The sequence below is a fragment of the Mycolicibacterium iranicum genome (genome assembly GCF_002101705.1).
Lineage (GTDB): Bacteria > Actinomycetota > Actinomycetes > Mycobacteriales > Mycobacteriaceae > Mycobacterium > Mycobacterium iranicum.
On the sequence record NZ_LQPC01000027.1, the window covers coordinates 113,385 to 228,727 of the forward strand.

At 66.7% G+C, this 115,343-nt stretch carries 96 protein-coding genes and 2 tRNA genes (2 of these 98 cut by a window edge); 30 read left to right on the top strand and 68 right to left on the bottom strand.

The annotated features are described in order from the left end of the window. Positions 1-1,162 carry the 3' portion of an alkaline phosphatase D family protein gene (locus tag AWC12_RS10010; protein ID WP_024445329.1) on the top strand. The gene continues 452 nt to the left of window position 1, outside the view, so 1,162 of the gene's 1,614 nt are visible here — the last part of the coding sequence; its start codon lies beyond the left edge, outside the window; it ends in the stop codon at positions 1,160-1,162. Here the strand turns inward: AWC12_RS10010 and AWC12_RS10015 are convergent. Further along, on the bottom strand, positions 1,159-2,607 hold the full coding sequence (locus tag AWC12_RS10015; protein WP_085174018.1) for a peptide MFS transporter: 1,449 nt from the start codon (positions 2,605-2,607) through the stop codon (positions 1,159-1,161). The two genes, AWC12_RS10010 and AWC12_RS10015, sit on opposite strands and share 4 nt — an antisense overlap. Before the next feature lie 53 nt (positions 2,608-2,660). Here AWC12_RS10015 and AWC12_RS10020 point away from each other — a divergent pair, with 53 nt between their 5' ends. Beyond that, the gene (locus AWC12_RS10020; protein ID WP_024445327.1) at positions 2,661-3,152 is read left to right on the top strand and encodes a DUF427 domain-containing protein; all 492 of its coding nucleotides are present in this window, start codon (positions 2,661-2,663) and stop codon (positions 3,150-3,152) included. Between the two features lie 2 nt (positions 3,153-3,154). Here AWC12_RS10020 and AWC12_RS10025 read toward each other — a convergent pair whose 3' ends face one another. Further along, positions 3,155-4,102, bottom strand: coding sequence for a mechanosensitive ion channel family protein (locus AWC12_RS10025; RefSeq protein WP_024445326.1), 948 nt, complete (start codon positions 4,100-4,102; stop codon positions 3,155-3,157). A gap of 77 nt (positions 4,103-4,179) precedes the next feature. On the opposite strand from AWC12_RS10025, the gene AWC12_RS10030 reads away from it, so the two are divergent. Further along, positions 4,180-4,887, top strand: a complete 708-nt coding sequence (locus AWC12_RS10030; protein WP_085174020.1) for an Ntn hydrolase family protein — start codon at positions 4,180-4,182, stop codon at positions 4,885-4,887. Here the strand turns inward: AWC12_RS10030 and AWC12_RS10035 are convergent. Both AWC12_RS10035 and AWC12_RS10040 read right to left on the bottom strand, forming a co-directional pair. Next, positions 4,884-5,849, bottom strand: coding sequence for a tripartite tricarboxylate transporter substrate binding protein (locus AWC12_RS10035; protein WP_234813933.1), 966 nt, complete (start codon positions 5,847-5,849; stop codon positions 4,884-4,886). The genes AWC12_RS10030 and AWC12_RS10035 overlap by 4 nt on opposite strands. Positions 5,850-5,916: 67 nt before the next feature. Beyond that, positions 5,917-7,287: a PP2C family protein-serine/threonine phosphatase gene (locus AWC12_RS10040; protein ID WP_234813934.1), complete on the bottom strand. Its 1,371-nt coding sequence runs from the start codon at positions 7,285-7,287 to the stop codon at positions 5,917-5,919. A gap of 337 nt (positions 7,288-7,624) precedes the next feature. Here AWC12_RS10040 and AWC12_RS10045 point away from each other — a divergent pair, with 337 nt between their 5' ends. Together AWC12_RS10045 and AWC12_RS10050 are read left to right on the top strand one after the other, a co-directional pair. Next, positions 7,625-8,467: an SDR family oxidoreductase gene (locus AWC12_RS10045; protein WP_412098574.1), complete on the top strand. Its 843-nt coding sequence runs from the start codon at positions 7,625-7,627 to the stop codon at positions 8,465-8,467. Then, positions 8,454-9,347: a DMT family transporter gene (locus AWC12_RS10050; RefSeq protein WP_085174024.1), complete on the top strand. Its 894-nt coding sequence runs from the start codon at positions 8,454-8,456 to the stop codon at positions 9,345-9,347. Before AWC12_RS10045 ends, AWC12_RS10050 begins: the two co-directional genes overlap by 14 nt. Positions 9,348-9,399: 52 nt before the next feature. Here AWC12_RS10050 and AWC12_RS10055 read toward each other — a convergent pair whose 3' ends face one another. Both AWC12_RS10055 and AWC12_RS10060 read right to left on the bottom strand, forming a co-directional pair. After that, complete coding sequence (locus AWC12_RS10055; protein ID WP_110808605.1) at positions 9,400-10,053, bottom strand: DsbA family protein; 654 nt, start codon at positions 10,051-10,053, stop codon at positions 9,400-9,402. A 117-nt stretch (positions 10,054-10,170) separates the two neighbouring features. After that, the gene (locus AWC12_RS10060; protein ID WP_085174029.1) at positions 10,171-10,512 is read right to left on the bottom strand and encodes a DUF3703 domain-containing protein; all 342 of its coding nucleotides are present in this window, start codon (positions 10,510-10,512) and stop codon (positions 10,171-10,173) included. Positions 10,513-10,760: 248 nt separating this feature from the next. Between AWC12_RS10060 and AWC12_RS10065 the strand changes: the two genes are divergently transcribed. Beyond that, on the top strand, positions 10,761-11,186 hold the full coding sequence (locus AWC12_RS10065; RefSeq protein WP_024445319.1) for a PPOX class F420-dependent oxidoreductase: 426 nt from the start codon (positions 10,761-10,763) through the stop codon (positions 11,184-11,186). A gap of 93 nt (positions 11,187-11,279) precedes the next feature. Here the strand turns inward: AWC12_RS10065 and AWC12_RS10070 are convergent. The 6 genes from AWC12_RS10070 to AWC12_RS10095 all read right to left on the bottom strand — a co-directional run bounded on the left by AWC12_RS10070 (position 11,280) and on the right by AWC12_RS10095 (position 18,033). Further along, a tRNA-Ile gene (locus tag AWC12_RS10070) sits at positions 11,280-11,353 on the bottom strand. Between the two features lie 38 nt (positions 11,354-11,391). Beyond that, on the bottom strand, positions 11,392-12,231 hold the full coding sequence (locus tag AWC12_RS10075; protein WP_085174031.1) for a carboxymuconolactone decarboxylase family protein: 840 nt from the start codon (positions 12,229-12,231) through the stop codon (positions 11,392-11,394). Between the two features lie 7 nt (positions 12,232-12,238). Next, a complete protein-coding gene (locus AWC12_RS10080; protein WP_085174033.1) occupies positions 12,239-13,612 on the bottom strand; it encodes a metallopeptidase TldD-related protein in 1,374 nt (457 codons plus the stop codon). Further along, complete coding sequence (locus AWC12_RS10085; protein ID WP_085174035.1) at positions 13,609-15,123, bottom strand: TldD/PmbA family protein; 1,515 nt, start codon at positions 15,121-15,123, stop codon at positions 13,609-13,611. Before AWC12_RS10085 ends, AWC12_RS10080 begins: the two co-directional genes overlap by 4 nt. Positions 15,124-15,139: 16 nt before the next feature. Then, entirely contained in the window at positions 15,140-15,988 is an 849-nt protein-coding gene (locus tag AWC12_RS10090; protein WP_024445315.1) for a CbiQ family ECF transporter T component, read from the bottom strand. Further along, positions 15,985-18,033 carry an ABC transporter ATP-binding protein gene (locus AWC12_RS10095; protein ID WP_024445314.1) on the bottom strand — a complete coding sequence of 683 codons (2,049 nt, stop codon included), beginning with the start codon at positions 18,031-18,033 and terminating at the stop codon, positions 15,985-15,987. Before AWC12_RS10095 ends, AWC12_RS10090 begins: the two co-directional genes overlap by 4 nt. Before the next feature lie 114 nt (positions 18,034-18,147). Between AWC12_RS10095 and AWC12_RS10100 the strand changes: the two genes are divergently transcribed. Both AWC12_RS10100 and AWC12_RS10105 read left to right on the top strand, forming a co-directional pair. After that, the gene (locus AWC12_RS10100; protein ID WP_024445313.1) at positions 18,148-18,588 is read left to right on the top strand and encodes a MarR family winged helix-turn-helix transcriptional regulator; all 441 of its coding nucleotides are present in this window, start codon (positions 18,148-18,150) and stop codon (positions 18,586-18,588) included. A 105-nt stretch (positions 18,589-18,693) separates the two neighbouring features. Then, entirely contained in the window at positions 18,694-19,902 is a 1,209-nt protein-coding gene (locus AWC12_RS10105; RefSeq protein WP_024445312.1) for an MFS transporter, read from the top strand. Between the two features lie 63 nt (positions 19,903-19,965). Here the strand turns inward: AWC12_RS10105 and AWC12_RS10110 are convergent, their stop codons facing one another. Beyond that, a complete protein-coding gene (locus AWC12_RS10110) occupies positions 19,966-20,700 on the bottom strand; it encodes a VIT1/CCC1 transporter family protein (protein WP_024445311.1) in 735 nt (244 codons plus the stop codon). 102 nt (positions 20,701-20,802) lie between these two features. Between AWC12_RS10110 and AWC12_RS10115 the strand changes: the two genes are divergently transcribed. Beyond that, entirely contained in the window at positions 20,803-22,764 is a 1,962-nt protein-coding gene (locus AWC12_RS10115) for an acyl-CoA dehydrogenase family protein (RefSeq protein ID WP_085174037.1), read from the top strand. Positions 22,765-22,770: 6 nt separating this feature from the next. Here the strand turns inward: AWC12_RS10115 and AWC12_RS10120 are convergent, their stop codons facing one another. Continuing rightward, complete coding sequence (locus AWC12_RS10120) at positions 22,771-23,265, bottom strand: LppP/LprE family lipoprotein (protein WP_085174179.1); 495 nt, start codon at positions 23,263-23,265, stop codon at positions 22,771-22,773. Between the two features lie 116 nt (positions 23,266-23,381). Continuing rightward, positions 23,382-23,457: transfer RNA gene (locus AWC12_RS10125), tRNA-Asn, on the bottom strand. A 155-nt stretch (positions 23,458-23,612) separates the two neighbouring features. Here AWC12_RS10125 and AWC12_RS10130 point away from each other — a divergent pair. Further along, positions 23,613-23,864, top strand: coding sequence for a hypothetical protein (locus AWC12_RS10130; protein WP_024445308.1), 252 nt, complete (start codon positions 23,613-23,615; stop codon positions 23,862-23,864). Between the two features lies 1 nt (position 23,865). Here AWC12_RS10130 and AWC12_RS10135 read toward each other — a convergent pair whose 3' ends face one another. From AWC12_RS10135 to AWC12_RS10145, 3 genes are read right to left on the bottom strand one after another with little or no spacing between them, the layout of a single operon-like run. After that, on the bottom strand, positions 23,866-24,171 hold the full coding sequence (locus tag AWC12_RS10135) for a DUF7155 family protein (RefSeq protein ID WP_024445307.1): 306 nt from the start codon (positions 24,169-24,171) through the stop codon (positions 23,866-23,868). A 59-nt stretch (positions 24,172-24,230) separates the two neighbouring features. Further along, complete coding sequence (gene dnaG, locus AWC12_RS10140) at positions 24,231-26,183, bottom strand: DNA primase (RefSeq protein ID WP_024445306.1); 1,953 nt, start codon at positions 26,181-26,183, stop codon at positions 24,231-24,233. 31 nt (positions 26,184-26,214) lie between these two features. Then, positions 26,215-27,489, bottom strand: a complete 1,275-nt coding sequence (locus tag AWC12_RS10145) for a deoxyguanosinetriphosphate triphosphohydrolase (RefSeq protein ID WP_024445305.1) — start codon at positions 27,487-27,489, stop codon at positions 26,215-26,217. Between the two features lie 74 nt (positions 27,490-27,563). Between AWC12_RS10145 and AWC12_RS10150 the strand changes: the two genes are divergently transcribed. After that, a complete protein-coding gene (locus AWC12_RS10150) occupies positions 27,564-29,591 on the top strand; it encodes a TPM domain-containing protein (RefSeq protein ID WP_085174039.1) in 2,028 nt (675 codons plus the stop codon). Between the two features lie 160 nt (positions 29,592-29,751). On the opposite strand, the gene AWC12_RS10155 is transcribed toward AWC12_RS10150, so the two are convergent. Continuing rightward, positions 29,752-31,143 (bottom strand): glycine--tRNA ligase, encoded by a 1,392-nt coding sequence (locus AWC12_RS10155; RefSeq protein ID WP_024445303.1) that lies wholly within the window; start codon positions 31,141-31,143, stop codon positions 29,752-29,754. 86 nt (positions 31,144-31,229) lie between these two features. Here AWC12_RS10155 and AWC12_RS10160 point away from each other — a divergent pair, with 86 nt between their 5' ends. Continuing rightward, positions 31,230-31,589, top strand: coding sequence for an ArsR/SmtB family transcription factor (locus AWC12_RS10160; protein WP_024445302.1), 360 nt, complete (start codon positions 31,230-31,232; stop codon positions 31,587-31,589). After that, positions 31,589-31,993 (top strand): Fur family transcriptional regulator, encoded by a 405-nt coding sequence (locus tag AWC12_RS10165; protein WP_085174041.1) that lies wholly within the window; start codon positions 31,589-31,591, stop codon positions 31,991-31,993. The genes AWC12_RS10160 and AWC12_RS10165 overlap by 1 nt, the downstream gene beginning before the upstream one ends. Here the strand turns inward: AWC12_RS10165 and AWC12_RS10170 are convergent. Continuing rightward, positions 31,990-32,877 (bottom strand): universal stress protein, encoded by an 888-nt coding sequence (locus AWC12_RS10170; RefSeq protein WP_085174043.1) that lies wholly within the window; start codon positions 32,875-32,877, stop codon positions 31,990-31,992. The genes AWC12_RS10165 and AWC12_RS10170 overlap by 4 nt on opposite strands. Before the next feature lie 332 nt (positions 32,878-33,209). On the opposite strand from AWC12_RS10170, the gene AWC12_RS10175 reads away from it, so the two are divergent. The 3 genes from AWC12_RS10175 (at position 33,210) to AWC12_RS10185 (ending at position 35,819) form a co-directional block, all read left to right on the top strand. Then, entirely contained in the window at positions 33,210-33,479 is a 270-nt protein-coding gene (locus tag AWC12_RS10175; protein WP_024445299.1) for a metal-sensitive transcriptional regulator, read from the top strand. A 9-nt stretch (positions 33,480-33,488) separates the two neighbouring features. Continuing rightward, entirely contained in the window at positions 33,489-33,881 is a 393-nt protein-coding gene (locus tag AWC12_RS10180) for a DUF302 domain-containing protein (RefSeq protein WP_085174045.1), read from the top strand. Between the two features lie 288 nt (positions 33,882-34,169). After that, positions 34,170-35,819: a cation:proton antiporter gene (locus AWC12_RS10185; RefSeq protein WP_085174047.1), complete on the top strand. Its 1,650-nt coding sequence runs from the start codon at positions 34,170-34,172 to the stop codon at positions 35,817-35,819. Positions 35,820-35,827: 8 nt separating this feature from the next. Here the strand turns inward: AWC12_RS10185 and AWC12_RS31880 are convergent, their stop codons facing one another. The 7 genes from AWC12_RS31880 to recO all read right to left on the bottom strand — a co-directional run bounded on the left by AWC12_RS31880 (position 35,828) and on the right by recO (position 41,169). Next, positions 35,828-36,925 (bottom strand): hemolysin family protein, encoded by a 1,098-nt coding sequence (locus AWC12_RS31880; protein ID WP_272937882.1) that lies wholly within the window; start codon positions 36,923-36,925, stop codon positions 35,828-35,830. After that, a complete protein-coding gene (locus AWC12_RS31885; protein WP_272937883.1) occupies positions 36,867-37,088 on the bottom strand; it encodes a CNNM domain-containing protein in 222 nt (73 codons plus the stop codon). The genes AWC12_RS31880 and AWC12_RS31885 overlap by 59 nt, the downstream gene beginning before the upstream one ends. Positions 37,089-37,091: 3 nt before the next feature. Next, positions 37,092-38,528 carry a sensor histidine kinase gene (locus AWC12_RS10195; RefSeq protein ID WP_085174181.1) on the bottom strand — a complete coding sequence of 479 codons (1,437 nt, stop codon included), beginning with the start codon at positions 38,526-38,528 and terminating at the stop codon, positions 37,092-37,094. A 351-nt stretch (positions 38,529-38,879) separates the two neighbouring features. Then, the gene (locus AWC12_RS10200) at positions 38,880-39,071 is read right to left on the bottom strand and encodes a hypothetical protein (RefSeq protein ID WP_024445295.1); all 192 of its coding nucleotides are present in this window, start codon (positions 39,069-39,071) and stop codon (positions 38,880-38,882) included. A 10-nt stretch (positions 39,072-39,081) separates the two neighbouring features. After that, entirely contained in the window at positions 39,082-39,501 is a 420-nt protein-coding gene (locus AWC12_RS10205) for a hypothetical protein (protein WP_085174049.1), read from the bottom strand. A gap of 8 nt (positions 39,502-39,509) precedes the next feature. Further along, complete coding sequence (locus AWC12_RS10210) at positions 39,510-40,400, bottom strand: decaprenyl diphosphate synthase (protein WP_085174051.1); 891 nt, start codon at positions 40,398-40,400, stop codon at positions 39,510-39,512. Next, positions 40,339-41,169, bottom strand: coding sequence for a DNA repair protein RecO (gene recO, locus AWC12_RS10215; protein WP_085174053.1), 831 nt, complete (start codon positions 41,167-41,169; stop codon positions 40,339-40,341). The genes AWC12_RS10210 and recO overlap by 62 nt, the downstream gene beginning before the upstream one ends. A gap of 63 nt (positions 41,170-41,232) precedes the next feature. Between recO and AWC12_RS10220 the strand changes: the two genes are divergently transcribed. Further along, positions 41,233-42,774 (top strand): amidase, encoded by a 1,542-nt coding sequence (locus AWC12_RS10220; protein WP_085174055.1) that lies wholly within the window; start codon positions 41,233-41,235, stop codon positions 42,772-42,774. A 76-nt stretch (positions 42,775-42,850) separates the two neighbouring features. Beyond that, a complete protein-coding gene (locus tag AWC12_RS10225) occupies positions 42,851-43,270 on the top strand; it encodes a CAP domain-containing protein (protein ID WP_234813942.1) in 420 nt (139 codons plus the stop codon). Here the strand turns inward: AWC12_RS10225 and era are convergent, their stop codons facing one another. The 10 genes from era to hrcA form a co-directional block, all read right to left on the bottom strand. Continuing rightward, on the bottom strand, positions 43,271-44,179 hold the full coding sequence (gene era, locus AWC12_RS10230; protein WP_024445289.1) for a GTPase Era: 909 nt from the start codon (positions 44,177-44,179) through the stop codon (positions 43,271-43,273). It abuts the gene before it with no gap. Next, complete coding sequence (locus AWC12_RS10235) at positions 44,176-44,502, bottom strand: cytidine deaminase-like protein (protein ID WP_024445288.1); 327 nt, start codon at positions 44,500-44,502, stop codon at positions 44,176-44,178. The genes era and AWC12_RS10235 overlap by 4 nt, the downstream gene beginning before the upstream one ends. After that, on the bottom strand, positions 44,499-45,797 hold the full coding sequence (locus AWC12_RS10240) for a hemolysin family protein (RefSeq protein ID WP_085174058.1): 1,299 nt from the start codon (positions 45,795-45,797) through the stop codon (positions 44,499-44,501). The genes AWC12_RS10235 and AWC12_RS10240 overlap by 4 nt, the downstream gene beginning before the upstream one ends. Continuing rightward, positions 45,794-46,348 (bottom strand): rRNA maturation RNase YbeY, encoded by a 555-nt coding sequence (gene ybeY / locus AWC12_RS10245; RefSeq protein WP_024445286.1) that lies wholly within the window; start codon positions 46,346-46,348, stop codon positions 45,794-45,796. Before ybeY ends, AWC12_RS10240 begins: the two co-directional genes overlap by 4 nt. Positions 46,349-46,362: 14 nt before the next feature. After that, positions 46,363-47,406 (bottom strand): PhoH family protein, encoded by a 1,044-nt coding sequence (locus tag AWC12_RS10250; protein WP_024445285.1) that lies wholly within the window; start codon positions 47,404-47,406, stop codon positions 46,363-46,365. Between the two features lie 86 nt (positions 47,407-47,492). Beyond that, complete coding sequence (locus tag AWC12_RS10255; RefSeq protein ID WP_085174060.1) at positions 47,493-50,354, bottom strand: MMPL/RND family transporter; 2,862 nt, start codon at positions 50,352-50,354, stop codon at positions 47,493-47,495. Beyond that, complete coding sequence (locus AWC12_RS10260; protein ID WP_085174062.1) at positions 50,351-50,770, bottom strand: MmpS family transport accessory protein; 420 nt, start codon at positions 50,768-50,770, stop codon at positions 50,351-50,353. The genes AWC12_RS10255 and AWC12_RS10260 overlap by 4 nt, the downstream gene beginning before the upstream one ends. A gap of 149 nt (positions 50,771-50,919) precedes the next feature. Then, a complete protein-coding gene (locus AWC12_RS10265; protein WP_024445283.1) occupies positions 50,920-51,660 on the bottom strand; it encodes a 16S rRNA (uracil(1498)-N(3))-methyltransferase in 741 nt (246 codons plus the stop codon). Positions 51,661-51,683: 23 nt separating this feature from the next. Next, positions 51,684-52,832 carry a molecular chaperone DnaJ gene (gene dnaJ, locus AWC12_RS10270; RefSeq protein WP_024445282.1) on the bottom strand — a complete coding sequence of 383 codons (1,149 nt, stop codon included), beginning with the start codon at positions 52,830-52,832 and terminating at the stop codon, positions 51,684-51,686. Between the two features lie 51 nt (positions 52,833-52,883). Continuing rightward, positions 52,884-53,915, bottom strand: coding sequence for a heat-inducible transcriptional repressor HrcA (gene hrcA / locus AWC12_RS10275; RefSeq protein ID WP_024445281.1), 1,032 nt, complete (start codon positions 53,913-53,915; stop codon positions 52,884-52,886). 138 nt (positions 53,916-54,053) lie between these two features. Here hrcA and AWC12_RS10280 point away from each other — a divergent pair, with 138 nt between their 5' ends. Then, complete coding sequence (locus AWC12_RS10280; RefSeq protein ID WP_024445280.1) at positions 54,054-54,374, top strand: type II toxin-antitoxin system VapB family antitoxin; 321 nt, start codon at positions 54,054-54,056, stop codon at positions 54,372-54,374. A gap of 22 nt (positions 54,375-54,396) precedes the next feature. Here the strand turns inward: AWC12_RS10280 and AWC12_RS10285 are convergent, their stop codons facing one another. From AWC12_RS10285 to AWC12_RS10320, 8 genes are read right to left on the bottom strand one after another with little or no spacing between them, the layout of a single operon-like run. Next, complete coding sequence (locus AWC12_RS10285; RefSeq protein ID WP_024445279.1) at positions 54,397-54,606, bottom strand: MbtH family protein; 210 nt, start codon at positions 54,604-54,606, stop codon at positions 54,397-54,399. Next, on the bottom strand, positions 54,584-55,903 hold the full coding sequence (gene mbtG / locus AWC12_RS10290) for an NADPH-dependent L-lysine N(6)-monooxygenase MbtG (protein WP_085174064.1): 1,320 nt from the start codon (positions 55,901-55,903) through the stop codon (positions 54,584-54,586). Before mbtG ends, AWC12_RS10285 begins: the two co-directional genes overlap by 23 nt. Further along, positions 55,900-60,387, bottom strand: coding sequence for a non-ribosomal peptide synthetase (locus tag AWC12_RS10295; protein WP_085174065.1), 4,488 nt, complete (start codon positions 60,385-60,387; stop codon positions 55,900-55,902). Before AWC12_RS10295 ends, mbtG begins: the two co-directional genes overlap by 4 nt. Before the next feature lie 10 nt (positions 60,388-60,397). Further along, positions 60,398-65,512: a non-ribosomal peptide synthetase gene (locus tag AWC12_RS10300; RefSeq protein ID WP_085174067.1), complete on the bottom strand. Its 5,115-nt coding sequence runs from the start codon at positions 65,510-65,512 to the stop codon at positions 60,398-60,400. Next, the gene (gene mbtD / locus AWC12_RS10305) at positions 65,496-68,417 is read right to left on the bottom strand and encodes a mycobactin polyketide synthase MbtD (protein ID WP_085174069.1); all 2,922 of its coding nucleotides are present in this window, start codon (positions 68,415-68,417) and stop codon (positions 65,496-65,498) included. Before mbtD ends, AWC12_RS10300 begins: the two co-directional genes overlap by 17 nt. Next, on the bottom strand, positions 68,417-69,856 hold the full coding sequence (locus AWC12_RS10310) for a beta-ketoacyl [acyl carrier protein] synthase domain-containing protein (protein ID WP_085174071.1): 1,440 nt from the start codon (positions 69,854-69,856) through the stop codon (positions 68,417-68,419). Before AWC12_RS10310 ends, mbtD begins: the two co-directional genes overlap by 1 nt. Then, positions 69,853-70,596 (bottom strand): thioesterase II family protein, encoded by a 744-nt coding sequence (locus AWC12_RS10315; protein ID WP_085174073.1) that lies wholly within the window; start codon positions 70,594-70,596, stop codon positions 69,853-69,855. Before AWC12_RS10315 ends, AWC12_RS10310 begins: the two co-directional genes overlap by 4 nt. Further along, positions 70,593-74,060: a non-ribosomal peptide synthetase gene (locus AWC12_RS10320; RefSeq protein ID WP_085174075.1), complete on the bottom strand. Its 3,468-nt coding sequence runs from the start codon at positions 74,058-74,060 to the stop codon at positions 70,593-70,595. Before AWC12_RS10320 ends, AWC12_RS10315 begins: the two co-directional genes overlap by 4 nt. A 108-nt stretch (positions 74,061-74,168) precedes the next feature. On the opposite strand from AWC12_RS10320, the gene AWC12_RS10325 reads away from it, so the two are divergent. Then, positions 74,169-75,863, top strand: coding sequence for a (2,3-dihydroxybenzoyl)adenylate synthase (locus AWC12_RS10325; protein WP_085174077.1), 1,695 nt, complete (start codon positions 74,169-74,171; stop codon positions 75,861-75,863). A gap of 9 nt (positions 75,864-75,872) precedes the next feature. Here AWC12_RS10325 and AWC12_RS10330 read toward each other — a convergent pair whose 3' ends face one another. From AWC12_RS10330 to AWC12_RS10355, 6 genes are all read right to left on the bottom strand, one after another. Beyond that, positions 75,873-76,556, bottom strand: coding sequence for a C39 family peptidase (locus AWC12_RS10330; protein WP_024445270.1), 684 nt, complete (start codon positions 76,554-76,556; stop codon positions 75,873-75,875). A 104-nt stretch (positions 76,557-76,660) separates the two neighbouring features. After that, the gene (locus tag AWC12_RS10335) at positions 76,661-78,160 is read right to left on the bottom strand and encodes a serine/threonine-protein kinase (RefSeq protein ID WP_085174079.1); all 1,500 of its coding nucleotides are present in this window, start codon (positions 78,158-78,160) and stop codon (positions 76,661-76,663) included. A gap of 44 nt (positions 78,161-78,204) precedes the next feature. Continuing rightward, positions 78,205-79,347, bottom strand: coding sequence for a BTAD domain-containing putative transcriptional regulator (locus tag AWC12_RS10340; RefSeq protein WP_085174081.1), 1,143 nt, complete (start codon positions 79,345-79,347; stop codon positions 78,205-78,207). 97 nt (positions 79,348-79,444) lie between these two features. Then, entirely contained in the window at positions 79,445-80,956 is a 1,512-nt protein-coding gene (locus AWC12_RS31055) for a hypothetical protein (protein ID WP_085174083.1), read from the bottom strand. A gap of 123 nt (positions 80,957-81,079) precedes the next feature. Further along, positions 81,080-86,260: a type I polyketide synthase gene (locus tag AWC12_RS10350; RefSeq protein ID WP_207576408.1), complete on the bottom strand. Its 5,181-nt coding sequence runs from the start codon at positions 86,258-86,260 to the stop codon at positions 81,080-81,082. 129 nt (positions 86,261-86,389) lie between these two features. Further along, the gene (locus tag AWC12_RS10355) at positions 86,390-86,767 is read right to left on the bottom strand and encodes a nuclear transport factor 2 family protein (RefSeq protein ID WP_085174185.1); all 378 of its coding nucleotides are present in this window, start codon (positions 86,765-86,767) and stop codon (positions 86,390-86,392) included. Positions 86,768-86,815: 48 nt separating this feature from the next. On the opposite strand from AWC12_RS10355, the gene AWC12_RS10360 reads away from it, so the two are divergent. Beyond that, entirely contained in the window at positions 86,816-87,676 is an 861-nt protein-coding gene (locus AWC12_RS10360; RefSeq protein ID WP_024445265.1) for an LLM class F420-dependent oxidoreductase, read from the top strand. A gap of 3 nt (positions 87,677-87,679) precedes the next feature. On the opposite strand, the gene hemW is transcribed toward AWC12_RS10360, so the two are convergent. Further along, the gene (gene hemW / locus AWC12_RS10365) at positions 87,680-88,855 is read right to left on the bottom strand and encodes a radical SAM family heme chaperone HemW (protein ID WP_085174084.1); all 1,176 of its coding nucleotides are present in this window, start codon (positions 88,853-88,855) and stop codon (positions 87,680-87,682) included. A gap of 104 nt (positions 88,856-88,959) precedes the next feature. On the opposite strand from hemW, the gene AWC12_RS32025 reads away from it, so the two are divergent. From AWC12_RS32025 to AWC12_RS10380, 4 genes are all read left to right on the top strand, one after another. Beyond that, entirely contained in the window at positions 88,960-89,055 is a 96-nt protein-coding gene (locus tag AWC12_RS32025; RefSeq protein WP_420087698.1) for an Ms4527A family Cys-rich leader peptide, read from the top strand. A gap of 110 nt (positions 89,056-89,165) precedes the next feature. Continuing rightward, positions 89,166-90,839: a nitrite/sulfite reductase gene (locus AWC12_RS10370; protein ID WP_085174086.1), complete on the top strand. Its 1,674-nt coding sequence runs from the start codon at positions 89,166-89,168 to the stop codon at positions 90,837-90,839. A 4-nt stretch (positions 90,840-90,843) separates the two neighbouring features. After that, on the top strand, positions 90,844-91,554 hold the full coding sequence (locus tag AWC12_RS10375; RefSeq protein ID WP_085174088.1) for a phosphoadenylyl-sulfate reductase: 711 nt from the start codon (positions 90,844-90,846) through the stop codon (positions 91,552-91,554). Continuing rightward, the gene (locus tag AWC12_RS10380) at positions 91,551-92,255 is read left to right on the top strand and encodes a sirohydrochlorin chelatase (protein ID WP_085174187.1); all 705 of its coding nucleotides are present in this window, start codon (positions 91,551-91,553) and stop codon (positions 92,253-92,255) included. Before AWC12_RS10375 ends, AWC12_RS10380 begins: the two co-directional genes overlap by 4 nt. A 22-nt stretch (positions 92,256-92,277) precedes the next feature. On the opposite strand, the gene AWC12_RS10385 is transcribed toward AWC12_RS10380, so the two are convergent. The 12 genes from AWC12_RS10385 to eltD form a co-directional block, all read right to left on the bottom strand. Next, positions 92,278-93,048, bottom strand: a complete 771-nt coding sequence (locus AWC12_RS10385; protein ID WP_036464463.1) for a GolD/DthD family dehydrogenase — start codon at positions 93,046-93,048, stop codon at positions 92,278-92,280. Between the two features lie 8 nt (positions 93,049-93,056). Beyond that, the gene (locus AWC12_RS10390; protein ID WP_085174089.1) at positions 93,057-94,106 is read right to left on the bottom strand and encodes a substrate-binding domain-containing protein; all 1,050 of its coding nucleotides are present in this window, start codon (positions 94,104-94,106) and stop codon (positions 93,057-93,059) included. Positions 94,107-94,149: 43 nt separating this feature from the next. After that, positions 94,150-95,184 carry an ABC transporter permease gene (locus AWC12_RS10395; RefSeq protein WP_024445258.1) on the bottom strand — a complete coding sequence of 345 codons (1,035 nt, stop codon included), beginning with the start codon at positions 95,182-95,184 and terminating at the stop codon, positions 94,150-94,152. Further along, complete coding sequence (locus AWC12_RS10400; protein ID WP_085174091.1) at positions 95,181-96,734, bottom strand: sugar ABC transporter ATP-binding protein; 1,554 nt, start codon at positions 96,732-96,734, stop codon at positions 95,181-95,183. The genes AWC12_RS10395 and AWC12_RS10400 overlap by 4 nt, the downstream gene beginning before the upstream one ends. Then, on the bottom strand, positions 96,731-97,219 hold the full coding sequence (locus tag AWC12_RS10405; RefSeq protein WP_085174093.1) for a ribose-5-phosphate isomerase: 489 nt from the start codon (positions 97,217-97,219) through the stop codon (positions 96,731-96,733). Before AWC12_RS10405 ends, AWC12_RS10400 begins: the two co-directional genes overlap by 4 nt. Position 97,220: 1 nt before the next feature. After that, complete coding sequence (gene derK / locus AWC12_RS10410; RefSeq protein WP_085174094.1) at positions 97,221-98,966, bottom strand: D-erythrulose 4-kinase; 1,746 nt, start codon at positions 98,964-98,966, stop codon at positions 97,221-97,223. Beyond that, positions 98,963-100,105: an ABC transporter ATP-binding protein gene (locus AWC12_RS10415; protein WP_024445254.1), complete on the bottom strand. Its 1,143-nt coding sequence runs from the start codon at positions 100,103-100,105 to the stop codon at positions 98,963-98,965. The genes derK and AWC12_RS10415 overlap by 4 nt, the downstream gene beginning before the upstream one ends. Further along, the gene (locus AWC12_RS10420; RefSeq protein ID WP_085174096.1) at positions 100,102-101,226 is read right to left on the bottom strand and encodes an ABC transporter ATP-binding protein; all 1,125 of its coding nucleotides are present in this window, start codon (positions 101,224-101,226) and stop codon (positions 100,102-100,104) included. Before AWC12_RS10420 ends, AWC12_RS10415 begins: the two co-directional genes overlap by 4 nt. Next, on the bottom strand, positions 101,226-102,107 hold the full coding sequence (locus AWC12_RS10425; RefSeq protein ID WP_085174098.1) for a carbohydrate ABC transporter permease: 882 nt from the start codon (positions 102,105-102,107) through the stop codon (positions 101,226-101,228). The genes AWC12_RS10420 and AWC12_RS10425 overlap by 1 nt, the downstream gene beginning before the upstream one ends. 4 nt (positions 102,108-102,111) lie before the next feature. Further along, positions 102,112-103,068, bottom strand: a complete 957-nt coding sequence (locus AWC12_RS10430; RefSeq protein ID WP_024445251.1) for a carbohydrate ABC transporter permease — start codon at positions 103,066-103,068, stop codon at positions 102,112-102,114. Between the two features lie 14 nt (positions 103,069-103,082). Next, the gene (locus AWC12_RS10435) at positions 103,083-104,462 is read right to left on the bottom strand and encodes an extracellular solute-binding protein (protein WP_051226565.1); all 1,380 of its coding nucleotides are present in this window, start codon (positions 104,460-104,462) and stop codon (positions 103,083-103,085) included. Between the two features lie 64 nt (positions 104,463-104,526). Next, positions 104,527-105,615 carry an erythritol/L-threitol dehyrogenase gene (eltD, locus tag AWC12_RS10440; protein ID WP_085174189.1) on the bottom strand — a complete coding sequence of 363 codons (1,089 nt, stop codon included), beginning with the start codon at positions 105,613-105,615 and terminating at the stop codon, positions 104,527-104,529. Positions 105,616-105,775: 160 nt separating this feature from the next. Between eltD and AWC12_RS10445 the strand changes: the two genes are divergently transcribed. After that, entirely contained in the window at positions 105,776-106,807 is a 1,032-nt protein-coding gene (locus AWC12_RS10445; RefSeq protein WP_024445248.1) for a sugar-binding transcriptional regulator, read from the top strand. Positions 106,808-106,818: 11 nt separating this feature from the next. Further along, on the top strand, positions 106,819-107,610 hold the full coding sequence (locus tag AWC12_RS10450; RefSeq protein WP_085174099.1) for an SDR family NAD(P)-dependent oxidoreductase: 792 nt from the start codon (positions 106,819-106,821) through the stop codon (positions 107,608-107,610). 1 nt (position 107,611) lies between these two features. On the opposite strand, the gene AWC12_RS10455 is transcribed toward AWC12_RS10450, so the two are convergent. Beyond that, positions 107,612-109,093, bottom strand: a complete 1,482-nt coding sequence (locus AWC12_RS10455; RefSeq protein WP_024445246.1) for an FGGY-family carbohydrate kinase — start codon at positions 109,091-109,093, stop codon at positions 107,612-107,614. A gap of 88 nt (positions 109,094-109,181) precedes the next feature. Here AWC12_RS10455 and AWC12_RS10460 point away from each other — a divergent pair, with 88 nt between their 5' ends. The 3 genes from AWC12_RS10460 to AWC12_RS10470 all read left to right on the top strand — a co-directional run bounded on the left by AWC12_RS10460 (position 109,182) and on the right by AWC12_RS10470 (position 113,099). Continuing rightward, positions 109,182-110,648: an amidase gene (locus AWC12_RS10460; protein WP_024445245.1), complete on the top strand. Its 1,467-nt coding sequence runs from the start codon at positions 109,182-109,184 to the stop codon at positions 110,646-110,648. A 92-nt stretch (positions 110,649-110,740) separates the two neighbouring features. Continuing rightward, a complete protein-coding gene (locus AWC12_RS10465; RefSeq protein WP_085174101.1) occupies positions 110,741-112,108 on the top strand; it encodes a hemolysin family protein in 1,368 nt (455 codons plus the stop codon). Next, a complete protein-coding gene (locus tag AWC12_RS10470) occupies positions 112,101-113,099 on the top strand; it encodes a hemolysin family protein (RefSeq protein WP_024445243.1) in 999 nt (332 codons plus the stop codon). The genes AWC12_RS10465 and AWC12_RS10470 overlap by 8 nt, the downstream gene beginning before the upstream one ends. A 1-nt stretch (position 113,100) precedes the next feature. On the opposite strand, the gene AWC12_RS10475 is transcribed toward AWC12_RS10470, so the two are convergent. The 3 genes in view from AWC12_RS10475 to cysT are tightly spaced (at most 17 nt apart) and all read right to left on the bottom strand, a layout consistent with a single transcriptional unit that may run on beyond the window. Further along, complete coding sequence (locus AWC12_RS10475; RefSeq protein ID WP_024445242.1) at positions 113,101-114,126, bottom strand: sulfate/molybdate ABC transporter ATP-binding protein; 1,026 nt, start codon at positions 114,124-114,126, stop codon at positions 113,101-113,103. A gap of 17 nt (positions 114,127-114,143) precedes the next feature. Beyond that, complete coding sequence (cysW, locus tag AWC12_RS10480; protein ID WP_024445241.1) at positions 114,144-114,962, bottom strand: sulfate ABC transporter permease subunit CysW; 819 nt, start codon at positions 114,960-114,962, stop codon at positions 114,144-114,146. Beyond that, positions 114,959-115,343, bottom strand: partial view of a sulfate ABC transporter permease subunit CysT gene (gene cysT, locus AWC12_RS10485; protein WP_085174103.1) — the 3' portion only. 488 nt of this gene lie beyond the right edge of the window; the window shows 385 of its 873 coding nt (coding positions 489-873); its start codon lies beyond the right edge, outside the window — the gene reads right to left on this strand; it ends in the stop codon at positions 114,959-114,961. Before cysT ends, cysW begins: the two co-directional genes overlap by 4 nt.

Below are 115,343 nucleotides of genomic sequence, written 5' to 3' on the forward strand. Positions count from 1 at the left end.
ACTGACCCCCGACGCCCGTCGCCAACTGGCCGGCCGCCGAACCTCCAAGCGGCGACCGCCGGACGAAGTCGTCACCTACACCGAGTACGAGCGCCTCTATCGGCACACGTGGGGCGACCCCGAGATTCGGTGGATCCTCTCGACGTTGCCGACCGCGATGATCTTCGATGATCACGACATCCGCGACGACTGGAACACCTCCGCGCCGTGGCGGGCGGAAGTCAACCAGAAGCCGTGGTGGCGCGACCGAATCCATGCTGGGCTCGGGTCCTACTGGGTGTACCAGCATCTCGGCAACCTCAGTCCCGCCGAACTGGCTGCCGACGAGGACTACCAGAAGGTGATGGCCGCCGAGGGTGACTGCTGGCCCCTTCTGGTCGATCTGGCCGACCGCGCCGACTACGAGGTCGACGGCGACAAGGGTCTGCGGTTCAGCTTCCGGTGGGATCTGGGACGCAGCCGCCTCGTCATGGTGGATTCCCGCAATGCCCGGATCCTCGACAGCGGCGACCGGAAAATGCTCGGGGATCGAGAGTTTCGCTGGGTGGAAGAGCAGGTCGCCGACGACCTCGACTCGGTCGACCACCTGCTCATCGGATCGTCGCTGCCCTGGCTCCTTCCGCCCGCTCTCGGCGACCTGCAGATCATCAACGAGATCGCCGCAGACCGGCCCGGCCTGAGAGGAACGATCGCCGAGAAGATCCGGCAGGCAGCAGATCTGGAGCATTGGCCGGCATTCCTGCAGTCCTTCCTGCGCTTGAGCGGGATGATCGAAGCGGCGGCGCAGAGTTCACCGGCGACGATCTCGGTGCTCTCCGGCGACGTCCACCACAGCTACGCGGCACGCGCGCTGTTCCGAGAAACGGGTGAGACGACGGTGCACCAATTGGTGTGCTCCCCCGTCCACAACTATGTGCCCGCTCCCGTCAAACCGGCCTTCAAGTTCGCGTGGTCACCGCGGGTCGCGCGGCTGACCCGCCGCTGGGCCAAGCGCGCGGGTTCGCCCGACCTGCCGATGTCGTGGGCGAACCTCAGTGGACCTCAGTTCGGCAACACGATCGCCAGTTTGGAAGCGCATGGCCGCTCCGCCGAGGTGTTCTTCGAACAACCCGAGGACAACGGCGAACTGTCGACGGTGGCCCGGGTCAAGCTCACCGATTAGTGCACGCCCTCCATCTGGCGGCTGACCCACGGCGCGATAGCGAAGACAACCACGCCGACGGCGACGGCGACCGCACCGAGGATGCCGAAATAGGCTGCCTCACGGGAGGTGTCGTAGTAGCCCGCCAGGACACCGGACATCGACGTGCCGATACCGACGGAGAAGAAATACAGCGCCATCATCTGCGCGCGGAACGCCTCCGGCGCGAGTTTGGTGGTGATCGACAGCCCGATGGGCGACAACAGCAGTTCCGAGACGGCGAAGACGCCCAGAATAACCAGCACCGCCAGCGCGGGCACAGCGCTGACGCCGGCGAGCGGCACGAAGCACAGGAACGCCAGTCCCATACCGATGACACCGTAGGCGAACTTGCGCGGCGTGGTGGGCGCCCGGTTGCCCAGTCTCGTCCACAGGATCGCAAACAGCGGTGACAGCGCGATGATCCAGACGGGTTCGATCGAGCCGATCCAGTTCGACGGCGCGACCCACCCGAAGATCGACCAGTTCATCCGCTCGTCGGAGTACACCGCGAGCACGGTGAAGATCTGCTGGAACAGCGACCAGAACACGGCATTCGCGACAAACAGCGGAATGAATGCGCGGACCCGGACCCGTTCCGGCGCAGTGACTTTCGGACTTCTCAGGAACACCACAAAGTAGGCGATCGAGGCGACCACGATGACACCGGTCGTGACCTGGGACAGATTGGCCAGGGTGACCAGTTTGAACGCGATCGCCGCACCGATGACCACCAGCACCGCTACGAACACCCCGACGGTCTTACCGACAGCATTGCGCGGCAACGGGTTCGGCACGACCCGCCCGTGCTCTCCGAGGTTGCGCCGGAAGAAGATGTACTGCGCCAAACCCAGCGCCATGCCGATCGCGGCCGCGCCGAAGCCGTAGTGGAACCCCAGATTCGTCTGCAGCAGACCGGTGACCAACGGGCCGATGAACGCACCGAGGTTGATTCCGAGATAGAACAGGGTGAAGCCGCCGTCGGCGCGCACATCACCCTTTTCGTAGAGCGTTCCGAGTAGCGAGGAGGCGTTGGCCTTCAACGCTCCCGATCCAAGCGCTACGAACAGCAGTCCGACGCCGACGCCGACGAGGCCCGGGATGACGGCAAGGGCGATGTGGCCGATCATCACGACGACACCGCCGTAGAACACCGTGCGCTCCATGCCGAGAAGGCGGTCGGCGATCCAGCCGCCGAGGACCGTCGACAGATAGACCAGGCCGCCGTAGGCGCCGACGATGCCCGTGGCGGTGGGCTGCGGTAGCCCGAGCCCTCCGTCGGTGGCGGAGTAATAGAGGTAGTAACCCAGGATGGTCAGCATCCCGTAGAAGGAGAATCGTTCCCAGAGTTCGACGCCGAACAGATTGGTCAGCCCGATCGGGTGACCGAACAACGTGCGCGATGGGGTGTGCTCACGAGTCGTCATAGGGTCAGCCTGCACCGTTCCCACCCTTCACAGCGAGTTCCTAGACTCGGGTCATGCCCGTTCCCGATAAGCCACGCCCAGGTCAAGAGTCGGTGTGGGACTACCCGCGTCCGCCTCGGTTGGAACCCTTCGCCGGCTCGATCACCGTAGAACTCGGGGGCCAGACCGTGGCGGCGACGGACACCGCGTGGCGTGTTCTCGAAACCAGCCACCCGCCGACCTACTACCTTCCACCAGGGTGTTTCGTCGAAGGATCGCTTCGGCCCACCGCGGGGTCGTCCTGGTGCGAGTGGAAAGGTCAGGCCAGTTACTTCGACCTGGTGACTCCCGCTGCCGTCGCCCGCCGGGCGGCGTGGACGTACCCCGCACCATCGCCGGCATTCGTCGAGCTCACGGGAGCGGTTGCGGTGATGGCGAGCTTGGTCGACCGATGCACCGTCAACGGCGAAGAGGTGGTGCCTCAGCCGGGCGGGTTCTACGGCGGCTGGATCACCAGCTGGATAGCCGGCCCCTTCAAAGGTGGGCCCGGTTCCGCAGGCTGGTAGGCCTATTCGCCGACCGCCTGCGGACGCCCGTTCGGGTACGGCAGGTCGACGCCATGCTCGTCGTAGGCGCGCAGAATTGCTCGCCGCAGCCGGCGCTGCACTGCCCACTGCGCGTTCGGGCGGACCTTGACCGTCATCCGGAGTTTGATCAGGTCCGGGGAGAACTCCTGCACTCCGAGCATCTGCGGTTCGCCGATGACTTTGCCCGACAGGGTTTCGTCTGCGACCGCCGCTGCGGCCGCGTCGATCGCGACCTGCTCGGCGCGCTCCACGTCGGCGGTCAGCGCGACCGGGACCTCGATGCGCGCGACGGCGTACTCCTGGCTCATGTTGCCCACCCGGGCGATCTCGCCGTTGCGGACGTACCAGAGCGTGCCGTCGATGTCGCGGACAGTGGTGATCCGCAGCCCGACACTCTCGACCTCGCCCACGGCATCACCCAGGTCGACGGTGTCGCCGACGCCGTACTGGTCCTCCAGGAGCATGAAGACTCCGGTAACGAAATCGCGGACGAGGTTCTGTGCGCCGAAGCCGATCGCCAGTCCGACCACGCCCGCCGACGCGATGAACGGGGCGATGTTCACTCCGAGCACGTTCAGCACGGCCAGCACCACCCAGATCAGCAGCACGATCGACACCGTCGACTTCAGCACCGAGCCGATGGTCTGAGCTCGCTGCTGGCGACGCGCGATCACCTGATCGCTGGTCGACGAGGACGGAACACGGTCACGTAGACGGCGCACGATCGGCGGCGTCCTCGACGACCGACCCTCCTCGCCGACGCCGCGCTCCTTGCGGCTGCGGGCCATCGTGGTCCGGTCGATCATGCGGTGTGCGATGAAGCGAATGACGAGGGCTACGGCGATATAGGCGACGATCCTGATCGGGACCTCGATGAGCCAATGCCTGCTGGTGTCCGTCCATTCGAAAGCCAAGAGGGAGACATCCATGTGTTACCACCATACGGCGGCGGCATTGCGGCCTTGAGCGCCCCGGGGCCCGATCGGGGCCGTGGCACGATCGAGGGGTGACGGTCGTTCTTGCGCTGCGGTGCGCAAATGGAGTTGTGCTGGCGTCTGATTCGCAGATCACCGATCCCGGGCGCGGACTGACGTACCCGGCCCAGAAGTTGCACCCCCTGGGCAAGCACGCGGCGTGGGGAGGAAGCGGATCACGTGCCGTTCTCTATGACGTCGAGCAGGTGTTCAACGATGAAGCGGACGCGATCGTGGAGGCCAAGAACACCGGGCACGCGCTGCAGGCCCGCATTCTGCCGATCCTCAAGCATCACTACGACACCTTCATCGCCGACGTCCCGGGCCAGGAAACCGGGGGAACCCCGGCGACGTACGTACTGGCGGCGGGCTACGACGGCGATCGCCCGTTCATCATCGACGTGGACCCCAACGGGCTGATCGGCCACCACGAAGAGACGGGTTTTCAGGCCGTCGGCAGCGGGGCCGCGATGGCTCAGCAGGCCCATGCCCTGCTCGCCAGCTTCCGGATGTCGGAGCGTGACGTGGACTACGGCGTCGTCGCGGCACTGCGGGTCCTCGACGCGCTTGACGCGTCCTCACCCAGTGTCGGGGGCCCGATGGACATCTGCCGGATCACGCCGGAGGGCGCGCATCATCTGAGTGAGGAGGAGATCGCGGACGTTCGCCGACACGTGAGTCGATGGGTCGAGCTGGAACGCAACGCCCTTGATCAACTGTTCGCCGACGAGGGACGTTAGCTCGCCAGCGCAGCGTTGAGATCGGCCTGGGTCTCGGCGAGGAACGTCTGGAACTGGTCGCCGACCATGAACGTGGTGGTGAACTGGTTGCGCTCTGCGATCTGCTTCCACGTCGGCGTCTCGACCATCCTGCCGAGAGCTTCCTGCCAGTACTTCACGGCGAAATCCGGCATCTCCGGCGGGCCGTAGAGGCCGCGCCAATTCGACAGGGTGACGTCGAAACCCTGCTCCCGCGCAGTCGGCGCCTCGAGGCCGGGCAGGCGCTCCTCGGACAGCACGCCCAGAGGTTTGAGGGCACCCGAGGTCAGCGGGCCGATGACCTCGCTGACGCCGGCGATCGCGACGTCGATCTCGCCGACTGACAGCGCAGCGGCCTGTTCGGCTCCGCCTTCCAAGCTGACGTAGTTGATGCGTCCCGGGTCTCCCCCGGCTGCCGTCACCAGCAGATCGAACGGGGCCTGGTCGTCGGTCGCGGCGCCGACCGCGATGGCGGCGGGATCGTCGCGCACTACCGAGAGAAGATCGTTCAGGTTCTGATACGGCGCATCAGGTGCTGTGAGGACGATGTAGTACTCGGTCATCAGTCGCGCAATCATCGTGACGTCGCGGTACCCGTACTCGGAGATGCCGCGATACTCGTTCATCATCATCGACAGCGACGTCACCGACACCTGGTCATCACGGCCCTTGTACTCCTCGACCATCGTCGCGAGGAAGTCCGCGCCGATGTTTCCGGGCCGGTTCTCGACCGGGAGTGCCACCTCGACGATCTTCTCCTTCTCCAGCGCGTCGACCACGGCGCGGATGGTGATGTCGAAGCCGCTACCCGGGTTGGCGCCCGCGGTCATGGTGACCGGCCCGGAGGGATAGGCAGGCGCGGCCGGGCGCTGCTCGGATGTCTGGCATCCGGTCAGCAGTAGCGACGCAGCCAGCATGGCTCCGATCGCCGATGTGATCGTCAACGTGTGCTCCTCGGTCGTGTGATGCTCGACTAGAAGCAGTACACGGCAATCGCCGGTGGCGTCGCCGTTACGCGGGATTGTCTGCGGCAACTTCGAACGCCAGCACCGCAATGTCGTCGCGTTGATCCAGTTTGGGTGCCAGCGTGGCGATTTCGTGCATCAACGCGTTCAGGCCCGCCCCTGCGTGTTCCGAGACGAACGCGGACAGCGCCGATTCGTCGAACGAGGTGTCGCCGAGGCGTGCTTCGACCAGCCCGTCTGTGAAGAACAACAGGAACTGACCGGGACGCACCGTCACCGAGCACACGTCGAAGACGGCATCGGGCAGCGCTCCGACGAGCATGCCCTCACCGGGTCGGATGGACTGGACGTAGCTGCCGGCCGAGTCGGCGAGCAGGGCCGGCGGATGACCGCCGGTGGCGATGGTCACGGTGAATCCGTCACCATCTTCGGCGGGTTGCAGGGTTCCGAAGTGCACCGTGCAGAACCGTCGCGGCTCAACCTCGCGCAGCAGTACGGCGTTCAACTCGTACAGACCGGAGGTCGGATTGTCGTAGTGCAGGGCCGCCGACCGCAGCGTGTAGCGGATCAGCGAGGTCACCACCGCGGCATCGACGCCGTGGCCGAGCACGTCGCCGATGAAGAACGCCCACCGATTGCCGCCCAGGCTGAACAAGTCGTAGAAGTCGCCGCCGACCCGGCGCGATGAGATCGGACGAAAGTAGGCTGCCGCTGCAAGGCCTTCGATGCGGGGAAGGGACGGTGGGAGCAGGGTTCGCTGCAACGCGGTCGCGTATTCCTCGATCGAATCGCGGTCGCGTTCGGCGATTCCGCGATCCGTCCTGGCCTGATCACGCTGTCTGCGAGCCTCGTCCCGATCCCGCTCCGCAGCGCCCCTGCCTTCTTGGGCGCTGTCGCGGTCGCGTCGCGCGTCGTCTCGCGCCGTCTCTGCGTCGCCGCGTAATCGGCGTTCGAGGCTGACGGCATCCAGCGTCGACAGGCGCAGCTCCAGCTGTTCCATCACGATCGCGGCGAGGTCCTCGAGGATCATCAGGTGGCCGGCGGAGGCCTGCCGGGTCACAGTGTCCATCACCGCGACCGCGCCCAGTCGGTGTCCTTCGAAGGTGACGATCGGCGCGGCGGCGTAAAAGCGGATTCGGTGGTCCCGCACGAACTCGCTGTGCGCCGCGCTCGGGTCGCTGCGCGCATCGTCGATGACTTCGACGGCATTGCTCGACGTGGCCGACGCCAGCAGCGGGTCCCGGGGCAGAACCGCAGGCAGGTCCGCGCCGAAACCGTGGGTCCCGATCAGGGACACCTCGTCGCCGCCGACGATCGACACGAGTGCCATCGGTACGTTCAGGGAACGGGCCGCCAGCCCGGCGATGCGGCTCAGCACCGATCCCCGAGGTGTGTCGGCGATGCGGTAACGGTGCACCGCCTCAAGCCGCGCCTGCTCGGCGTCGGCGTAGTTGCGGCTTTCGGTGATCGCGCTGTCCTTGCTCAGTCCGTTTCGGGCGGAACGCTTCGGCCCGGGATTTTGTCAGCCTGACGGCGATCCGGCAACGCGCTGAGCGAACCTCGCTGATTACGCATTCCGAACATCATTGACGCACCCCCAGTACGTTTCAGTAAGTGGCGATTTCCCGTCCTTTGCACCACTGATCTCCCAGAATGGTCGATGGGCGGTCATCACACTCACACCGCGCAGAGGGGGCTCGGTGGGGACTGGAACGACGGCCGACCATGGACGGCGCAATGCCTCGGTCCAGCGCATCCGCAAGGCAATGCGCTTGACTGGGATGCGGCCGCTCCCCCGCCTCGCGCCACGCACACCAGTCGACCTGCGCGGCAAGCGAATTCTTTTGACGGGCGCATCCTCGGGGATCGGCGAAGCCGCCGCGGAGAAGCTGGCGAATCACGGGGCGACCGTCATCGTCGTGGCGCGCCGCGCACATCTGCTCGATGGCGTGGTCGCGCGGATCACTGCGCGAGGTGGCAGCGCGATCGCCGTGCCGACCAATCTGGCCGACCTCGATGCCGTCGATGAACTCGCGAGCACCGCGGGTCCGGTCGACATCTTGATCAACAATGCGGCCCGTTCGATCCGCAGGCCGCTGCTGGAGTCACTGGAGCGCTGGCACGACGTCGAACGCACCATCGCGCTGAATTACTACGCGCCTCTTCGGCTGATTCGCGGGCTTGCGCCGGGGATGGTCGAACGGGGCGGCGGGCACATCATCAACATCTCCAGTTGGCGGGTGATGCCGGAATCGTCGCCGCTTTTCGGCGTCTACAACGCGTCGAAGGCGGCGCTGAGCGCCGTGAGCCGGGTGATCGACAACGAGTTGGCCACCTCCGGTGTGACGTCGACGACCATCTACTACCCGTTGGTCGCCACGCCGATGATTGCGCCTACACGTGCCTACGACGGGTTGGCTGCGCTCAGCGCTGATGAAGCCGCCGAATGGATGGTCGTCGCCGCACGCACGCGTCCTGTCCGCATCGCGCCACGCAAGATGTTGCCGCTGCGGGCGCTCGACATCGTGTCTCCGAGGCTACTGAACGGAGTCATGAAGCGATCGACACCTCAACCGGGATCCCGTGACATCCGGTAAGGCATCGGGCTATCTGACCGAAAACCTCGGCCTGGGAGCGCTTCTCACCACCGCCGCGTTCTTCTGCGTCGCACTGGTTGGCACGCTGGCCAAAGTCTCCGGACAGTTCACCTCGACCGGCGTCCTCCTTCTGTTTCAGAACGCCATCTGCCTGGTGTTCCTGCTACCGGTGGCGGTCAAGGGCGGACGGCGCTCGCTTCGCACCGACAAGATTGGTTTGCACCTGTTGCGCGCGGGTTCCGGCACGGCGTGCTGGTATGCCCTGTTCTTCGCCATCGAGCGGATACCGCTGGCCAATGCGACCCTTCTGACTTACAGTGCGCCGCTGTGGATGCCGTTGATCGCATGGGCGGTCACGCGGCAACGGGTCGCTGCAGCCACCTGGATCGGAGCCGGCCTGGGCTTTGCCGGTGTGATGCTGGTGCTGCAACCGCAGGGACATGGCTTCAGCATCGGCGAACTTTCGGCCCTTGCAGGCGCGTTGACGTTGGCCGTCGCCATGATGACGGTGCGCTGGCTCGGCGCGACCGAGCCCGTGACCCGGATCCTCCTGTACTACTTCGGGCTCTCCACGCTGCTGTCGATCCCCATCGCCATCGCCGACTGGGCGCCGGTTCCGGCCTCTGCGTGGCCCTGGCTCATCGGACTTGGCTTTGCGCAGTTATTTTCGCAGATCCTCATCGCGGTGGCTTATCGCTATGCGTCTGCCGAGAAGCTCGGGCCGTTCATCTACACGGTCATCGTCTTCACCGCGGTCATCGACTGGATCGTGTGGGACCACGCACCCACGCTGAGCACCTATCTCGGAATGGTCCTGGTCATCGGCGGCGGCGTCATGGCGATGCGCGCGAGGGCACGGGTGCCTGCACAGCGCACCTAAGCCTGCAACGGAGAATCTGCGGGTGTGCAGGGCACAAGCGACGGGCCGGGCCCTACTCCGACAGGGCTCTGTCGATCGCGGCGCCGAGGTCCGAGTAGGCCCGGATGCTCAGCCGTTCGCCGTTGAGGAAGAAGTTGGGAGTGCCCTGCACGCCCAGCGCGGTGCCGTCTGCGACATCCTCCTGGATGCGCTCGAGCGTCGACGGCGAGTTGTACGCCGCCTGCCACGCAGCCATGTCGAGGCCGAGTTCTGTTGCAAAACTGCGAAATACATCGTCGGCAGGCACCTGCCGCTCGCCCCATTGGTCCTGTGTCTCGAACATCTTCTTGTACATCGGCTCGAACTGACCCTGTTGCGCTGCCGCCTCCACTGCGCGCGCTGCTCGCTCTCCGTTGAAGTGACCGGGCATCGGAAAGTAGCGGGCGACAAAGTTCACCTGGCGGCCGTACTGGGAACGCAACTGCTCCACAGCGGGAAACGCCGCTCGGCATCCTTCACATTCGAAATCGAGGAACTCGACGAAAGTCACGTCGCTGTCCGGCGCCGAGTTGAGGCGATGGCTGTTCTCGCGGACCACCTGCGGCCCGCCCTCGGATTGCGAGGTCGCCGCAGATTCTCCGTCTCTGGCCGAAACGTAAAGTCCAACGCCCATCACAGCGGTGATGACGATGAACGCTGTCAGCAGAATGCGCGTCATTGGGTTCACGAGCAATTCCTTTCGCTCCGAGCCGATTCGACTCGGGGAGCGATCTACGGTGCAACTACGTAGATAGTTCTACCATGGCCCCGGTGAAGCAACGGCATCCGGCGACTGTACTGACGGTCAATCAGAGAGCTCTGCCAACAGATCAGCCGGAATCGCCATGGGGTCCATCAAGCCGACCGCGGCTCGGCCGGTATTCCCCGGGGGATAACGCCCGGTGAGCGAACCAGGCGCCGCGACGATCACACGGAGGAGCTGACCGACCGCTTCGCGCCGATCACGCTGACGTGCCGCGAGATACAGCATCGAGGCGTGATTTCGCGTATGCAGCCACGGATAGGGCTGCGACACGATATGTGCACGCTCAAGGTGGAACCAGCGCTCCTCCGTCGAAGCTGCCGCTTTCGCCGCACCCATCTCTCGGTCGTACAGTTCACGATCGCGTGTCGAGGAACGAATCATCCGGCGAGCCGTCCTTTCACTTCGTCGAATCATGTTTCGGCGTAACGAGTCTCGGCGCAGAAGTCCGCACCTGTCAGCCCACCCCCAGCGGACGTGCCCGTAGGCCACCCGCATGAAAGCGGACGGCGCGACCTCGTCCGCCTGGTTCAAGGCACCCGTTCGATACGTGCCAGAATACATAGTTACATTCGCATAGGTCTATACATCGACGCGGGTGCATCGCGGCTTTCGCCAGTAAGGTCGAGGTTATGCAGGACGATGTGGCGGCGCTGGCGAAGGAACTCGGCGAGACTCCGTTCGTCTCGCTGGTGACCTACAAGCGAGACGGGACACCGGTCGGCGCGGCAATGTGGATCGCTTCCGACGGGGACGACCTCGTGGCGTGGACGCCGGCCGATGCGTGGAAGGTCAAGCGGGTGCGCCGGGACCCGCGCATTGTGGTGATCCGCTCCGGCCGCATGGGCAAGGTCGATCCGGTCGATCCGGAACTGTTGGGCACGGCCATCGTCGAGGATTCACCCACCGCGGTGGCGAAAGCCGAACAGCTCATTCGCCGCAAGTACGGCGCCCAGTTTCACATCATCACGACGATCGAGGCGATCCTCGCCAGGGGCCGCAAGCCCCGCGTGGCTCTCCGCATCACCCCGCAACAGGTGAACTCGAAGGCTGGGTAGCCCTGCGTGCCGCCGAGAGTGCGGTGAGGGCGCAATTTTCTGCGAAAACCCGCCCTGATCGCACTCTCGACGCCCAGGCGGGGTTGTCTGACGTGGGGCGGGCGGGGCTCGAACCCGCGACCAAGGGATTATGAGTCCCCGGCTCTAACCAACTGAGCTACCGCCCCGTGCGCAGAACGCGGCCATCATGGTCGCACATGCCCGGTCAGGCGAAGATGGTCTGCCCCTGCTCGTCGACCTCGTAGCGTTCCGTGCCCTCAGCCACCCGCGGCGCGTCGGCAGCCATCGACACCGCGATCTTGTTACAGGAATTCCGCATGACGTCCATCGTGATCTCGAACCTCTGCTTTTCCGAGAAGTGCTTGCGCATCCCGTCGGCGACGTCGGCGTCGATCCGCGACGGCGTCCACACCAGCGCGTCGACATAGCGCAGCGCCGCCTTGTGCGCCTCGGTCAGATCGGCAGCCGATTCAAAGTCGGCGATCTGCCGGTACATGTCCTCCGAGCCGCCCGCGTCGAGCGCATGCACTTCCCGCAGCGACTTGCACAGTCTGCAGTTGTGCGCCTCGGCGCCACGCAACCGCACCACCTCGGTCGTCACCGCATCCACGTCATGCAGGCGCGCCACCGCCGGCACGAACCCGCCCAGGAGCTTGCCTACCGGATCAGTCTCGCGGTCTATCTCGACATTGGCCGCGAACCCCGGCTTGCCGAGCCCGAGCGCCTCGCATCCTGCCCACACCCTCGGAACGAAGTCGGCGATGAAGACGGCCACGACAACCCGATAAGCGTTGTCACCGAACACTTCCACAAAACGCGCCCGCTGATTGTCCCCTATCCCCGTCACGTCGACCGCGAACTGCTCGGCGAAGGCCACCAGCACAGCGTCCTCGTCGGTGCGGTCTTGAGGCACGTCCGCGGGCGTTGGCAACGGCGGTAGCGACAGCGTCCGTCCGCACGTCAGCCGGAGCAACGTGTCGGCGCGCTCGTCCCCCGAGGACAGTGTGACCAGCCGCGACAGTCGTTGGGACAGCTCATCAGTCATCCCGCGATTATTGCGCCTGACTCACCGAAGACATATGGAAGTCCGGGATTCGCAGTGACGGCATCTTTGCGCGCGTCGCCCAGTCGCCCCACTCCCGGGGCAGCGTCACCTCGCTTACGCCGGCTTCACTCGCGCGCCGCAGCAGGTCCAGCGGGCTCTCATTGAACCGAAAGTTGTTCACCGCCGCGGTGACCTGACCGTCCTCGACCAGATAGACCCCGTCGCGCGTCAACCCCGTCAGCAGCAGCACCGACGGGTCGACCTCGCGGATGTACCACAGCGTGGACAGCAGCAGGCCTCGCTCGGTACTTGCGATCATCTCCTGCAGGCTGGCCGTGCCACCGGTCATCAAAAGGTTGTCCGCGCCGACCGCGACCGGTGCGCCGAATTCAGCGGCCGCCGCACGCGGATATGCCAGCGCATTGATGACGCCGTCACGGATCCAGTCGAGCCGCTCGATCGGCAAGCCGTTGTCGAAGACCGAGGACCGCTCCGATGAGCTCGTGGCCGTTACGAACGGTGTGCACTCCAAACCGGGCGCAGCGGGATCGGAGAAGAGCGTCAACGGCAGCGACGTCAGCTTCTCCCCCACCCGGGTGCCCCCGCCCGGCGCCGCCAGCGCGGTGCGGCCCTCCTGAGCGCCCCGCCCGCCCATCGTCCACGTCAGGTAGATCATCATGTCGGCGACGGTGGAGGGCGGCATGATCGTCTCGTACCGTCCGGCAGGCAGCTCGACGGTGCGGCCTGCCCAGGACAGCCGCGTGCCGAGCTCGTCGAGCATCGAATCCGTTGGTACGTCTACGAAGTCGGGCGTGCTCACGCCGACCCACGCGCTGGCGCCGTTGCGCTTGGCGTTGATCTCCACCGAGCCGTTCGGCTGAGTGAACCGGCGGCGTAAGCCCGACGAGGTCGCGACGAACGTCGTCTCGAGAATGTGCCGAGCGTATCCGAACAGCGTGTCGCCGCCGCGGAAACCACGGGTCAACGAGTTCGCAACCCCGCCGAACGCCTCGGCGCCGGTGCGCGGAATCGCGTCGTCCCAGTTCGGCGGCGCGTCACCACCCGGCAGCGCTGGAGCATTGTCGCGCGCCGGCGGCGCAGCAGCGGCGGCCTTCTGGGACGCCGCCACCAGATCGGTGATGACGGCCGGGTCGACAGCGCTGGAACGCACCGACCCGACATGGGCGTCATCGTTGCGCCGCACAATCGAGATGACAGTGGTGGTGCGGCTGGTGGATTCGCCGTTGGTGGTCATCGTGTTGTTGGCCCATCGCAGAGACGCGTCGACCCGGTCGGTCACCAGCACGATGGTCTCGTCGGCCCCGCCCAGCCGGTGCGCTTCGGCCAGCGCAACGTCGGTCACCAGTTGTGCGCCGATCATCGCCCGCCCTCTTCGCGTGTGTTCAGGACATTGATTCCGCGGAACAGCGCCGACGGGCAGCCGTGGCTGACCGCCGCGACCTGGCCGGGTTGCGCCTTACCGCAGTTGAATGCACCGCCGAGACGCCACGTGGATTGTCCTCCAACGGCTTCCAGCGCTGCCCAGAAATCAGTGGTCGTGGCCTGGTAGGCGACATCGCGGACCTGACCGTCGAGCTTGCCGTCTTTGATCCGGAAGAAGCGCTGCCCGGTGAACTGGAAGTTGTAGCGCTGCATGTCGATCGACCAGCTCTTGTCGCCGACGATGTAGAGACCGTCGGCCACCCGGCTGATCAGTTCGTCGGTGCTGATGTCGTCGGGGCCTGGTTGCAGGGAGACGTTGGCCATCCGCTGAATCGGTACATGGTGCGCCGAGTCGGCGTACGAACAGCCGTTGGATCGGCCGACACCAAGCCGCGGCGCGAAAACCCGGTCGAGCTGATAACCGACGAACAGCCCGTCGCGCACCAGATCCCAGCTCTGCGCCCGCACCCCTTCGTCGTCGAAGCCCACGGTGGCCAAACCGTGCGCGACGGTGCGGTCGGCCGTCACGTTCATCACCGGCGAGCCGTACTTCATTCGGCCCAGCTTTTCAGGCGTCGCGAACGACGTTCCCGCATAGGCGGCTTCGTAGCCGATAGCACGATCGTATTCCGTTGCGTGCCCGATCGACTCATGGATGGTCAGCCACAGGTTGGTGGGGTCGATGACCAGATCGGTGGGTCCGGCAACGACGCTGGGCGCCTTGGCTTTCTCGGCCAGCAACGACGGTAGTTCGGCGAGTTCACCCGCCCAGTCCCAGACTTCGTCGCCGACAACGGCTTCCCAGCCACGCCCGGTCGGGGGCGCCAGCGTGCTCATGGTGTCGAACGAGCCAGCGGCCGCGTCGACGGTGACAGCGTCCAGACGCGGAAGCACGCGCACCCGCTGCTGAGTGATCGACGAACCGAACGAATCTGCGTAGAACGTCTGCTCCTTGGCCGCGTGCAGCCATGCCGACACGTGGTCCACGCCATCGGAGGCGAGCAGCCTGCCCGAGTAGTCCTCCAGGACCGCGATCTTGTCTCCGGTGGCGATGGAGAACGGGTCGATCTGGTAGCTCGACACCCAGGTGACGTCGCGGTAGACGGGTTCGGGGGCGAGTTCGATGCGCTCGGCGTTGAGGGGGGCCAAGGTGGTCGCGACCCGTGCGGCACGCCGCGCGGTGTCGGCGGCCGCACCGGTGTCCAGCTCGGCATGGGAGGCGAAACCCCACGTGCCGTTGACGATCACCCGCACCGCCAGGCCGATCTCGTAGTCGGTGACCGCGGTTTCCAGCGCGCCGTCGCGCAACTGCACGGTCTCGGTGGTGATCGCATGGACGCGAAGGTCGGCGTAGCTTGCGCCCGCCTGCCGGGCCGCGGTCAGCGCTGCGTCGGCGAGCGCGTGACGCGGCAGCGCAAGGAAGTCCGCATCGATCGTTCGGGCTGTCACGCCTTCACAATGTAGATCAGCTTCGGATTCCGCTCGTCCCCAGGATCGTCAGCTCCAGCGCGAGCGCGATCCCGCACACGAGGGTGACGATCGCGAAGGCCACCCCGTCGCGGCGCTTCGGCCCCGACGGCACGGCCGAGATCTGACCCGCCCCGCCGCGGGCTGTGATCGCGTCCCCCATCTCATCGGCGCGGCGCAGCGCGACCGTGATCGCCGCCGACAGGAGGTCGATCAGATCGGAGGCGAGCCGCCGGCCACGCGCCCGCCGGTCACCGTCGACATCATGGGGCCGCAGTCTGCGCGCCGCATAGAGCGTGCTGAACTCGTCGATCAACATCGGAAACGCCCTGAGCGCCAACGCAAGTGTGACCGCCCAGTCGTCGACGGGGACACGCAGCGGCCGCAACGGCCGGCCCAGTTTGGCAACTGCGGGCGCGACTTCGGCGACGTTCGTGGTCCACGACACCATCGCGCCGAGCCCCAACAGCACGATCGACAACGCGGTGATTCGCAGGAAGTTGAGCAGTCCGCCGAGGCCGACGGTCACCGAACCCACGCCGAACTCGGGACTTCCGCCGGCGAACGTCGCAGTGACTGCGCCCAGCAGAAGCAGCCCCCAGAGCCATGCCGGGATCGTCGGCAGGACTCCGCGCGGGATGCGCGCGATCTTGGCGGCGACGACAACGAGCAGGGCCACGGCGCCGATGGGCACCCAACCCGGGTAGAAGGTCAGCAACACACCGATGCCGGCCACGATGAGCAGCTTGGAGCCCGCCCACAGTTCGTGGATCGCCGTGCGCCCCGGCACGGGCCGCAGCAGCACCACCTGTCGGCGGGGTTTGCGCTGTTTCGCCGCAGCGGTCATGCCATCCCTCCCGCCGCCGTGGGTGCCGTCGCGAGCACTCCGTTCTCCAGGTGCAGGATGCGCGGGCACAGATTCTCCAGCCCGGCGAAGTCGTGGGAGATGACGACGACGGTGAGCCGGGTCCGCCGTCGCAGGTCCTCCAGCAGACGCAACAGGCCGCGCTGTGACGCCGCGTCGAGCCCGGCCAGCGGCTCGTCGAGAATCAGCGCGCGGGGCGAGCGGGCGAGCAGGCCCGCCAGCACCACTCGTCTCATCTGCCCGCCACTGAGCTGATCGATCCGCCGCATGGCAAGCCCCGGATCGAGACCGACCGTACCGAGTGCCGCGATGACCCGGTCGCGGTCGCGCACCGAAAAGCCCGCCGCCGAGGCGATTTCGTGGGCGACGTGGCTACGCATCAGCTGCAGGCGCGCGGCCTGGAACGAGATGGCGACCGCACCGACCTGGTCGGACACCGGTTTCCCGTCCAGCAGACACGTTCCGGTGGTGGGCACGGTCAGCCCGGCCATGATCCATGCCAAGGTCGACTTGCCGGAACCGTTGAGCCCGTGAATCAAGACGCCGTCGCCCTCATGCACGGCGAAATCGACGCCGTCCAAAGCGGTTTTCGCCCACGGAGTCCCGCTGCCGTACTCGTGTCCGACACCGTTGACCTCCAGGATGGGCACCCCGCGCGGGGTGTCGGCCTGCGGTGTCGCCGCCGGCGCCTCCGCCGTCTGCACCATCTCGGTGTTGTCGGCGGCCGCGCCGTGGCCCGCCAGCGCCACGGTGCGGTCGGCCACGTCGGCCTCGTCGTTGTAGTGGGTGATGTGTACCAGTGCGGTGCGGTGGCGCTTGGTCAGGCCGGACAACACCGTCATCAACCCGTCGCGGCCGTCCTGGTCGACCATGCTGGTCACCTCGTCGGCGATCAGCAGCGAGGGCTCGCGGGCCAATGCCGCGGCCACGGCGAGGCGTTGCAGTTCGCCTCCGGACAGTCCACCGGTGTCCCGCTCCGCCAGCCCGTCGAGGCCGACCTCGGTGAGCAGTTGCTCGACGTCGGTGTCGGCACCCGGCGGCAGGCCCCACACGACGTCGTCGGCGACGCGGGTGCCGAGCACCTGGCTCTCGGGATGCTGCATCACCACTGCGGTGCCGCCGAGTTTGCCCAACCCGACGGCGCCGGGACGCTCGATCGTTCCTGCCGTCGGTTCACGGCCGGACAGCACCAACATCAGCGTCGTCTTGCCGGAGCCGTTGGCCCCGGTGACCGCGATGTGCTCACCCGGCCGCACTTCCATCGAAACCGGACCGAGCGCATCATGAACGGAAGTGGGGTAGCGGAAGCGGACGTCGGTCAGCGTGAGCGGAATCGGCGCGATGGCGCCGGTGTCGGAGGATGACTCCAGCTTGTGCACGTCCGGAACCCCGAGCAGACGCTTCATCACCCGCGACAGCGCCCACCAGCCGACGAGACTGACGAACGTGATGCTGAAGATTCCGGAGGCGAAGAAGACAAAGGGCCAGTAGTCGAGCGCGGTCGCGAAGTCCCTGGTGAGACGTTCAGCGAACGGTTCCAAGCCGGGGATCCGCTCGATGATGGCGGCCAGCCCGGTGATGTTGGCGGTCATCGATTCGAAGATGAGGTTGCGCAGGCGGCTCAGCACAGCGAGCGCGGCGACAATCGCCAGCCCGAACAGTGCACCTGCCACGAGAGCGCAGGCGAGGACTGTCGGCGTTCCGCGCCCCCGACGCTTGACGATGCCGGTCAGACCGCCGATGTAGGCGCAGTTGATTACGGTCATGAACCCGCCCATACCGGCGATGAGGAAGGCGACCAGACCACCCGCCACGGTCGCGGCGAGCAGGACCCGCAGCCGGTAGCGATAGGCCAGTAACCCCATCGGGACGGTTCCGAGCAGTGACAGACCGGCGGCGAACGGCACGACGACGGCGATGATGGCGATCGCCGCGCACAGGGCCGCCATCACGGCGGCCTGAGCGAGCTCCACCGGCTGAAGCGAACCCGTCCGTCGAGGTGCGCTCTCCGGGCCGGCCGCGGTCATTTCTCGATTCTGCCAGTCGTCTGGGAGCGGAACGTTTTCCCGGGTTGTGACCGGCGACACTCCGCGCACCGACGACATTTGAAAAACATAGTAAACCTATGTAACTATGGCCGAATGTCGTCGACTCTCGGATCAGACCTGCTCGCCGTGGTGGCTCGGATCAACCGGCTCGCCAATCAGCGGTTACGGATGCCCGTTCCGTTCGCGCAGGCACGCCTATTGTCCACGATCGAGGACAGAGGAGAAGCGCGAATCTCTGATCTGGCCGCGCTCGACCACTGCTCGCAGCCGACGATGACCACGCAGGTGCGGCGCCTCGAAGACGCCGGAATGGTGACTCGCGCAGCCGATCCCAACGACGCTCGCGCAGTCCTGATCCGGATCACGGCGGAGGGTGTCGCCGCGCTGCGCCAGGCGCGTGCCGACCGCGGCGCGGCGGTCGACCCCTATCTGGAGCAATTGTCCGACGCCGATCGCGAATGCCTGACTCAAGCGGTCGTCATCATGAAGCGCATCATCGAAGACGCCACCACCCCGAGCGTCACAAGTCGCTGACGTCCTGCGGACACCCGGGCGTCGACGCTATTCCGAGCTTCACCGTGGACATGTTCACGAACGGCTGATTTGAGCAGATCCATAGTGTTTCTATATAGTCCCCCTATGCTTCGTTCCCAACCCAAGGCCGTCTGGGCCGTCGCATTCGCTTCCGTCGTCGCGTTCATGGGCATCGGTCTGGTCGACCCGATATTGAAACCGATCGCCGACAACCTGAATGCATCGCCCTCGCAGGTGTCGCTGCTGTTCACCAGCTACATGGCCGTCATGGGTGTTGCGATGCTGGTCACCGGCGTCGTGGCCAGCCGCATAGGGCCGAAACGAACTCTGTTGCTGGGCCTGGTCATCATCATCGCCGGCGCCGGCCTCGCCGGGCTGAGCGACAGCGTGACCGGCATCGTCGGTTGGCGAGCCCTGTGGGGCCTGGGCAACGCACTGTTCATCGCCACCGCACTGGCGACCATCGTCAGCTCGGCCCGCGGGTCCGTCGCGCAGGCGATCATCCTCTACGAAGCGGCGCTCGGGCTCGGTATCGCCGTCGGCCCACTCGTCGGCGGGGTCCTCGGCTCCATCTCGTGGCGCGGACCGTTCTTCGGAGTCTCCGCGCTGATGGCGCTCGCTCTCGTCGTGACTGCCTTCCTGCTGCCCGCCACGCCCCGCGCCGAACGCGCCACCTCCCTAGCTGATCCGTTCCGCGCGCTGCGTCACCGCGGCCTGTTCGGCGTCGGCTTGACCGCGCTTCTCTACAACTTCGGCTTCTTTACGCTGCTGGCGTTCACGCCGTTCCCGCTCGACCTCGGCGCACACGAGATCGGCCTGATCTTCTTCGGATGGGGCCTCGCGCTGGCGTTCACGTCGGTGTTCGTCGCGCCGCGCCTGCAACACCGGTTCGGTACGGTGCCGACACTGGTCGTCAACCTGCTGCTGATGACCGCGACGTTGGTGACGATGGCGGTGTGGACCGACGAGAAGATCGTCCTTGCGACCTGTGTCGTGGTGGCCGGGCTGTGGATCGGCATCAACAACACACTGATCACCGAAACCGTGATGAAGGCCGCCCCGGTCGATCGCGGCGTCGCGTCAGCCGCCTACAGCTTCATGCGCTTCGGCGGCGCCGCTGTCGCGCCGTGGCTCGCCGGTGTGCTGGGCGAACAGGTCAGCGAGCACCTGCCGTTCTGGGTCGGTGCCGGCGCGGTGCTACTGGCGGCCGTGGTGCTGTTCTGCGTGCGCGGGCACCTCACCCAGGTCGACGCACCGGAATCCGAGATCGACGAGCTCAGCGACGAGGCCACTGCGGTCACCGTCGGGAGCTGACCGGGAGCGCGTCACGAATAACGCTGCTGCCCAAGAACTATCGACGGTCAAGGCCGTGCCGGGTCAGGTGACCGTCGCGCCGATGAGGTAACCGACCAGATACGTCGCACCGACAGCCGCCAGCCCGAGGACCAGCTGGCGAAGTGCGCCCAGCGTGATCGGCCGACGCGTGAACCTCGCCGCGGCGCCGCCGGCGAGCAGCAGGCCCACGCCGCCGCACGCCAGTCCGGCCCACAGCGACTCGAAGCCGAGCAGGTACGGGATCAGCGGGATGATGGCTCCCGTCGCGAACATCAGGAACGACGAGATCGCCGCCACCCACGGCGACGGCTTCTCTCGGGGATCCACCCCGAGCTCCTGAACGAGGTGGAAATTCATCGCTTTCGATTCATCGCGGTGAATCTCTTCGGTCGCCTTGGCTGCCGTCTGCGGTGTCATTCCCATCTCGGTCAGCATCACCGTCAGCTCAGCCTGCTCAGCCTCGGGATTTTTGCGGAACGCCCGCTTCTCGACCCTCACCTCGGATTCGATCTGCTCATTGGCCGTCCTCACCGAGGTGTACTCGCCCAACGCCATCGAGAACGCCCCGGCAAGCAACCCGGCGACCCCGCTCAGTACGACCGTGTGAGCGCTGGCCGACGCGGCGACACCCGCGATCAGAGCGGTGTTGCTCACCAGCCCGTCCATCGCACCGAAGGTGGCCGCCCGCAACCAACCCCCGCTGACGTCGGCGTGCTTGTGATCAGCGACGTGAGGCTTGCCGGTCGGCGAGCGGGGGCCCTCGGCTGACTGCGTCATGCGGTTGATTGAACACCCGCCGTTGACTGCCAGAGAACTGAGGATCGCCTAGGTTTGTGACATCACAGTTTGCGCGGCCTCATCTGGGGTTACCGTCGTGATATGACCACCACTGCGGAGCATCTGCGGAACACTCTCGACGGCCGATTCCGGGACGTGAAGAACAAGATGCGCCTAGAACTCAGCAGCGAGATCTTCCGACCGCACTACACCCCGAACACCGTCATCGCCCGCACGAAAGTCGCTGAGCAGATGAGGATCATGGCGTCGCGCGGCGCCGCCGAGGACGGCTTCAAGAAAGAGCACGGCGGCAACGGTGACGTCGGCGCCGCCGTCACGCAGATCGAGATGCTCGCGATGAGCGACCTGTCCCTGATGGTCAAGGCCGGCGTGCAGTGGGGCCTCTTCGGGGGTGCCGTCGAAAACCTCGGCACCGAGCGTCACCACGAGGCGTACGTCAAGAAGCTCATCGACCTCGACCTCCTCGGCTGCTTCGCGATGACGGAGACCGGCCACGGCAGCGACGTGCAGTCCCTGGAGACGACGGCCACATACGACCCCGCCACCCAAGAATTCGTCATCGACTCCCCCACCCGCGCGTCGCGCAAGGACTACATCGGTGGGGCCGCCCAAACCGCCCGCGTCGCAGCCGTTTTCGCACAGCTGATCACCCCGGACGGCACCAAGCACGGCGTGCACTGCTTCGTGGTGCCGATCCGCGACGACAAGGGTGAGGACCTGCCGGGGGTGACGACCTCGGACTGCCACTACAAGGGCGGACTGCCCGGCGTCGACAACGGCCGCATCCAGTTCGATCAGGTCCGGATCCCGCGAGAGAACCTGCTCAACAAGTACGCCGACGTGGCGGCCGACGGCACCTACAGCTCCCCGATCGAGAATCCGAACCGTCGCTTCTTCACGATGCTGGGCACCTTGATCCGCGGCCGCGTCACCGTCGGCGGCAGCGCCGGTGCCGCAGCCCGTGTGGCGCTCGACATCGCCACGCGATATGCGTTGGAGCGCAGGCAGTTCTCCGATCCCGACGGCGGCGAAGTGCTGCTGATGGACTATCTGGTGCACCAGCGCAGGCTTTTCCCGTTGATCGCCCGCTCGTACGCGCTGCAGTTCGCACAGAACGAACTGGTGGCCAAGTGCCACGAACTGCAGACCGCCGACGACCCGGACCCCGAAGAGCAACGCGAGCTGGAGTCCCGGGCAGCCGGCCTGAAGGCCGCCAACACCTGGCACGCCACCCGCGCCATCCAGGAAGCCCGCGAGGCCTGCGGCGGCGCAGGCTATCTGGCCGAGAACAGGCTGATCGCCCTCAAGGCCGACACCGACGTGTTCACCACCTTCGAAGGTGACAATCACGTGCTCTTCCAGCTGGTGGCCAAGGAACTGCTGACCGCCTACGCCGACGACATCAAGGGCATGAGCCCCGTCGAATGGGTGGGGTTCGCGGCCCGCTTCGCCGGTGAGCGGGTGATGAAACGCACTGCGGCACAGACGATCATGCAGACCATCCTGGACACCCGCGAGGACAACGAAGAAGAGGGCAGCCTCTTCAACCGTGGCACCCAGGTGAAGATGTTCGAAGACCGCGAAGAGTACATGCTCGCCTCGGTCGCGCGCCGGCTGCAGAGCAAGTCCAAGGAGATGAGCGCCTTCGAAGCGTTCAACTCGGTGCAGGACCATGTGCTCCACGTCGCGCAGGCCCACATCGACCGCATCATCCTGGAGGCGTTCGTCGCGGGCATCGCGTCCTGCGAGGACCGCACGGCCCGCGAGATCCTGGGCATGGTGTGCGATCTGTACGCGCTGTCGGTGATCGAGGAGGACAAGGCGTGGTTCGTCGAACACCGCTTCCTGTCCACCGAACGCGCCAAGGCAGTGACGCGCGGCATCAACGACCGCTGCCGGCGGTTGCGTCCCTACGCCGAGCTTCTCGTCGACGGCTTCGGCATCCCCGAGCAGCTGCGCTACGCCGAGATGCTGCACCCTGAGCACATTCCGGACGCCGACGAGCACACCCCGCAGAACGCGACCAGCGCGGGTGTCATCTGAACGACGTCAGGAGTTGGGAATCGGATCGAGGATCGTCAGCCTGCCGTCTTCGAGAGTGACCCGCGCGGTGCCGATGCCGGTCGGGCAGCAGGGTTCGTCATCCCCCTGGCTCCACTGATACTGCACGACGGCGTCGTGCTCGCCTTGCGCCGTCACCGTGATGTAGGGGCGCGGGTCCATTGTGGGTGAACCGACGGGCGCCCCGTCATCGAAGAACAGCACCTGCTGCAGGCTGTCGGGTTGGTCCCCCGAGGTGACCACCACCCATTGCAGACGGCAGTCGGCGGCGTGGCCCCGCGATACTTCGCGCCACGGCGCAGGCGGCAGCAGGGCGAACTCCGCCTCGACATCCTGCGCGGTCGGGCCGGGCCCGCAATCGGCCGCTGCCGCCGAGCTGGTGGGTGCCGGGGCCGGCGGACTCCAACCGCAACCGGCGACAGTCACCCCGAGGGTCAGCAAGACCGATGCCAGGTGCCGGATACGCAGCCGCGGAAATCGCATACCCATAAGAATAGGCAGGCTCGCAGCCGATGGTCCGGCTGCGGCAGTACGAAAGGCGTTGCGTCAAGCGATCTCCCGCGCAAGCGACGGCGAGAGTGCGATGCGGCGGTGTGAGGTGGCTCCCCCGGCTGGACTCGAACCAGCAACCCTTCGGTTAACAGCCGAATGCTCTGCCAATTGAGCTACAGGGGATTGCCCTCCCGCGGTCTGCGCCGCGGGCCAGAGAGCACTCTAGCCTACGTCGGCGCGCGCGTGCCAATGCGTCGCCGGGTGGGCGCCGCACCCCGGGCGTGAGGCAGGATGGACACCAACACGTCAACCACCAATGCAACCCCTGGAGGGCCCCTGTGATCGGGTATGTCGCCGCAGCGGCTGTCGGCTACGTGCTGGGAACGAAGGCCGGAAGGCGGCGTTTCGAGCAGATCTCGGGCACCTATCGTGCCGTCACCGGGAGCCCTGCCGCCAAGGCCGTCATCGAGGCGGGGCGACGCAAAATCGCTGAGCGGGTGTCCCCCGACCCGGCGATGGTGAAGCTGACACGCATCGACTCCGGCACCGAGGTTCTGGAGCCGGAGTCGATGGCGAAGAAAACGTTCTAGGTCAGTTGCCCCACTGGCCGATGCCGCGGTTGATCGTGGTGCCCGGCAGCAGCGGGGGTGTTTCGAAGTAGATGCCGCCCTCACCCAGGCCGACCTGGGGCGTGCCGATGGTGGCGCCGGTTCCGTTGGAGTAGGACAGGCAGTGGCCGTCAGCCTGGTTGCCGAACCACGCGAGGCATCGCGGCGCGGCGGTGTTCTCGGTGTCAGCCGTGGTCAGGGACGCGTAGAGCGGAAGAGCGACAGCGGCGGCCGCGATGGCCCCGGCGATCACCCGAGACTTGTTGGTCTGGATCTTGCCTACCAGCACGTAAAGCTCACCTTCTCCCCGACGGATGCAGCAGCATAACCATAACCCCCCTATCGGAATCACGCAGTGAGGTCGTTACCGCTGGCCTGCTCCAGCAAGCTGCGGCGGTAGGCCTCCATGGCCACCAGGTCGCCGAACAGCGCGTGGTATTCGTCCCCTTGCTCCACCGGAGACATGCGCTGCAGCTTCGACTTCACCTCGGCGATCTGGCGTCCGATCCACACTTCCTGCAGCCTGGCGATGACACCGCCGATGTAGCGCGGCAGCTGTTCGTCGTCGGCATTGATAGCCTCGACCCCCAGCTCGTTGACCAGGGTGGCGGTCTGCGGCGTCGAGGTCTGCTCACGCACCGCTTCGATCCATTCGGCCCCCGTCTTGCCCGATGACGTCCCGCCGGCGGCTTCGATCGCGGCCCGCACCGCTGTGTAAGCGGGGTGGGTGAAGCTCTCGGCGGCCAGCGAGTCGAAGACCGGTCCGGCCAGCGCCGGGAACTGCAGCGCCGACTTGAGCGCCTCGCGCTGGGGCCACAGGGTCGGATCCGCGGGGTCGGGACGGGCCACTACCTGCGCCGTTGCGGCCGCGCCGCGGGCTACAGGCTGCGCCGACTCGGTCGCTGCGGCGCGCCGCCGGCCCCGGTCCGGCATCCCGCGTTTGGTCGCCTCCTCACGAACCCTGGTCAGCACCTGGCTTTCGTCGCGCCAGCCCGTCCAGCCGGCGAGGCGGCGCGCATATTCGTCGCGCAGCGCGTAATCACGGATCCTGGCCACCAGCGGTACGCACTGGCGCAGCGCGTCGACCTGGGCTTGCGGTTCGTTGTCGAGGACGTCGCCGCTGGGGATCAGGCTGCGCACCGCGAACTCGAACATGGGGATGCGACGCGCGACCAGGTCGCGCAGCGCGCCGTCTCCCGACTTCAACCGCAGGTCACACGGATCCATCCCGTCGGCGGCGATGGCCACGAACGACTTCCCCGCCACCTGCTGGTCACCGTCGAAGGCCTTCAGCGCGGCCGCCTGGCCTGCGGCATCACCGTCGAACACGAAGATCAGTTCGCCGCGGTACCAGTTGTCGTCCATCATCAGTCGGCGCAGCAGCGCCAGGTGACTGTCACCGAAGGCGGTGCCGCAGGAGGCCACGGCGGTCGTCTCACCGGCCAGATGCATGGCCATCACATCGGTGTAGCCCTCGACGACGACGGCACGATGCGCCTTGGCGATGTCGCGTTTGGCCATGTCGAGGCCGAACAAGACGGAGGACTTCTTGTACAGCACCGTTTCCGGGGTGTTGACGTACTTGGCTTCCATCGGGTCGTCGTCGAAGATCCGGCGCGCTCCGAATCCGATGACCTCACCGCCGCTGGCACGGATCGGCCACAGCAGGCGGCGGTGGAAGCGATCCATCGGACCGCGACGCCCTTCCCTGGACAATCCCGCGGCCTCGAGTTCCTTGAACTCGAATCCCTTGCGCAGCAAGTGTTTTGTCAGGGTGTCCCATCCGGACGGGGCGAACCCGCAGCCGAACTTCGCGGCCGCGGCGGCATCGAAGTTGCGTTCTTGGAGGTACTGGCGCGCCGGTGCGGCCTCCTCGCTGCGCAGCGCTTCGGCATAGAACTCCTGCGCTGCGGCGTTGGCGGCGAGCAGCCTGCTGCGGCTTCCCCTGTCACGCTGGACGTTGGTGTTGGACGCCCCGGTGTAGGTGACGGTGTAGCCCACCCGATCGGCGAGCAGCTCGACAGCCTCGACGAAGCTGACGTGCTCGATCTTCTGCAGGAACGCATAGACGTCCCCACCTTCCCCGCAACCGAAGCAGTGGAAGTGGCCGTGATTGGGCCGGACGTGGAACGACGGCGACTTCTCGTCGTGGAAGGGGCACAGGCCCTTCAGGGAGTCCGCTCCCGCGCGCCGAAGCTGAACGTAGTCGCCGACGACGTCTTCGATGCTGACCCGTTCGCGGATGGCGGCGATGTCCCGGTCGGGGATTCTGCCCCGCCCTCGAGTCACTTCGGCCGCCACCCGGTCAGTCTAGAGGCCGCAACGGGTGTGGTTACGCGGGTTCCAGGCGCTCCAGCCGACCTTCGGTGAGCGATGCCACCTGGTCGATGACCACCCTGAGCCGCGCGGCGTCGTCGTCGGCCGCGTTGAACTCCGGGACGAACAACGGATCCAGCGTCGCGGGTGCGCCGGAGAGGATGAACTCTACGACCGCCTCCACCCGCTCGCGCTGCTGCGCCTGCAGATCGAGATGCTTCGGGTCGGACATGATGAACTGCAGCGCCAGGATCTTCAGCACCGCGACCTCGGCGCGCACCACGGTGGGCACTTCGAGGTTGGTTCGGTAACGGACCAACCGACCCGGACCCGTGACGTGGCGCGTCGCGGCGATCGCCGACGACGCGAACCGTCCGACCAGTTCGCTCGTCATCGTCTTGAGCGCCACCGACGCCGACAGCGTGCCGTCGTACTTGCCGACCGCAGCGACCGCCGGCAGCACCGAGAGCCTGTCGGCCGCCTCGACGAGGTCGGCCGCCGCCAACCCACCGCCCATGCCGTGCGACTGGCCGAGCCGCCCCAGCGCGCTGACGGCATCGTCGTCGGCGAGCACCCGCAGATCGATGCGCCCTGAGATGACGCCGTCCTCGACGTCGTGCACCGAGTAGGCGACGTCGTCGGCCCAATCCATGATCTGCGCTTCCAGGCACGATGTCCGGTCGGGCGCGTCGCCGCGCACCCAGGCCGCCGCCTCGGCGTCGTCGGCATAGAACCCGAACTTGCCGCCCTCGGATGGGCGGAACCACGGATATTTCGTGACCGCGTCCAGTGCCGCCCTGGTCAGATTGAGCCCGGCGCTCCGTTCATTGTGATGCTCGCGCACCAGGACTTTCGGCTCCAGCCGGGTGAGTATCCGGAAGTTCTGCGCGTTGCCCTCGAAACCACCGCACGCTTCCCCGAGCTGATTGAGCGCCCGCTCGCCGTTGTGCCCGTATGGCGGATGGCCGATGTCGTGCGCCAGGCCCGCCAGGTCGACCAGATCGGGATCCGCGCCCAGCCCGACCGCCATCCCACGGCCGATCTGGGCGACCTCGAGCGAGTGCGTCAGCCGGGTGCGGGGCGTCTCACTCTGCCGGGGGCCGACCACCTGCGTCTTGTCGGCGAGGCGCCGCAGCGCCGCGGAATGCAGCACACGCGCGCGATCCCGCGCGAAATCGGTGCGGTGTTCGGTACCTGTGCCCGGTAACGCGGCACCCTTCGGCAGCTCGACCACCAGGCGCTGACGGTCGAACTCGCTGTAGGGATCACGTTGCGTGAGATCAGTGGACACCGACGCACAGTCTGCCAGGGGCGATCACGCCGGTAATCGCAGCCGTGGGGGTGCGCCGCACTAGATTGGCGGACATGCGCGTCGCCCGCCTGCTCAGCATGCTGCTCGCCGTCGTGGTCGTCGGACTTCTGTGCGCGCCGGGAGCCTCGGCCGAGCCGCCGTTCCGCGTGCCCGACTACGTGACCGACCGGGCCGACGTGCTCTCGCCCGAGGGGCTCATCCAGGTCGAGGACGCGCTGACGCAGCTCTACGACGAGCAGCGTGTCCGGCTGTGGGTGGTCTACGTCGACTCCTTCGGCCAGAGCGCACCGGGCTGGGCGCGAACCACCATGCAGCTCAGCGACTTCGGTGACCGCGACGCCCTGTTGGCGATCGCGACGAGCGAACGGGCCTACGCGTTCCAGGTGCCTGCAGCGATCATGCCTCAGAGTGCGGCGCAGTCCCTGCAGACCAATGTCATCGAGCCGGCGCTACGTAGCGGCGATTTCGCGGGTGCGGCCGTCGCAGCCGCCGACGGGATCGACACCTCGGCGACGTCGGGGCCGTCGTCGGGCGGTGGGATGTCGTGGCTGACACTGCTCGTCATCTTTGCCCTGTTGGGCGCGGCAATGATCGTGCTGTGGTTGTGGTCGCGCCGGCGTCGACGCCGGTTGCGCGCAGCGCAGTTCGAGGCCGCGCGGCGCGTCGACCCTGCGGACCCGAACGCGCTGGCGTCCGTGCCGTTGGATGCGCTCGACGATCTGAGCAAGGCGATCGTCGTCGACGTGGACAACGCAGTGCGCACCAGCGAGGGTGAACTTGCTTTGGCCGTCGAGGAGTTCGGCGCCGACCGAACGGCGCCGTTCACCCGCGCGGTCGACAACGCTCGCACAGCGTTGGCGCAGGCGTTCAACGTGCGACAAATCCTGGATGACGCCGTACCGGAAACTGTGCAGCAACGTCGCGATCTGCTGACCCGGTCCATCGTGGCCGCCGCCCGCGCCGACGACGAATTGGAGGCCCAGGGCGAGGCGTTCGAGAAGCTTCGCGACCTCGTCATCAACGCGCCGACCCGGCTCGACGGCCTGACCCAGCAGATGGTCGATCTGACCGCGCGGCTCGGTCCGGCCGAACAGGCACTCGCCGCGCTGCACACCCAGTTCGATGCGGCCGCGCTGGCCTCGGTGGCCGACAATATCGCCACCGCCAAGGAGCGTCTGACGTTCGCTGACCAAACCATCAGCGCCGCAAGGGCTCTGGTGGCCCGCCCGGCGGGTCAGCAGATGGGTCTCGTCGACGCGGTCCGGGCCGCCGAGTCGTCGCTCGGACAGGCCAGGATGCTGCTCGATGCGATCGATTCGGTGGGCAGCGACATCAACCGGGCGGTGGCCTCGCTACCCGCGGCTATTGCCGACATCCAGAACGGTATCGCCGCTGCAACAACACAACTGCAGCAGGCGAACAGCGCACGCCGGGCAGAGCTCGAGGTGGCGCGCGACGCGGCGAGCAAGGCCGTCGCCGATGCGCAGCACTCAGGCAACTCGGATCCGCTCGGCGCCTTCACCCGGCTGACGAAGGCCGACGCAGACCTCGATCTACTGCTGGCTAGCGTCGCCGAAGAGCGCGCCGCGGTGGAGCGGATGAGCCGCGCCTACGACCAGGCGCTGATGACCGCGCAGTCGCGGGTGCGCGGTGTCTCGGATTTCATCGACACCCGCCGCGGCAGCATCGGACCCGAGGCGCGCACGCGGCTGGCCGAGGCGGTCCGGCAACTGCAGGCCGCCCAGGACAAGAAGGAGACCAACCTCAGCGAGGCCATCGCACACGCCAACGGCGCGTCAACCCTTGCCGCACAGGCACAATCGTTGGCCAACAACGACGTCAACGCCGCCCAGCAGCACTTCGGCGGATGGGGTGGCGGAGGCGGCACCTGGGGTGGCGGCGGTTCCGACATGGGAGCGGTGATCGGCGGCATCCTGATCGGCAACATCCTCGGCAGCGCGATGCGGGGCGGTTTCGGCGGCGGCTTCGGCGGCGGGCGCGGCCTGGGCCGGCCGTCGTCGTTCGGGGGCGCGTCGCGGTCGTCGGGCCGCAGCTACAGCGGAGGCGGCGGCCGCTTCTAGGGCGGCGGCGACTTGCCCACCTGCCCCGCGAGCGCGCGTGTCAGCCCGCCGACACACCGCTATCGGTGCGAATACTGGCACGGTCATCGGCAGCGAGCGCGCGCGAAAGCACGCCAAACACCGCGTGCCGCTGTGCAGACACGCGCGCTCGCGGTGCGGGTTAGCAGCCCTTGAGGCGGGTCGCCAGGTAGTTGCTCACCTCGGTGATGGCCACGCGCTCCTGCGTCATCGCGTCGCGCTCGCGGATCGTGACGGCGTGATCCTCCAGCGAGTCGAAGTCCAGCGTCACGCAGTACGGTGTGCCGATCTCGTCCTGGCGGCGGTAGCGGCGACCGATGGCACCGGCGTCGTCGAACTCGACGTTCCACGACGTGCGCAACTCGGCGGCAAGATCACGGGCCTTCGGCGACAGGTCGGCATGGCGCGACAGCGGTAGCACCGCAGCCTTGACGGGCGCCAGTCGTGGATCGAGCTTCAAGACGGTGCGCTTGTCGACGCCGCCTTTGGCGTTCGGTGCCTCATCCTCGTGATAGGCGTCGACCAGGAATGCCATCAGCGAGCGCGTCAGGCCGGCTGCCGGTTCGATGACATACGGCACGAACCGAGTGTCGTTGGCCTGATCGTAGAACGACAGATCGACACCGGAATGCTTTGCGTGCGTGGATAAGTCGAAGTCAGTGCGGTTGGCGATACCCTCCAGCTCACCCCACGGGTTGCCCGCGAAACCGAACTTGTACTCGATGTCGGTGGTACCCGCCGAGTAGTGCGACAGCTTTTCCAGCGGGTGCTCGTAGAGCCGCAGATTCTCCGGGTTGATGCCCAGATCGATGTACCACTGCAGCCGCGTGTCGATCCAGTACCGGTGCCACTCCGGCGCTGTCGACGGCTCGACGAAGAACTCCATCTCCATCTGTTCGAACTCGCGGGTGCGGAAGATGAAGTTGCCCGGGGTGATCTCGTTGCGGAAGCTCTTACCGATCTGGCCGATACCGAACGGCGGCTTCTTGCGCGCGGTCGTCACCACGTTGGCGAAGTTGACGAAGATGCCCTGCGCAGTCTCGGGTCGCAGGTAGTGCAGCCCCTCCTCGGTCTCGATCGGGCCGAGGTAGGTCTTGAGCATCATGTTGAAGTCGCGCGGTTCCGTCCACTGGCCTTTGGTCCCGCAGTCGGGGCACACGATGTCGTCCATCGGCACCGCGTCCGGGTCCTGGAGACCCTTCTTCTGCGCGTACGCCTCCTGCATGTGATCCTGCCGGTGGCGCTTGTGGCAGTTCAGGCATTCGACCAGCGGGTCGTTGAACACGTCGACATGGCCGGAGGCGACCCACACCTGACGCGGCAGGATGATCGCGCTGTCGAGGCCGACGACATCGTCGCGACCGGTGACCACCGACCGCCACCACTGCCTTTTGATGTTCTCTTTGAACTCAACGCCCAGTGGCCCGTAATCCCAGGCAGACTTGGTGCCGCCGTAGATCTCGCCGGACTGGAAGACGAGGCCACGGCGTTTCGCCAGGTTTGCAACGGTGTCGATGATCGATGACGGAGCCACGGGTTGACAGCGTAGCGAGGCCGGCAGTGCACCTCACGCGATATCCCCGATTGACATGCACGATTGCGCATGTATGGTGACATCTAATGAAAACCGTTTCCAGTATCACGGACGCGTCCGACGCCCACAACCACGGCGGCCCGGCAGCGACCGAGCTGCCGCCGCGCGCGGTTCTCGACACCGCGGGTGATCTGCTTCGGGCGCTCGCCGCGCCGGTGCGCATCGCCATCGTGTTGCAACTGCGCGAAGGAGCGCGCTGCGTCCACGAGCTGGTCGACATCCTGGACGTGCCGCAGCCCCTGGTCAGCCAGCATCTGCGCATCCTGAAGTCGGCCGGTGTCGTGGAAGGTTCACGATCAGGGCGAGAAGTGTTGTACCGCTTGGCCGATCATCACCTGACCGACATCGTGGTCGCGGCAGTGACCCATGCGGGCGAGGACGGCTGATGACGACCGAAGGCCGCGCGACGCGGCAGCGCGCCGCGATCCGCGCGCTACTGGACAAGACCAGCGACTTCCGTTCCGCCCAGGAGTTGCACGACGAATTACGCCAGCGCGGTGAGGGAGTCGGCCTGACCACGGTGTACCGCACCCTGCAGCAGATGGCGACGGCGGGCGTGCTGGACACGCTGCGCACCGACACCGGCGAATCCGTGTACCGGCGGTGCTCCGATGACCACCATCATCATCTCGTGTGCCGGATCTGCGGCTCGACCGTCGAGATCCAGGGAGACCATGTCGAGAACTGGGCGTCCGACGTCGCAAAGGCCCACGGCTACTCCGACATCCACCACACCATCGAGATATTCGGGGTCTGCCGCAACTGCGCCGTCGCGGCGTCAGGCAACTAGTCGCGCGGTCTGACCACCGTCACCGGTACGTCAACGGATTGGACGACTGCCGAACTGACCGATCCGAGCAACATCCCGGAGAAACCACCCCGGCCGTGACTGCCCACCACGACGAGTTGGGCGGTGCCGGAGCGATCGACGAGCTGGCGCGCCGGCTCGTCGAATTCCACGTGACGGCGCACCTTGACATCGGGGTATCGCTCCTGCCAGCCGGCCAGGCGCTCGGCGAGGATTTCCTCGGCCTCCTGCTTGCGGGTGCGCCACTCCTCGCCCTGCAGCGGCAGCCCACCCACGTCACTCCATGTGTGTAGCGCCACCAAGTCCACGCCGCGTCGCGAAGCCTCCTCAAAGGCCAGCGCTGTGGCCGCCTCCGAGACCGGCGAGCCGTCGACTCCCAGCAGGATCGGGGCACCGTCATCGGGCAGCTCCCCCATCCTGCTGCGCACAACGGTGACAGGGCAGCGCGCATGGTGGAGCAGACCGGAGCTGACCGACCCCAGCAGAAGCCGGCCCATGCTTCCCATCCCGCGGCTGCCCACAACCACCATGTGTGCATCCTTGGACGCGTCTACCAGTGCGGAGACCGCACTCGATCGCGCGATCTCGGTACGAATGTCAAGCGGTTGGCCGGGGCCCACGATCGCCAGAGCCGCTTTCCGGGCATACTTCAGCGCGTCTTCAGCGTTCTGCAGTTCGCCCTCGATCGCAACGTGGTCTGACGGCGCGAGGGGCCAGGTGACGATCGGCCGCCTGACCGCGTACATCAGGATGAGCGGCAGACCGTGCAGGTGCGCTTCCCGGGCGGCCCAGCGCACCGCCGCGCCGGACTCCTGGGAACCGTCCACCCCGACGACGACCCCGGAAGGCGACCCTGCTGTGGTCATTTCGAGAATCTCGCGGCGAGATAGGTACTCACGATCGCCATCATCGCGACGATTGCCGCAATGAGTACGGCAGCGGCCGGCCAGTCCATCGCGCACCTCCTTCGAAGAAGATCTTCAGGCTCGCCACGACACTATGGCGCTCGGCACGCGCACATAAGGGCCGTTGGTCCCGACCTCACCGTGTTGGCGACGACTGCCGGAATGATCGTGCGCGCTGCGGTGCTGCACTTTCTGTGCGTGCCCGATCCGACCAGGGCCCTTCCGGCGAGTCGTGGCAGTCGCATACCCCCACGGGTACTATGGTGCCCGTACCCGAGAGAGGAGACCCGGCCGTGGTCGGAGACGAAGATGCCATCGCAGCGGTGCTGAACCGGCTGCGTCGTGCGCAAGGCCAACTGGCGGGCGTCATCTCGATGATCGAGCAGGGCCGCGAATGCAAGGATGTGGTGACCCAGCTCGCCGCCGTATCACGCGCGCTCGACCGCGCCGGTTTCAAGATCGTGGCCACCGGCCTGCGGGAGTGCGTGACCGGAGATGCTTCGGGCAGCGACAAACCGATGACCGAAGCCGAACTGGAAAAGCTCTTCCTCGCTCTCGCTTAAGGAGGCGTCATGGGATTCGCGGTATCGACGACTCTGTGTACCTCGTTCGACGATGCCCTCGCACGTACCCGCGCAGCGCTTGCGGATCAGGGTTTCGGCGTCCTGACCGAGATCGACATGCAGGCAACGTTGAAAGCCAAACTGGGCGAGGATATGGAGCGCTATGTCATTCTCGGCGCCTGCAATCCCCCGCTCGCTCACCGCGCCGTGGACATCGACCGCCAGATCGGACTCCTGCTTCCGTGCAACGTAGTCGTGCGATCCGACCGCGACGACGCAGACACTGTCATCGTCGAAGCCATGGACCCGCAGGTCCTCGTTGACGTCACCGGTGACGCGCAGCTGCGCCCCGTCGCCGACGAGGTCGCTGCCAAGCTGCGGACTGCGCTGGAATCGCTGTAAGAGCCAAGACGGTGGCGCCGCTGGCTGCAGGTGTACGTCGGGGATCCTGCTGTCGCGTTGATCGCCGCCGAAAGCGCCGGAGATCCCTGCTGGCTCTAACCGGGGCCGAAGGCCCCTAGACCTCTGAGAGCGCGGAACCTAGGGTCATCAGTGGCAGCCAGACCGACACGAGGATGAAAACGATGGCACCCCCCACCGAGTGCGGGAGAATTGTTGTCCGCATCGATGATTCACAGGCGGCAGGTGTTCCGGTAAACGTCGTCCGGCCGTATTGATCCGACCGCGGACATGGATCTTCACCCGTTTCCGACCATTGCGATCATCCTCGCGCTCGCCACCCTGGCGGGGCTGGTGGCCACCAGGCTTCGGCAGCCGCTGATCGTGGCCTTCATTTTGGTTGGCATCCTGGTGGGCCCCGTCGGCGTCGGATGGGTGTCGGCGGACACCACCACGCAACTGTTGGCCAGACTCGGCCTGGCCATCCTGCTGTTCCTGGTGGGGTTGCGCCTGGATCTGCATATGATCCGCAGCGCCGGGCCCGTCGCGATGATCACCGGCTGCGGCCAGATGCTGCTCACTGCCGTTCTCGGCTATCTGATCGCCCTCACACTCGGAATGAGCGGCACGGCGGCGTTTTACGTAGCCGTGGCAGTGGCCTTTTCGTCGACGATCATCGTCGTGAAGCTGTTGTCCGACATGCGTGAGATGGACCAGCTGCACGGACGGATCACCCTGGGGATTCTCATCGTCCAGGACATCGTCGTCGTGGTGGTGATGATCGCGCTGACAGCTTCCGGACACGACAACGGCGACACAGGTCTGGGGGCCGGCATCCTGTCCGTGGCGCTCAAGGGCCTTGCTCTTCTTGTGGGCGTCTGGGTGCTGATGCGCTTCATCCTGCCCTGGCTGCTGCCACAGATAGCACGATCACAGGAACTGCTCGTGCTCTTCGGTGTGGCCTATGCCGTGTCGGTCGCATCATTGAGCGAGTGGCTGGGGTTCAGTTCCGAGGTCGGCGCCTTCCTCGCGGGAGTGTCCCTGGCCAGCACCGAGTTTCGTGATGCGCTGGGAGCACGCCTGGTCAGCCTGCGCGATTTCCTGCTGTTGTTCTTCTTTCTCGACCTGGGCGCGAGGCTCGATTTCGACGAAGCGGCGAACCAGCTTGCAGCGGCAGCAGTTCTGTCGGTCTTCGTCCTGGCGGCCAAGCCGCTCATCGTCGTCGCGATCATGTCGCTGATGCGCTACCCGGTTCGCGTCAGCTTCCTCGTCGGCGTACCACTGGCTCAGATCTCCGAGTTCTCGCTGATCCTCGTTGCACTCGGCATGAGCCTAGGGCACATCGGCAATGCGACCGCGAGCCTGATCACGATCGTTGGATTGATCACGATCACCGCGTCGACATACATGACGACGTATTCACACAAGCTGTATCAGTGGTCCGGGCAATGGTTGTCGATCCTCGAGCGAAGACGTCAACGCGACCAGTTCGATCCTGGCCGTGACGACGATTTCGACGTGATCCTGTTCGGTTTGGGGCGTTTCGGAAGCCATCTCGCCGAGCGGCTGACCAGCGCAGGGCATCGGGTGTTGGGCGTCGACTTCGATCCGCACGGGGTTACCACGCATCGCCGCAAGGGGGTCGAAACAACGTTCGGCAGCGCAGAAGATCTGGCCCTGCTGGAGGCCCTGCCGCTGGACCGGGCGAAATACGTCATCAGTGCGATTCCCGCTCTGCAAACGAACCTTGCCCTGCTGCAGGGACTTCGCGAGCGGGAGTTCGCCGGCGCGGTCGCCTTGACTGCGCACACCCGCCATGATGCGGATCAACTCAGAACGACGGGTGTCGACATCGTCCTCGAACCGTTCTCGACCGCCGCCAATACCACCTCGGAAGCCCTCCACGACCTGCTCACCGCCGACGACGACGGACCCACATAGGCGAGGGGTCACGACGAGAGCTTTATCTCGCGGATGGCGCGCCCCTTCACTGCAGTGACCTCGAACCGGTGACCGGCGGCGTCGACATGGTCACCCGGATCAGTGGGTATCCGTCCGAGAACGCTGAGGACCAAGCCGGCGACAGTCGTGTAGTCACCACCGGGGAGCGCTGACACGTCGACCCCGACGTCCACCAGATCGTGAATCGGGAATGAGCCCGGCAGGATTCGGCTTCCATCGGGCAGCGTCCGCACCGATCTGATGTCCTTGTCCTGCTCATCGTAGATTTCACCGACGATCTCCTCAAGCAAATCCTCAAGGGCCACGATGCCGGCCACGCCCCCGCGTTCGGCAATGACGAGCGCGAACTGTTCGTGTTTCGCCATGAGCACTGACAGCGCGTCGGTCACGTGCAGGCTCTCGGGCAGGGACAGAATTGGCCTCGCCATGTCGGCCACCGTTCCACTCATTCCGAGCAGATCCCGCAGATGCACCACCCCGACCGTGTCGTCCAGATCGTTCGAGGCCACCACCGGAGCGCGCGTATGTCCCGACTCGGCGAGTGCGGTACGCGCCTGTCCAACAGGCAGATCCGCCCGCAACCGGAAGACCGAAGTTCGAGGGACGACCACCTCGCGCAACGCCCGTTCATGGATCTCCAGCGCGCCGGAGATGATCCTTCGCTGCTCTACGCTCAACCTCGTGTGGGTAGCGATCAACTCCCGCAGCTCGCCAAAAGTGGGCTCGCGCTTGCCGATAGCGGGATCGCCTCCCACCAGACGCACCACCACATCGGTCGCCTTACCCAAAGCCCACACGACAGGCCCGGCCAGTGTCGCAAGTGCACTCAGCGGCCCAGCGACCAGGACCGCCCAGCGGCGCGAATACTGCATACCCAATCGTTTGGGCGCCAGTTCACCCGCGACCAGAGTCACGGCGGTGACCAGCACCGTCACCACAGCGATACTCACCGATCCTGCGGCACTCCCCAGAAGCACCAGCCGATCGGCCAGCGGTTCAGCCAGAGATACCGCGGCCGCGGCCGATTCAAAGAACCCCGCCCGGGATGCCGAGCTGCACAGTCCCGAGAAGGCGATTGGGGTCACGCGCCAGGTTCACCACGAGCAGGTCTCGGCGGCCGCCGCGCCGCTCAAGCTCCCTCAGCTGACCCTCTGCAAGCGAGATGAACGCCGCTTCGCTGCCTGAGAGCACACCGTTCAGCAAGATCAGGGAGGACACCAGCGCGAGGTCGAACCAGTACCCGTCCACGCGTCACCACGTCGACGAATCCACGGTTTCGCGCTGCTCGGGGTGAGTCAAGGGCACCGCCCAGTCGACCACGGCACCGGTTTGGTCGTGCGCGTTGGAGAATGTCACGCTTCCTCCGAATTGCGTTGCACGCGTGGCAATGTTGCGCCGACCATGTCCCATGACGTCATCGCCCGAGAGTCCGATAACGTCGTCACGGACAACCACCCGCAACTCGACGTCGGTGACCGTGACATGCACGCTGGCGGCGCACGCGCGCGAATGACGGGCAGTATTGCTCAATGCTTCCCGCACGACCGCGAGGACGGCGGCGTGAAGTCCGGAGCATATCGGCGCATCCTCGATGGGGCCGTCGAATTGCAGTGTCGGGTTGTACCCGAGCGCGGCGGCGCTGCCCTCCACTATGTCGATGATCGCCGACCGCAGCCTCGTGGAGCGCCCGATCGGTGAAATCGCCTGCTGGAGATTGAAAATCACCTCACGTAGATCGCGGATGATGGCGTCCGTCTCGTCGATGAAGGGTGTCAGATCGGGTTGACGCCGCGACGCAGCCGAGGTCAAGCTCAAGCCGAGGCCGAAGACCCGCTGTATCACCCGGTCATGTAGATCCGCCGCCATGCGCGCCTGTTCGTCGCGCAGCTCACTGTCGATCAGCTTGTCTGTGCTGGAGCGCAAACTGACTCGCATGTGCTCGACCGCTTCGGCGATCTCCGCTGTCTCCCGCAAGCCGGTTCGAACAATGGGCTGGTCGTAGTCGCCGTCGGCGACGCGTTTCACCTCTCGAAGCAGCGTGTTGACGGGTCGGGTGAGGAGGCGCTGCAGCAGGATCACCGTGACGATGAGGCCAGCCACGAGAACGACGACTCCGATGATCTGGATCACGGTGGATGTCTTCTCCGCGATTTGGATGCGTGAAAGCTGATTCTCGCCCATGGCATCGGTGTAGGCAGCGAGCGAACGCAGTTCGCTGCGCAACTGATCGAACAACTGCTTGTTCCGCAGGGTGGTCTCGTTCTGATCCGCAGCCACGGTGTCACCGTCGCGCCGGGCATCGATCTGCGGGCCGGCCGCCTGTGTGCGCCATGTCGTCGCCGCCGCGGCGACCCGGTCGAGGATCTCTGTCCCCTGACGGTCGTCGGCGAGCTCCTCGCGCAGGTTGGCCAGGAGTTCGTCGGCAACGACTTTTCCGAAATAGTAGAGATCCAGCGACGCTGGGTTGCCGGTCAAGATGAACGCGCGCTGTCCGGTTTCCTGATCGTTGTAGGCCCGCCGAATCTGCTCGACGTCGCGCTGGATGGGCACGACGCGATCAGCCAGTTCACTGACGGCGCGAGCTATGGTGACCTGGCCGATCACGGCGGCCGCTGACGCAACGACGAAGGCCCCGGCCACTACCCCGAGGCACACCCCGATGAGTTGCCTCAGTGACAGCCGACTCATCGCCGCTCCACGGTTGAGTTGGTCGTGAACATCGCCGTTCACGTCAAGTCCATGCCTAGGAGTCTGCTCGTGCGAGGGCTCCGGCGAAAAGGGACCTTCGTCCCCGATGACAGGGCCGCGGTCCATCAGCGGCGACAGATTCACGACTCGACGTCTTGGCACGCAACACCGTCGAAATGGATCGTCATCCCGTTCCGGGCACTGCCGCACGACCCCGCTGGTGGCATCATAAGTCCCTCCTGAGCTTTCCTCCGATGATCTTGATACTGTACCCCGTAGGGTATATCTCGACTTAGGCGAACGGATGGGGACCGAGGAATCAGGCCAGGGAAGGGTTGCGCGCCCTCGCAGCTACCGTTTGCGTCCCATCCGCCAGCCCGTGACAGCCACGGCGACCCCGGCGATGGCGATGAGGGGGCCGAGGACCGACCACGTGGTGGTGCTGCTCATCGGGCTGCCCTGCACCGCACCGAAACCCTGGAGCGCGAACAACAGACCGAAGAGCGCGACAACGACGCCGACGATGATCACCGCAATACGCATGATCTCGACCCTAGGCGGTCAGGGCACGCCGCACATCGGCCCCAGTGGCCAGCACCATCAGCACCAGCGTCCGGAGGGCATCGTCGGTGAGGCCGGCCGCCGGAAAGTTGTAGCGCAGCAACACGTCACCGGTCTTGGTCGAACGCGCCGATCCTTTCGTGGACGTCGCCCCGATCTTCTCCACGAGTGACACCGTTCCTAGCAGGGTGTCCTGAGCATGTTTGGCTACCTTGGCGCGAATCTTGCTGTCCAGCGGAAGATCCCACGCCAGTACTTGCGTCAGTGATACCAGGTCGAGGCCCTCGGCGATGGTCACCACACGCAGGGACGCGAACGTCGCTTCGTGCTGTACCGTCAACGCTCCATCGTCCTCGCGGGTCACAGGCAGGATGTCTGTGAGTACGACGGCCAGCCGCTCCGACAGGTCCACCAAGACCCCTAGGCTCTGCCGAAGCGCCGGTTGCGTTGGACGTACTCCTCGCAGGCGGCCCACAGGTCGCGGCGGTCGTAGTCCGGCCAGAGCTTGTCCTGGAAGACGTATTCGGCGTAGGCCGCCTGCCACAGCAGGAAGTTGCTCGCCCGCTGCTCCCCCGATGTCCTGATGAACAGGTCGACATCGGGGATATCGGCTCGATGCAGGTGTCTGGCGAATTGCGCTTCGCTGATACGTCCGGGCTTGATCTTGCCGTCGACCGCCTCCTGGGCGAGTTCACGCGCCGCCTCGACGATCTCGGTGCGGCCACCGTAGTTCACGCAGTAATTGATGGTGATGACGTCGTTGTCGACAGTCATCTGCTCAGCGATGTCGAACTCCTTGATGACGCTGCTCCACATGCGCGGACGCGAACCGACCCAGCGCATTCGCACGCCCATATCGTTGAGGTTCTCGCGCCGGCGCCGCACCACCTCCCGGTTGAAGCCCATCAAGAACCGCACCTCTTCGGTGCTGCGCTTCCAGTTCTCCGTCGAGAAGGCATAGACGGTGAGGTGTTTGATGCCTATCTCGATGGCGCCGCAGGTGATGTCGATCAGCACCGCCTCGCCCATCTTGTGACCTTCGGTGCGACCGAGCCCGCGCTGAGTGGCCCAGCGGCCGTTGCCGTCCATCACCACGGCGACGTGCTGGGGCACCTGGTCGGCAGGAATCTGTGGCGCAGCTTCCTTGGACGTGTGCTGCGGGGGGCGGGCAAAACTTCCGTTGGTGCCCGCGGGAATCTCGGGGAAGATCACCGGCCAGGTCGACTTGTCCGGAAAGGTGGGATAGTCGTCAGGCGCCGGAGGCAGCTGTGGGTAGCTTCCCTTCCGCCGCCCAGTCCGTGCCGTTGCCATGCGCAACATCCTGCCTGATGGTCATGCCGGGCACATGCGCCACCCGCTCGACGAGCGGCAGAGTGCGCAGCTGCCGTTCCAGATGCCATTGCAGATGCGCGGCCACCAATCCGCTGGCCTGACTGCGGTGCGAGGCGATCGAGAGCTCAGCGTGCTCCCAGTCGCCCTCATAGAGCGCGGCCATCAGGTCCAGCACACCCTGCGGCGGAGTCGCCGACCCGGACGGCCTGCAGTGCACGCACACGCTTCCCCCTGCGGCGACGTGAAACGCCCGGTGCGGCCCCGGGGCGGCGCACCGGGCACACTCGGTCAGCGCGGGCGACCAACCCGCGACGCCCATCGCACGCAGCAGGTACGCGTCGAGGATGAGCTCGCGGGGCCGCGTGCCGTCGGCCACGGCGCGCAGCGCGGCAACAGTGAGCTTGTGTAACGCGGGTGCCGGTGCGCGCTCCTCACCCGCGAGGCGTTCCGCGGTCTCCAGCATCGCGCAGGCACTGGTGTAGCGGCCGTAGTCGCTGACGATGTCGGAGGCGAACGCATCGATGGCCTGCACCTGGGTGACGATGTCCAAATTGCGTCCAGGATGGAGCTGAACATCGATGTGCGCGAACGGTTCCAGCCGCGCACCGAACTTGCTGCGGGTGCGCCGCACACCCTTGGCCACCGCCCGCACCAAGCCGTGATCGCGAGTCAGAAGACTCACGATCCGGTCGGCTTCACCGAGCTTGTGCTGCCGCAGCACCACCGCCCGGTCCCGGTACAGACGCATCCGGCCAGTCTCCCACTGCCGGGGGACGTTTTCCGGTCCGCAGCGCCGATATTCTCGTAAGTGATGGTCGACTCTCCCCCTCCCCGCCGTTCCCCCGCCCGATTGCCCACCGTGGGCAACCAGTTGTTTCAGCTCGCCAGTGGCAACGCCACATCCATCGACCTGGTGCGCCGGTCGCTGGAGGCCATCGAGGCCAGCCAGCCCACCCTCAACGCGTTCCGGGTGGTGCTCACCGACCAGGCCCTCGCCGATGCGGCCGAGGCCGACCGCCTCCGCGCCGCGGGCGCCGACCTGTCCACAAAGCCGCTACTGGGAATTCCGATCGCGGTGAAAGACGACGTCGACGTCGCCGGAGTGCCCACCCGCTTCGGCGCAGTCGGCGAGGTTCCGCCGGCCGACACCGATGCTGAGGTGGTGCGCAGGTTGCGGGCCGCCGGAGCCGTGATCGTCGGCAAGACCAACACCTGCGAGCTCGGTCAGTGGCCGTTCACGAGCGGGCCCGCGTTCGGACACACCCGCAATCCGTGGTCACGTGACCACACCCCCGGCGGTTCCTCGGGCGGCAGTGCTGCGGCGGTGGCCGCCGGGCTCGTCCCCGCCGCGATCGGCTCCGACGGGGCGGGAAGCGTGCGGATCCCCGCGGCGTGGACGCACCTGGTGGGCATCAAACCCCAGCGAGGACGGATCTCGACGTGGCCGCTGTCGGAGGCGTTCAACGGCATCACCGTCAACGGCGTGCTCGCTCGCACGGTGTCCGATGCGGCGCTGGTGCTCGACGCGGCGTCTGGCAGCGCACCCGGTGACCTCCACGCGCCGCCGCCGGTGCAGGTGTCCGACTATGTGTCGCGCGCGCCGGGCCCGTTGCGCATCGCGATGTCGACGAAGTTCCCGTTCACCGGTTTCCGCGCCCGCCTGCACCCCGAGATCCGGACAGCGCTCGAGAACGTCGCAGACCAGCTGACCCAGCTCGGCCACTCCATCGTCGCGGCCGACCCGGAGTACAACCTGCGGATGTCATGGAACTTCCTGGCCCGCTCGACCGCGGGCATACCGGAATGGATGGATCGGCTCGGCCGCGGCGTCACCTGGGACAAGCGGACCAGATCCAACGCCCGGATGGGATGGCTGCTGTCGCAGAACACGCTGCGCAAGGCGCGCGCTCACGAAGCCGCGACGCAGCAGCGGATCGGCTGGATCTTCAACCTGGCCGACGTGGTTCTGGCGCCGACAACCGCTCTGCCGCCGCCGAAGGCGCACGCCTTCGACCAGCTCGGCGGGCTGGCCACCGACCGGATGATGATCCAGGCGTGCCCGGTGACGTGGCCGTGGAACCTCGTGGGCTGGCCATCGATCAACGTCCCCGCGGGGTTCACCTCGGATGGTCTGCCGATCGGGGTGCAACTGATGGGTCCCGCCAACAGCGAACCACTTCTGGTGTCCCTGGCCGCGGCACTCGAAGCGCTGAACGGCTGGGCGATGCATCAGCCGGAGAACTGGTGGGCGCCTCAACCCCCGAGCGTGCCCGATCCCACGGTGTCCGACGCACGCGCGGAAGCGAGTGCCGATCTTGCCGCTCCGGACTCGCTGGCCGGTCAGGTCGCGTAATCTCCCGCCTGTGACTGTCAGCAAGATCGTGCGTGGCCTGCCCGCCGTGGCGCTCGTGGGCGCCACCGTCGCGGGCATGCCGGCGGCCCAGGCCGACAACCGGCGGCTCAACGAGAGCGTCGCCGTGAACGTCTACACGATCCAGCATCAGGCCGACTGCCAGACCGACCTGAAGATCAACTCGCAGCTGCAACTGGCCGCCGAATGGCACACCAGGGACTTGTTGAACAACCGGGCCCTCGACGGTGACATCGGCTCTGACGGCTCGACCGTGCAGGACCGGGCCAATCGCGCCGGGTTCGTCGGCAAGGTCGCCGAAACCGTCGCGATCAATCCGGCGCTGGCCATCAGCGGCATCGAGATCATGAACCGGTGGTACTACCGGCCGGACTACATGGCGATCATGTCGAACTGCGCCAACACACAGATCGGCGTCTGGTCGGAGAACAGCCTGGACCGCTCCGTGGTGGTCGCGGTGTACGGGCAGCCGGGCTGACTAAAACCCCAGCCGGCCCAGTTGTTTGGGATCGCGCTGCCAGTTCTTTGCGATCTTCACCCGCAGGTCGAGATACACCTTGGTGCCGAGCAGCTTCTCGATCTGCGTGCGGGCAGCGGTGCCGACTTCGCGCAGGCGGGCACCGCCCTTGCCGATCACGATGCCCTTCTGCGAGTCGCGCTCGACGTAGAGGATGGCGTGCACGTCGATCAGGTCGTCGCGGCCTTCGCGCTGCTCAACCTCGTCGATCACCACCGCCAGCGAGTGCGGGAGCTCGTCGCGCACACCTTCGAGGGCCGCTTCCCGGATCAGCTCGGCCATCAGGACTTCTTCGGGCTCGTCGGTGAGTTCGCCGTCGGGGTAGAACGCCGGTCCGGGAGGCAGTTTCGAGACAAGCACATCGGTCAGCACATCGAGCTGGGTGTTCGACGTCGCCGAGACGGGCACGATGTCGGCGTCGGGCCCGAACAGTTCGCTGACCGCCAGCAGTTGCTCGCCCACCCGGTCCTTGGACACCTTGTCGATCTTCGTGACGATGGCGATGAGTGTGGTTCTCGGCGCTACGGCACGGATCTGCTCGTAGATCCAACGGTCGCCCGGACCGATCTTCTCGTCGGCGGGGATGCACATCCCGATGACGTCCACCTCGGAATAGGTGTCTTTCACCAACTCGTTGAGGCGCTGACCCAGCAGCGTGCGGGGCCGATGCAGCCCCGGGGTGTCGACGAGGACGATCTGGAAATCCTCGCGGTGGACGATGCCCCGGATCGTGTGCCGGGTGGTCTGCGGCCGGTTCGACGTGATCGCGACCTTGGTGCCCACCAGAGCGTTGGTCAGCGTGGACTTTCCGGTGTTGGGCCTGCCGACGAAACAGACGAAGCCGGAACGGAATTCGGTTTCCGCGGTCACGACACGTTGCCGGCACGATCGGTGACGATCACGGCTGCGTCGGCGGACAGTTCCCGCACCGCCGCGACACCGGCGTCGTCGGCCGACCCTCCGACGAGTACGGCTGCTTCCAGGCCGGCGGCTCCGCTGGACACCGCCGCCGCGACCGCAGCCTGCAGTGCGGTCAGGGTCAAGGCGTCGAGCGTGACCGGCGCACCGGCGTAGGTGCGCCCGTCCAGGTCCCGCACTGCGGCGCCGCTGCCTGCCTCGGCGCGGCCCATGGCACCGCGGGCGAGCACCACCAGCTTGGCGTCCTCATCGTCCAACGACTTCGACTCGCTCATCCCTGTTCCTCCGCGTCCTCGTCTTCCCGCTCGACAGGCGTCACCAGCACGGTGCCGATTCTGACCCGGCCCCTCGGGTCCGGTCCCCCCTCGGCACGCAGCAGTAGGCCGTCCCACTCCACCTCGGCGCCAGGCAGCGGCACACGTCCCAGTTCCAGCGCGACCAGACCCCCGACGGTGTCGACGTCGAGGTCTTCGTCGAACTTGATGTCGTACAGCTCGCTGAGGTCCTCGATGGGCAGCCGGGCCGACACGCGGTAGGTCGACTCTCCGAGGTCTTCGATCGGCGCCACCTCGTCGGTGTCGTACTCGTCGGCGATCTCCCCGACGATCTCCTCGAGGACGTCCTCGATCGTGACAAGGCCTGCGATCGCGCCGTATTCATCGACCAACAGCACCATGTGCACGCGGTCGCGCTGCATATCGCGCAGCAGCGCATCCAACGGCTTGGAGTCAGGTACGAAAGCGGCCTTGCGCATGACGTCCGACACCAGGGTGCCCCTGCCGCCGTCGTTCGAGTAGTACGTCCTCTGAACGAGATCCTTGAGATACACCACCCCAATGACGTCGTCGACGTTCTCGCCGATCACCGGGATCCGAGAATGCCCGCTGCGCACCGCCAGCGACGTCGCCTGACCCGCAGATTTCGTGCTCTCGATCCACACCATCTCGGTGCGCGGCACCATGACTTCGCGGGCCGGAGTGTCACCCAGCTCGAACACCGACTGGATCATCCGCCGTTCGTCGTCGGCGACAACTCCGCGCTGCTGGGCCAGATCCACCACTTCGCGCAGCTCGATCTCGGAGGCGAATGGTCCGTTGCGGAAACCGCGGCCCGGCGTCAGGGCGTTTCCGATCAGTACGAGCAACCGGCTGATGGGGGTGAGAACCACTGAGATGGCTTGCAGCGGAAGCGCTGTCACCAAAGCGATCTGATAGGCGTTCTGCCTGCCGAGGGTCCTGGGCCCGACGCCGACCACCACGAAGCTGACCACCGTCATGATGCCCGCGGCGGCCATCAGGCCCTTGCTGACCCCGAGGTAGTCGTCGAGGTAGGCCGCCATCAACACCGTCGCGCTGACCTCGCAGGCGATGCGCAGCAACACGATGAGGTTGATGTAGCGGGGGCGGTCCAGCATGACGCGAACCAGCCGGGTTGCGCCGGGCCGTTCGTCGCGGACGAGCTCCTCGACGCGAGCAATGGATACGGTGCTCAGCGCGGCGTCCGTGGCGGCGAACAGACCACCGAAGACCACCAGCACGACCGCACTGATGAGTTGCCCGACGTTGGTCACCGAGTGTCGCCGTCGTTGAAATCTTCGAAGTGGCGCGACCTGTCGAGCAACCGGCGGTCCTTCTCGCTCTGCCGGTCAAGGTGATACGCCTCGACCTGGTCTGCCACCCACTCCTCGAGCAGCTCACGCTGTAGCGCGAACATCTCTTTTTCTTCGTCAGGTTCGGCGTGGTCGTAGCCGAGAAGGTGGAGCACACCGTGCACGGTGAGCAGCGCCAATTCCTGGCCCAGCGTGTGGCCGGCATCGGCGGCCTGCTTCGCGGCGAACTCGGGGCACAGCACGATGTCGCCCAGCATCGAAGGTCCGGGCTCGGGAGCATCCGGGCGGCCGCCGGGCTCCAGTTCGTCCATCGGGAAGCTCATGACATCGGTTGGGCCAGGCAGGTCCATCCAGCGCATGTGCAAATCGGCCATCGCCGCGGTGTCGAGCAGCACCATCGACAACTCTGCGGCGGGGTTGACGTCCATCTTGCGGATGACGAACTGGGCGACGCTGACGAGTTCGGATTCGGAAACGTCGATGCCCGATTCGTTGGACACCTCAATACTCATGGTTCTCGGTCCTGTTAGCGCCGCGGACGACCCTGGCCGGATGCGCGCCGCTGTGCGCGGTTCATCAGCGTGGGCTCCTCGTACTTGGCGTAGGCATCGACGATTTCCCCGACCAGGCGATGGCGCACCACGTCGGCGCTGGTGAGTTCGGCGAAGTGGATGTCGTCGACGTCGCCGAGCACCCGCATCGCGGTGTTCAGTCCCGACGGGGCTCCACCGGGCAGGTCTACCTGCGTAACATCGCCCGTCACAACCATTTTCGAGCCGAAACCCAGTCGAGTGAGGAACATCTTCATCTGCTCGCCGGTCGTGTTCTGCGCCTCGTCGAGGATGATGAATGCGTCGTTGAGCGAACGGCCACGCATATACGCCAGCGGTGCGACCTCGATCACGTTGGCGCTCATCAGCTTCGGGATCAGCTCGGGATCCATCATGTCGTGCAGTGCGTCGTAGAGCGGCCGCAGGTACGGATCGATCTTCTCGCTCAGGGTGCCGGGTAGAAAGCCAAGACGCTCACCGGCTTCCACCGCAGGGCGGGTCAAGATGATCCGGTTCACCTGCTTGGTCTGCAGGGCGTTGACGGCCTTGGCCATCGCCAGGTAGGTCTTTCCGGTTCCGGCGGGTCCGATCCCGAACACGATGGTGTGCGCGTCGATGGCGTCCACATATCGCTTCTGGTTGAGCGTCTTGGGCCGGATCGTCTTGCCGCGGCGCGACAAGATGTCGAGTGTGAGCACCTCTGCCGGCGATTCTTCGACGGTTCCGGTCAGCATCGCCACGCTGTGGCGCACGGCGTCCGATGTGAGGGTCTGCCCGCTGGCGACAACCTCGATCAATTCCGAGATTGCCCGCTCGGCCAGCGCCACGTCGGCGGGCTCGCCGGAGATGGTGATCGCGTTGCCGCGGGCGTGAATGTCGGCGGACAGCAGTCGTTCGAGGGCGCGCAGATTCTCATCGGAGGATCCCAGGAGGCCCATGACGTATTCGGGCGGAACCGTAATGCTGCTGCGGACCTGAGAACCAGATGCTTCCTGGCCTGCATTTTCGCGGGGCGCCACGTGTGGTTTTCTGCCTGCTTTCTGGGTTCCGTCCGAGGGTGCTTTTACGAAAGCCCAGTTTAACCCTGCCGACCCACGCCGCCCAACTAGTTTGGGCCCGTCTCCACTGGGACCGGTGCCGGCTGCCGCAGCGGACGCGATCGCACCACCAGGGGCCACCAGAACCAGCGTCCGAGCAATGTCGCGATCGCGGGCATCATGAACGCCCGGACGACGAACGTGTCGAACAACAGGCCCAGCCCGATCGTCGTGCCTACCTGGGCCATCACGCGCAGGTCGCTGACCACCATCGATGCCATCGTCAGCGCGAACACGACGCCGGCGACGGTCACCACGCTGCCGGTGCCGCCGATCGAACGGATGATTCCCGTCTTGATTCCTGCCGGAATCTCCTCTTTGAACCGGGACACCAACAGCAGGTTGTAGTCCGACCCGACGGCGATCAGCGCGATGATCGACAGCGCGAGAACCATCCAGTGCAGTTCGATACCGACGATGTGCTGCCAGATGAGGATCGAGATGCCGAACGATGCACCCAGCGAGAGCGTCACGGTGCCGACGATGACCAGCGCGGCGACCAGGCTGCGGGTCAACACCAGCATGATCATCAGCACCAGACACAGCGCCGAGATCACAGCGATCAACAGGTCGTAGCGCGACCCGTCGGACATGTCCTTGAAGGTGGCCGCGGTGCCGCCCAGCTGGATTTTCGCGTTCTCCAGGGGCGTGCCCTTCAGCGCCTCGATCGCCGCGATCTTGATGGGTTCGACCCGCTGCAGGGCGTCGTCGGTGGTCGGGTTGCCCCGGTGTGCCACGAGCATGCGCACTGTCTTGCCGTCGGGTGAGAAGAAGCTCTCCATCGCCCGTTTGAAGTCGGGATTGTCGAAGACTTCGGGCGGCAGATAGAACGAGTCGTCGTTTTTGGCTTCGTCGAACGCCTTGCCCATGTCGGTGGAGTTGCGGGTCAGCTCGTCCATCTGGTCGTAGAAGCCGCCCATCGTGGCATACGTCGTCAGCATCATCTGACGCATGCTCTCCATGGTCTCGATCATCGGCGGGAACGTGGCGAGCATCTGCGGCAGCAGCGTCTTCATCTCGTCCATGTTCGCCACGGCCTTGTCGAACGTCTCCGTCATGACGCTGATGCCGTCCATCGAGTCGAACAGGGACCGGAAGGACCAGCACAGCGGGATGTTGTAGCAGTGCGGTTCCCAGTAGAAGTAGTTACGGATCGGCCGGAACTGGTCGTCGAAGTTGGCGACCATGTCGCGGATCTGGTGGACCGTGTCGAGCATGTCGGTCATGTCGTCGATCATGTCGGTGGTGATCGTCGAGAACTTCGACATCAGCGCATACATCGTCTTCATCGTGTCGATGGTTTTCTGGATGTCATCGGCCTGGGTCCGCATGTCGGCGATACGGTCCTTCATCAGCTTCATGTTCTGTTGCTGACCGACGCCCTGCATGCTGATCAGGAACGGGATCGACGTGTTCGCGATGGGGGCGCCGTCGGGCCTGCTCGGCGCCTGGACCCGGGCGACACCTTCGACGCCGAACACCCTCTTGGCGAGTCGATCGAGGATCAGGAAATCCGACGGGTTGCGCAGATCGCGATCGGCTTCGACGAGCAGGACCTCGGGACTCATCCGGGACAGCGAGAAGTGTTCGGTCGCTGCCGTCAAACCCGCATTCGCCGGAATGGATTCAGGAATGTAGCGGGTGTCGTCGTAGCTTGTCTGGTATCCGGGGAGCGCGGCGAGCCCGATCAGGGCCAGGGCCAGGGATGCCACCAGAATGGGTCCGGGCCAGCGCACGACCATCGTGCCGATTCGGCTCCACGCCCGAATCCGCATGGCGCGCTTGGGTTCCAGTAGTCCGAAACGGCTACCGACGGTGATGATCGCGGGACCGAGGGTCAGCGCGACCAACACGCCGGCGATGATGCCGACCGCGCAGGGAACCCCCATGCTCTGGAAATAGGGCATCCGGGTGAACGACAGGCAGAACATGGCGCCGGCGATCGTCAGACCGGAGCCGAGCACGACGTGCGCCGTGCCATGGAACATCTCGTAATAGGCCTCTTCGTGGGTTGCCCCGGAGGCGCGCGCCTCCTGATAGCGGCCGACCAGGAAGATCGCGTAGTCGGTGCCGGCGGCGACCGCCAGGGACACCAACAGATTGGTCGCGAAGGTCGACAGCCCGATCACCTGGAAGTGGGCCAGCGCGGCCACGACGCCGCGGGCGATCGACATTTGGACGCCGACCATGACCAGCAGCAGGACCACGGTGGTGATGGACCGGTAGAAGAACAGCAGGAGCACGATGATGACCACGAACGTGACGATCAGGATCAGCGCCATGCTGCTCTCACCGGCGATGTTCACGTCGGCGGTCAGCGCGGCGGGTCCGGTGACGTAAACCTGCACACCCGGTGGGGGCGGGAGACCGTCGACGATCTCGCGGACGGCGGCGACGGACTCGTTGGATTCCGTCTCGCCCATGTTCCCGGCGAGATAAAGCGTGACGTAGGCCGCCCGACCGTCGGAACTCTGCGCCGCCGCCTGGGTGAGAGGGTCGCCCCAGGTGTCCTGGATGTTGCGGATGTGGTTGGGGTCGGCTTCGAGCTTGTCGATCAGCTGGTCGTAGTAGGCGTGCGCGTCGTCGCCGAGGGGCTCGGCGCTTTCCAGCACGATGAGCGCGATCGAGTCGGATTCGGATTCGCCGAACAGCCGTCCCATGTCAGCCATCGCCTGCATCGACGGAGCGTTGCTCGGGCTCATCGACACGGCGTTCTGCGCGGCGACGACCTCGAGCTGGGGCACCAGCAGGTTGAGGGCCACGACCAGGAGAACCCACATCAGGATGATCGGCACAGCCAGCCGACGAATCACCCGCGCAGCAACGGTGGGCTCCCTTAGGGATGCGCGTGGCGTGACGGACAGTTTCATGCGGACTTTGTGAAGCAGTAGACGTAGGCCGTGTAATTGGAGGCGGTGCGTTCGTCCTTCACCACGCCGTCCGCCGAGATCCGACACCCGATGAAGTCGCCGTCACCCTGTGCCACAACGTTTCCCACCATCGCCGGCGAGGTGGTCTCGACCTCGATGGCCCACGGCAGGGCCGCTCCGACGACCTGGTTGGGGTCGCCCTCGGCGTCGATGTAGTTGATGTCGGCGGTGGCGCCCGGGTTGCCGTATACCTCGTAGCGCACGCGCTTCGGATCGGTTCTGTTGGAGTCCTCGGACATGCTTCCGGCGTAGGTCGGTAACTGGTGGGAGCCGAAGATGTTGCGGATACGCCAGACTGCGAAGCCTCCGACAACCAGAACGAGCACCAGGACCAGAGGTATCCATGCACGGGTCACACGGGTGAGAATCGGGAGTCCTTCAGATTGGCTTCACGACTAACTAGCCCGCGAACTACTGCGGACAGAGGGAAGGCTAACCTATCTAAATTGGTGGCGGGCTGCTACCCCCGGGGGGTGTGCAGACGGGTTCTGCGCCCTGCGTCCAGTCAGCGCCACCGAGCCGTGAGAGGTCCGAGCGCGCCGAGTGCCACGGTGGCCGCAGTCGACGTGCGCAGCACCGACGGCCCGAGCCGCACCGCTACCGCGCCGGCCTCGGTGAGGGCGGCTAGCTCGTCATCGGAGATGCCACCTTCGGGGCCGACGACCAGTGTCAGCCTGTCGGCCTGCGCGGGAATCGCCTCCGCCAACGGCTGGGAGGCCGATTCGTGCAGCACCAGCACGGAACCGGGGACCGCAGAGTGCGTCGACTCGACAAGATCGCGCGTGGAGACGACACCCTCGACGCCAGGTACGTACGGCCTCCGCGACTGGCGGGCCGCCGAGCGGGCCACCGCGGCCCAGCGGCGAAGTCCCCTATCCACTTTCGCGGCGCCGTCCCAGCGGGCCACACAGCGCGCAGCCTGCCATGCGACGAACGCGTCAGCGCCTGCCTCTGTGGCCAGTTCGACGGCGAGCTCCGAGCGTTCCGACTTCGGCAGCGCCTGCACGACGGTGACGGCCGGAACGGGTGGATCGACCGATCGGCGGTCCTGGACGCGGGCCGTCAACCGGCCCTTGGCGACATCCTCGACGATGCAGTGCGCGACTATGCCGGCGCCGTCGGAGAGATCGAGATGCTCTCCGGAGCGGGTGCGGCACACCGTCGCCGCATGGTGCCCCTCGTCGCCGTCGACGACGGCGATCTCACCGGCCGCGGGAACGGCGTCGACGTAAAAGAGACTGCGCACGCGTGGGACTTGGGGTCGTGCGCCTAGCGCCCGGTGAACGTCTCGCGCAGCCGCGAGAAGATGCCGCCGCCGTGCGAGGCAGCGCCGCTGCCCTGGGCGCTGCGCACCTCGGCGGTGTCGCGGCTGCGCTCTTTCAAGGTGCGCAGCAGCTCGATGTCCTCATGGTCGAGGCGAGACGGCACGACGACGTCGATGTGGGCATGCAGGTCGCCGCGCACACCGGAGCGCAGGTGTGGCATTCCGTGCCCGCGCAGAGTGGTGACCGACCCTGGCTGCGTGCCTGCGCCGATCGTGATGTCGATGGGTCCGTCGAGGATCGCGTCCACCGATACGGTCGTGCCCAGTGCGGCGTCGACCATCGGCACTGAGACCGTGCAGTGCAGATCGTCGCCCTCGCGGAGAAAGACCGGGTGGGGCTTCTCGTGAACCTCCACGTACAGGTCGCCTGCGGGGCCGCCGCCGGGTCCGACCTCGCCCTGTGCGGCCAGCCGCACCCGCATGCCGTCGCCCACCCCTGCCGGAATCTTGACGCTGATCTCGCGGCGTGCCCGCACCCGGCCGTCGCCGGCGCAGCGGTTACACGGGTTCGGGATGACCTCGCCGACGCCGCCGCAGACGGGGCACGGCCGCGACGTCATCACCTGACCGAGCAGGGACCGCTGCACGGTCTGAACCTCGCCGCGCCCGCCACAGGTGTCGCAGGTCTCGGGTGTCGAATTACCGTGGGTGCCCTTACCGTGGCACAGGTCGCAGAGCACCGCGGTGTCGACGGTGACTTGCTTGGTCACACCGGTCGCGCACTCTTCTAGATCGAGCCGCATGCGCAGCAGCGAATCCGATCCGGGGCGGACACGGCCGACCGGACCGCGCGAAGAGGTGCCCCCGCCGAAGAACGCTTCGAAGACATCGCCGAGCCCGCCGAAGCCGGAGAACCCGCCGGCACCCGCGCCCGCGGATTCCAGGGGATCGCCGCCGAGGTCGACGATGCGGCGCTTCTCCGGATCGCTGAGCACCTCGTAGGCGGCGCTGATCTCCTGGAAACGTGCCTGCGCACCCTCGTCGGGGTTGACGTCAGGATGCAGTTCACGGGCCAGCTTGCGATAGGCGCGTTTGATCTCCGCATCGCTGGCGCCCTTGCTCACTCCGAGCAGCCCGTAATAGTCGCGTGCCACGCTCAACCTTTCCCACCCGTCCGATCCGTTCAAACCCTTAGGGGCGCCAGATCAGCGGTTACCTAAGACTTCGCCAATATAGAGAGCAACCGCGGCGACGTTGGCGATAGTTCCCGGATAGTCCATCCGTGTGGGACCCAACACGCCCATGCCTCCGAACACCTTGCCCGAACTGCCGTACGCGGTGCTGACCACCGAGGTGCCCGCCATCTGTTCGGCCTCGGTTTCGTGACCGATCCGCACGGTCACCTTGCCCGCCTCCTGCTGTTTGGCCAGCAGGCGCAGCACCACGACCTGCTCTTCCAGCGCTTCGAGCACCGACCGCAGTGACCCGCCGAAGTCGGCGGTGTTCCGCGTCAGGTTCGCGGTGCCGCCCAGCAGCAACCGCTCCTCGGTGTGCTCGACCAATGTCTCGACCAGCACCGTTGCTGACCGGCCCACCGCGTCGGCCAGTCCACCCTGGCCGTTGAGATGCGACGCCAGGTCCGACACCGCGATCGAGGCAGCCGTCAACGGCTTGCCTTCGAGTGCCTGGCCGAGCAGGTCGCGCAACTGACCCAGCTGAGCCTCGTCGATGCCGTCCCCGAGTTCGACGATGCGCTGGTCCACTCGTCCCGAATCGGTGATCACCACCAGCAGGAGCCGAGCCGGCGTCAGCGCCACCACCTCGAGCCGCCGCACCGCCGATGTGGACAGCGTCGGGTACTGGACGACGGCCACCTGCCGGGTCAGTTGTGCGAGCAGCCGCACGGCGCGGCGCAGCACGTCGTCGAGGTCGACGCCGGACTCCAGGAACGACAGGATGGCGCGGCGCTCGGCGCCCGACATCGGTTTCACATCGTCGAGGCGGTCGACGAACTCGCGGTAGCCCTTCTCGGTGGGCACTCGCCCGGAGCTGGTGTGCGGCTGCGTGATGTAACCCTCGGCCTCCAGCACTGCCATGTCGTTGCGCACCGTCGCGCTGGAAACGCCGAGATTGTGACGCTCCACCAAGGACTTGGAGCCGATCGGTTCCTTGGTGGCGACGAAGTCGGCGACGATGGCACGAAGTACCTCGAATCGACGTTCGTCCGCGCTGCCCATTGTTCACCTACCTGAAGTAGACCGGTCCCAGTGGCGTTCATTTTACGGTGACGAACGCAGCGTGCCCGGCGCGCGCGGGTTAATCTAACGGACCTAATCAAATTCTTGCGAGGGCAACGGGCAGCGAAGGCGCAGTCGATGATCTTCAAAGGGGTTCGCGACGGCCGACCCTATCCTGACCACGGGCTGTCGCATCGGCAGTGGGCACAGATCCCGCCCCGCCAGATCCGCCTCGACGAATTGGTGATGACGACCACGGTGCTGGCCCTCGACCGGTTGCTCTCCGAAGACTCGACCTTCTACGGCGACCTGTTTCCCCATGCCGTGAAGTGGCGCGGGAACGTCTACCTCGAAGACGGCCTGCACCGTGCCGTGCGCGCGGCGCTGCGCAACAGGACGGTTCTGCACGCCAGGGTGTTCGACATGGATGAGCCTGCCGGCTTCGTCGGCCGAGCCTGAGATCGATGCGCGGATCAGACTGTCAGGACATGGCTTCGCGCAGGCTCCGCGGGCGCATATCGGTCCAGTTCTCCTCGACATAAGCGAGGCAGTCGCTGCGGGTGCTCTCGCCGAACACCACCTGCCACCCCGCCGGGATATCGGCGAAAGCCGGCCAAAGGCTGTACTGCTGTTCGTCATTGCTCAGCACGTAGAAGATGCCGTCCTCGTCATCGAACGGGTTGGTGCTCATCGCTTCTCCTTGTCAACCGGTCGCCTTCGCCCCTCGGGTACCGGGCTCCCAGCACCCGGTCGGACAGCAGGCCCAAACAGCTCAGATTCGGGAAGCCGGGTCCCTGCATGAGGCCCGACAGGCCCGGCAGGAACAACTTCGGCGTGAGACCGTCGACGGACAGGTCGTGGCCGATGGACTCCTGAAGCGAGTCGCCGGTCAGCGGGGCACGCAGCGCCAGTTCGATCAGGTCACGGGCGTCCTGGCTGAACAGCGGCTCGAACCACGTCGCGTCGGCACCGGAGCCGTCGATGACAAGGTCGAACCCGTGCACCGTTTCCAGCGCCTCGCCACCACGATTGGAGTTGAGCGTCAACCGGATTCGCTGATCTAGGGCGACCGCGTGCGCAACGCGGCCCCGGAGGTGGCGGATCCGGTCATCGGCGAGCAGCGCATCTTGCACGCGGGCCGAGAACACGCCCCGGTCCGTGCGCCCCAGCGCATCCCGGCGCTCGGTCACCGTCAGGCTCGACCAGTCCGTCGGATCGGAGAACAACGCGTTCTCGAAGAAGCTCTCCCCCCTGGTGAACAGGGTCACCGACGGTGAGATGACGGTGATGGTCGAAACCCGGTGACGGAACAGCTCGTTGAGCATCGACGCGGCGGTCTCACCGCCTCCGATGACGGCGACACGTTCGGCCACGATCAGGTCGGCCCTGGCTGCGCGCTCCCAGAACTCGGCGATCGACAGCACCCGCGGATCGTGCGGAAGGATCGAGCGTTGCGCCTGTCCCGGCCCGGTGATCATGACGCCGTCAGCGTGGATGGTCTGCTGCGGTGTGGTCAGCGCCCAACGATGGTTGTCGACGGAAATCCGCTGCACCTCACCGTGGATGACCGTCATCCCGACGTTGTCGGCGACCCAGCGGAGATACCGGCTCCAGCCCCAGTGCGTCGGGGAGGGGCGGCCGCGGTCGATCCATTCGGCGAACTGCGCGCTGGCGATCAGGTAGGACTGCCAGCTGTGACGCATCATCCGCTCGTCCAGTTCGGCGTTGCGGCGCGGAACCAGCGAGGAACGATATGGGAATCCGACGTCCTTTTCCGGGCTGGTGCCCAGCCGGTGCTGACCGTCGGTCCAGCCCCCGACCGCCTGCCAGTTGGCACCGACGGTACTGCGTTCGACAGCCACCACATCGGGCACGGTGACACCCATCTGGCGAAGCTCGGCGGCTTTGGCGGCCACCGCGATCGCCTTGGGTCCGGCGCCGACGACCGCGAGAGTGGGTGTGGTCCTTGCTGCGGTAGCGGGTGTCACAGCGCTTCTCCCAGGACGATGAGGGCTTGACGCCAGAGGTCGGTGAGTCGGTCGACTTCGTCCGCGGTCGACAGCAGGGGGCTCCACCGCCAGCTGGTTCGCAGGTGCGGCCCGTCAGAGGCGCCGTCACCGGCGGCGACAACGGAAATGACGTCGAACGTGTACCGCAGCGGCAGATCGGGCTCGGCCGCCGCGGGCATGTGGGCGTTGAGGTCGCCGTCGGTGATCAGTGACCACTCCGCGGCGGCTCCGTCGCCGCTGAGATCGTGGCGACCTACGTAGTTGAACTCGACCTGCGGGTGCGGCAGTTGGGCCAGCCGAACGTCAGAGCGCGTGTAGCGAAGCAACCCGTAGTCGAGACCCCGATTGGGCACGGCCGCAACCTGATCAGCGACTGCGCGCATCAGCGCGCGTCCTGCGGCAGGATCGCGCCCGACCGCGTCGACGTGTGCCGCCCCCTCCCCGGCGCCCAGACGTACGGGGTACACCGAGGTGAACCACCCGACGGTGGCCGACGTGTCGACGTCGTCGAAGAGTGTGTCCTCGCGGCCGTGGCCTTCGAGGGCGACAAGCGCACCGTGGTGGGCGGGCTGCCCACGTTCGATCCGCCAGGACGCCAACGTCAATGACAGAGCGGTGAGCAGGAAGTCGCGCATTTCGATACCCGCACCGTCGAGGCGGTCCAGGATCGCGAGGGTGGTGTCCGGGTCAGTGACAACGTCGGTCAGCGCCAGTGACGCCCACGTGTCGCGCTGCGGATCGGGAAAACGACTGCCCAGCAACGGGTCCGGAGTGGCGAGCGTCTGCGCCCAGTAGTCGACCTGGGCGGCGACCTCGCCGGATCGGCTACGTTCGTGCAGCATGGCTGTCCATTGCCGGTACGTGGTGTACTCGACCATCGGATCGGGAGTGTGTCCCGCCGCGATCTCGCGATCAATCTCGGCCAGGGCACTGAGGATGATGTACCACGACACCACATCGGTGGCGAGATGGTGCACGCACAGCATCAGCACCGGCGGGCCCTGCCGGAACCACACCGCCTGCACCATCGATCCTGCGCCGGGATCGATACGGTCCAGTGCAGCAGCCACTTCGGCCGGTATGGCGTCGTCAGCGGACGCGTCGACGGTCACGAGCACGTCGCCTACCCGCACGGCGCCGGGTGGCCGGGTGGTCAGCCGGTGTCCGTCGAGTGTCGAGCGCAGCATGTCGTGGCGGTCCAGCAGCGCCTGCAGGACCTGCTCCAGGCGCCGTTCGGTGATATCCGAGGGCAACGAGATCAGCACGTTCTGGGTGAAGCGGCGGAAGCTTCCACACTCGTACATCCACGCCATGATCGGGGCGGGCGCCACCTCTCCGAAGCGCTCGGCAGACACCGCAACCGGCGCGGGGAAACAATCACCGGCATCAATGGCAGCAGCAAGCTCTCGAATGTTGTTGCACTCCAGCATGAGACGGGCGCGCATCTCAAGACCTCGGCGGCGGGCGGCCTGCACCATCGTCAATGCCACGATGCTGTCGAGCCCCATCTCCAGGAAGTCTGTGGTGACTCCGAACTGCTCGCCGTCGAGCACCTCGGCCAAGAGGTCGAACAACGCTGTTTCCGTGGAAGTCTCGGGAGCGACCGACGGCGAGTCGTCGGGGACGTGCGTGGCCAGCGCGGCGTCGTCGATCTTGCCGTGCGGGGTCAAGGGCAGTTCGGTCAGGACCACGATCCGCTGCGGAACCATGTAGTGCGGCAACCGCTTCGCCATCAGGGAACGCAGTTCGGCCGTTCCGGGTGGGTGAGCGCCGCCGGCGACGTAGGCCGTCAGCCGGGCGAGTCGATCCCGTTGCTCGACGGACACATGCGCATCGGTGACATCGGGATGCGCACACAGCACCGCGGCGATCTCACCCGGTTCGACGCGGAACCCACGGATCTTGACCTGGTCGTCGGCGCGGCCCAAGAACTGCAGTCCGCCGTCGGCGCTGCGTCGAACCAGATCGCCGGTGCGGTACATCCGCTCCCCGGCCACGAAGGGGTCGGCGACGAAACGCTGCGCCGTTTCACCGGAACGGTTGAGGTAGCCGCGCGTGAGCTGGTCGCCGGACAGATACAGCTCCCCCGTCACACCGTCGGGCACGGGACGCAGCCAGGCATCAAGGACATAGGCGCGCGTGGTCTGCGTCGGCTCGCCGATCGACGGGCGTGGATAGCCGTCGATCGGCGCCACCACCGCCTCCACGGTGGTCTCCGTCGGCCCGTAGCAGTTGAACGCCGACATCCCGGTGCGGGCGCATTCGTCGCCGATCAGCCGCCACGTGGACGCGCTGACCGCCTCGCCGCCCAGTGCCAGCACGGCAAGCGGGACGGTCGTCAGCAGCCCGACGTCGTACAACTGGGCGAACATCGACGGCGTGGTATCGAGCAGATCGATCCCGAAGCGGCCGATCGCTTGTACCAAAGCCTCTGCGTCGCGCTGCGATTCGTCGCCGACGAGGTGCACGCAGTGGCCGTCCAGCAGCGCGGCCAGCGGTTGCCAGGCCGCGTCGAACGTGAAGGACCAGGCGTGGCCGACGCGCAGTGGGCGCCCGATCCTCGCCGAGGCGGGACGTAGGACGTGGGCGGCATGGTCTTCGGCATAGGCCAGCACCGCACCGTGGGTTCCGATCACGCCCTTGGGCCTGCCCGTTGTGCCCGAGGTGAACACGATGTAGGCAGCCTGCTCGGGAAGGACATCGACGGCTCGATGGTCCGACGCCGTCTCGGCGGGAAGCGACGCCAGGTACGCGGCGTCGACCAGCACACGTGCCCCCGACTGGTCCAGGATGTCGCTGATCCGCTCGACGGGCATGTTCGGGTCCAACGGCACGATCGCCCCGCCGGCTTTGAGGACACCGAACATCGCGACGATGTAATCGGGTCCGCGGCGGAGCTTCACGGCAACCGGGGTTTCCGGCGTCACACCGGCGCCCAGCAGCGCAGATGCCACGCGGTCGGCCGCCTCGTCGAGTTCGCGGTAGGTGAGGGAACCGGAGCTGTCGCCGCTACTCCAGGTCAGTGCGATCGAACCGAGCCGGCTGCCCGCGATCTCGGTGAACCGAGTATGAATGCCTTTTGCGGCCAACGACATTCTCGCTCGCGCGCTCGGCGCCGCCGATTCTGCGGACAGCAGGATGCCGACATCGCGCAGCGGCCTGTCCCAGCAACTGATCAGACGCTGTGCGACGTGCAGCACCCGCCTGCCCAGCTCGTCGGGCCGCAGCTGCCCCAGCGCACCGTCGATCACCTCGACGAAGACCGTCAGCTCGTCACCGGCAAGGTGTGCGGCGATCGTGACCGGGAAGTGCGACAGGCTCTCCAGCGCCGACGGCGTGAAGATCGCACCGCCGGCTTCGAATTCGGTCTGGCCGACGAGGCCGCCCGGCGGAAAGTTCTCGTACACCAGCAGGGTGTCGAACAGTTCGCCGACGCCGGCGAGCGCGCGCAGTTCCGAATGGCCGAGGTAGCTGTGGTCGCGCAGGATCGCGGCCTCCCGCTGCAGACTCAGGCACTGCTCGCGGACGGTCAGGACGGGGTCGAGCCGCACCCGCAGGGGCACCGTGTTGATGAACAGGCCCACCATCCGTTCCACACCGGCCAGTTCACCGGGCCGACCCGAGACGGTTACCCCGAACGTCACGTCCCGCCCATCGGTGAGCACCGAAAGCACGTTGGCCCATGCCATCTGGATCAGCGTGTTGACAGTGACGCCGCGCATCTTGGCGGACTCGGCCAGTGCACGGGTGGCGTTCGCGTCGAGCTTCACCTCGGTCAGCTGCGGGCGGCCGGTGGGCGTTGTCGCCGTCAGGGCAGGGGTCAGCAGTGTGGGGGCCTGCACGCCGGCGAGGTGGTTGCGCCACTTCTCGCGGCTCACCTCGTGGTCGACACCGGCCAGCCAGCCGATGTAGTCGCGATAGGGCCGCGGCGGGTCGGGCAAGGCTGCGGTATCGCCGTGGGCGCGGTACAGGGTCAGCAGCTCGCCCATGAACAACGGCAGCGACCAACCGTCGATCAGGATGTGATGGGCGGTGACGACAAAGCGCCACCGCTGCGGCGCCTCGATGAGCAGGAATCGGATGACGGGACCCCGGGAGAGGTCGAAAGGCGTTGTACGCTCGGCTGTCTCGATGTCGCGAAGCTCATCGTCGGAGCCGGCGGTGACATGACGCCACGGAAGCTCGACGTGCGCGGGCACCACTTGCACGGCTCGGCTCAGGTTGCCCTGTACGAAGCTGGCGCGCAGGTTGGCGTGCCGTACGAGCAGCAGCGCAGCGCACTCACGCAACAGGTCGACATCGATCGCGCCGACTGCGTCGGCCGCCATGGCGATGACGTACGGGTCGACCGAATCGCCGTCATCGGTCAGCGTCGCCATCGAGAACAGGCCCTGCTGCAGCGGGCTCAGTGCGAGGACGTCCTCGATGGCCGCCTTGTCGGTTCTGGGTTGCGCTCGGGTCACGGAGCAACCTTCATCGGACGGCGTCCCCGATGCTGCTCCACGACGCGGTCAACGCGGCAAGCTCGTCTTCGGACAGACCCGAGGCCGACATCGGCGCGTGGTGGACGTCGGCACGTTGCTCGCCGGCTCCTGCACCGGAGTCCACCGCAGTTGCCAGGGCGGAGACCTCGGGATGCTCGAAGACCATCCGAGCGGTCAGCTCCAGCCCGATGTCACGGGCCCGCCCGGCCAACTGCACGGCGAGCACGCTGTCGCCGCCCAATCCGAAGAAATCGTCGTGCCGCCCCACGTCCTGGGCCCCGAGCAGATCGGTGAGCAATACCGCCAGCGCCCGCTCGGTGTCCGTGCGCGGCGGCTCGAACTCGACCGGCTGCGGCGCCGCCTCGACGACGACGGAATGGCCCGCGACGATCTCCAATCGCCCGTCGTCGCACCACCTGGCGCGGTCACCGGTGCGGTAGAGCTCGATCCCTGCGAACGGGCCGCCCCCGAGGCAGAGATCGCCGAACACACCCACCGGCACCGGCAGGTGCTCGCTGTCGAGCACCTGCACGTGGGCACCTTTGCTCCAGTCCTCGGTGATCCGCTGCTTCTCGCCCGGCGAGGCGATGTCGACGTCGCGTAGTGTGCGGTCGGGATTCTCGGCGAACTCCGAGACCACGCGGCCGAGCCAGCCGGCCAGACGCTCGATCGTCTGGCGGGTGTAGAGCTCCGGCCGGTAGATGAGGTAGCCGCGGTAACCGGTCTCGCTGGCGAGAAAATTCAGCGAGAGGTCGGCCTGGGCGATGTCGAATGTCGGCTCCAGCGCGGTGAACCGGGTGTCGGCATCGATCATTTGGGACTGCGGCAGCTGCTCGCGAACGTGGACGACGACCTGGAACAGCGGATTGCGCGCCAGGGTGCGCGGCGGATTGACGGCTTCCACGATCTGCTCGAAGGGCACGTCCTGGTTCGAGTAGGCCGACAGCGCCATGTCGCGGGCACGGCTGAGCACGTCCCGCAGAGTCGGGTTGCCGCTCAGGTCGTTTCGCAGCACGACGAAGTTGACGAAGAAGCCGACGAGCTGCCCGAGTTCTGGTTCGGAGCGGCCCGCCACCGGCGTGCCCAGCGGGATGTCCGGTCCGCCCCCGGCCTTGTGGAGCACCACGGCGACTGCGGCCTGCAGCAGCATGAACTCGGTGACGCCCAGCTCGCGACACAGAGCTGCCAGCTTGCCGCGGGTCGTGTCGTCGATGCTGAACTCGACGGCATCACCCTTGCCGCTGGGCAGCCGTGGCCGAGAGAAGTCAAGCGGCAGTCCGGCTTCCACCGGGACGCCGTCGAGCTGGTCAACCCAGTACTCGCGCTGAGGTCCGGCGATCCCCGCTTCGTCGCTGAGCAGCTGGGCCTGCCACGCGCCGTAGTCGGTGTACTGCACAGGAAGTGGTCCCCATCCGGGCCGCTCCCCTCGCTTCCTGGATCGGTATGCCGTCACCAGGTCGGTGAACAGCACACCTCCCGACCAGTGATCACCCGCGATGTGATGGATGACCACCGAGAGCACATGCTCGTCACCTACTCCGAAAACCGCGGCGCGGATCGGCCAGTCCTCTTCGAGATCGAAGGTGTGCTTGCGCTCGCGGTCCAGTTCGGCCTGTAACCATTGCTCGCCGACGCCGCGGGCGCGTCGCACCGCGACATCGGCCGCGGGATGGACGATTTGGTAGGGCACGCCGTCGATCTCCCGGTAGGTGGTCCGAAGGATGGCGTGGCGATCGACGACATCGCGGATCGCCGCGACGAAGGCGTCGACATCGCACGGCCCCGACAGACGCGCGGCGAACGGAATGTTGTTGATCGGGCTGCGACCCTCGATGCGGTAACCGAACCACGACCGAAGCTGCGACGACGACAGCGGCGCGGGACCGTCGAGCGGGGTGGCCACCAGCGGGGGCCTCGTGTTGACGCTGTCGCCGACGGCGATCGTGTCGAGGTGCGCGGCGAGCCGGGCGACGGTGGCGTTCTCGAAGATGTCGCGAACTCCGAGCTCCACGCCGAACCGCGCGCGCAATTCGGCAACCAATTTGGTCGCCAGCAGCGAATGGCCCCCGAGGTCGAAGAACGAGTCGTCCGCACCGACTCGATCGGCGCTCAGCAGATCGGCGAACATTGCCGCCAACTGCTCCTCGGTGCCGGCGGCAGGCTCCCGGAACTCGTTGACGGCCTGAAGTTCCGGCTCAGGAAGCGCGGCGTGGTCGATCTTGCCGTGGGCGGTGATCGGGATGGCGTCGACGACGACGTACGCGGCAGGGGTCATATACTCCGGCAGCGCCGCGGCGACACGAGCCCTGATCCGAGCGACGTCGACGACCGCCGCGTCGGCCGGTGTGAGGTAGGCGACCAGGCTCTTGCCCAGCGTCGGCAGATCACCGACCACGACGACGGCCTGTCCGACACTCGGGTCGACGGTGATTGCGGCAGCCACCTCGCCGAGCTCGATCCGGAAACCACGGATCTTGACCTGTTCGTCGGCACGCCCGACGAACTCGACGTCACCGTCGGCGTTGCGGCGCGCGAGGTCACCCGAGCGGTACATGCGGGCACCGGGGGTGAACGGGTCGGCGACGAAACGCTCGGCGGTCAGGCCGGGCCTGCGGTGATAGCCGTTCGCGACATGGGTTCCGCCGATGTAGATCTCCCCGATCGAGCCGACCGGCACCGGCTGCAGAGCGTCATCGAGGAGGTGGATCTGCGTGTTGATCTTGGGCCTGCCGATGGGCACGATTCGGGTGCCCTGGCGCCCCTCGACCTTGAATCGGGTTGCGTTGATGACGGTCTCGGTGGGCCCGTAGAAGTTGTGCAGCAGCGCGTCGAAGGTGGCGTGGAACTTGTCGGCCACCTCGCCCGGCAAGGCTTCGCCACCGATGGGCACCCGCTGCAGCGTCCGCCACTGGTTGACACCGGGCAGCGACAGGAACAGGCCGAGCAGTGACGGCACGAAATGCATTGCCGTGATGCCTTCGTCGCGCAACACGTCGGTGAGGTAGCCGATGTCGTTGAGACCGCCCGGTCGGTGGATCACCAGGCGGGCCCCGCATGCCAGCGTGCCGAACACCTCAGCGATCGACACGTCGAAGCTGGGCGAGGCGACCTGCAGCAGACGGTCGCTCGCGTCGACCTGGTAATCGTCCTTGAACCAGACGAAGTATTCCGCCACTGGCCGATGCGGCACCGGTACGCCCTTCGGCAGGCCGGTCGAGCCGGAGGTGTAGATCAGGTAGGCGGTGTTGTCGGGCCCCACCGGCCGCACGCGATCGCTGTCGGTGGGGTTGTCGTTGCGGTAGCCGTCGGTGTCGGTCAGTGGTTCGCGCACAATAATTTTCGCGTCGCAGTCACCGAGGATGAAGTCGAGACGGTCTTGCGGATAGGTGGGGTCGACCGGAAGGTAGACCGCACCGGCTTTCAGCACACCGAGCGCGGTCACGACAAGTTCGGGCGATTTGTCGAGGAGCACCGCCACGCGGTCCTCCGCACCGATGCCCTCGCCGATCAACCAGTGCGCCACGCGGTTGGCAGCCTGGTTGATCTCCCGGTAGGTGTACTGCCGGCCCTCGTACACCACGGCCGTGCCGTCTGGGGTGCGTTCGACCTGGGCATGCACCAGATCGCTGATCGTCGTCGCGGGCGTCCGGAAGTCGGGGCCGTGCGACACCTCGCGCAGCCATGCGCTGCCCTCGGGACTCATCAGCTGCAACTTGCTCAGCGGTACATCGGGATGGTCGAGTGCGCTGTTCAACAACACGGTGTAGTGATCGATGAGCTGCTGGGCCAGGCCCGGTTCGATGATCTCCACGAGGTACTCGAGTTCGACGTCGATGCCCGAGGCGTCGAACTCGACCATCACGCCCAGCGGTAGATGCGTCAGATGGGAACGCAGCTCTGCCCTTTCGCAGTTCACCCCTGGCGGGGTGAAGCCGAACCGATCCGGTCCACGGAACCCGAAGCTGACGCGGGTCATCCGTTCCGCACCGTGCCGGCGGTCCGGGTTGAGTTCACGGACCATCCGGTCGAGTCCGACCCGCTGATGGGCGAAGGCGCCGAGCGCGGTGTCTCTGGTTTGCTCGAGCATGTCGCGGAACGTCATCCCCGACTTCGGCCGCAGCCGCATCGCAACCGTGTTGCCGAAGTAGCCGATGACGTCCTCGTCGTCGCCGGTGCGGTTGAGCACCGGTGTCGCCACCAGGAAGTCGTCGACATGGCTGTAGCGGTGTACGAGAACACCGAAGACCGCGAGCATCACCGCATACGGTGTCGCCCCGGCGCCGTCGGCAGCCGCCGTCAACCGCTCGGCGACTTCGGGACCCAGATGCACGGCGGTGCGTTGCGAGCGCCAGCTCGTCGGGATCGCCGAGCCGTTGGCCCCGGGAAGCTCGAGCGGCTCCGGCGGATCCGCCATCACGCTGCGCCAGTAGGCGACGTCCTCCTCATCCGACGGTGACGGGGCGGCGGATGGGCGGGGTGCGGGCGTGAGCGTTTCACCGATGTAGGCGCGGGTGAGGTCGGTGAAAAACACTGCCCAGGAGCCGTCGTCCCACGCGATATGGTGTGCGACCAGCAGCATGACGAGCTCGTCGGCTGCGGTCCGGACCACGGTGATGCGCAACGGGGATTCCGCGCCGAGGTCGAACGGTTTGGCGAACTCGCGCTGCGCCAGGACCTGCAGCCGGAGCTCACGGGAACGCTCGGACAGCTCGGAGAGGTCGTGATCAGCCCATCCCGGCGCCAGATCGGGATGCACCCTCGGAATCGGAAAGCCGGACTCGGCGTCGTCGACGCTGTAGGTGGTGCGCAGAATGCTGTGTCGCCGTGCGACCGCGTTCACCGCATCGCGGAGTCGTGTGACATCGACATCGCCGGTGATCCGGTACGACAGGCTGACGTTGAGAAGCGCGCCACTGGGATCGGCAGCGTGGACGAACCACATCCGCAGCTGCCCCTCGGTCAGCGCGACAGGGGCGTCGGCTGCCTCGACTGCAGTGTCGCCCGAGGCGGCGCTGAGTCCGCGTTCACGCAGTCTGCGACGCAGAAGTTCAAGCCGCTGCTCGTGTAGCCGAGCGCCCATGTCGATGTCAGTCACTCGAAGCATCCACTTTCTCTGATAGATCGGCGATCAGGTCTGTGCCGGTGATTCCGCCGAGCAGCGACGCGAGCGGGACGGTCCGTCCGGTTAACCGCTTGAGCCGCTTGCGCAGATCCAACGCCAGCAGGGAGTCCACGCCGAGGTCGAACAGTGACGAATCCAGATCCAGAGCGGTGGCGTCGACGTCGAGGACGGCGGCAAGCTGGCTGCGCACGGCAGCGGGTGCGTCCATCGGCGGTTCGGAGCCGCTGGGCGGGGAATCGACGGTGGTGGCGTTTTCGTCGCCGCCGAAAAACAAGCGGATCCTGTCCGGGTCCGCCGACAGCACAAGCGGATCGACCGGATAATCATGCAGGCTGGTCTCGACCGCGGCCTCGGGGTTCATCTGGCGGAGGCCGGCACGTTCGACCCTTGCGATCTCGAACGCATCGACGATCCCGCTGCCCTCCCAGAGGCCAAAACGCACGGCGGTGCAATTCCTGCCCGCTGCGCGCAGCCGGGCCGCCATCACGTCGAGCATGCGGTTGGCCGCAGCGTACGCGGCCACCCCTTTGCCACCCCAGACACCAGTCACCGACGAGCACAACAGGATTCGCGCGTCGTGGCGTATCGGCCAGGTGCCGGTCAGCACCTCGAGCCCTGCGATCTTGCCTGCGGCCATCTCGGTCACGTCGGCGCCGACGACATCCGCACGGTTGGCGAAACGGGCTGTTCCGGCCGCGTGCACGACCAGCGTGGCCTCACCTTCGGCATGCCGGGAAGCCGCTGTCGCAAGCTGGGCGGGATCGCTGATGTCACACGCGGGCGCAACGATCTCGGCTGCAAGGCCGCCAAGACTGGCCGGGTCGGCACCGCCGCGGCTGAGCAGCACGATCCGTTTCGCTCCGTGCGCAGCCAGGTAGCGGGCGTAACTCAATCCGATGGCTCCGGACCCTCCGGTGATGACGACATTGTCGAGGACACCGGAACCCAGCGGCCACGGTGGCGCCGCCGGTGCGTCGCCCCCGAGAGCGCGAGCATAGAGTTCGCCACCGCCGCGCAGCGCCAATTCTCCTGCCTCGCAGAGCATCACATCGATTGCTGCGTCGAGGGTGGCAGCCGGCATGCCCGCTGGCAGATCCAGATGGTGGAAACTCTGGTCGGGATGCTCGAACCCGATGCTGCGGTGCATCGCGGTCAGCGCGGCCTGCGCGAGGTCGGCCACGGGATCGTTCGCGAGGACCTGCTCTGCGCCCGCAGTCAGCAACCACACGTCGCGGCAGCGAGGGCCCAGCGAACCCGCGTAGTCCAGCATCCCGTCGTCGATGCCCCGCGCCAACGCCCCGATCGCCGCCACGGCACTGGAATGTTCGGATGTAGGGGCGACGGCGATGACGATCTCGGCGTCGGCCGCGGCGGTCAGGGTCGCGCCCGGGTGCCGCGTCACCGCGTCGCGAAGTTCAGCGACCAGCGTTGCTGCTGTGGACATCTCGACGACAGCGACGGTCCTGGCAGGGATTTGCGATATCCGGCTGCGCGGCCGCCAGGTTTCGGCGGTGACGGTGATGCCCGCGATGGGCGGCAGTGGTTCGGCTACGGCCCACAGGTGCTCGGCCCGCATCGGGGCCCCGGGGAACCCGCGCAGCGATGCTGCGTCACCGGCGAGCAGGTCGGCCCACCGGTAGGTCGGATCGGCCGCCGCGGCGGCGGCGATGTTCTCCGCGAGCGTGTCGGTGACCGGCCGATCACGATGCCCCGATCCGAGCAGGACGGCAGCATCTGCGACTCCGGCGCGCTCGAGACCGTCCTCTATCGCGACGAGCAGGGACGGATGAGCCGACATCTCGACATAGGTGTCGGCATGTGCCCGGATCGCGCACTGCACAGCACGGTCGAACCGGATCATGTTGCGCAGGTTCGCATACCAGTAGGTGTCGAATGGGGTGCCGGGGTCGACGACCGCTCCGGTGGCGGACCCGATGAACTGTACGGGCGAGTCCGCGAACACCGAGGCGGGCAGCGCGGCGATGAAGCTTTCGCGCTGGGCTTCCATCGCTGTCGTGTGCGCGGGGAAGCTCATCGCGAGCTGCCGCGCGAACTGGCCGCGGGCACGAACACCTGCCACGAGTGTCTCGATCGCTGTCCGCTCCCCCGACACCGCGACCGTCGCCGCGGCGTTGACACCTGACAGCTCCAGCCATCCGTTGGTGGCCGCAATGATCTCCTCGGCCTGGATCTGGTCGAGGCCCAGCACCGCGACGCCGTGGTCTCCGGGAATGCTCTCGATCGCATGGGAACGCGCCGCGAGGACGGCGACCGCCTCGTCGAGGGTGATGGTCTCCGCGACGTAGGCGGCTGCGATCTCTCCGAGGCTGTGACCGATGGTCACATCCGGCAGCACCCCGAAAGCGCGCCACACCGCGGCCAACGCGACGGAGTGCACGAATTGTGAACTCTGAAGTTCGAACTGGGATGCAGGCAGTGGATCGGCGGCTGTGGTCAGGAAGCGCAGAGGCGAAGGTAATCCGGCCGCGCAGAAGGTCGCGTCGAGCCGGTCCGCCTCGGCACGGTATGCCGGCAGCCGCTCGTAGGACTCGGCACCCATCGCGGGCCACTGGCTTCCCTGGCCGGCGAACACAAACGCGGTTCGGCCGGAGCTGCGGCGCGAGGACCGGGCGACAAGGCGATGTTCCCGGCCGTCCGCGACCGCCCTCAGAGCGTCGGCGAGCTCGCGATCGTCACGTGCCCGCACGACCGCGCGATGTCGGCGGATCCGCCGGGTGGCCACCATGTGGGTGGCGATGCGGTCCAGCTCGCAGTTCGTCCGCTGGCGGAATTGCAGTATCGCCAGAGCATCTTCGGCGACGAGGTCGTCCGCGTGGGCGCTCAGCGGGATCGCGACGCGCCCGTCGGGCAGGGCAGCAGGCGACATCAGGCCGCCGCACTTTCCCCGGCTACCTGCGGTACCGCGACGACGACATGGGTGTTGGTTCCGCTCATCCCGAAAGCCGACACCGCGCCCAGCCGCACACCCCCCACTGCCGGCCAGGGTGTCAGTTTGCTCGCCAGTCGGAGTCCGGTTTCCTGCCAGTCGATTTCGTGACTGCGCTCGTGGACGTGCAACGTGGCGGGTACGGCCGCATGCTCGGCTGCGAGGAGAACCTTGGCCAAGCCGAGCGCACCTGCTGCGGCCTGCGCGTGCCCGACGTTGGATTTGACGGATCCGAGCAGCGGCCCGCTACCCGGTGCGCCGGAACCGTACGTGGCTGCCAGAGAGCCCAGTTCGGTGCGATCGCCGAGGCGGGTCCCGGTGCCGTGGCCCTCGACCATGCCGACATCATCGACGTTGACACCCGCCGTGGCGATTGCCCGCGCGAACAGCCGAGTTTGCGCTTCGCCGCTGGGTGCGGTGAGGCCGACCGATCTGCCGTCAGAGTTCACACAGCTGGCCAGGATCTCGCCGAGGATTGCCCGTCGGTCCCGTAGCGCGGCGGACTTGCGTTGCAGCACGAACATTCCCGCGCCCTCGGCCCACACCGTGCCGCTGGCGTGGGCGCTGTAGGGGCGGCAGCGCCCGTCGTCGGACAGGGCGTGCTGCTTGGAGAACTCGACGAAGTATCCGGGCGAGCCCATCACACACACGCCACCGGCCAGGGCGAGATCGCAGTCTCCCGCCACGAGTGCCTGGACGGCGACGTGAAGAGCCGACAACGCCGACGAACAGGAGGTGTCGATGGTCATCGCCGGGCCGGCCAGGCCCAGCGTGTAGGCGATACGGCCGGAGATGACACCGAGGGACGTGCCCGTGATCAGATGCCCGCTGTGATGCGAGAACTGGTCCATCTCAGGTCCGTACCGCATATCGGAGGCCCCGACGTAGCAACCGGTGTCGTGGCCGGCCAGATCGTCGGGGTTGATGCCCGCGCTCTCCAGCGCCCGCCAGCTCACCCGCAGTGCCACCCGCTGCTGGGGATCCATCGCGATGGCCTCGCGGCGGGAGATGCCGAAGAAATCGGGGTCGAATGTGCCTGCGCCGGAGAGGAATCCGCCCAGGTTGTGGATGCGCTTGAAACCTTCGCGGCGTGATCCGTCGAGGATGGTCCGCAACGACCAGCCGCGATCGTCGGGAAACGGCGTGAGGGCTTCGCGTTGTTCGCAGAGCAGGGTCCAGTAGTCGTGGGTGTTCTCCACCCCACCGGGCGCCTCGATCGCCATGCCGACGATGACGACGGGGTCATCGGGGCGAGCGGAGCGCAACGGAGCGACGGGGGAAGCCTCACCGGGGCGAGCGGAGCGCAGCGGAGCGACGGGGGAAGCCTCGTCGGGGCGAGCGGAGCGCAGCGGAGCGACGGGGGAAGGCTCACTGCTCATGTGCAACTCACCAGTTCGGCGACGTCGTCGAGGTGGTCGTCGATGTAGAAGTGGCCACCGTCGAACTGGGTGAAGGTGAACGCGCCGTCCGTGTGGAACTGCCACTGGCGCAACAGTTCCTGATCGACACGATGGTCACCGACGCCGCCGACGGCATGGATGTCGGCACCGATGCGAACATCGCGTTCGCAGGTGTACCGGTTGAAGGCGCGGTAGTCGGCGCGCACCGCGGGCAGCAGCAGCTCGAGAAAGTCCTCGTCGTCGAGCAGGCGCGCATCGGTGCCGCCCATGTCGACGATGTCAGCAAGGACTTCGCGGTCGGTCGTCGGCGCGGGCCGGGAGCCCGCTACGGTCGACGGCGCCTGGCTGGCCGATGCCCACAACTCGCGGACGACGATTCCCCGCTGGGCGGCCTGTCGCGCGAACTCGAAACCGACGAGTGCACCCATGCAGTGCCCGAACAACCGCAGCGGCCCCAGTGGAGCCCAGTCCACGGCTGCCAGCATCCCGGCCGCCAATTCGGCCACCGAATCCGCAGCGGGGTCCTTGAGCCGTTCGCCACGCTGCGGATACTGAACAACAAAGGTGTCGACGCCCTTGGCGGCCAACGCGGTGGCGAAGTTACGGTAGGCGGCCGCAGCACCGCCAGCATGAGGAAAGACGATGGTCGGCGATGCGCCCTCACCCGGGAATCGCTTGATCCAGGGGGGAATGCCGAGTCGGCTCGACCCGCCGTTCATCGCGTGGTTTCCAGCGCGGAGGCAACCTCTGCGCCATCCATGCCCGAGACCTCCAGGAAGAGCTCGGCGACCTCGTTCAGCCTGGCGCTCGACCCCTCGTTCGCGGTGAGCCGGGCAGCGAGCGCCGCCACCGTGCGGGTACCGAAAATGTCGGCGACCGCCGCTGAAGGGATGTCCAGCCAGGTCCGCAATCGAGCGACGACCTGGGTCGCCAGTACGGAATCCCCGCCGACGGCGAAGAAATCGTCGTCGGCTCCTATCCGGTCGCGGCCGAGCACGGATGTGACGATCGCGCACAGCGCCGTCTCCAACGGCGTGGCAGGAGCGCGGTAGCCGACTCCGGCGAGTACGTCGGCACCGGCGAGCCGGGATGAGACCGCGACCCGGTCGATCTTGCCGCCTACCGTGTAGGGGATCTCGTCGGCGGTCACGATGATCTTCGGAACCATGTGCGGTGCCACGATTTCCGCCATTGCCGCGGCGATCTTGGCGGGCTCCAGTCCAGCCGCGGCGGTATCGGCGCTGACCAGTGCGGCCAGCACATCGCGACCGCTGTCGGCGGGCACCACGGCGGCCACAGCAGAGTCGACCCCGGGCAGTCCGCGCAAAGCGGCCTCGACATCGCCCAGTTCGACGCGGTAGCCGCTGATCTTGACGCGGTGATCGGCGCGCCCAACGAACTCGATGACGCCGCCAGTCCGGTACCGGACCAGATCGCCCGTGCGGTACCACGTCCTGCCGTTGTGCCGGACGAACCGCTGCTCTGTGAGATCTGGTCTGGCGCGGTATCCCCGCGCCACGCCACGGCCGCTGACCCACAGTTCGCCAGGGACCCAGTCGGGGCAGTCTTGTCCGTCTGCGCCGACGACCCGGCACACGTTGTTCGGGAGCGGTACGCCAAGCGGTATCGACGTCCAGTCCGCAGCGAGCTCGTCGACCTCACAGACCGTGTTGTGGGTGGCAGTCTCAGTAGCGCCGCCGAGGCCGGCGAACCGCATGTGCGGAGCGCGCTTTCGCAGTGTGCGCACCAGTTCGGGGCGTACCCAGTCGCCACCGGTGGGCACGACGCGCACCGACGAGAGGTCCCCGTCGACCTCTGCGAGCATCTCGAGCCACCCCGGCATGAAGTGCAGCACGGTGACGGCGTGCCGTTCGATGAGCCGAGCCCACACGTCGGGGTCGCGGCGATGCTCTTCGTCGACGACGACGATTGCCCCGCCGGCGCGCAGCATGCCGAAGATGTCGAGGACTGACAGGTCGCATTCGAGGGTCGACAGCGCGAGACAGCGATCCTGCGGGCCGATCGCGAAGTGCCCGTTGATGAATTCGACAGTGTTCATGGCGGCGTCGTGCGCCATCTCGACGCCCTTGGGTTCACCGGTCGAGCCCGAGGTGAACAGGATGTAGCCGAGCTCGGCGGGATCCACGGTAGGAGGGGCGAATCCATTCGCCCGGCTGCCGACCCTGATCGCCTCGGCAACGGTCAGCGCGGGCATCGTCGTCGGGGGCTTGTCGCCGCAGACCAGCGCCATCCGCGCCCCACTGTTGGTGAGCATTCGGGAGGCACGCTCGGCTGGGTGGTCCACACCCACCGGTACGTACACCGCGCCGATCGCCGAGATCGCCAGCAGCGCGATGATCTGTTCGACGTTCTTCGGTCCCATCACCGCGACGGCATCGCCCCGGCGGACACCGGCAACGTCCAGACCGGCCGCCGCTGCCAGCACCCGCTGCCCGAGTTCCCCGTACGACAGTTCACCGGCGCTGCTGAACACCGCCGGCGCGTCGGGGTGCGTCCGGGCACGGCGGAAGAAACCGTCGTGCAGTGCGTCGCCGCTGGGCGCGCCGGCTCCGAGAACGACACCGGCGGCGTCGCGGACCGCCAGCTGCTCGGATGTGACGGCAGGCGGATCGACCGCTTCCCAGGATGATTCGTCGGTGGCGAGGCGTTCGAGCTCGGCGATGTGATGGGCGAACATCGCGTCGGCGACACCGGGCCGGAACGCGTCCTCGCGGGTGTCCCAGTTGATCATGAGCCCCTCGGCCACCGGCGTGGCCTGCGCGTCGAGCAATACCTGGGGGCCCTGCGAGATAGTCCAGACCGGGCGGCCGAAGAATTCGGTGACCTTGCCCGCGAAAAGGTCACCGAGCCCCAGGGCGCTGGTGTAGACGATCGGCGCCAGGACCGGTGTGCCGTGGTGGCGGGTCAGATCTCGGAGCACCGACAGTCCCGAATAGCTGGCGTGGCGCGCGGTGGCGTGCAGGGTCTCCTGCAGCACGCGTGCGCGAGAGATCGGGGTGTGGGCGTCGGTCAGGTCGACATCGAGCATCAGCGACGAGGTGAAGTCCCCGACGAGCTTGTCGACATCGGGGTGGAACTGCTCGCGACCGAACATCGGCAGGTTCAACAGGAATCGGCGGTTGGTCGACCAGCGCGCCAATGTGCCTGAATAGGACGCGGCCACCGCCATCGCTGGCGTGATGCCGTGTCGGTGCGCCGCGGCGAAGAGCGCGTCACGAGTCGCCACGTCGAAGATGTGGACACGGCGGGTGCCTCGGCGCGGATCGGCCTGCTCGGAACGCGGAACCAGCGGCAGCGCAGGGCCTTCCGGAAGCGTGGGAATTCTCTCGGCCCACCACTGCCGATCCTCGTCAGTCTCCGGCACCGCGTCGGCCAGTGCCGCACGGTACTCACGGTAGGTATAGCCGAGATCGGGAAGCGTTCCGCCGCCGTAGAATTCGGCCAGGTCTGACATGAAGTTGCGGTAGCTCACCGCATCGGCGGCCTGCATGTCCAAATCGACGTGCAGGCGAGTCCGGCCATCTGGCAGCAGCGACAGCGAGATCTGTAGAACCTCGCCGTGCATGATCTGATGCGATTTCTCGTGACGGATCTCCTCGAGCCGCGCCTGGGCCTCCTCGCGATCGTGATCACGCAAGTCGTAGACGGTGACGGGCAGTCCGCGGTCGCTGATTCGTTGAGTGCCGTCCGGCAGGATGTCGACCCGCAGCATCGGGTGGCGCGCGGCCAGCGCGGTCGCCGCGGTCTGCAGCCGTGCAGGATCCACCCCCTCGCCGTCGAGTTCGATGTAGAGGTGGGCCGCCACTCCGCCGAGCTGTTGATCGTCGTTGCGACCGACCCACAGGGCGTGCTGGATCGGCGCGAGTGGGAAGGTCTCGTCCTCGTCCGCGGCTGCGCTGGACCGAACAACCCGGGCAGGAGCCGGTGTCGAATTGCTGGCCACAAGGTCGGTCCACGCCGACACCGTGGGGTTTGCGGCCAGTGCCGCGAAGCCGACGTCGATGCCTTGTCTGCGCCACCGCCCCGACAACGACATCATCCGGATCGAGTCCAGGCCCGAGGCGATCAGGTCGGCCTGCGGGTCGAGTTCGTCCGAGCTCACACCGAGAAGCTCAGCAACCTCGTCGCGGACCGACTGTGCAGTCGTCGGCGCCAAACTCACCAACCTCCTCGACGGGCTACTTAATTAAGTGCAGGCTGCCCTAACTTTGAGGAGGCTACCCTATATTCGGGTCACCGAAAACTCCTACCCAGAGCGGCGAATTGACTGATGAGCACCGGATTCCTGCCCAATCACGGCAATGACCAGCAGACCGGACCGGACCGAAGACGGGACCAGCGAGACCTGGCACGCGGGTTCGTCCCCTTCCCCGACCATCGCGCGCAGGAGTATCGGCACGCAGGCTACTGGGCTGACCGCCAACTCGATTCGATCTTGACCGACGCGGCGGCAGCCTGGCCTTCCACACCTGCGATCGTCGACTCCGCTCACTCGTACACGTTTGCCGAACTGAACGCGCTCGCCGACCGCGCCGCGGCCGGACTTGCGCACCTCGGCATCGCCGCCGGGGACCGGGTTCTGCTTCAGCTGCCGAACTCGTGCCAGTTCGCGGTCGCCCTGTTCGGTCTGCTGCGCGCCGGAGCCGTGCCCGTCATGTGCCTTCCCGGACACCGGACCGCCGAACTGGGGCATTTCGCCGAGGTCAGCGACGCGATCGCCCTGATCGTGCCCGATCAGGGCGCCGGTTTCGACTACCGCGAGATGGCCTCCCAACTCACCGCCGAGCACCCGTCGCTTCGCCACGTGATCGTCGACGGGGACTGCGGGCCGTTCTTGTCCTGGTCCTCGATCGCCGAATATGACGGTCCACCGGTCGAACGCACCGCCGTCGACCCGGGGCTGCCCGCCTTGCTGCTGGTCTCGGGTGGCACCACGGGCCTACCCAAGTTGATCCCCCGCACCCACAACGACTACCTCTACAACGCGGTCGCCTGCGCACAGGCCTGCGAGATGACCAGGGAGGACGCCTATTTGGTGGCGCTGCCCGCCGGACACAACTTCCCGCTGGCCTGCCCCGGGCTGCTGGGATCGATGACCGTCGGCGCCACCACCGTGTTCACCGCAGACCCCAGCCCGGAGAACGCGTTCGCTCTCATCAACAGGTACAAGATCACCGTCACCGGCCTGGTCAACGCGCTGGCCAAGGTGTGGGCCCAGGCGTGCGAGTGGGAGCCGGTGCTCCCCACCTCACTGCGCTACGTCCAGGTCGGCGGATCCCGGATGAGCCCTGAGGAGGCCCGCTTCATCCTGGAGCGGCTCACGCCGGGCATGTCGCAGATCTTCGGAATGGCCGAGGGGATGCTGAATTTCACGCGGCCGGGCGATCCCGAGGACGTCGTGGTGCACACGCAGGGCAGGCCGATGTCGCCGCACGACCAGATGCGGGTCGTCGACGACAACGGCGACGAGGTACCACCTGGTGACGAGGGCGAACTGTTGGTACGGGGGCCCTACACGCTCAACGGCTACTACCGGGCCCACGACGCGAACGCGCGGTCATTCTCGCCGGACGGCTTCTACCGCACCGGCGACCGGGTTCGCATCTTCGCCGACGGTCCCAGGGCCGGCTACGTCGAGGTGGTGGGCCGCATCAAGGACGTCATCCACCGCGGCGGGGAAACCGTGTCGGCAACCGACCTCGAAGACCATCTGCACACCCACCCATCCGTTTACGCCGCGGCCGCGGTCGCCCTTCCCGATGACTACCTCGGTGAGAAGATCTGTGCCGCAGTGGTTTTCTCAGGCAAGCCGATCACACTCGCCGAACTCAACGCGTTCCTGGACGAACGCGGCGCGTCCACGCATGCGCGACCCGACGTCCTCTTCCCGGTGCCGACCCTACCCACCACCGCAGTGGGCAAGGTCGACAAGAAACAGTTGGTGGCGCGGCTGAGCGCCCAGTGATCCGGCGGCTCAGTTCGTGATCACCATGTCGTGGCCGCTGGTGGCCCAGGCGGCCTCGAAGACCTTGATCGGCACCTGCTCGTCGGCGCCGTCGTCGGTCCCGCTGTCGTTGAGGTGCACCACGCCTGCTTGGGTGTCCACACCGGTGACGACCAGGTCGTGATCGCCAATGGTGCGATCACCGGCCTCGTCCCAGATCGTTTCCGCGTTCACGCCCGCGATGACCTTCTTGCCTGCGCCGAGCACCCGCTCCAGTGCGGCCATCCCCGTCGGCACATTGGTCGCATCGGCGACGTCATCGTCGGTGTACACCGCTCCGATGCCGTAGTGCGCCAACAGGATCGGCAGATCCCGCGAGTCGGTGCCGTTGCCGGAGTCCGAGTCGCCGGGATTCGACGGCGGCAGATAGACCACACCTTCGTGGTGCGCGCTCGGTGTCGCGCCCGCCAGTGCGACGATCTCGCCCTCGGAGGGTTGGTTGCCGGTGAGCTGTCCGATCACGTCGGCCGTCGCCATCAGCGAGCAGTCGTCGAGGGTCTGCCGCACCCAGTACTGGCTCGCCTGATCCGGATCGCCGTAGTGGCCGTGGCTGTTCTCGGCGGCGTTGGCGATGCCACCACCGAGGCCGGCAACGGCTGCGGACAACAGTGCCGTGACAGCGACGGCCCTGACGGTGAGGCGGGAATTCTTCATCTGCGGCCCTTCTCTGACTGCGGCGCCGGTGCGCCGGATGAGAGAAAGGATGGAACGAGTGTCTCGGCGAATTCTTGACGGATCCTTGAGAGTCTTGAGCACCGTCAGGCGATGCTGACCCACCACGTGTAGAGCGTGTCGAGATCGTTGCCCTGCCCGGTGCCGAGCAGCAGATCCGACGTCTTGGTCCAAACGATGTCGGCTCTGCCGTCGAATTCGCCGCACGCCAGCATCCCCTCGGACTCATCCGGGTCGCCGCTGTTGAAGTCCCAATTCGTCGGCGAACCATCGGTTCCCGGACATGCGGTGAGTTCGTCGTCTCCGGTGACCGACGTGAAGTCCTCCTGGAGCCGGTCGACATCGCTGTAAAGAGCGAAGAATGCGCGCTCGTGTCCGTCGCCGCTTTCGGTGGGTTTGCAGTCGAATGCTGCAATAGCGTTGTCCCACTTGCGGTTCGGCACACATGCGGCGGGGTCGGGCACCAGTGCCATGAGCTGACGTTCGGCAGGCGTGAATGCGCTCGTGGTGCCCATCGGGGCTCGGGGCGTGTTCGTGACGGTCCGTGTCAACGTCAGCGTCGACGACATCGCCGACGCCGAATCCGACGAGCGCAGAGCCGCCCACGCCGCGACGCCCCCGACGGTGATGAGCACAACAGCGGCCAGGGTGCCCGCGACGACCAGCGGCCGACGCTGCGGCTGTGGCGCCTCATGCGCGGCCGACGCCGGGGTCGCAGACAGCGGGGCGGGTGCGGTGGGCTGATCAGGAGAACCGAGCACCGCCTGCGCCGCGCGTGCCAGCGCGCCCGCGCTCTGGAAGCGCTCTTCGGGACCCTTGGCCATCCCCGTCGCAACGACGTCGTCGAACGCCTGCGGCAGATCAGGCCGCACCTGGCTGGGCCGTGGCGGCGGGTCGATCAGATGCGCGGTGATCATCATGCTGATGCTGTCGGCGACATAGGGTTGGGTGCCCGTCAGGGTCTGGTGCAGCACACAGGCCAGCGCGTACACGTCCGCCTTGTGATCTACCGGCTTGGAGCTGAAGCGTTCGGGTGCCATGTACGCGTAAGTGCCTATCGCTGCACCCATTTCGGTCAACGTCTTGTCGCTGGTAGCACTCGCGATGCCGAAGTCGACGAGGTAGGCGAAATCGTCGGGGGTGACGAGAATGTTCTCCGGCTTCACATCGCGGTGCGTGATGCCCGCCGCGTGCGCAGCATCCAACGCCGCCGCGACCTGACGGATGATCGACACCGCACGAGACGGCGCCAACGGCCCCTCGGCGATGAGGACGCTACGCAAATCGATCCCGTCGATCAGGCGCATGTCGACGAACAGGTGGCCGTCGATCTCGCCGTAGTCGTGGATCGGCACCACATGCGGTTCCTGCAGTCTGCCCGCGGCGCGTGCCTCTCGCTGGAGCCGCTCACGGAAAGCCGGGTCGTGCGAGAGGGATTCGGGCAGCAGCTTCAATGCCACCGTGCGGCCTTTGACGGTGTCGTCGGCCTCGTACACCTCACCCATACCGCCTCGGCCGATGAGTCGGTTGATTTGGTACGGACCCAGCCGGGTGCCCACCCGCATGTTGTGCGGGGCGTCGTCCATAGCCGCCTCTCGTCGGGCGCGACCACCGAGAGGCCGCGTCGCCCCTACGGTACGGGCGTACCACCGAGTTCGAAGGTGAAGACGTGCCCGCAGATGTGGATCCGGTCCCCGCCGGCCAAGGGGGCGCTGCCCTGCACTCGCGAATCGCCCAGCTCGACACCGTTGGCCGATCGAAGGTCGGTCACGGCGTAGCCGGTGCCTGTGTCGATGATCGCCGCGTGCGTGCGGCTGACCTTCGGATCGTCAACGACGATGTCGTTGTCCGGCGCTCTGCCGATGCGGGTGGCGACGGACGTGAGCTGGTAACGGTGGCCGGCCGGATCGACGAGCCACGCCGAGGAGTCCCCACTGCCGATCAGGGTGCGTTGGTCGAGCACGGTCTTGGCGCCCACGGCCGTCTGTCTGGCCGCCTGTTTCACGTCCAGGGGTTGCTGGCGCAGGATCCTGTCGTGCAGGGCACGCACCGTCGGCCCCGGGTCGATGCCCAGATCCTCGGCAAGGGCCGTCTTGAGCCGCTGGTAGGCCGCCAGGGCTTCCGATTGCCGTTCGCTGAGGTAGAGGGCACTGATCAGCTGCGCCCACAGCGGTTCGCGATAAGGATTTTCGGCTGCCAGCGCTTCCAGTTCCCCGGTGATGGTGGCGGCGCGCCCGCACGCCAGCTCGGCCTCGGCCCGTGCGGTGGCGGCGGTGAGGCGGTCCTCCTGCAGTGCGGTGGCGAACTGCTCGGCGAACGTGAACCCCCGCAGATCCTCAAGGACCGGCCCGCGCCACTGCGCGAGCGCCGCCGTCAGATGCGCGCTGGCATTCTCGAAATCACCTGTGGCCGCAGCCTGTACTCCCGCGGCCTTCTGGGCGGTGTACCGCCCTATATCGCACTGCTGATCGGGGAGGGTGAGCCGGTATCCCGGCGGGGCGCTGGCCAGGGTCGTCTGAGGGTCTGATCCGGCGCTGCCGACGAGCTTGCGCAGGTTGGACACGTAGGAGTGCAGGCTGGCGCGCGCCCCCGGGGGCGCGGACTCCTGCCACACCGCGTCGATGAGCGAATCGACGGCCACCGGGCGGTTGCGGTTGATGACGAGCATCGCCAGGACTGCGCGCAACTTGGGCGTGCCGACCGGGACTTCGACTCCCCCTGTCGTCATCTGTAGCGGGCCGAGCACACCAAAGCCCAGAGCACGTTCTGCCATGACGCTCCCTTCCCCCTCGTACCGCTCGCCGGGTCAATTGTGAACGAAGACCGGGGGCGTGGGCTGTCCGCCCACGCCCCCGGCTCCGGCAGCCCTGCTACTGGCTGCCTTCGGCCCTGCGGCGGCGCCCCATCAGCAGGGCACCTCCCGCCGAGCCGAGCCCCAGGGCACCCGCCGCGAGTGCGACCCAGGGCAGGACCTTCGTGACGCCGGTGGTGGCCGACGACTCCTTGGAGACCAGGGAGACGTCGTATCCGGGCAGCGGTGCCTCGGACGGAGCAGTCAGGCCGGGCAACTGCTCAATCTTGGAAACCTCGAATTGCGCTGAGCCGTCGGCGTTCTTGGACCACTCCCCCCACGCCGACACCGAGCCGTCAATGAGCACCCGGTCTGCGCCGACCGCGGAATCCTCACCGAGGTCGGTCAAGGATCCAACCCGGAACGGCTGTGAGGTGCCCGTCGAGTAGTTCAGTTGGACCCACACATTGCGCTGCGGTTGCGATGCGGGCGCGCTCGGCGCCGGAGCGGGCGCGCTCGACGCCGGAGCGGGCGTGCTCGGCGCCGGAGCGGATGCGCCCTGCCCCGGAGCGGGGTGCCCACCACCACCGCCGGCGGTGAAGCTGCCGACCGATACGTGGCTGACGCCTCCCTGCGGGCCGCGCACCACGGAAGTGAAGCCGTAGCGGCCCGGCGTGGTCGCCGGCAGAGCGACGCGCTGTTGGGGCGGGATCGTGACCGTCCGGGTAGCGCCGCCGTAGGTGTAGAAGACCTGCATCGGTGCGGCGTAGGCGTTGAACAGGACCGGAAGGCCGTACGTGTTGTAGCTGAGCCAGGAGGAATTCCAGGTGGACACCTGTGAGCTCCAGGACGAGTCCTCCGAGAAGCTGCTCATGATGCTGCTGCGCATGGTGTCGATGTCCTGCGGTGTGGCCGTCGTTGGGTCGGCGTTCACCGGCGGGCTGTCCGGCGTGTCCGGCGGGCTGTCCGGCGTGTCCGGCGGGCTGTCCGGCGTGTCCGGCGGGCTGTCCGGCGGGCTGTCCGGCGTGTCCGGCGCCTGCGGAGCGTCCGGCGCCTCAGGAGCCTGCGGGGCCTCAGGGGCTTCCGGCGCCTCAGGCGCCTGCGGGGCTTCAGGAGCCTCCGGCGCTTCAGGCGCCTGCGGGGCTTCAGGAGCCTCCGGCGCTTCAGGGACTTCCGGCGCCTCCGGAGCTTCCGGCGCTTCCGGCTGCTCGCCGGGGGCATCGGCGACTTCGGGGGCAGCCTCGGCGGGTGCAGGATCGTCGGGGACGTCGGCGTAGTCGGCACCGGTGTCATACGCCGGACCCGCGTCGTCGACAACCGAGGAGTAGTCGTCGCCGCCGCCGAAGTCGCCGCCGCCAGAGTCGCCGCCGAAGTCACCGCCAGAATCGCCGCCGTCGTCGTCCTTCTTGCCTCGCCACGATCCCAACGCCGTGGCGGGGGCCGGCGCGTAGGCACTTGGCGCGACGATCGAGGACACCGGCGCCACGGGGTGCGAAACGGCGGCGGCAGCGGCGTTACCGGCCACGCCGAGGGACGCGCCGGTGACGGCGCCGGCCACCAGCGCGGCACGGGCGAAGTTGGTGAGGTTCATGCTCTGGCTCCTCCTGCTGTGTCCCCGCCTCCCCATCGGTGCGGGTGATACGAGCAGAGTGGAAGAAGCGACTCGTCGGATCCTTGAAGGATTCTTGACGCCGCGAAACCTGCGCGGCGACCGTCAGGAGACCTCGGCCTTGTGGCCCGCCACCTCGCCTTGCGGAGTGAGGAGTTCGACGATTCTGTCGGTCACGGCCTCAGCCGTCGGGTGCTCCCACAACAGCGTGGGCGGTAAGGCCAGCCCGGTCCGCTTCTCCAGCGCCCGCCGCAAAGCGACGGTCATGATCGAGTCGACACCGGTCTCGACCAACGGAACCCGCGGATCGACGTCGTCGGTGACGAGGCCAAGTTCGGCGGCGACCGCCTCGATGACCTGCACAGCCACCCATTCATCGAGGTCGGCGTCGCCAGGGCCCGCGAGGACCTCGAAATCGCCTGGTGCCGAAGCTGCCGACGGCGCGACGTCGGCGAACATGGGTATGGCCGAGGCCTCTGGAAGAAGCGGCAGCACAACGACATTCGACTCGTCGCCGCGCATTGCAAAGTCGAGCGCCCGCAGTGCCTCGTCGGCACCCACCGTTCCCATGCCGAGCGCTTCCAGTTGGGCAGCGACGAACCCGGACGTCGACCCCATGCCGAGGCCCCGCCACGCGGTCCACGCGATCGAGATCGTGCGATCCCCGAGATTGCGGCGGTGGCGCGCGATCGCGTCGAGGAACGCGTTGGCGCACGCGTAGGCGCCCTGCCCCGGAAAGCCCGCCAGGTAGCCACACGAGGAGAACAGGATCATCCAGTCCAGTTGCTCCGGAGGGAACATCTCGTGCAGCGTGAGGGTGCCTTCGACCTTCGGGCGCATCGCGGTCCTCAGGTCATCCGCCGACGTGCTCAGCAGCAGCGCACCGGCTTCCACCCCGGCCGCGTGCACCACGCCGCGGACAGCAGGCATGTCCCGCAGCACCGCGCGCAGCCGATCCCCGCCATCGGGCGCACCGATGTCCACGGCCGCAACGTGGACGGTGACACCGCGCTCCTCCAACGCCGCGACCGCGCGCACCGCTTCACTCTGGTTGTCGGCGGTCCACTGCTCGCGGTGCGGCATGCCCGACCGCGACAGCAGGACCAGACGGCGCGCACCGAGATCGGCGAGGCGATGCGCGATCCGAAGTCCCAGCGCGCCGGTGCCGCCGGTGATGACGTACGTGCCGCCCGGGGTGCATGTCAACGGTGCCCCGGCAGCGGGTCGCGCGTCTGTCAACCGCGCGGTCATCACCGCGCCGTCGCGGACGACGACGACACCGTGGCCGTGCAACGACGCGAAGACATTCGCGGGAAGCGGATCGTCGGCGAGATCGATCACTCCGCCCCACAGCTGCGGGTGTTCAGCGGCGGCCACGCGAGCCATTCCCCACAGCGGCGCGTGCACCAGGTTGGCGCCCTCGTGGACACGACGCGTCAACACCCACAGCCTGGCCTGAGATCGTTTGTCGTGCATGGCTTTCAGGGTGTGCAGCACCTGCTCGGCACAGGTTGCCGGCGATTCGTCGGTGCGAGGAAGGAGCAGCACCACGCAGTCCGGGTCCAACGGTTCGGGCAGCTGCTCCACACCGGCGCAGACGCGAGTCGGCACTCCCACTCCTGTGAGATCACGCTGCGCAGAGGCTATTTCGCGGTCAGTGCCACCGAGGAGGACCACCGAACCCGGAAGGTTGCCGACACCCACCGGGGTCTCGTACCAGGCGATGTGGTGCAGCATCCGGGACAGGTCGCTGCCGCCAGGGTTCTCCAATTCCTCGAAGGCCATCGCCGTGATCGAGGCGTGGCCGGCTCCGAATTCGTCGATGATCGATACGTCGGCGGTCGCGCCTCCCCGACGACGGATGTGCAGCACTGCCTCCGCCGGAGGCTCACCGCAGACGTGCACGCGGTCGATCCTGGCGGGCATCCGCAACCGCGGGGGCCCCTCGAAGACGGTGGACGCGGCCGACGTCGCCGCATCGAGCAGGCCTGCCCAGGTCGCCGGGGCCGACCCGTCGGGCTCTGCCGCCACTCGTGCCAGCAATTCGCCGTCGCCGCGCCGCAATTCGAGGATCTGCCAGCCGAAACCCATTGCCGCCACACCGACGCCGGCAAGAGTGTCGACGACGTGGCCGGGCGGCAGCTGCTCGGCGCACCGAGTCCAGGTTTCGTCGTCGACACCGCTGCCCATCAATTCGCCGAACTCGCCCCGGAGGGCGCCGCAGAAGTCCTCGTCGATCGCGGCGACGGCACTGCAGTGAGTGAGCCAGCCCCCGGAGAGGTCGGCGCTCTGGTCGGCTCCGTCGGCGTCGGTGAGCCGCGACGAGATCCGTAGCGAGCGGTCCTGCAGGACGATCTGGATGTCGCGGGGACGACCGGGTGGGACCGGCGTGCGCAACCGCACATCGGTCAGGCCTGACCCCGCGGCATTCAAGAACGTGTTGAGAAGCACTGCTGCCGGGACGATTTCGGTCTGCTGCACCGGATGGTCACCCGGGTAGGGACGGTTGTCCATCTCCAGCCTGGTTTGCCAGATTCGGGCAGGCACCTCTCCCGTCACGTCGAGCACACCGCCGAGAAGGGTGTTCGTCACCGGGTCATGTAATGCCCGAGTCCCTGGGGGCGGTGTCGGCGTGCGCCAGAACCGGCGATGCTGCCACTGCGTTCCCGGCAGATCAGCCGCCCAACGGGTTGTCGTGGTCAGGCCGTGCGCCACCGGGGCCCCGTGACAGTAGAGACCGGCGACAGCGGCTCCTAGCGAGCGCCGCTCCGGCTGATCGCGTCGCAGCACCGGTACCACGGCATGCTCGTCGACATGAAGTCCGAGCAGTGTCTCGACGATCGAGTGGGAAACCACGGGGTGTGCGGACACTTCCAGGAACAAGCGGTGACCGTCTTCGGCCGCGGCCTGGACTGCCTCGGCGAACCGCACGCGGCCCCGCAGGTTCGCCGCCCAATAGCCGGGTCCCCGTGGCATGTCCGACCGCGGATCCTCCAGCGCGGTCGTGTAGAGCGGTACGCGAGCGCATCCCGGCGGCGGGAGTTGACCGACCCGCCGCGCCAGTTCGGAGGTGAGCGCATCCATTGCCGGACTGTGAAACGCCACATCGGTGTTGACTCGGCGCACCGTGATGCCCTCGGCGCCCCATTGTTCGACGATCTGGTCGACGGCGGCGACGTCGCCCGAGACGACGGTGGAGTCGCACGAGGCGCTGATGGCGGCGACGACATCGGTACGGCCCGTGAGCCGTCGATCCGCTTCGTCGAACGGTAGCCGAACCAACGCCATTGCGCCGTCGCCCATGACGGACCGGAAGCCTCTCGCGCGGTAGCACGCCACAGCCGCTCCGTGAGTCAGGTCGAACACGCCTGCCACCACACACGCCGCCACCTCCCCGACGGAGTGGCCGATCACCGCGGCGGGGGCCGCTCCGCGGGCCTTCAGCGCGGCTGCGAGACCGACCTGCATCGCAAAGGTCAGGGCTTGCACCTGGTCGGTGCCACCCAGATCCTCAGCGGTCAGGGATGCGCGGGCCGAGAATCCGAGTTCCCTGGCGAACACCGCGTCGACCTCGTCGATCGTGGCGGCGAAGGCGGGTTCGGTCGCCAGCAGCTCGCGACCCATTCCGGCCCAGTGCGATCCGTGACCTGAAAAGACCCACACCGCACCGGTTTCGGCCCCCGGCAGCACGGATCCTGTCACGACGCGGGGATCGCGCACCTGTGCGGCCATCGCATCGAGAGCATCGCTGGTGACGGCGGCCGTCTGCGCAGCGGAAAGACCATCGGTCACCACCGCTGCCCTCACGGATTCCTGCGATCGGCGGGTCCACATCGTGGCGGCCACGTCGTCGATGGCGACCTCTGCGGCACGCATCCGAGCGGCCAACGCCGCGGCCTGGGCCGCGAGCCTGGACTCCGAACGCGCCGAGATCGGGATGAAAGATGTTGGCGCAGAGGAAATATTGGCTTCTGTCGGGGCGGGCGCCTCCTCGATGAGGACGTGGGCGATGGTGCCGCCATAGCCGTAGCTGCACACCGCGGCCCGGCGGGGGTTTCCGCCGCGGGGCCAGGGCTCCGGATCGGTGGGCACCCGCAGGCCGCTGTTGGCCCAATCGACCGCCGTGGTTAGGTTTTTCACCCCGGCGGTGGGCGGCAGCATCTCGTGATGCAGCGCCAGGGTCGCCTTGATGAGCCCGACCACGCCGGCGCCGCCCTCCAGATGGCCGACGTTGGGTTTGACCGAACCGATGGCGCACGGCGCGTCTCCACGATCGGATCCATAGACCGCCGAGAGCGCCGCCACCTCGACGGGATCGCCTGTGGGCGTACCGGTTCCGTGTGCCTCGACGTAGTCGACACTGGACGGGTCGACGCCGGAAACGCGGCAGGCAAGCCGGAACAGATCGGCCTGGGCGTCGCCGTTCGGCGACATGATGCCCACCGTTCTCCCGTCCTGCGCGACAGCGCCGCCGCGCACCACGGCCAGCACCCGGTCGCCATCGCGGAGTGCGTCGTCGAGTCGCTTGAGCACGACCACACCCGCGCCCTCGCCGCGCCCGTAACCGTCGGCGGCCTCGTCGAAGGTCTTGCAGCGCCCGTCAGGGGCGGTCGCACCCGCCACGTCGAGAACCCGGGTCAGGCCGGGGCCGACGAGCGCACTGACGCCGCCCGCGAGCGCCAGCGACGTCTCGCCGTCGCGCAGCAACTGGCAGGCCTGATGCACCGCGACCAGCGAGGCCGCGCACGCGGCGTCCAGCGCGACACTCGGTCCGCGCAGATCGAGCAGATGCGACACGCGATTCGCCACGCCACACAGCGACGTGCCGATACCTGTCCACGCTTCAATTCCGGCGAGGTCCTCCATGAGGAGCTTGCCGTAGTCGTCGGAGTTGACTCCCATCAGCACGGCGGTGTCGCTGCCCGCCAACGACCGCGGCGCTATACCCGCGTGTTCGAGGGCCTCCCACGACACTTCCACCGCCAGCCGTTGCTGCGGGTCCATCAGTTCGGCTTCACGCGGAGACACCCCGAAGAAGTCGGCGTCGAACCCGGCGAGATCGTCGAGGAATGTGCCCCACGGCGTCGTCTCCCGCAGAACTGCCGCGTTGCGAGGATCCCGCTGTACGTAGGGTTCCCACCGCTCGGCCGGCACCTGCGATACAGCGCTTCGGCCTTCGAGCAGGAACGAGAAGAGATCTGCAGGTGTGGTGATGTCGCCCGCCAGGCGGCAGCCGATGCCGACGACGGCGATCGGCGCCGGGGGCTGGGTGCTGCTCAGCCCCACGACGGCCGTGCCGGCAGTGTGTGGTTAGCCTTCCCTAAGACACGCGGCATGGCGAACATCCTGGCACAACGACGTTGCTCCCAGTGAGCTACCCGGCGTGCGCTGTGGGATTCCTGTGGGCGGCGTTCGTCACATCCGCGGCTGCGCCCCCGGATTCTCGGGATCCACCTCGACCGCATATGACGTGATGGTCGTGATCTGCTCGCCGGCGAACTCGTAGATGGCACAGCTCGCGACGGCTGTCACCCCGTCGGGCCGGACGTATCGGACGACGGTGTCCACAGCGACGACGTCATCACCCGCTGCAGTAACGCGACGGTCGAACTCCACCGAGGTGCCCCGCAGCCCCTCCGTCGTGTCCTGACAGGTGCGCCGCACCGCGTCGGCGCCCTCGAGGACCATTCCCCCGACGATCGTCCATTTCACATTCTTGGCGAGATGACCGAGAGCGTCGTCGAAGCGGTGTTCGGAGAACGCAAGGGCGACGGCGGCCGGATCGAATGCCATGTGCACGACCGTAGCGCCCCGGATGACCGGCACGGTATGAGTAGACGTATGAAGCTATCTGGTGTCGGTCTGTGGAGTTCTCAACTGCGATACGGAAATCCGGAGGAGGCAGCCGAAGCCGCGTCGGAACTCGACGGACTCGGCTTCACGGCCCTGTGGATCCCCGACGTCGGCGGGCCGGTGCTCGACTCGGTCGAAAACCTGCTGTCCGCCACGCAGAAGACGGTCATCGCGACGGGCATCCTCAATCTTTGGATGCACGAGCCCGCCGACGTGGCGTCGCGCTACGCGAAGCTCACCGAAACCCATGGCGAACGTTTCCTGCTCGGTATCGGCGTCAGCCACGCACCGCTCATCGACTCGAAGGAACCGGGCCTGTATCGCAAGCCCCTGGCCGCGACCGAGAAGTTCCTCGACGCCATCGACGCGACGCCGGAGCCGGTGCCGCACAAGAACCGCGTGCTCGCCGCGCTCGGACCGAAGATGCTGCAACTGTCGGCGACGAAGGCCGGCGGCGCCCACCCCTACCTGAGCACGCCCGACCACACACGCCAGGCCCGCGACGTGCTGGGCGAAGGACCGCTGCTGCTGCCGGAGCAGACCGTGTTGCTCACCGACAGCCGCGACGAGGCCCGCGCGATCGGCACCGATTGGCTGCGCTCCTATCTCGGGCTGCCGAACTATGCGAACAATCTGCTGCGCCTGGGGTTCACCGAGGAGGACCTGTCGTCGGTGAGCGACCGGGTGTTCGATGCGCTCATCGCGTGGGGCGACGAGGACGCCGTCAGGCGCCGCGTCACGGAGCATCTGGATGCGGGCGCCGACCACGTCTGCGTCCAGGTACTCACGGCCGACCCGCGGGAGTTTCCGCGGGAGCAGTGGCGCAGGCTCGCCGCCGCCCTTCTCTGACCGTCAGGTCAGCAGTTCGCGCACGACCGCGTCGGCGAGCAGCCGACCGCGGTCGGTGAGCACGAGACGGTCGTCCCGCGCGTGCAGGAGTCCGTCGGCAACCAAGCGGACAGCGCGCTGACTTTCGGAATCCGAGAGCACCCGGTGCGGGAGGCCGATACGCAGCCGGACCTGCAGCATCACGTCCTCGACGTGCGCGGTCTCGGCGTCCAATTCCTCGAAGTCGGCGACGGGCAACTCACCCTCGCCGAGTGCGTCGGCATAAGCGTTGGGGTGCTTGACATTCCACCACCGTGTGGCGCCGACGTAGCTGTGTGCACCCGGCCCGGCGCCCCACCACTGGCCACCGTTCCAGTAGCCGACGTTGTGTCGGCACTGCCCGCCGGGGCGGCTCCAGTTCGACACCTCGTACCAGTCGAACCCGGCGTCGGTGAGCCGGCGGTCCAGTAGTTCATACCGGCGAGCGTGCACGTCGTCGTCGGGCGCGGGCATCTCGCCACGCCGCACCCGCCTGGCGAGCGCGGTGCCGTCCTCGACGATGAGCGCGTATCCGGAGATGTGGTCCACCCCGGTCTCGATAGCGGCATCGGCGGACCGCACCAGATCGTCATCCGTCTCCCCCGGCGTCCCGTAGATCAGATCGAGGTTGACGTGGTCAAAGCCCTCGGCGCGGGCCTCCCGGGCAGCGTCGAGGGCACGCCCCGGCGAGTGCACGCGATCCAGGGCGGCCAGGACGTGCGGCGCGGTGGACTGCATCCCCAGCGAGATACGGGTGAAACCCGCGGTGCGCAAGCCGGCAAAGAATTGCGGCGATGTGGACTCCGGGTTGGATTCGGTGGTGACCTCGGCGCCGGGCGCCAGCGTGAAGTTGTCCCGGATCGCGTCGAGCACCGCGGTCAGCCCGGCCGCGCCGAGCAGGGACGGGGTCCCGCCGCCCACGAACACGGTCTGCACGTCGGGCGTCACACCGAGCCGTCCGGCGGCCAGGCGCAGCTCGGTCCGCACCGCGGCCAGCCACCCGTCCGGGTTAGCACCCCCCAGCTCACCGGCGGTGTAGGTATTGAAGTCGCAGTATCCGCATCTCGTGGCGCAGAACGGCACGTGGACGTAAATGCCGAACGGCCCCTGTGGGCGCGCCCGCATCGCGGGCAGGTCGGCACGTGCCGCGGTGACAGGCATGCCACCAGTGTCTCAGCTGCGACCTCGCGTGCACTTTCGCTCACCCTGAGCGCAAATCTCGGCCGGTTAGGGCTGATGTGGGAGTCCGTGGCACAATCGAATCCGTGACTGCAGCCCACAGCTTCCCTCGCCGGGTCTCGCTGGTGGCGCGCCGCCATGTCGATTTCAAGCGCGTCTGTACCTGTTGCTGTCTTCCCTAGCGTGTAGACCCTGCCCATCTGCATTTTCAGCTGGCCGCCGGATCTGCCCCGCCGGACAGCCCCCGGTGAGAAGCGCGATCTGAACGCCGGCTCCAACCAGGAGCCCATCCATGACGACAGCACAGAACAAGCCCGTGAAGCGCCCCCGCGGAGAGGGCCAGTGGGCGCTCGGCTACCGCGAGCCGCTCAACGCCAACGAGCAGTCCAAAAGGGACGACAACCCGCTCAATGTGCGGGCCCGCATCGAGAACATCTACGCCAAGCAAGGCTTCGAGAGCATCGACAAGGGTGACTTACGCGGTCGTTTCCGCTGGTGGGGGCTCTACACCCAGCGCAAGCCGGGTTTTGACGGCACGTGGACCGGTGACGAGAACACCGACATGCTCGAAGACGAGTACTTCATGCTGCGGGTCCGCAGCGACGGCGGCGCACTGACAGCTGCCGCGCTGCGCACCCTCGGGACGATTTCGACAGAGTTCGCCAGGGACACCGCCGACATCTCCGACCGGCAGAACATCCAGTACCACTGGATTGACGTCCGGGATATGCCGGAGATCTGGCGCCGCCTCGACGAGGTCGGTCTACAGACCACCGAGGCATGCGGCGACTGCCCCCGCGTGGTGCTGAACTCCCCGCTGGCCGGCGAGTCGCTCGACGAGGTGATCGACGGCACGCCCGCGGTCAACGAGATCGTCAAGCGCTACGTCGGCAAGAAGGAGTACTCCAACCTGCCGCGCAAGTTCAAGACGGCGATCTCCGGCCTGCAGGATGTCGTGCACGAGGTGAACGACGTCGCGTTCATCGGCGTGAACCATCCCGAGCACGGCCCCGGCTTCGATCTCTGGGTGGGCGGCGGTCTGTCGACCAATCCGATGCTCGGCCAGCGCGTCGGCGCGTGGGTGCCCCTGGACGAAGTACCCGACGTGTGGGAAGGCGTGGTCAGCGTGTTCCGCGACTACGGCTATCGCCGTCTCCGGGCGAAGGCGCGCCTGAAATTCCTGATCAAGGACTGGGGTGTCGAGAAGTTCCGCGAGGTTCTCGAGACCGAGTACCTGAAGCGACCGCTCATCGACGGGCCCGCACCTGACCCCGTGACCAGGCCCATCGACCACGTCGGCGTGCAGAAGCTCAAGAACGGGCTCAATGCCGTCGGTGTCTCCCCCATCGCAGGCCGCGTATCGGGCACCATCTTGACCAAGGTCGCCGACCTGGCCGAGGCCGCCGGCAGCGACCGCATCCGATTCACGCCGTACCAGAAACTGATCATTCTCGACGTTCCCGACGACAAATTGAACGAGCTGCGTGCGGGACTGGACGCCCTCGGGCTGCCGTCAACGCCGTCGCACTGGCGGCGCAACCTGATGGCCTGCACGGGCATCGAATATTGCAAGCTCAGCTTTGCCGAGACGCGCAGCCGCTCCCAGGTTCTGGTGCCAGAACTGGAGAAACGGCTGGAAGACATCAATGCCCAGCTGGACGTGCCGATCACGATCAACATCAACGGCTGCCCCAACTCGTGCGCCCGCATCCAGGTCGCCGACATCGGCTTCAAGGGTCAGATGGTGGACGACGGAAACGGTCCCGAGGAGGGCTTCCAGGTTCACCTCGGCGGAAGCCTGGGCTTGGACAGCGGGTTCGGACGCAAACTGCGCCAGCACAAGGTGCTCGCCACCGAACTCGGTGATTACATCGAGCGAGTTGTTCGCAATTTCGTGAAACAACGCGAGCAGGGTGAGCGTTTCGCTACGTGGGCAATACGAGCAGACGAAGCGGATTTGAGGTGAGTGCATGACGGACACGATGAGTGACACCGATTTGCAGCAGCTGGCCGAACGTGGGGCCGCCGAACTGGGGCCGAACGCCACGGCGCAGGACCTGCTGCGCTGGACCGACGAGAACTTCGGCCCAGGCGACTACATCGTGGCGTCGAACATGCAGGACGCGGTGCTTGTCGATCTTGCGGCGAAGGTCCGGCCCGGCGTGGACGTGTTGTTCCTCGACACCGGCTACCACTTCGTCGAGACCATCGGGACGCGCGACGCGGTGGAGGCGGTCTATGACGTCAACGTCGTCAACGTGCGCCCCGAGAAGACGGTCGCCGAGCAGGATGCGCTGCTGGGCAAGAACCTGTTCGAGCGCAACGCCAACGAGTGCTGCCGGATGCGCAAGGTCGAGCCGCTGTCGAAGGCGCTGCGCGGCTACAGCGCGTGGGTGACCGGTATCCGCCGCGTCGAGGCGCCGACCCGCGCGAACGCACCGTTGATCAGCTGGGACAAGGCCTTCGGCCTGGTGAAGATCAATCCGCTGGCGGCGTGGAGCGACGACGACATGCAGGATTACATCGACGCCAACGGGATTCTGGTGAATCCACTTGTCGACGAAGGCTATCCGTCGATCGGGTGCGCGCCGTGCACCAACAAGCCCGTCGTGGGCGCCGACCCGCGCAGCGGCCGCTGGGCGGGTCAGTCCAAGACGGAGTGCGGGCTGCACGCCTCGTGACGCTCGTCCTCACGGCGCACGGCAGTGCCGATCCGCGGTCCGCCGCGACGGTACGGTCGATCGTCGACTGTGTCGGACAGCTCAGGCCGGGCCTGGATGTGCGCATCGCGTTCTGCGAGCAGAACGCTCCTAATCTGCGCGATGTTCTCGCTTCTCTGGGTGACCGTCGCGCGGTCGTGGTGCCGCTGCTGCTCGCCGACGCCTATCACGCGCGGGTGGACATCCCCGCGATGATCTCGGAGTCCGCGGCCGATGTCGTGCAGAGCGAGGTGCTCGGAGAGGACGAACGGCTCGTCCACGTCCTGCGGCAGCGCCTCGAGCACGCTGGGGTGTCACGGCAGGATCCGCGCGTCGGCGTGCTTGTCACCGCGGTCGGGTCCTCGCGTCCGGATGCGAATGCCCGCACGGCGTCGGTCGCCGACGAATTGACCCAGACCACCCGCTGGACGGCGACCACCGCCTTCGCGACCGGACCTCAGCCGAAGTTGGCCGAGGCTGCCGATCTGCTGCGAAGCCGCGGCGCCACCCGACTGGTGATCGCGCCGTGGTTCCTCGCGCACGGCCGCATCACCGACCGTGTCGCCGAATACGCCTCCGCACAAGGCATTCCGATGTCGGCGCCCCTCGGGGCGCACCGGCAGGTCGCCGAGACGGTCCTGGACCGGTTCGATTCCGCGCGGGCGCACCGAGCAGCCGCCTGACCTCGGGACTGCACGGTCAGGCTCATCGGATGGTGTAACCCCCGTCGATGAGAAGGTCGGCGCCGTTGACCATCGCCGACGCATCAGCAGCCAAGTACACTGCGGCAGCGGCGATTTCACCCGGGTAGGCGAACCGCCCGACGGGGATCAACTTCTTGAGGGCCTCGCCCCGCGGACCGTCCCAGGCTTTGCGTCCCAATTCGGTGAGCACCACGGTCGGCGAGATGGTGTTCACCCGCACACCTTGCGGACCCCATTCCGACGCGAGCACTTTCGACAGTCCGACAACACCGAACTTCGACGCGCAGTAGGCGGCGTGCTGGTCGAGGGCGACGGTGGCGGCCTGGGAGGCCATGTTGATGATGACCCCGCCGCCAGCCTCGATCATTCCGGAACCGACCGCCTGGCACATGAGGAAGGTGCCTTTGAGGTTCACGTCGATGGTCGCGTTCCATGCCTCCTCCGACAACTCTTCGGCCGGCGCCAGGGCGACGATGCCCGCGCTGTTGACCAGGATGTCCACTCGCCCGAACGCCTCGCGGACCGCGTCTGCGGTGCGGCGCACGGAGCTCGAATCCGAGACGTCGCACGAGAACCCGCGGCTCTCGCCGAGCAGGGACCGGGCAGCCTCGGCGGCGCCACCCTCGTCGAGGTCGACGACTGCCACGCGGGCGCCCTTGCGTGCAAAGGCCGCGGCGATGGCCGCCCCGATGCCGGTGGCCGCACCGGTCACCAGGGCGACCCTGCCGTCAAGGCGAAAGTCGAGATCGACATCGCCGGTCTTCGGCGGCACCCCCGCGGTCACGGTTGCGTCTGACCGGGGATGCCCTCGTAGGCGATGTCTCCGGTCTCGAGATTCTTGGCGATCAGCTCGCTCAGCCCGTCGAGGAACTGCTGACGCTCGGTCACCACGTGTTGGATGGCGACGTCGACATTCTCCTTCGTGATCGCGGGCATCACGTAGACCGGCTTGGTGTTCACCTGCTCCCCCTTGGCGAGCGCGTTGGCCACCGCGAGCCCAGCCGCAAGCTCCACCGTGCCGTTCTGCAATGAGGTGCCGATGAACTCGCCGCTCTTGACGGCGTTGAGGCCGTCCTCGATACCGTCGATACCGACGATCGGCACGTCGGTGCGACCCGACTCCTTGAGCGCCTGCAGCGCACCGAGACCCATGTCGTCGTTCTGCGCGACCACGCCGTTGATCTGCGGTCCAAAGCCCGAGATCCAGTTCTTCATCTTGTTGACGGCCTCGTCGCGCTTCCAGTTCGCGGTGTCCTTGGCCAGCACCCTGATCTCCGGATACTTCGCCAGTGTCTGCTCGATGCCTTTGCTGCGGTCCAATTCACCGGACTGCCCCAGCGGTCCCTGCAGGATGACGATGTTGCCTCGGCCGCCGAGACGGTCGGCCATCATCTGCATCTCCTGTGCTCCCGCGGCAACATCGTCGGGCTGCACGCTGGCCGCGACGTCGGGGCTGTCCAGTGCCGCGTTCACCGGCACCAGCGGAATCCCCTTGGCCTTGGCCGACGCGACCTGGGGTCCCAGTGAATCTGCTTGCACCGGAACGACGATGATCGCGTCCACATTTTGGTTGATCATCGAATCCACCTGGCTGGCCTGCGTGGAGACGTCGAGATTGGCTGAGTTCCAGACCAGTTCGATGTTGTTGTCCTCGGCATAGGCTTCCATGCCCTCTTTGCCCGCGGTGATGAACGAGCTCATGTCGTACACCGACACACCGATGCGGGTGCTGTCGCTGTTGGCCTCGGGATCGCCCGCGCCGCAGGCCGTCATGCTCAATCCGAGCGTGGCGGTCGCCGCAACCGCGAACATCTTCGTTCCCAGTCTCATGTGTCCTCTTTCGTTGTGGGTTGGGATGGAAGGCACGCAGGCGTCACGTTCGTCGGCGCGACGACCACACGTCGACGGCGACTGCCGCCACGATCAACACACCCTTGATGACGTCCTGCCAGTAGGCGGGAACCACGAGGATGTCGAGGCCGTTGTTGAGTGTCTGAATCATCAGCAGGCCCAGCGCGGTTCCCCACACCGAACCACGCCCGCCCATGAGGCTGGCTCCGCCGATCACCACCGCGGCGATCGCGTCGAGTTCGTAACCCTGACCCAGATTGGGCGGTCCGGAGATGACTCGCGAGGCCAGCATGACTCCCGACAGGCCGGCCAGCAGACCCGAGAACGCGTAGACGCTGAACAACACGTTCTTGGCATTGATGCCTGCGATCTCGGCAGCGTTGCGGTTGCCGCCCACGGCATAGACCCGCATTCCGTAGGTGGTGCGCTTCATGATGACGGCCAGCGCGATGATGCCGACGATCATCAGCAGGACCGGGATCTGCAGGCCGAGGATCTTGGTGTTCGCGATCGCGCCAAACTCCGCGGGCAGCCCGTTGATCGGGGCGCCGCCACCGATCACGTAGGCCATGCCCGATCCCGCGGTCAGGGTACCCAGGGTGGCGATGAACGGTGGAACGTTGATGCGCGACACCAGGAATCCGTTGATGCAGCCCACCGCGAGACCGACGAGCATGGCCACCAGCACGGTCAGCCACACCTGGCCGGGGTTGGCCTTCGCCGTTGCCGCTCCGGCCATGGCCGACACCGCGATCACGCTCCCCACCGACAGATCGATACCCCCGGTCAGGATCACCAACGTCTGGCCGAGCGCGATCAACGCGAACGGCGCGGCAGCGACGAGGATCGTCACGAGGTTGTCGGGGGTGCTGAATCGCGCACTGCGGTAGCTGAAGTAGGCGATGACGAGCAGCATCACCAGCACCATCGCGTAGCGCACCGCCAGCCCGGCGAACCACTCCCGGGAGAACAACCGGACCGGTTCACCCGTGGCGGGCGACGCCACCCTGCGTGTGCGCGAGGAGGCGGTCTCCTCCCCGTCGACTTTGGTGGTCACGATGCTGCCTCCTGATCTGTGTCGGCCGGCGCGGCCGACGATGCCGGGTCCAAAGCGGTGGCCATCCGGAAGACGGATTCCTGGACTGCGGGGTGGTCCAGCGCGTCCCGGTCGAGCTCACCGACCAGCCCCCCGGCCCGCATCACGAACGCCCGGTGGGACAAGCCGACGATCTCGGGCATATCCGACGACGCCATCACCACCGCCATGCCCTGCGCCGCCAATTCGGTGATGATGCGGTAGATCTCGCTGCGCGCGCCGACGTCGACTCCACGGGTCGGTTCGTCGAGCAGCAGCACGTTGACGTCACCGGTGAGCCAGCGCGCCAACACCACCTTCTGCTGGTTGCCACCCGAGAGTGTGCCGACCTCCTGGCCAAGTCCGCGGCTGCGCAGATGAACCGACGACATCGCGTCCGAAACGGCTGTGGTGCGGGCTTTCTGCCGCAGCCAGCCCGCCAACGAAAACGCTCCCAGCCGCGGCAGAGTGGCGTTGTCGAGCACACTCATCGACAACACCGCGCCGGAGAGCTTGCGGTCCTCGGGCACCATCGCCATGCCTGCGGCGATGGCCGCCGACGGCTGATTGCGTTTGACGTGGCGCCCACGCACAGTAATGGACCCTGACGAGGTGTGGCGAGCACCGAACAGTGCTTCAAGCAATTCGGTACGCCCCGCGCCGACAAGACCTGCCAGACCGAGGATCTCACCGGCCTTCACGGTCAACGTCACCGACTCCGAGGCGCCGTCGACCTGCAGTTCGGAGACTTCCAGCACAGTCTCGTCGGTCGGGTGTGGGCGCTCGGGGAACAGCGCGTCGAGTTCACGGCCGATCATCGCGGTCACGATGTCGTCGTCGGTGACCTTGTCGATTGGCTCGTCCAGGATCAGCCCGCCGTCGCGCAGCACGACCACGCGGTCGGCGATGGCCCGGATCTCAGCCATCTTGTGGGTGGTGTAGACCATGGCCACGCCTTGGTCGCGTAACCGCCGGACGATGCGGTAGAGCCCCTCGACCTCGCGTTCGGAGATCGCTGATGTCGGCTCGTCGAGCATCATGACCCGCGCGCCGGTGCGCGCAGCCTTGACGATCTCGACGATTTGCCGGAGGCCCACGGGAAGACTGCCCATCCGCGCGGTCGGTGAGATGGCGACGTCGAAGAGACCCAGGGTCTCCCGGGCCTCAGCGATCATCGCGCCGCGGTTGAGAAACGGTCCGCGGCGCAATTCCCTTCCCACGAATAGGTTCTCGTAAACCTTCATGTCCTCGATCGACGCCAGTTCCTGCGGAACGATGGCCACGCCGTGGCGGACGGCATCCCGGGGATTGCCCGGTGCGAGTGCGGCTCCGCTCAGTGCCACGGTGCCCGCGTCGGGGCTGTACTGGCCACTGATGATTTTCATCAGCGTGGACTTGCCCGCACCGTTCTCACCGGCAAGCGCCGTCACCGTGCCCGGTTCCAGGCGGAGGGTGACACCTTTGAGGATCGCGACCCCGCCGAAACTCTTTCGGATCTCGGAACATTCGAGAAGTGTCTCGACCGTGGTCATGTTGTGGTGGACCCAGCCGTCGACTCATACCTGCCGATCGCATCGACTTTCTCGGCGGAGGCGCTCTGCGGGTCGAACTGGTATCCCAGCCACTCGCGGGCCAACCGACGGGCCAACTCGAGGCCGATGACGCGCTGTCCGAAACACAGCACCTGCGCGTTGTTCGACAGCACCGAGCGTTCGACGGAGAAGCTGTCGTGCGCGGTGACGGCGCGGACTCCGGGGACCTTGTTGGCACTGATGGCCACACCCAATCCGGTGCCGCACACCAGCAGCGCCCGGTCGGCCTTACCTTCGGCGACCATACGCGCCGCCGTCACCGCCACGTGCGGGTAAGCGGTGTTGTCGTCGGCGCCGACGCCGACGTCGGTGATGTCGGCGACCCGGGCGTCGGCGCGCAGGTCACCTTTCAGCGCTTCCTTGTATTCGTAACCGGCGTCGTCGGAACCGATCACGATGCGCAGACCGGGCGAATCGGTTGTCATGTCAGCGATCTCCTTTGGCGGTGAGCGTGAAGCAGTCGGCAACGGTGCGCGCGCACATCGCCAGCGAGGTCGCGCCCGCATCGGGTGTGCCCACACTGCGTTCGGCCAGCGGACGGGCTCGCCCGACCTTCGGTTGCAGATCGGCTGTCTCGCGCGCTGCCTCCGTGGCCACCACGGCAGCCGCCGCCCACGCCTGCTGCCAACGTTCGCCGTCGTTCACGCGCCGCTCGAGGTCATCGACGAATGGCAGCAGCGCGTCGAGCATTGTCTTGTCACCCGGCGCTGCGCCGCCGAGCTCGATCAGCGCGTCGTAGCCGTCCCGCAGGGCAGCCGCGATGGTGGCCCCGTCGGGCTTGCCCGTGTCTCCCAGTCGGGCGCCCAATCGGGTGAGGAATGCCCCCCACAGCACCCCGGATGTCCCGCCGGCCCTGGCCGACCACTGCCTGCCCGCCGCCGCCAGCACCGACCCCTGTCCGGCACCCTCGTCGACCGCGTGCCGTGCCGCATCGCGCGCGGCGTTGACGCCCTTGACCATCCCGCGGCCGTGGTCGCCGTCGCCGGCGACCGCGTCGATGCGGCCGAGTTCTTCCTCGGCTTCGGCCAGCATCTCGGCCAGCGCGTCGAAGATTCGCGCGACCATTCGTCCACCGTCACGGCCGTCGTCGTCGGCCGACTCGGCCGGTGGCGGTGCGCTGGAGGCCTTCTCGATGTCGGCTGCGGTGCGCCGCTCGCCCACGGGCGCCGCCACGGTGGCGCCGGCCTTCTTGTAGGCAGGGGTGTCGGCCGGCGCGGTCCAGTAGCGCTCGAGTTCCTCATCGAGCCACATCACGGTCAGCGAGCACCCCGCCATGTCGAGACTCGTCACGAGCTCGCCGACCTCCGGTTCGACGATCTGGTAGCCGCGCTCGCGCAGCAGCCGCGCCACCTCACCCCACACCACGAACAGCTCCTCGTATTTCGTCCGGCCGAGACCGTTGAGGATGACTGCGATGCGCTGCGATGCGGCGTCGGGATTGTCGGCGAGCACACCGTCGACGAGTGTGGCGGCAAGCCCTGCCGCCGAGGGCATCTCGTGATCGGCGACCCCTGGCTCGCCGTGGATTCCCAGACCGAGACCCATCCGGCCGTCGGGCACGGTGAACAACGGCGCATCGGCGCCGGGCAGTGTGCAGCCGTCGAAGGCCACCCCGAGGGTGCGCGTCGCGGCGTTGGCGGCCCCCGCGACCCGGACCACGTCATCGAGATCGGCGCCCTCCTCGGCAGCCGCCGACGCACACTTGAAAACGGTGAAATCACCGGCGATTCCGCGGCGCTTGCTTTCCTCGCCCCGCGGAGCACTGGCCACGTCGTCGGTGACCGCGAAGTACCGGGCGTCTATGCCCTCGCTTTTCAGCTGGGTGACGGCCAGGTTGAAGTTCATCACGTCACCGGCGTAATTGCCCGTGGTCAGCAGAACACCGGCACCGCCGTCGGCCGCACGCGCTACCGATGCGGCGTCCTCGTCAGACGGTGAGGTGAAGATGTTGCCGACCACGGCGCCGTCGGCGAACCCCGGGCCTACGGTGCCGCAGAACGCGGGATAGTGACCGGATCCGCCACCAATCACCACGGCGACCTTGCCCGGCCGCGTCTTGTGCGCACGCACAACGCCACCGGGAACGCCGACGACGTAACGCGCGTTCGCGTCCAGGAAGCCGACCAGCATGTCGTCGGTGAACCGCGCAGGATCGTTGAACAGCTTGGTCATCGCAGCCGCTCCCCCGTATCGGGATCGAACAGGTAAACGCGCTCGGCCGGTGCGGTCACCACGACCCGCTGCTCGGGCTCGTAGGCGTCGACGGCCGGCGTCTGGATGACGATGCCGTCCTCCACGCCGGACACCGTGCTTGTCGCGAGGCCAAACTCAAGGAGGTGTTCGAAGTAGGCGACGGTCGCGGTCAAGCCGGCGCCGGCGTCGGAGGTGATCGCGCAGTCCTGAGGTCGGACACCGACGACCACCGCGGTGCCGTCGGCGACGTCGGTCACCGATGTCGCGAGCCGGCCTGCGTCAGAACCGATCTCGGCCCACACCCGACCGTCGACGACTTTCGCCTTCGCCCGCAGGACATTGATCTGCGGTTCGCCCACGAATTGTGCGACGAACAGGTTGGCGGGGTCGTCGAACACTTCGTCGGGGGTGCCGAATTGCTGCACCACGCCGGCATCCATCACGGCCAGCCTGTCCGCGAGCGACAGCGCCTCGACCTGATCGTGGGTCACCACGATGGTCGTGTAGCCGAATTCGCGCTGGAGAACCTTCAGTTCGCGACGCACTCGCTGACGCGCCGAGGCGTCGAGGTGGCTCAGCGGTTCGTCGAGCAGCAGCACCGGTGGATTGCGCACCAGCGCACGGGCCAGTGCGACGCGCTGCTTCTGTCCGCTCGACAGGTTGGCCGGTCGCAGATCGAGCATGTCGTCCATGTCGAGTCGCGAACTGATCGAGGCCACCATCGACTCGGCGCCTTTGACTTTGCGCGCCTTCAACCCGTAGAGAAGGTTCTCCCGCACCGACAGCGGCGGGTACAGGGCGTAGCTTTCGAATCCGACGCCGATACCGCGTTTGGCTGCGGGCAGCTGCGAGACTTCCCGGTCGCCGATGCGGATCGAACCGCTTGTCACGGTTTCCAACCCGGCAATCATGCGCAGCGTGGTGGTCTTTCCACAGCCGGACGGTCCGAGCAGCGCCACCAGTTCTCCCGGTTCGATGGCGAGGTCAATGCCCTTGACGGCGGTCACGTCTTCCCGGCCCCGTGCCGAGTACGTCTTCACCAGATCCGTCAGTGTCAGGCTCTGCGCGGTTGCCCTCGACCCCGCGGAATGGCCGGGGCGGGTGGTCGTCACAGTCACGGTGTTGCCTCCAATGCGGATTCGCGGTCAGCCTGCCCAAGACGTGGGCTGTCACCCTCACCGTCGGCGAAGACATGGACGTCTGACGGCGAGATGGTCAGCGCTGTGTGCGCTCCCTCCTCGACACCTCCCCGCCCCGATGCGAGAACGATCAACTGCACACCACCCACGTCGACGGTGAGCTCGACGTTGCGCCCGAGGCGTTCGGCGAGCACCACTCGTCCGCGGATGGCTGAATCTCCGTTCTGCGGATCGGCCACCTGGATGTCGCATGGTCGCAGGCCCACTCGTACCCGATCACCTCGGTCGCATCGCACACCGGTTGGGATGGGCACCCCGAAAGACCCGTCGCCGAGCCGGATCGACCCGTCGTCGACGACTCCCTCGACGACGTTGATCTCGGGCTGCCCCAATGCCCGCGCGACGAAGGTGTCGGCCGGTCGGCGCCATATGTCCTGCGGTGTGCCGATCTGCACCAGCCGTCCGGCCCGCATCACGGCGATGCGGTCACCGAGCGCAAGCGCCTCCTGGTAGTCATGGGTGACATACAGCGTGGTGGTGTTCGACATCGCACCGAGCTGCTTGAGTTCGGCGCGCATGGCGGCGCGCAGCTTGGCGTCGAGGTGGCTCAGCGGCTCGTCGAGAAGGTACAGGTCCGCCGGCCGCACCAACACCCGGCCCAGCGCGACACGTTGTCGCTGACCATTGGACAGCTCGCGGGGGTATCGGTCGAGCAGGTGGTTGATGCCGAGCGTGGTGGTCACCTGGTCGATGCGCTCGGTGCGCTGCTGGTCGGTGTACCTGCCGGTACGACCAGACTTCAACGGAGATGCCAGGTTCTCGCGCACCGTCTTCTGCGGATAAAGCGCATAGCTCTCGAACGCCATCGCGACGTTGCGGTGGTACGGCTCGACGAAGGTGACATCCTTCCCGCCGATCGCGACGGTGCCGGCGTCCACATCGACAAGGCCCGCAATGGATTTCAGTGTGGTCGTCTTCCCCGCGCCACTGGGTCCGAGGATCACGAAAAACTCGCCGTCGGTGATGTCGACAGAAATCCCGTCGACCGCCGTGGTCTTTCCGAAGGACTTGCGCAAGTCCGAGATCGACACTGTGGCCATCAGGCTTTCACCGCCCCAAATGACAGGCCCCGCACCAGATAGCGCTGAATGGTCAGCGCCAGAATGAGGGGCGGTAGCGCGGCGATGATCGCCGCCGCCGCGGTCAGGTTGTAGTACGCCTGCCCGCCGCCGCCGAGGAACTTGGTGATGGCCACCGTCACGGTGCCCGCGTTCGTGTCGGCGAGGATGAGTGGGAAGACGTAGTTGTTCCACGCAAAGATGAACGCCAGCAACGCCGCTGCGGCGATGCCGGGTCGGACGATCGGCAGGGCGACCATCAGGAACGCACGCTTGCGGGTATAGCCGTCGAGCAGGGCGGCTTGTTCGAGATCCTCGGGGAGGTCCTGGAAGTAAGACCGCAGGATCCAGACCACCAACGGCATCGTCACCAGCTGCAGCACCCAGATCATGCCGACCTTGGTGTCGAACAGCCCGATCTGGTTGTAGATCACGAACAACGGCACGATGACCATCAGCTCCGGCGCGAACCGAAACGACAGCATGGTGAACATCAAGTCGTTGGAGCCTTTGTATTGCCAGCGACCGGCCGCGTAGGCAGCTGGGATTCCGATCAGCAGCGAGACAAGCACCGCACCACCACAGTTGAGCAGGCTGGTCAGCAGCGAGGCCTTGAAGTCGACACTGGTCATCTCGGTGCCGCGGTCGGAGAGCACCGTCGCGAAGTTGGACCAGGTCGGGCTGAATGAGAAGAAGGTGGTGGTCTGCTGCTCGGCGTTCTTGAGGGCCAGCATCACCATCCAGAAGATGGGGAACAGGCTGAACAGGAACCAGAACAACAACCCCGCGTCGGCGGCCACCGACCCGATCGACAGCCGCCTCTGACCGGGAAGCAGTTCGCTGCGGGTGAGTTTGAGTGCCATAGTGTTACGACTCCGCTCCGGCAGCGCGGCGCTGCGCTTTTCCGAGCACGCTGACCAAATAGCGCGCGGTGATGAACACAATGACCCAGAGCAGCAGCATGTAGGTGCTGCCCCGGGAGTAATCCAGGTTGATGATGGAGTCTTCGAAGGCGCCGATCTGCAGCGTGCGGGTCGCGACGCCCGGCCCACCGGCGGTGAGCACGTAGATGTGGTCGAAGACCTTGAGGTTGTCCATGAACCGGAAGATGACCGCCACCAGGATGTAGGGCCACAACATCGGCAGCATCAGCTTGCGGAACATAAAGAACCATCCGGCACCGTCGACTTCCGACGCCTCGAACGGCTCCCGGGGCAACGACCGGATACCGGCGAGCACCAGGATCGCGACGAACGGTGTGAAGATCCAGATGTCCACCAGGATGACCGAGAACAGCGCGTTGCGTGCCGACAACCAGTCGAACGTGTTACCCAGTCCGAGAACGTGATTGAGAACCCCGAACTGCGGGTTGAACATCAGCTTCCAGATCACGCCTGCGATCACCGGCGCGATCATCAGCGGCAGGATCAGCACCCGTTCGAAGATCTTGCCGATGATCGACGACCGGTTGAGTAGCAGCGCCAGCCCGACACCGAGCACGGTCTCGATGAAGGTGGCCGCCACGGCAAAGGTCACGGTGACCTGGACGCTCTTCCAGAACACCTGGTCGCCGAGCACCGAGGCGAAGTTATCGAACCACACCAGGTGTGGATCAGGGTTGACAGCAGCGTAGTTCAGGAACGCGTAGTAGGCACCGACCGCGAACGGATAGAGGATGCCGATCACGATGACGACGGCCGGAACCGACAGCAGATACGGGCGCAGCCTGCGTCGCCAGGTCGGAACCTCGGGCAGGTCGGCCCGACGCGCTGCGGGCGGCCGGTCCGGCGACGTCGACGGGGCCTTGGAGGTCTGAGTTGTCATGAGTTCCGCGGCTCCTAGAGATTGACCTTGGACGTGTTGGTCTTGGCGAGGCTGCGCAGACGCGTCGCGGCATCGTCTCCGCCGTAGATGTCCTGCAGCGCAACCGCCCAGTTCTGGGTGGTGTCGAAGAACTTCTTCTGCGGCGTGAACTGGATCTTGGATTCACCGATCACGGTTTCGAAGGCCTCCAGGTAGCCGAACTGATCGGCCGCGACGCGCTTGAACGTGGTGTCGAAGACCGACTGGCGCACCGGGTCGGCGTAGGTGCCGCCTTCAACGGCCTTGTTCATCGACTCCTTGCCGGTGGCCCACTGGATGAACAACCATGCCGGCAGCTTGTTGCGCGAGTTGGCGCTCATCGCCCAGCTCCACGTCCACAGGTTGGTTTTGTAGTTGCCGTCCGGCCCGGCCGGGCCGGCATACCACGCCAGATTGCCGGCCTCTTTGCTCGCTCCCGGCTTGTTTTTCGGGTACGTGGCACTGTCGGCGTCGAAGACCATCATCGCCGTACCGTCGCCCAGATCGCCGGTGGCATTGGGGTAGTCGTAGGTCGTCCACGATGTCGGACCGGCCGCGTGTTGCATCTCGATCCACTTCTTGGTGAAGTCGATGGCTGCGTCGCTGTCCATCTCCGCGACGAGTTCCGAACCGTTCCAGGTGTAGTCGACCGCACCCTGGCGGGTGTACTGCGTCATGAAGCCGGGATGGATGGTGGCCCAGGACTTCGACCCGCGAGTAGAGATGCCATAACGGTTGGCCGAGCGGTCGGTCAGATCGACGGCCAGCTGGATGAAGTCGTCGAGGTTGTCCGGCAGCCGGGTGATGCCCTTCTCGTCGAAGATCCGCTTGTTGTAGGCGACGACGTTGTTCTCGAAGCCCCAGGGGATGGCCCACTGTCCGCCGGTACCCAATGGGTTGCCGAGCGTGAAATCCCACCGGGTAGACGTGCGCAACCCGTCGAAGATGTCCTCGAAGTCGTATTCGGCGCTTGTCGCCGAGCTGTTGCGCAACCAAGGGTCGAGATCCTCGATCCACCCCGGCGGACCGTACTGCCAGATGAAATACGCGCCGAGCATGAATGCGTCGTGCTTGCCCGATCCGCCGGCCAACTCGGTATTGAGCTTGGTGAAGTAGTCGGCCTCGGGAACCAGGTCGACGTTCACGGTGATCCCGGTGAGCTCGGTGAACTCGGGCAGCAGCGGTTGATACGAAAGCTGATAGGGATGCGGTGTCTGGAGGATGTTGATCGTCGACCCCGCTGCCTTGCGCCAGTCGAATCCGCCACTGACTTCCGAAGCCCCGTTGGGCGCAGTGGCCTTGCCGCCGACGCCGCACGCCGACAACACAGGCAGGCTCGCGGCCGCCGCACCGGCAACGCCCAACGCGGCCAACATTTCTCGCCGCGTCATCCGCGGACCCGATGGTGTGAAACGATTCATCGCGGAAACGACCCTTCGGTTACGCGGGGATCAGGGAGACCTTCACCGACTCTTTGCCACTGGCAACCAGGTCGAGACCCTTCTGGAACTCGGCCAGCGGCAACTGGTGGGTACAGATCTCGTTCATCGGCAGCACGCCGGACTCGATCATCTTGATCGCCGCCGGCCAGCAGTACGGGCCGAGGTGTGCGCCCAGAACGTCCAGCTCTTTGTCGTCGCTGATGATGCTCCAGTCCACGGTGGCGTCGCTGCCGAAAACGCCGTACTCGACGTAGCGACCGAGCTTGCGCAGCAGGTTCAGCCCTTGCGGCACCGCCGAGGTGTGGCCGGTGCCTTCGAGGTACACGTCGGCGCCGTAGCCGCCGGTGAGATCTTTGACGATGGCGACAGCGTCCTGCTCGGCGATGTTGATCGTCATGTCGGCGCCGCAGCGTTTCGCGAGTTCGAGTTTCTCGGGAGCCATGTCGAGGGCGATCACGTGCATCGGGTTCTTCGCTTTGGCGCCCGCGATCATGCCGAGTCCGATCGGCCCGCAGCCGGCGACGACGACCACGTCCTCGAAGAGGATCTGAGCGCGTTCCACGGCGTGCAGCGAACACGACAACGGCTCGGCGAAAGCTGCGTGGTGCGGGGCAACGTCATCAGAGACCTTGTGCACCAACGCGTCTGCCGGATAAACCATGTAGCTGGCCATCGCTCCGGGGGTGCGGCGCTTAAAACCGTAGAGGTCGTGCGGCTGGCACATGTGGTACTGGCCTCGCTTGCAGAACCGGCATTTCCAGCACGGCACGATCTGCTCGGACACGACGCGGTCACCGACCGCGATTCCCCAGCGCTGCGCGGCTTCATCGTCGAGCGCGACGACCCGCCCGACGAACTCGTGGCCGGGAATGACCATCGTCTCCGCCCACGCCGGACGGTTCTCGTCGCCCCAGAACTTCGCCGCGCCGTGGTAGCACTTGAGGTCGCTGGCGCAGATGCCGACCGCTTCCACTTTGACGAGAGCCTCGCCGGGCCCTCGCCGCGGAACGGCCACGTCCTCCAACCGGTAGTCGTGCGGCCCGTGACACACCACGGCCTGCATCTTCTCGGGCATCTGTTCGGGCATCTGCAACTCCTTCACCTGCGGCGCTCTGTTCGAATGCGGCCGATCACACGACTGACAAGGTGTGGTTGCAGTCACATTAACGTTGGTATGCACATATGTCCAGAACATCTGTTCAAAGAAATTATGTTCGCGAACAGGTGTTCAATGTCATACTCGTCAGGTGCCCCGGTCCGCACAGCCCATGCCGCCGACCGGCGTCGATGGGTCCTCCAGTGACACCGACGCCGGACACTTCCCGGCGTCGCTGCTCTACACCGCGGCAAGGCTGTACTACACCGAGGAAGCCACACAGGCCGAGGTCGCCGCCCAACTCGGGACCAGCCGTGCGACGGTGAGCCGCCTTCTCGCCGAAGCGAAACGCCAGGGCATCGTGCGCATCGAGGTCGTCCCACCGGACGAGGTTGCCCACAGCGAACTGGCCGACCGACTGGCCCGGGCACTGTCGATCACCACAGTGTTCCTCAGCCACCAAATGCCCAATCCCGGCCCAGGCCGGACGGTGGTCGACGTCATGGGGGCCGCGCTGGCACCCGCGGTGGGACGGGCACTTTCGGCGGCCGAGCTGCTTCCCGGCGACGTTCTGTTGGTGTCGTCCGGACGGACCGTTTACGAGGTCGGTCAGTACGACCTCGTCTCGCTGCCCGGCGTCCAAGTCGCGCCGACCGTCGGCGGCAACGACCAACCCGAAGAGTGGTACCAGACCAACGAGATCACGCGACTGATCGCCAACCGCATCGGCGGGAGGCCCAATTACCTTTTCGCGCCGGCACTTCCAGGGCCGGACCTCTATCCCTCGCTACTGAACGACCCCAGTATCCAGCGGGTGCTGCACCTGTGGCCGCGGGCCCGGTGTGCGCTGATGGGTGTGGGCGCGCCGCCGTTGCTGCGGTCGGACATCCCCCGGTTCGTGCCGACACATTCGGATTCGCTGCGCGCGGCGGTCGGCGATGTCTGCTCGCGGTTCTATGACCGCGCAGGCGCCGAGGTTCCGTTCGAAGGACACGACCGTCTGATCGCAGTGAAGCTGGAGGCGCTGCGCCAAGTGCCTGTCACGATCGCGGTGGCGGTCGGCACCGACAAGGTCGACTCGATCGTGGCGGGCGCCCGCGGCGGCTACTTCAACCAGCTGGTGACCGATCCGTCGACGGCGGCCGCCATCCTGCAGACCGTGACCGCCGACACCGACAGCTGAAGGACACATACGTGAGCACCACGGCCGCCGCCGATCCCGCGGCTGCGCTTCGACTCGATGGCAAGCGGGCGCTGATCACCGGCGCGACCAAAGGCATCGGCGCCGACATCGCGCGAGCGTTTGCCGCGGCGGGGGCCAACCTGGTGCTCAGCGGCCGCGACCTCGATGAACTGCGCGCCGCGCGCGACGGGCTCGAGGGCACCTATGGGGTCGAAGTCGATACCGTCGCAATGGATCTGGCGCAGCCCGAGGGACCGGCCCGGCTGGCGCAGCAGGCAGGTGCCGTGTTCGGGGGGCTCGACGTGCTGGTCAACAACGCCGGTATCTCTCATCCGCAGCCGGTCGTCGACACCGACCCCAAACTCTTCGACGCCACCATCGCGGTGAATCTCCGAACGCCCGCACTGCTCGCCGCGGCCGTGGGTGCGGCGATGGCCGAGCAGGGCACCGGAGGCGCGATCGTGAACGTGGCCTCGGCCGCCGCACTGGCCCCGCTGCCCGACCACTACGCGTACTGCGTCTCCAAGGCCGGCCTCGTGATGGCGACCAAGGTTCTTGCCCGCGAGTTGGGTCCGCACGGCATCCGCGCAAACTCGGTGTGCCCGACGGTCGTACTCACCGAGATGGGTCAGCGAGTGTGGGGCGAGGAGGAAAAAGCCCGCCCGATGCTCGCCCGAATCCCGCTCGGCCGCTTCGCAGTTCCCCGTGAGGTCTCCGACACGGTGGTGTGGTTGGCCTCTGATGCGGCCAGCATGATCAACGGCGTCGACATACCCGTCGACGGCGGTTACACGATGGGCTGAGTCACGTCGTGTCGATCGCCGAGAGACGGTGCACCTGCGGCCGGGTCGCGGGGTAGAGCTCACGCCAGGTGGCGTAGAGGTCGTCGTAAAGTTCCCGGTTGCGCGGGTCCGGCGTGATCTCATAGGCGATGCGCGCCCAATCGGTCTGTGGTGGCACCAATCCCACACCGATGGCGGCCAGCAACGCGTCGCCGTAGCTGGCGCCGATGGCCTGTTCGGGCACGAGTTGAGTTCGGCCGGTGATGTCGCTGACGGCTTGCGCCCAGATAGGACTTCGCAGCCCCCCGCCGACGGCGACAGTGCGGTTGCCCGAGTGTGCGTCGTCGAAGCGCTCCAGGATCTGACGAATACCGAAGGAAATCCCCTCGTAGGCGGCGCGGAACAGGTGACCTCTGCTGTGCCGCAACGTCAATCCGGCCACAACGCCCCTGGCTTGCGGGTCGAAAACCGGCGTGCGCTCCCCCGCGAGGTACGGCACCACCAGCAGCCCCTCGCTGCCCGGCGGCACCCCCTGCGCCTCTGCCATCAAATCGTCGAAGGAGGCGTCGCCGGTGACGCCCTGCAGCCAGCCGATCAAGCTTCCCGCCGTCGACGTCCCCGCGGCCAGCGTCAGGCTGCCGCGCTCGACACCGGCAGTCGTCCACAGCGTCGGATCGCTGTGGTAGTCGTCGATGATCTGAACCAGGAACATCGTCGAGCCGTACATCAGCATCTGATCGCCGGGTTGGCGCACACCCACCGAGAACGCCTCCGAGTATGCGTCGACGGTGCCTGCCGCCACTGGCGTGCCCGCCGGCACGCCGGTCGAAGCAGCCGCGGCCGCGGTGACGGTGCCCACGATGTCGCTGGGCCACACCAGCCGCGGAAGTGGGAGGTGACCGCAGACGCGCTGCGCCCACGACTCGTTCCAGGTGAAGTCCCGAGTCAGATAGAGCGGATCGCACTGGCTGGCGGTGTGATGGTCGAGCACGTATTCGCCCGTGAGCTTCGCGGTGATGTAGGAATTCGACCCGTACCACCCCGTCGCGCGTTCGAAGACGTGCGGCTCATGTCGGCGTACCCACTCGATCTTGGGCCCCACCGCCTGACTCGACAACACGGTGCCGGCCTGATCCTTGATGTTCTCCGCACCGAACTCGGCTGTCAGAGAGTCGATCTCGGCAGCGGCCCGCGTGTCGATGCCGTACAGGATGGCCGGACGCAGCGGTCGCAGGTCGTCGTCGCAGAGCACTAGACACGGTCCGACACCGCTGACGCACATCGCAGCCAGCGACGCGTTCGCCGGCATCCGGCTCATCAGAGTCGAGCTGATCGAGCACACCTCGTGCCACCACAAATCTTCGGCATCGACCTCCGCCCAGCCCGGGCGAGGCAGGCTCATGCTGTGAGCGATCGTCTCCGTGGCGAGCACGGTGCCGGTGGCATCAACCAGGACGCCCTTGGTGCTCCCCGTTCCCATATCAATGCCGAGCAGCACATCCATGCGACAAGCCTAGGGGGCCGCCCCGAGCTGATTCTGCGGTATCGGATGTCCGGTTCGGCGCCGAACACAACACGCCTACTGTGAGCTGATGGATTTCGCGCAGTACCGCACCTTCGATGCCACCGCGTTGGCCAAGCTGGTCGCCGACAAAGAGGTGACGGCAGACGAGCTTCTCGCAGTGGCGCGCGAACGCGCAGAGGAAGTGAACCCCCGCATCAACGCGATCGTGCGCGACGTTCCGGCATCGACAGCTGATCTTGCAGGCCCGTTCGCCGGTGTGCCGTTTCTGATCAAGGATCTCGGGCAGGACTACGCCGGGCTTCCCACCTCATCGGGTTCTCGTGCGCTGAGCTCGACGCCTGCCGCCGAGCACGCGACGGTCGTCCAGCGCTGGATCGACGCCGGTCTGGTCATCTTCGGCAAGACCAACACACCGGAGTTCGGCGCCAAGGGCATCACCGAACCGGCGGTTTGGGGACCGACACGAAACCCGTGGGATCTGTCGCGTTCGCCGGGCGGGTCGTCCGGCGGTGCGGCAGCCGCTGTCGCGGCGGGCATCGTGCCGTGCGCGGGAGCCAGCGATGGCGGCGGCTCCATCCGGATTCCGGCTGGTTGTTGCGGACTCGTCGGCCTGAAGCCGAGCCGCGGATTGACCCCGTCGGGTCCTGCCGCCGGCGAGCCGATGCACGGTGCCGCAGTCGACGGCGTCGTGTCGAGATCCGTCCGCGATACGGCGGCGATGCTCGACGTCCTGTGCGGAGGCGAACCCGGCGGTCCCTATGTTCCCGCGCTTCCCGAATCGGCGTTCGCCTCGTTCGTCGGGCAGGACCCCGGAAAGTTGCGGATCGGGGTACGGGTTCCGTCGGCGATCACCCCGAATCCGCACCCCGAGGCGTACGCGGCGGTGGAGGCGGCCACCCAGGCGTTGACCGAGCTCGGCCACCACGTCGAGGAACTGCCGAAGGCGCCGTTCGACGACGCGGCGCTCGCCCGGGACTTCCTGCTCACCTGGTTCGCCACCCTCGCCTGGCAGGTCGAGGAGACCAAGCGCATCTCGGGCGCAGGTGACGACGGGTTCGAGCGGGACACCCTCATCATGGCGGCGCTGGGCCGGGCGACGTCCAGTGTCGACTACATCGATGCCGTTGCGCGCCGGCACGAGCACACGCGCAGGCTGACGACGTTCTTCGAAAGTTATGACCTTTTGCTGACGCCGACGTTGGCGACGCCGCCGCCGAAGATCGGCGAGTTCGACCTGCCCGAGCTTCTGCAGCGCGGCTCCGACGTGTTGCTCAAGACGCGGACCGCGCGTTTCCTGCGCTACACGAAGATCGTCGACGACATGGTCGACGACAATCTCGGGTGGGTTCCATACACCCAGCTGGCGAATTTGACTGGGCGCCCGGCGATCTCGCTGCCGCTGCATCAGACGTCGGCCGGCCTGCCACTCGGGGTCCAGTTCGTGGCACCGTTGTCGGGCGAAGCCCTCCTGCTCCGACTGGCCGGCCAGCTCGAAGAAGCGGTGCCCTGGATGGACCGCGTACCGGCACTGTAGTCGAGCACTGTGGCCGCATCGGTACAGTGTTGGACGACGGCTTCATCTGCGAACAAGGATTCGATGCAACCTCATAGACCCGAGGCGGTCACATGCTGACCGCCGTTCTCGGAATTCTCGCTGGCTTTATCGTCGTCTTTTTGATCACCGTGCTGACGGGATACTTCGTCGCGCAGGAATTCGCCTACATGGCCGTCGACCGGTCCCGGCTCAAAGCGCGCGCCGAAGCGGGTGACTCCGCCTCCGCCCGCGCATTGACCGTCACCCGTCGCACCTCGTTCATGCTCTCGGGTGCCCAACTCGGCATCACCGTCACCGGTCTGCTCGTCGGCTACGTCGCCGAGCCGCTGATCGGTCGCGGGTTCGAGGTGATCCTCGGTGACACCGGCATCCCGACCGCCGTCGCGATCGGCGTCGGAGGCGTGGTCGCCATCGGCGTGTCGACGATCGTGCAGATGCTGTTCGGAGAGCTGTTCCCGAAGAACCTGGCCATCGCGCGGCCCGAACCTCTCGCCCGCTGGCTGGCGATGTCGACGACGATTTATCTGAAACTGTTCGGATGGCTGATCTGGCTGTTCGACCAGTCGTCGAACCTGCTGCTGCGCGCCCTGCGCATCGAACCCGTGCACGACGTCGAGCACTCCGCCACACCGCGCGACCTTGAGCACATCGTGGCAGCCTCCCGCGACGCCGGGGAGATTCCGCGTGAGCTGTCCGCCCTGCTGGACCGCATCCTCGACTTCCCCACCAGCACAGCCGAACACGCGATGATCCCGCGCTCCCGGGTGGATGCCGTGCCCGCCGACGAGCCGCTGTCCGCGGTGCTGCAGCGGATGGCGTCCGGGCATACCCGCTACCCCGTCACGGCCGTAGACCGAGACGATGTGGTCGGCGTGATCCACCTGCACGATCTGCTGGACGCGGTTTCACCGACCGACACGGCCGGCCACCACTGTCGGCCCGCCGTCTTCGTTCCTGAGACGCTGCCACTCCCCAACGTCGTCCGTGAGCTGGAGAGTCGTCGCGACGAAATGGCCATCGTCATCGATGAATACGGCGGCTTCACCGGCATCGTCACGATCGAGGATCTGGCCGAGGAACTGGTCGGCGAGATCGACGACGAGCACGACATCGACACCGACGCCGACATCGTCGCCGACGGGGACGGATGGTTGCTCGCCGGCGACCTCCCGCTCGATGAGGCAGAACGCATGCTCGATCTTGTTCTGCCGCCCGGCGATTACGAAACCGTCGCAGGAATGGTTATCGCCCATGCGGTCGGGCTGCCCTCGATCGGCGACTCGGTCGTCATCGAGCTTCCTGCCGATCCGGCAGACCTCGTCGAGGACGTGAAGCCACCGATCCACACGCTCTCGGCTCAAGTCCGCTCCATCGAACGCCGGGTCCCGGCCACGGTGTACGTGACCCTGGACACCCGCAGGGAGGCCGACGATGAGTAACCCGTGGGTGGTGGTCGCCGTGACTGTCGCGCTCATCGCGTCGAGCGCGTTCTTCGTGGCCGTCGAGTTCGCGTTGATCGCCGCGCGCCGCAACCGGCTCGAGGATGCCGCGGCCACCAGCGCCTCTGCTCGGGCGGCACTGCGCAGTGCCAGCGAGCTGTCGCTGCTGCTGGCCGGCGCCCAACTCGGCATCACGGCCTGCACGCTGCTGCTCGGTGCGATCACCAAACCTGCGGTCCAGAAGGCGATCACACCGCTGATCAATGATCTCGGGGCGCCGAAGCTGATCGCCGATGTCGGCTCATTCGTCCTGGCGCTGGCGATCGTGACATTCCTTCACCTGGTGGTCGGCGAGATGGCGCCCAAGTCATGGGCGATTGCGCACCCGGAGAGGTCGGCGACGATGTTGGCACTTCCCATGCGCGGCTTCATGTTCGTGATGCGGCCTCTGCTGCGCGCGCTCAACAGCGCGGCGAACTGGTGCCTGCACCGGGTCGGGGTGACGCCGGTCGACGAGCTCACCGAGACCCAGAATCCCGATGCGCTGCGCCAACTCGTCGAGCACTCGGCGACGGTGGGCACCCTCGATGAGCGCTATCGCGCCAATCTGGCCAGCGCGCTGGAACTCGAAGCACTGACCGTCGGTCAGGTCGCGCGCCGCGGCGGGGTCTACAGCGACGTTCCGGTCGACGCACCGCCGGCCCAGATGAAGCAGAAAGCCCGCACCACCGGGCACCTGCGGCTGCTGGTCCGCGACGGCGAGGCGATCGTCGGGGTCGTTCACGTGCGCGACAGCCTGACCGGAGACGTCACCGCCCGCGACTTGATGCGACCCGTACTGACGTTGCCGGAGACGACACCGGTCTACGAAGCACTCGCACTGATGCGGGATACGCGCAACCACCTGGTGGTCGTCGACGGACCGTCCGGGCAGGGACTGCTGACGCTGACCGATCTGCTCTATCGACTGCTGCCGACCGAGGCGGCCTGAGTCAGGACACCACAGCGGCGTGGTCGGTCGGCAGGGACGGCACGCGGGTGGCGCGCACATACACCGTGTCACCTTCCTTGAGGCCCAACGCCTCGGCGTCACCGCGGGTGATCTGCGCCGTAAACGGTTGCTGGGTGGCCGCATTGAGCAGTTCAACCCTGACCTCGAAGCCGAGCATGACGACGCGCTCGATCACCGCACGGGTAACTCCGGTCGACTGGATCGAGGTGTCGCTCGTCGCGATCGCCATCTCCGGGTTACGGCCGACCCGAATATCGTGCGGGCGCACCAGAACTCCGTTGAGGGACGAGACCGCGCCGAGGAACGACATCACGAAAGCGTTGGCGGGTGAGTCGTACACGTCGCTGGGCGAGCCGACCTGCTCGATCCGCCCCTTGTTCAGGACGGCGATCCGGTCGGAGATGTCGAGCGCCTCGGACTGGTCGTGGGTGACCAGCACGGTGGTGACGTGGACTTCGTCGTGCAGTCGCCGCAACCACGCGCGCAGGTCTTCCCTGACCTTGGCGTCCAGCGCCCCGAAGGGTTCGTCGAGCAGGAGGACCTCCGGGTCGACGGCCAGCGCACGCGCCAAGGCCATCCGCTGACGTTGTCCACCGGAAAGCTGGTTGGGGTACCGACTCTGGAAGCCTGCGAGCCCGACAACCTCGAGCAGGTTGTCGACCTTCTCCTTGATCTCCGACTTCGGCTTCTTCCGGATCTTGAGCCCAAACGCGACGTTGTCGCGGACGGTCAAGTGCTTGAACGCGGCGTAGTGCTGAAAGACGAACCCGATACCGCGGCGTTGCGGCGGGATGTTGGTGACATCGCGTCCGTTGATCACCACGGTTCCCGTGTCCGGGTCGTCCAAGCCGGCGATAGCCCGCAACAGCGTCGACTTTCCGGACCCGCTCGGTCCGAGCAGCGACGTCAGCGACCCCTTGGGGACGGTGAAATCGACGTTGTCGAGCGCCGCGAAATCACCGAAGTGTTTGTTCGCGCCGCGGACGACGATCGCGTCTTCAGTCATGATTCCGACTCCCCTGCTCAGTCTTCGGTTCTCGTGCGTTTGCGTTGCGCATCGAACACGATCTGCGCGATCAGTACGGTCACGGCGACGGCCATCAGCACCGTCGAGATGGTGTAGGCGCCATAGTCGTCGCCGCGGAGGTAGCGGTCGTGTACCAGCAGCGTGAGCGTCTGCGACTGGCCGGGAAGATTCGACGACACCACGAGGACGGCGCCGAACTCGCCGAGCGTGCGGGCGACGGTCAGGACCACGCCATAGGTCAGGCCCCAGCGGATGGAGGGGAGCGTCACCCGCCAGAATGTCTGCCACGCACTGGCACCGAGGGTGGCCGAGGCTTCCTCCTGATCTGTGCCGATCTCGTGCAGCACCGGCTCGACTTCCCGGATCACGAACGGCAGCGTCACGAAGATGCTGGCCAGCACGATCCCGGGGAAGCCGAAGATAATTCGGACACCGAGGTCGTTCTGGACGAAGCCGAACAGTCCCGCCGTCCCCCACAGCGCGATCAACGCGACGCCGACCACGACGGGCGACACCGCGAAAGGCAGATCGATCACCGCCTGCAACGCGTTCTTGCCGCGAAACTTCCTGCGCGCCAACACCAGCGCGGTCGATACGCCGAACACCACATTGAGCGGTACCACGATCGCCACGACGAGCAGCGATAGCGACAACGCCGATTGAGCCGCCGGGGTGGTGATGGACGCCCAGAACTCGCCGAGGCCGGGCGCGAACGTCTGCCACAGGATCGCGCCCAGCGGCACGATCAGCAGGGCGAAGATGTAGACGATCGCGATGAGCCGCAGGATGAGCCGCGTCGGTATCGAGAGGGTCATCGCGCCGCCTGTTCGCGTTTGGCCGCGCGCGCCCCGAGGTAGCGCAGGACGAACAGGACGACGAACGAAATCGCCAACAGCACAATCGAAATTGCGGCTGCGCCAGCTGGGTCGTCGTTCTCGATCAACGTCCTGATCCACTGGGAGGACACTTCCGTCTCCCCGGGGATCGCTCCACCGATGAGCACGATCGACCCGAACTCACCGATCGCCCTGGAGAACGCCAGGCCGGCTCCCGACAGCAGCGACGGCGCCAGCGCAGGCAGGATGACCGAGACGAAGATCGTCAGATTGTTGGCGCCCAGCGAAGCCGCTGCCTCCTCGACCTCGCGGTCCAGCTCGAGCAGCACGGGCTGCACCGCGCGGACGACGAAGGGCAGC

Coding starts and splice junctions, on each gene's coding strand:
- AWC12_RS10280 (WP_024445280.1), top strand. CDS start 54,054: ATGATCTTCAAAGGGGTTCGCGACGGCCGACCCTATCCTGACCACGGG.
- AWC12_RS10315 (WP_085174073.1), bottom strand. CDS start 70,596: ATGAACGGCGGGTCGAGCCGACTCGGCATTCCCCCCTGGATCAAGCGA.
- AWC12_RS10330 (WP_024445270.1), bottom strand. CDS start 76,556: ATGAAGAATTCCCGCCTCACCGTCAGGGCCGTCGCTGTCACGGCACTG.
- AWC12_RS10325 (WP_085174077.1), top strand. CDS start 74,169: ATGAGCACCGGATTCCTGCCCAATCACGGCAATGACCAGCAGACCGGA.
- AWC12_RS10425 (WP_085174098.1), bottom strand. CDS start 102,107: ATGGCACTCAAACTCACCCGCAGCGAACTGCTTCCCGGTCAGAGGCGG.
- AWC12_RS10160 (WP_024445302.1), top strand. CDS start 31,230: ATGAAAACCGTTTCCAGTATCACGGACGCGTCCGACGCCCACAACCAC.
- AWC12_RS10150 (WP_085174039.1), top strand. CDS start 27,564: ATGCGCGTCGCCCGCCTGCTCAGCATGCTGCTCGCCGTCGTGGTCGTC.
- AWC12_RS10120 (WP_085174179.1), bottom strand. CDS start 23,265: ATGCGATTTCCGCGGCTGCGTATCCGGCACCTGGCATCGGTCTTGCTG.
- AWC12_RS10420 (WP_085174096.1), bottom strand. CDS start 101,226: ATGGCCACAGTGTCGATCTCGGACTTGCGCAAGTCCTTCGGAAAGACC.
- AWC12_RS10220 (WP_085174055.1), top strand. CDS start 41,233: ATGGTCGACTCTCCCCCTCCCCGCCGTTCCCCCGCCCGATTGCCCACC.
- AWC12_RS10405 (WP_085174093.1), bottom strand. CDS start 97,219: ATGACAACCGATTCGCCCGGTCTGCGCATCGTGATCGGTTCCGACGAC.
- AWC12_RS10455 (WP_024445246.1), bottom strand. CDS start 109,093: ATGGATGTGCTGCTCGGCATTGATATGGGAACGGGGAGCACCAAGGGC.
- AWC12_RS10095 (WP_024445314.1), bottom strand. CDS start 18,033: ATGACCGCGGCCGGCCCGGAGAGCGCACCTCGACGGACGGGTTCGCTT.
- AWC12_RS10180 (WP_085174045.1), top strand. CDS start 33,489: ATGGGATTCGCGGTATCGACGACTCTGTGTACCTCGTTCGACGATGCC.
- AWC12_RS10115 (WP_085174037.1), top strand. CDS start 20,803: ATGACCACCACTGCGGAGCATCTGCGGAACACTCTCGACGGCCGATTC.
- AWC12_RS10470 (WP_024445243.1), top strand. CDS start 112,101: ATGAGTAACCCGTGGGTGGTGGTCGCCGTGACTGTCGCGCTCATCGCG.
- AWC12_RS10080 (WP_085174033.1), bottom strand. CDS start 13,612: ATGATCGGCGCACAACTGGTGACCGACGTTGCGCTGGCCGAAGCGCAC.
- hrcA (WP_024445281.1), bottom strand. CDS start 53,915: ATGGGCAGCGCGGACGAACGTCGATTCGAGGTACTTCGTGCCATCGTC.
- mbtD (WP_085174069.1), bottom strand. CDS start 68,417: ATGTCGCCTGCTGCCCTGCCCGACGGGCGCGTCGCGATCCCGCTGAGC.
- AWC12_RS10310 (WP_085174071.1), bottom strand. CDS start 69,856: ATGAGCAGTGAGCCTTCCCCCGTCGCTCCGCTGCGCTCCGCTCGCCCC.
- AWC12_RS10170 (WP_085174043.1), bottom strand. CDS start 32,877: ATGACCACAGCAGGGTCGCCTTCCGGGGTCGTCGTCGGGGTGGACGGT.
- AWC12_RS10465 (WP_085174101.1), top strand. CDS start 110,741: ATGCTGACCGCCGTTCTCGGAATTCTCGCTGGCTTTATCGTCGTCTTT.
- ybeY (WP_024445286.1), bottom strand. CDS start 46,348: ATGAGTATTGAGGTGTCCAACGAATCGGGCATCGACGTTTCCGAATCC.
- AWC12_RS10285 (WP_024445279.1), bottom strand. CDS start 54,606: ATGAGCACCAACCCGTTCGATGACGAGGACGGCATCTTCTACGTGCTG.
- AWC12_RS10435 (WP_051226565.1), bottom strand. CDS start 104,462: ATGTTGGCCGCGTTGGGCGTTGCCGGTGCGGCGGCCGCGAGCCTGCCT.
- AWC12_RS10375 (WP_085174088.1), top strand. CDS start 90,844: ATGACGGACACGATGAGTGACACCGATTTGCAGCAGCTGGCCGAACGT.
- recO (WP_085174053.1), bottom strand. CDS start 41,169: ATGCGTCTGTACCGGGACCGGGCGGTGGTGCTGCGGCAGCACAAGCTC.
- AWC12_RS10025 (WP_024445326.1), bottom strand. CDS start 4,102: ATGGATGTCTCCCTCTTGGCTTTCGAATGGACGGACACCAGCAGGCAT.
- AWC12_RS10200 (WP_024445295.1), bottom strand. CDS start 39,071: ATGCGTATTGCGGTGATCATCGTCGGCGTCGTTGTCGCGCTCTTCGGT.
- AWC12_RS10390 (WP_085174089.1), bottom strand. CDS start 94,106: ATGAGACTGGGAACGAAGATGTTCGCGGTTGCGGCGACCGCCACGCTC.
- AWC12_RS10335 (WP_085174079.1), bottom strand. CDS start 78,160: ATGGACGACGCCCCGCACAACATGCGGGTGGGCACCCGGCTGGGTCCG.
- AWC12_RS31055 (WP_085174083.1), bottom strand. CDS start 80,956: ATGAACCTCACCAACTTCGCCCGTGCCGCGCTGGTGGCCGGCGCCGTC.
- AWC12_RS10060 (WP_085174029.1), bottom strand. CDS start 10,512: ATGATTCGTTCCTCGACACGCGATCGTGAACTGTACGACCGAGAGATG.
- AWC12_RS10225 (WP_234813942.1), top strand. CDS start 42,851: ATGCCGGCGGCCCAGGCCGACAACCGGCGGCTCAACGAGAGCGTCGCC.
- AWC12_RS10475 (WP_024445242.1), bottom strand. CDS start 114,126: ATGACTGAAGACGCGATCGTCGTCCGCGGCGCGAACAAACACTTCGGT.
- cysW (WP_024445241.1), bottom strand. CDS start 114,962: ATGACCCTCTCGATACCGACGCGGCTCATCCTGCGGCTCATCGCGATC.
- AWC12_RS10300 (WP_085174067.1), bottom strand. CDS start 65,512: ATGCTTCGAGTGACTGACATCGACATGGGCGCTCGGCTACACGAGCAG.
- AWC12_RS10165 (WP_085174041.1), top strand. CDS start 31,589: ATGACGACCGAAGGCCGCGCGACGCGGCAGCGCGCCGCGATCCGCGCG.
- AWC12_RS10195 (WP_085174181.1), bottom strand. CDS start 38,528: ATGAGTCGGCTGTCACTGAGGCAACTCATCGGGGTGTGCCTCGGGGTA.
- AWC12_RS10360 (WP_024445265.1), top strand. CDS start 86,816: ATGAAGCTATCTGGTGTCGGTCTGTGGAGTTCTCAACTGCGATACGGA.
- AWC12_RS10065 (WP_024445319.1), top strand. CDS start 10,761: ATGCAGGACGATGTGGCGGCGCTGGCGAAGGAACTCGGCGAGACTCCG.
- AWC12_RS10400 (WP_085174091.1), bottom strand. CDS start 96,734: ATGACCACGGTCGAGACACTTCTCGAATGTTCCGAGATCCGAAAGAGT.
- AWC12_RS10090 (WP_024445315.1), bottom strand. CDS start 15,988: ATGACCGCTGCGGCGAAACAGCGCAAACCCCGCCGACAGGTGGTGCTG.
- AWC12_RS10430 (WP_024445251.1), bottom strand. CDS start 103,068: ATGACAACTCAGACCTCCAAGGCCCCGTCGACGTCGCCGGACCGGCCG.
- eltD (WP_085174189.1), bottom strand. CDS start 105,615: ATGCCCGAACAGATGCCCGAGAAGATGCAGGCCGTGGTGTGTCACGGG.
- AWC12_RS10015 (WP_085174018.1), bottom strand. CDS start 2,607: ATGACGACTCGTGAGCACACCCCATCGCGCACGTTGTTCGGTCACCCG.
- AWC12_RS10185 (WP_085174047.1), top strand. CDS start 34,170: ATGGATCTTCACCCGTTTCCGACCATTGCGATCATCCTCGCGCTCGCC.
- AWC12_RS10460 (WP_024445245.1), top strand. CDS start 109,182: ATGGATTTCGCGCAGTACCGCACCTTCGATGCCACCGCGTTGGCCAAG.
- hemW (WP_085174084.1), bottom strand. CDS start 88,855: ATGCCTGTCACCGCGGCACGTGCCGACCTGCCCGCGATGCGGGCGCGC.
- derK (WP_085174094.1), bottom strand. CDS start 98,966: ATGACCAAGCTGTTCAACGATCCTGCGCGGTTCACCGACGACATGCTG.
- AWC12_RS10355 (WP_085174185.1), bottom strand. CDS start 86,767: ATGGCATTCGATCCGGCCGCCGTCGCCCTTGCGTTCTCCGAACACCGC.
- AWC12_RS10105 (WP_024445312.1), top strand. CDS start 18,694: ATGCTTCGTTCCCAACCCAAGGCCGTCTGGGCCGTCGCATTCGCTTCC.
- AWC12_RS10255 (WP_085174060.1), bottom strand. CDS start 50,354: ATGAAACTGTCCGTCACGCCACGCGCATCCCTAAGGGAGCCCACCGTT.
- AWC12_RS10110 (WP_024445311.1), bottom strand. CDS start 20,700: ATGACGCAGTCAGCCGAGGGCCCCCGCTCGCCGACCGGCAAGCCTCAC.
- AWC12_RS10235 (WP_024445288.1), bottom strand. CDS start 44,502: ATGAGCGAGTCGAAGTCGTTGGACGATGAGGACGCCAAGCTGGTGGTG.
- AWC12_RS10210 (WP_085174051.1), bottom strand. CDS start 40,400: ATGGCAACGGCACGGACTGGGCGGCGGAAGGGAAGCTACCCACAGCTG.
- AWC12_RS10370 (WP_085174086.1), top strand. CDS start 89,166: ATGACGACAGCACAGAACAAGCCCGTGAAGCGCCCCCGCGGAGAGGGC.
- AWC12_RS10100 (WP_024445313.1), top strand. CDS start 18,148: ATGTCGTCGACTCTCGGATCAGACCTGCTCGCCGTGGTGGCTCGGATC.
- AWC12_RS10020 (WP_024445327.1), top strand. CDS start 2,661: ATGCCCGTTCCCGATAAGCCACGCCCAGGTCAAGAGTCGGTGTGGGAC.
- AWC12_RS10340 (WP_085174081.1), bottom strand. CDS start 79,347: ATGGCAGAACGTGCTCTGGGCTTTGGTGTGCTCGGCCCGCTACAGATG.
- AWC12_RS10075 (WP_085174031.1), bottom strand. CDS start 12,231: ATGACTGATGAGCTGTCCCAACGACTGTCGCGGCTGGTCACACTGTCC.